The organism is Halomonas sp. SS10-MC5 (assembly GCF_015992245.1).
GTDB classification, from domain to species: domain Bacteria; phylum Pseudomonadota; class Gammaproteobacteria; order Pseudomonadales; family Halomonadaceae; genus Halomonas; species Halomonas sulfidoxydans.
On the sequence record NZ_CP065435.1, the window covers coordinates 1 to 111,109 of the forward strand.

The 111,109-nt window shown below is 67.7% G+C and carries 104 protein-coding genes and 1 other RNA gene (1 of these 105 cut by a window edge); 56 read left to right on the top strand and 49 right to left on the bottom strand.

Features of this window, described 5'->3' with window-relative positions:
- From dnaA to gyrB, 4 genes are all read left to right on the top strand, one after another.
- Positions 1-1,473: a chromosomal replication initiator protein DnaA gene (dnaA, locus tag I4484_RS00005; RefSeq protein WP_197449037.1), complete on the top strand. Its 1,473-nt coding sequence runs from the start codon at positions 1-3 to the stop codon at positions 1,471-1,473.
- A 64-nt stretch (positions 1,474-1,537) separates the two neighbouring features.
- The gene (gene dnaN / locus I4484_RS00010; protein ID WP_197449038.1) at positions 1,538-2,641 is read left to right on the top strand and encodes a DNA polymerase III subunit beta; all 1,104 of its coding nucleotides are present in this window, start codon (positions 1,538-1,540) and stop codon (positions 2,639-2,641) included.
- Positions 2,642-2,716: 75 nt separating this feature from the next.
- Positions 2,717-3,841 carry a DNA replication/repair protein RecF gene (recF, locus tag I4484_RS00015; RefSeq protein ID WP_197449039.1) on the top strand — a complete coding sequence of 375 codons (1,125 nt, stop codon included), beginning with the start codon at positions 2,717-2,719 and terminating at the stop codon, positions 3,839-3,841.
- Positions 3,842-3,844: 3 nt separating this feature from the next.
- Positions 3,845-6,265, top strand: coding sequence for a DNA topoisomerase (ATP-hydrolyzing) subunit B (gene gyrB, locus I4484_RS00020; RefSeq protein WP_197449040.1), 2,421 nt, complete (start codon positions 3,845-3,847; stop codon positions 6,263-6,265).
- 123 nt (positions 6,266-6,388) lie between these two features.
- On the opposite strand, the gene gmhB is transcribed toward gyrB, so the two are convergent.
- The 3 genes from gmhB to glyQ form a co-directional block, all read right to left on the bottom strand.
- Complete coding sequence (gene gmhB / locus I4484_RS00025; RefSeq protein ID WP_197449041.1) at positions 6,389-6,943, bottom strand: D-glycero-beta-D-manno-heptose 1,7-bisphosphate 7-phosphatase; 555 nt, start codon at positions 6,941-6,943, stop codon at positions 6,389-6,391.
- Positions 6,944-7,102: 159 nt separating this feature from the next.
- Positions 7,103-9,169, bottom strand: coding sequence for a glycine--tRNA ligase subunit beta (glyS, locus tag I4484_RS00030; RefSeq protein WP_197449042.1), 2,067 nt, complete (start codon positions 9,167-9,169; stop codon positions 7,103-7,105).
- Positions 9,169-10,185 carry a glycine--tRNA ligase subunit alpha gene (gene glyQ / locus I4484_RS00035; RefSeq protein ID WP_267956609.1) on the bottom strand — a complete coding sequence of 339 codons (1,017 nt, stop codon included), beginning with the start codon at positions 10,183-10,185 and terminating at the stop codon, positions 9,169-9,171. The genes glyS and glyQ overlap by 1 nt, the downstream gene beginning before the upstream one ends.
- A 99-nt stretch (positions 10,186-10,284) precedes the next feature.
- Here glyQ and rfaD point away from each other — a divergent pair, with 99 nt between their 5' ends.
- Both rfaD and waaF read left to right on the top strand, forming a co-directional pair.
- On the top strand, positions 10,285-11,250 hold the full coding sequence (rfaD, locus tag I4484_RS00040) for an ADP-glyceromanno-heptose 6-epimerase (protein ID WP_197449043.1): 966 nt from the start codon (positions 10,285-10,287) through the stop codon (positions 11,248-11,250).
- Complete coding sequence (gene waaF / locus I4484_RS00045; protein ID WP_197449044.1) at positions 11,247-12,293, top strand: lipopolysaccharide heptosyltransferase II; 1,047 nt, start codon at positions 11,247-11,249, stop codon at positions 12,291-12,293. Before rfaD ends, waaF begins: the two co-directional genes overlap by 4 nt.
- A gap of 18 nt (positions 12,294-12,311) precedes the next feature.
- Here waaF and I4484_RS00050 read toward each other — a convergent pair whose 3' ends face one another.
- The gene (locus I4484_RS00050; RefSeq protein ID WP_197449045.1) at positions 12,312-13,994 is read right to left on the bottom strand and encodes a sulfatase-like hydrolase/transferase; all 1,683 of its coding nucleotides are present in this window, start codon (positions 13,992-13,994) and stop codon (positions 12,312-12,314) included.
- Between the two features lie 155 nt (positions 13,995-14,149).
- Between I4484_RS00050 and I4484_RS00055 the strand changes: the two genes are divergently transcribed.
- The gene (locus I4484_RS00055) at positions 14,150-14,929 is read left to right on the top strand and encodes a glycosyltransferase family 2 protein (protein ID WP_197449046.1); all 780 of its coding nucleotides are present in this window, start codon (positions 14,150-14,152) and stop codon (positions 14,927-14,929) included.
- On the opposite strand, the gene I4484_RS00060 is transcribed toward I4484_RS00055, so the two are convergent.
- Positions 14,883-15,992: a glycosyltransferase family 9 protein gene (locus tag I4484_RS00060; protein WP_197449047.1), complete on the bottom strand. Its 1,110-nt coding sequence runs from the start codon at positions 15,990-15,992 to the stop codon at positions 14,883-14,885. The genes I4484_RS00055 and I4484_RS00060 overlap by 47 nt on opposite strands.
- Before the next feature lie 43 nt (positions 15,993-16,035).
- Between I4484_RS00060 and I4484_RS00065 the strand changes: the two genes are divergently transcribed.
- A complete protein-coding gene (locus I4484_RS00065) occupies positions 16,036-17,160 on the top strand; it encodes a glycosyltransferase family 4 protein (RefSeq protein ID WP_234283673.1) in 1,125 nt (374 codons plus the stop codon).
- A gap of 26 nt (positions 17,161-17,186) precedes the next feature.
- Here the strand turns inward: I4484_RS00065 and I4484_RS00070 are convergent, their stop codons facing one another.
- Positions 17,187-17,891 carry a 3-deoxy-D-manno-octulosonic acid kinase gene (locus I4484_RS00070; protein WP_197449048.1) on the bottom strand — a complete coding sequence of 235 codons (705 nt, stop codon included), beginning with the start codon at positions 17,889-17,891 and terminating at the stop codon, positions 17,187-17,189.
- Between I4484_RS00070 and I4484_RS00075 the strand changes: the two genes are divergently transcribed.
- The 3 genes from I4484_RS00075 to waaA are packed head-to-tail and all read left to right on the top strand — an operon-like array spanning position 17,890 to position 21,711.
- Positions 17,890-18,987, top strand: a complete 1,098-nt coding sequence (locus tag I4484_RS00075; RefSeq protein WP_197449049.1) for a glycosyltransferase family 9 protein — start codon at positions 17,890-17,892, stop codon at positions 18,985-18,987. The genes I4484_RS00070 and I4484_RS00075 overlap by 2 nt on opposite strands.
- Positions 18,977-20,407, top strand: a complete 1,431-nt coding sequence (gene hldE, locus I4484_RS00080) for a bifunctional D-glycero-beta-D-manno-heptose-7-phosphate kinase/D-glycero-beta-D-manno-heptose 1-phosphate adenylyltransferase HldE (protein ID WP_197449050.1) — start codon at positions 18,977-18,979, stop codon at positions 20,405-20,407. Before I4484_RS00075 ends, hldE begins: the two co-directional genes overlap by 11 nt.
- Positions 20,407-21,711 carry a lipid IV(A) 3-deoxy-D-manno-octulosonic acid transferase gene (waaA, locus tag I4484_RS00085; RefSeq protein ID WP_197449051.1) on the top strand — a complete coding sequence of 435 codons (1,305 nt, stop codon included), beginning with the start codon at positions 20,407-20,409 and terminating at the stop codon, positions 21,709-21,711. The genes hldE and waaA overlap by 1 nt, the downstream gene beginning before the upstream one ends.
- Before the next feature lie 15 nt (positions 21,712-21,726).
- On the opposite strand, the gene rpiA is transcribed toward waaA, so the two are convergent.
- Positions 21,727-22,401, bottom strand: a complete 675-nt coding sequence (gene rpiA / locus I4484_RS00090; protein WP_197449052.1) for a ribose-5-phosphate isomerase RpiA — start codon at positions 22,399-22,401, stop codon at positions 21,727-21,729.
- Positions 22,402-22,573: 172 nt separating this feature from the next.
- On the opposite strand from rpiA, the gene ilvA reads away from it, so the two are divergent.
- Positions 22,574-24,088 carry a threonine ammonia-lyase, biosynthetic gene (gene ilvA, locus I4484_RS00095; RefSeq protein ID WP_197449053.1) on the top strand — a complete coding sequence of 505 codons (1,515 nt, stop codon included), beginning with the start codon at positions 22,574-22,576 and terminating at the stop codon, positions 24,086-24,088.
- Between the two features lie 364 nt (positions 24,089-24,452).
- Here the strand turns inward: ilvA and I4484_RS00100 are convergent, their stop codons facing one another.
- The 3 genes from I4484_RS00100 to I4484_RS00110 all read right to left on the bottom strand — a co-directional run bounded on the left by I4484_RS00100 (position 24,453) and on the right by I4484_RS00110 (position 25,633).
- Positions 24,453-25,082, bottom strand: coding sequence for a 5-formyltetrahydrofolate cyclo-ligase (locus tag I4484_RS00100; RefSeq protein ID WP_197449054.1), 630 nt, complete (start codon positions 25,080-25,082; stop codon positions 24,453-24,455).
- Between the two features lie 9 nt (positions 25,083-25,091).
- A non-coding RNA gene (ssrS, locus tag I4484_RS00105) (6S RNA) lies at positions 25,092-25,276 on the bottom strand.
- Positions 25,277-25,312: 36 nt separating this feature from the next.
- On the bottom strand, positions 25,313-25,633 hold the full coding sequence (locus I4484_RS00110; protein ID WP_197449055.1) for a cell division protein ZapA: 321 nt from the start codon (positions 25,631-25,633) through the stop codon (positions 25,313-25,315).
- Between the two features lie 150 nt (positions 25,634-25,783).
- Here I4484_RS00110 and I4484_RS00115 point away from each other — a divergent pair, with 150 nt between their 5' ends.
- From I4484_RS00115 to I4484_RS00130, 4 genes are all read left to right on the top strand, one after another.
- Complete coding sequence (locus I4484_RS00115) at positions 25,784-26,359, top strand: UPF0149 family protein (RefSeq protein ID WP_197449056.1); 576 nt, start codon at positions 25,784-25,786, stop codon at positions 26,357-26,359.
- A gap of 51 nt (positions 26,360-26,410) precedes the next feature.
- Positions 26,411-27,748: a Xaa-Pro aminopeptidase gene (gene pepP / locus I4484_RS00120; protein WP_197449057.1), complete on the top strand. Its 1,338-nt coding sequence runs from the start codon at positions 26,411-26,413 to the stop codon at positions 27,746-27,748.
- A 77-nt stretch (positions 27,749-27,825) separates the two neighbouring features.
- Complete coding sequence (gene ubiH, locus I4484_RS00125) at positions 27,826-29,037, top strand: 2-octaprenyl-6-methoxyphenyl hydroxylase (protein WP_197449058.1); 1,212 nt, start codon at positions 27,826-27,828, stop codon at positions 29,035-29,037.
- Positions 29,038-29,101: 64 nt separating this feature from the next.
- On the top strand, positions 29,102-30,346 hold the full coding sequence (locus I4484_RS00130) for a UbiH/UbiF/VisC/COQ6 family ubiquinone biosynthesis hydroxylase (protein ID WP_197449059.1): 1,245 nt from the start codon (positions 29,102-29,104) through the stop codon (positions 30,344-30,346).
- 42 nt (positions 30,347-30,388) lie between these two features.
- Here I4484_RS00130 and I4484_RS00135 read toward each other — a convergent pair whose 3' ends face one another.
- The 3 genes from I4484_RS00135 to gpmI all read right to left on the bottom strand — a co-directional run bounded on the left by I4484_RS00135 (position 30,389) and on the right by gpmI (position 34,519).
- Complete coding sequence (locus I4484_RS00135; RefSeq protein ID WP_197449060.1) at positions 30,389-31,690, bottom strand: S41 family peptidase; 1,302 nt, start codon at positions 31,688-31,690, stop codon at positions 30,389-30,391.
- A gap of 71 nt (positions 31,691-31,761) precedes the next feature.
- Positions 31,762-32,925, bottom strand: coding sequence for a murein hydrolase activator EnvC (locus I4484_RS00140; RefSeq protein WP_197449061.1), 1,164 nt, complete (start codon positions 32,923-32,925; stop codon positions 31,762-31,764).
- A 25-nt stretch (positions 32,926-32,950) separates the two neighbouring features.
- Positions 32,951-34,519, bottom strand: a complete 1,569-nt coding sequence (gpmI, locus tag I4484_RS00145) for a 2,3-bisphosphoglycerate-independent phosphoglycerate mutase (RefSeq protein WP_197449062.1) — start codon at positions 34,517-34,519, stop codon at positions 32,951-32,953.
- A 323-nt stretch (positions 34,520-34,842) separates the two neighbouring features.
- Here gpmI and I4484_RS00150 point away from each other — a divergent pair, with 323 nt between their 5' ends.
- The 13 genes from I4484_RS00150 (at position 34,843) to I4484_RS00210 (ending at position 46,721) form a co-directional block, all read left to right on the top strand.
- Entirely contained in the window at positions 34,843-35,265 is a 423-nt protein-coding gene (locus I4484_RS00150; RefSeq protein ID WP_197449063.1) for a rhodanese-like domain-containing protein, read from the top strand.
- Positions 35,266-35,305: 40 nt separating this feature from the next.
- Positions 35,306-35,833 carry a protein-export chaperone SecB gene (secB, locus tag I4484_RS00155; RefSeq protein WP_197449064.1) on the top strand — a complete coding sequence of 176 codons (528 nt, stop codon included), beginning with the start codon at positions 35,306-35,308 and terminating at the stop codon, positions 35,831-35,833.
- 11 nt (positions 35,834-35,844) lie between these two features.
- Positions 35,845-36,600, top strand: a complete 756-nt coding sequence (locus I4484_RS00160) for a 16S rRNA (uracil(1498)-N(3))-methyltransferase (RefSeq protein ID WP_197449065.1) — start codon at positions 35,845-35,847, stop codon at positions 36,598-36,600.
- Between the two features lie 148 nt (positions 36,601-36,748).
- Positions 36,749-37,666 carry a 5-dehydro-4-deoxyglucarate dehydratase gene (gene kdgD / locus I4484_RS00165; protein WP_197449066.1) on the top strand — a complete coding sequence of 306 codons (918 nt, stop codon included), beginning with the start codon at positions 36,749-36,751 and terminating at the stop codon, positions 37,664-37,666.
- 50 nt (positions 37,667-37,716) lie between these two features.
- Positions 37,717-38,709, top strand: a complete 993-nt coding sequence (locus I4484_RS00170; protein ID WP_197449067.1) for a TRAP transporter substrate-binding protein — start codon at positions 37,717-37,719, stop codon at positions 38,707-38,709.
- Positions 38,710-38,767: 58 nt separating this feature from the next.
- Entirely contained in the window at positions 38,768-39,307 is a 540-nt protein-coding gene (locus I4484_RS00175; RefSeq protein ID WP_197449068.1) for a TRAP transporter small permease, read from the top strand.
- Between the two features lies 1 nt (position 39,308).
- The gene (locus I4484_RS00180; RefSeq protein ID WP_197449069.1) at positions 39,309-40,589 is read left to right on the top strand and encodes a TRAP transporter large permease; all 1,281 of its coding nucleotides are present in this window, start codon (positions 39,309-39,311) and stop codon (positions 40,587-40,589) included.
- A gap of 34 nt (positions 40,590-40,623) precedes the next feature.
- Entirely contained in the window at positions 40,624-41,760 is a 1,137-nt protein-coding gene (locus I4484_RS00185) for a mandelate racemase/muconate lactonizing enzyme family protein (protein WP_197449070.1), read from the top strand.
- Complete coding sequence (locus tag I4484_RS00190; RefSeq protein WP_267956607.1) at positions 41,757-42,629, top strand: amidohydrolase family protein; 873 nt, start codon at positions 41,757-41,759, stop codon at positions 42,627-42,629. Before I4484_RS00185 ends, I4484_RS00190 begins: the two co-directional genes overlap by 4 nt.
- Before the next feature lie 25 nt (positions 42,630-42,654).
- The gene (locus I4484_RS00195) at positions 42,655-43,452 is read left to right on the top strand and encodes an NAD(P)-dependent oxidoreductase (RefSeq protein ID WP_197449071.1); all 798 of its coding nucleotides are present in this window, start codon (positions 42,655-42,657) and stop codon (positions 43,450-43,452) included.
- Positions 43,453-43,497: 45 nt separating this feature from the next.
- Entirely contained in the window at positions 43,498-44,253 is a 756-nt protein-coding gene (locus tag I4484_RS00200; protein WP_234283672.1) for a FadR/GntR family transcriptional regulator, read from the top strand.
- Between the two features lie 45 nt (positions 44,254-44,298).
- Positions 44,299-45,876 (top strand): aldehyde dehydrogenase (NADP(+)), encoded by a 1,578-nt coding sequence (locus I4484_RS00205; RefSeq protein WP_197449073.1) that lies wholly within the window; start codon positions 44,299-44,301, stop codon positions 45,874-45,876.
- A 98-nt stretch (positions 45,877-45,974) separates the two neighbouring features.
- Complete coding sequence (locus I4484_RS00210; protein ID WP_234283671.1) at positions 45,975-46,721, top strand: S1 RNA-binding domain-containing protein; 747 nt, start codon at positions 45,975-45,977, stop codon at positions 46,719-46,721.
- 20 nt (positions 46,722-46,741) lie between these two features.
- On the opposite strand, the gene I4484_RS00215 is transcribed toward I4484_RS00210, so the two are convergent.
- Positions 46,742-47,287 (bottom strand): VOC family protein, encoded by a 546-nt coding sequence (locus I4484_RS00215; protein ID WP_197449074.1) that lies wholly within the window; start codon positions 47,285-47,287, stop codon positions 46,742-46,744.
- A 184-nt stretch (positions 47,288-47,471) separates the two neighbouring features.
- On the opposite strand from I4484_RS00215, the gene gshB reads away from it, so the two are divergent.
- From gshB to ruvX, 4 genes are read left to right on the top strand one after another with little or no spacing between them, the layout of a single operon-like run.
- A complete protein-coding gene (gene gshB / locus I4484_RS00220) occupies positions 47,472-48,449 on the top strand; it encodes a glutathione synthase (RefSeq protein WP_197449075.1) in 978 nt (325 codons plus the stop codon).
- Between the two features lie 34 nt (positions 48,450-48,483).
- Complete coding sequence (locus I4484_RS00225) at positions 48,484-49,389, top strand: energy transducer TonB (protein ID WP_197449076.1); 906 nt, start codon at positions 48,484-48,486, stop codon at positions 49,387-49,389.
- A 54-nt stretch (positions 49,390-49,443) separates the two neighbouring features.
- Entirely contained in the window at positions 49,444-50,016 is a 573-nt protein-coding gene (locus I4484_RS00230; protein ID WP_197449077.1) for a YqgE/AlgH family protein, read from the top strand.
- Positions 50,016-50,471 carry a Holliday junction resolvase RuvX gene (gene ruvX, locus I4484_RS00235; protein WP_197449078.1) on the top strand — a complete coding sequence of 152 codons (456 nt, stop codon included), beginning with the start codon at positions 50,016-50,018 and terminating at the stop codon, positions 50,469-50,471. Before I4484_RS00230 ends, ruvX begins: the two co-directional genes overlap by 1 nt.
- 19 nt (positions 50,472-50,490) lie before the next feature.
- Here ruvX and I4484_RS00240 read toward each other — a convergent pair whose 3' ends face one another.
- The 3 genes from I4484_RS00240 to I4484_RS00250 all read right to left on the bottom strand — a co-directional run bounded on the left by I4484_RS00240 (position 50,491) and on the right by I4484_RS00250 (position 53,052).
- On the bottom strand, positions 50,491-51,138 hold the full coding sequence (locus I4484_RS00240) for a hypothetical protein (protein WP_197449079.1): 648 nt from the start codon (positions 51,136-51,138) through the stop codon (positions 50,491-50,493).
- 122 nt (positions 51,139-51,260) lie between these two features.
- Positions 51,261-52,289, bottom strand: coding sequence for an aspartate carbamoyltransferase (locus tag I4484_RS00245; RefSeq protein ID WP_197449080.1), 1,029 nt, complete (start codon positions 52,287-52,289; stop codon positions 51,261-51,263).
- An 85-nt stretch (positions 52,290-52,374) separates the two neighbouring features.
- Positions 52,375-53,052, bottom strand: coding sequence for an IclR family transcriptional regulator (locus tag I4484_RS00250; protein WP_197449081.1), 678 nt, complete (start codon positions 53,050-53,052; stop codon positions 52,375-52,377).
- Positions 53,053-53,223: 171 nt separating this feature from the next.
- Between I4484_RS00250 and I4484_RS00255 the strand changes: the two genes are divergently transcribed.
- From I4484_RS00255 to I4484_RS00265, 3 genes are all read left to right on the top strand, one after another.
- Positions 53,224-55,575: a cytochrome P450/oxidoreductase gene (locus tag I4484_RS00255; protein WP_197449082.1), complete on the top strand. Its 2,352-nt coding sequence runs from the start codon at positions 53,224-53,226 to the stop codon at positions 55,573-55,575.
- A gap of 86 nt (positions 55,576-55,661) precedes the next feature.
- Complete coding sequence (locus tag I4484_RS00260) at positions 55,662-56,717, top strand: TRAP transporter substrate-binding protein (RefSeq protein ID WP_197450871.1); 1,056 nt, start codon at positions 55,662-55,664, stop codon at positions 56,715-56,717.
- A 172-nt stretch (positions 56,718-56,889) separates the two neighbouring features.
- A complete protein-coding gene (locus I4484_RS00265) occupies positions 56,890-57,315 on the top strand; it encodes a hypothetical protein (RefSeq protein WP_197449083.1) in 426 nt (141 codons plus the stop codon).
- A 16-nt stretch (positions 57,316-57,331) separates the two neighbouring features.
- Here the strand turns inward: I4484_RS00265 and chrA are convergent, their stop codons facing one another.
- Complete coding sequence (chrA, locus tag I4484_RS00270; protein ID WP_197449084.1) at positions 57,332-58,696, bottom strand: chromate efflux transporter; 1,365 nt, start codon at positions 58,694-58,696, stop codon at positions 57,332-57,334.
- A 120-nt stretch (positions 58,697-58,816) separates the two neighbouring features.
- Positions 58,817-60,748, bottom strand: coding sequence for a sigma-54-dependent Fis family transcriptional regulator (locus I4484_RS00275; protein WP_197449085.1), 1,932 nt, complete (start codon positions 60,746-60,748; stop codon positions 58,817-58,819).
- Between the two features lie 240 nt (positions 60,749-60,988).
- Here I4484_RS00275 and I4484_RS00280 point away from each other — a divergent pair, with 240 nt between their 5' ends.
- The 3 genes from I4484_RS00280 to I4484_RS00290 are packed head-to-tail and all read left to right on the top strand — an operon-like array spanning position 60,989 to position 65,212.
- A complete protein-coding gene (locus tag I4484_RS00280) occupies positions 60,989-62,473 on the top strand; it encodes an aldehyde dehydrogenase (RefSeq protein WP_197449086.1) in 1,485 nt (494 codons plus the stop codon).
- Positions 62,474-62,528: 55 nt separating this feature from the next.
- Positions 62,529-63,842, top strand: coding sequence for a hypothetical protein (locus tag I4484_RS00285; protein WP_197449087.1), 1,314 nt, complete (start codon positions 62,529-62,531; stop codon positions 63,840-63,842).
- Entirely contained in the window at positions 63,842-65,212 is a 1,371-nt protein-coding gene (locus tag I4484_RS00290) for an NAD(P)/FAD-dependent oxidoreductase (RefSeq protein WP_197449088.1), read from the top strand. The genes I4484_RS00285 and I4484_RS00290 overlap by 1 nt, the downstream gene beginning before the upstream one ends.
- Here I4484_RS00290 and I4484_RS00295 read toward each other — a convergent pair.
- The 6 genes from I4484_RS00295 to peaA all read right to left on the bottom strand — a co-directional run bounded on the left by I4484_RS00295 (position 65,131) and on the right by peaA (position 72,065).
- Positions 65,131-65,829, bottom strand: coding sequence for a hypothetical protein (locus I4484_RS00295; protein WP_197449089.1), 699 nt, complete (start codon positions 65,827-65,829; stop codon positions 65,131-65,133). The two genes, I4484_RS00290 and I4484_RS00295, sit on opposite strands and share 82 nt — an antisense overlap.
- On the bottom strand, positions 65,820-67,520 hold the full coding sequence (locus I4484_RS00300) for an ABC transporter ATP-binding protein (RefSeq protein WP_197449090.1): 1,701 nt from the start codon (positions 67,518-67,520) through the stop codon (positions 65,820-65,822). Before I4484_RS00300 ends, I4484_RS00295 begins: the two co-directional genes overlap by 10 nt.
- Before the next feature lie 84 nt (positions 67,521-67,604).
- A complete protein-coding gene (gene peaD / locus I4484_RS00305; RefSeq protein WP_197449091.1) occupies positions 67,605-68,705 on the bottom strand; it encodes a quinohemoprotein amine dehydrogenase subunit beta in 1,101 nt (366 codons plus the stop codon).
- Positions 68,705-69,058, bottom strand: coding sequence for a quinohemoprotein amine dehydrogenase subunit gamma (gene qhpC / locus I4484_RS00310; RefSeq protein WP_010626081.1), 354 nt, complete (start codon positions 69,056-69,058; stop codon positions 68,705-68,707). The genes peaD and qhpC overlap by 1 nt, the downstream gene beginning before the upstream one ends.
- Complete coding sequence (peaB, locus tag I4484_RS00315) at positions 69,055-70,482, bottom strand: quinohemoprotein amine dehydrogenase maturation protein (protein ID WP_197449092.1); 1,428 nt, start codon at positions 70,480-70,482, stop codon at positions 69,055-69,057. The genes qhpC and peaB overlap by 4 nt, the downstream gene beginning before the upstream one ends.
- A gap of 20 nt (positions 70,483-70,502) precedes the next feature.
- Positions 70,503-72,065: a quinohemoprotein amine dehydrogenase subunit alpha gene (gene peaA, locus I4484_RS00320; protein WP_197449093.1), complete on the bottom strand. Its 1,563-nt coding sequence runs from the start codon at positions 72,063-72,065 to the stop codon at positions 70,503-70,505.
- 576 nt (positions 72,066-72,641) lie between these two features.
- On the opposite strand from peaA, the gene I4484_RS00325 reads away from it, so the two are divergent.
- The 4 genes from I4484_RS00325 to I4484_RS00340 all read left to right on the top strand — a co-directional run bounded on the left by I4484_RS00325 (position 72,642) and on the right by I4484_RS00340 (position 76,161).
- Positions 72,642-73,700 carry a TRAP transporter substrate-binding protein gene (locus I4484_RS00325; protein WP_197449094.1) on the top strand — a complete coding sequence of 353 codons (1,059 nt, stop codon included), beginning with the start codon at positions 72,642-72,644 and terminating at the stop codon, positions 73,698-73,700.
- Complete coding sequence (locus I4484_RS00330; RefSeq protein ID WP_254799122.1) at positions 73,697-74,278, top strand: TRAP transporter small permease; 582 nt, start codon at positions 73,697-73,699, stop codon at positions 74,276-74,278. Before I4484_RS00325 ends, I4484_RS00330 begins: the two co-directional genes overlap by 4 nt.
- A complete protein-coding gene (locus I4484_RS00335; protein ID WP_197449096.1) occupies positions 74,271-75,566 on the top strand; it encodes a TRAP transporter large permease in 1,296 nt (431 codons plus the stop codon). Before I4484_RS00330 ends, I4484_RS00335 begins: the two co-directional genes overlap by 8 nt.
- A 190-nt stretch (positions 75,567-75,756) precedes the next feature.
- A complete protein-coding gene (locus I4484_RS00340; protein ID WP_197449097.1) occupies positions 75,757-76,161 on the top strand; it encodes a hypothetical protein in 405 nt (134 codons plus the stop codon).
- A gap of 77 nt (positions 76,162-76,238) precedes the next feature.
- Here the strand turns inward: I4484_RS00340 and paaZ are convergent, their stop codons facing one another.
- The 11 genes from paaZ to paaG all read right to left on the bottom strand — a co-directional run bounded on the left by paaZ (position 76,239) and on the right by paaG (position 87,701).
- Entirely contained in the window at positions 76,239-78,281 is a 2,043-nt protein-coding gene (paaZ, locus tag I4484_RS00345) for a phenylacetic acid degradation bifunctional protein PaaZ (RefSeq protein WP_197449098.1), read from the bottom strand.
- Positions 78,282-78,363: 82 nt separating this feature from the next.
- Positions 78,364-79,443 (bottom strand): 1,2-phenylacetyl-CoA epoxidase subunit PaaE, encoded by a 1,080-nt coding sequence (gene paaE, locus I4484_RS00350; protein ID WP_197449099.1) that lies wholly within the window; start codon positions 79,441-79,443, stop codon positions 78,364-78,366.
- Between the two features lie 12 nt (positions 79,444-79,455).
- Positions 79,456-80,031 carry a 1,2-phenylacetyl-CoA epoxidase subunit PaaD gene (gene paaD, locus I4484_RS00355; RefSeq protein ID WP_197449100.1) on the bottom strand — a complete coding sequence of 192 codons (576 nt, stop codon included), beginning with the start codon at positions 80,029-80,031 and terminating at the stop codon, positions 79,456-79,458.
- Positions 80,015-80,779 carry a 1,2-phenylacetyl-CoA epoxidase subunit PaaC gene (gene paaC / locus I4484_RS00360; RefSeq protein WP_197449101.1) on the bottom strand — a complete coding sequence of 255 codons (765 nt, stop codon included), beginning with the start codon at positions 80,777-80,779 and terminating at the stop codon, positions 80,015-80,017. Before paaC ends, paaD begins: the two co-directional genes overlap by 17 nt.
- A 22-nt stretch (positions 80,780-80,801) precedes the next feature.
- Complete coding sequence (gene paaB, locus I4484_RS00365; RefSeq protein WP_159547904.1) at positions 80,802-81,083, bottom strand: 1,2-phenylacetyl-CoA epoxidase subunit PaaB; 282 nt, start codon at positions 81,081-81,083, stop codon at positions 80,802-80,804.
- A gap of 13 nt (positions 81,084-81,096) precedes the next feature.
- On the bottom strand, positions 81,097-82,092 hold the full coding sequence (paaA, locus tag I4484_RS00370) for a 1,2-phenylacetyl-CoA epoxidase subunit PaaA (protein ID WP_197449102.1): 996 nt from the start codon (positions 82,090-82,092) through the stop codon (positions 81,097-81,099).
- Positions 82,093-82,358: 266 nt separating this feature from the next.
- Positions 82,359-83,672, bottom strand: a complete 1,314-nt coding sequence (paaK, locus tag I4484_RS00375; protein ID WP_197449103.1) for a phenylacetate--CoA ligase PaaK — start codon at positions 83,670-83,672, stop codon at positions 82,359-82,361.
- Between the two features lie 44 nt (positions 83,673-83,716).
- Complete coding sequence (pcaF, locus tag I4484_RS00380) at positions 83,717-84,922, bottom strand: 3-oxoadipyl-CoA thiolase (protein ID WP_197449104.1); 1,206 nt, start codon at positions 84,920-84,922, stop codon at positions 83,717-83,719.
- The gene (gene paaI, locus I4484_RS00385) at positions 84,919-85,386 is read right to left on the bottom strand and encodes a hydroxyphenylacetyl-CoA thioesterase PaaI (protein ID WP_197449105.1); all 468 of its coding nucleotides are present in this window, start codon (positions 85,384-85,386) and stop codon (positions 84,919-84,921) included. Before paaI ends, pcaF begins: the two co-directional genes overlap by 4 nt.
- Entirely contained in the window at positions 85,379-86,908 is a 1,530-nt protein-coding gene (gene paaH, locus I4484_RS00390; RefSeq protein ID WP_197449106.1) for a 3-hydroxyacyl-CoA dehydrogenase PaaH, read from the bottom strand. The genes paaI and paaH overlap by 8 nt, the downstream gene beginning before the upstream one ends.
- A gap of 1 nt (position 86,909) precedes the next feature.
- On the bottom strand, positions 86,910-87,701 hold the full coding sequence (gene paaG / locus I4484_RS00395; protein WP_197449107.1) for a 2-(1,2-epoxy-1,2-dihydrophenyl)acetyl-CoA isomerase PaaG: 792 nt from the start codon (positions 87,699-87,701) through the stop codon (positions 86,910-86,912).
- 431 nt (positions 87,702-88,132) lie between these two features.
- Between paaG and paaY the strand changes: the two genes are divergently transcribed.
- Positions 88,133-88,741, top strand: a complete 609-nt coding sequence (gene paaY, locus I4484_RS00400) for a phenylacetic acid degradation protein PaaY (RefSeq protein ID WP_197449108.1) — start codon at positions 88,133-88,135, stop codon at positions 88,739-88,741.
- 33 nt (positions 88,742-88,774) lie between these two features.
- Here paaY and paaX read toward each other — a convergent pair whose 3' ends face one another.
- Together paaX and I4484_RS00410 are read right to left on the bottom strand one after the other, a co-directional pair.
- Positions 88,775-89,701 (bottom strand): phenylacetic acid degradation operon negative regulatory protein PaaX, encoded by a 927-nt coding sequence (gene paaX / locus I4484_RS00405; protein ID WP_197449109.1) that lies wholly within the window; start codon positions 89,699-89,701, stop codon positions 88,775-88,777.
- A 193-nt stretch (positions 89,702-89,894) separates the two neighbouring features.
- On the bottom strand, positions 89,895-90,677 hold the full coding sequence (locus tag I4484_RS00410) for a helix-turn-helix transcriptional regulator (RefSeq protein ID WP_197449110.1): 783 nt from the start codon (positions 90,675-90,677) through the stop codon (positions 89,895-89,897).
- Between the two features lie 104 nt (positions 90,678-90,781).
- Between I4484_RS00410 and I4484_RS00415 the strand changes: the two genes are divergently transcribed.
- The 3 genes from I4484_RS00415 to I4484_RS00425 all read left to right on the top strand — a co-directional run bounded on the left by I4484_RS00415 (position 90,782) and on the right by I4484_RS00425 (position 93,226).
- Positions 90,782-92,461, top strand: coding sequence for an FAD-dependent monooxygenase (locus I4484_RS00415; protein WP_197449111.1), 1,680 nt, complete (start codon positions 90,782-90,784; stop codon positions 92,459-92,461).
- A 1-nt stretch (position 92,462) separates the two neighbouring features.
- Positions 92,463-92,669: a DUF2783 domain-containing protein gene (locus I4484_RS00420; protein WP_197449112.1), complete on the top strand. Its 207-nt coding sequence runs from the start codon at positions 92,463-92,465 to the stop codon at positions 92,667-92,669.
- A gap of 101 nt (positions 92,670-92,770) precedes the next feature.
- The gene (locus I4484_RS00425; protein ID WP_197449113.1) at positions 92,771-93,226 is read left to right on the top strand and encodes a hypothetical protein; all 456 of its coding nucleotides are present in this window, start codon (positions 92,771-92,773) and stop codon (positions 93,224-93,226) included.
- A gap of 11 nt (positions 93,227-93,237) precedes the next feature.
- Here the strand turns inward: I4484_RS00425 and I4484_RS00430 are convergent, their stop codons facing one another.
- Positions 93,238-93,591 (bottom strand): MerR family transcriptional regulator, encoded by a 354-nt coding sequence (locus tag I4484_RS00430; RefSeq protein ID WP_197449114.1) that lies wholly within the window; start codon positions 93,589-93,591, stop codon positions 93,238-93,240.
- 98 nt (positions 93,592-93,689) lie between these two features.
- Between I4484_RS00430 and I4484_RS00435 the strand changes: the two genes are divergently transcribed.
- Positions 93,690-94,586, top strand: coding sequence for an alpha/beta fold hydrolase (locus tag I4484_RS00435; RefSeq protein WP_197449115.1), 897 nt, complete (start codon positions 93,690-93,692; stop codon positions 94,584-94,586).
- A gap of 1 nt (position 94,587) precedes the next feature.
- Here the strand turns inward: I4484_RS00435 and I4484_RS00440 are convergent, their stop codons facing one another.
- Complete coding sequence (locus tag I4484_RS00440; protein ID WP_197449116.1) at positions 94,588-96,018, bottom strand: PLP-dependent aminotransferase family protein; 1,431 nt, start codon at positions 96,016-96,018, stop codon at positions 94,588-94,590.
- 166 nt (positions 96,019-96,184) lie between these two features.
- Between I4484_RS00440 and I4484_RS00445 the strand changes: the two genes are divergently transcribed.
- Both I4484_RS00445 and I4484_RS00450 read left to right on the top strand, forming a co-directional pair.
- Entirely contained in the window at positions 96,185-96,349 is a 165-nt protein-coding gene (locus tag I4484_RS00445; protein ID WP_197449117.1) for a DUF1127 domain-containing protein, read from the top strand.
- Positions 96,350-96,437: 88 nt separating this feature from the next.
- Positions 96,438-96,833 carry an STAS/SEC14 domain-containing protein gene (locus I4484_RS00450; RefSeq protein ID WP_197449118.1) on the top strand — a complete coding sequence of 132 codons (396 nt, stop codon included), beginning with the start codon at positions 96,438-96,440 and terminating at the stop codon, positions 96,831-96,833.
- On the opposite strand, the gene I4484_RS00455 is transcribed toward I4484_RS00450, so the two are convergent.
- From I4484_RS00455 to I4484_RS00465, 3 genes are all read right to left on the bottom strand, one after another.
- Entirely contained in the window at positions 96,828-98,036 is a 1,209-nt protein-coding gene (locus tag I4484_RS00455) for an MFS transporter (protein ID WP_197449119.1), read from the bottom strand. The two genes, I4484_RS00450 and I4484_RS00455, sit on opposite strands and share 6 nt — an antisense overlap.
- Positions 98,033-99,253, bottom strand: coding sequence for a multidrug effflux MFS transporter (locus I4484_RS00460; protein WP_197449120.1), 1,221 nt, complete (start codon positions 99,251-99,253; stop codon positions 98,033-98,035). Before I4484_RS00460 ends, I4484_RS00455 begins: the two co-directional genes overlap by 4 nt.
- A 223-nt stretch (positions 99,254-99,476) precedes the next feature.
- Positions 99,477-100,397, bottom strand: coding sequence for a LysR family transcriptional regulator (locus I4484_RS00465; protein WP_197449121.1), 921 nt, complete (start codon positions 100,395-100,397; stop codon positions 99,477-99,479).
- Between the two features lie 161 nt (positions 100,398-100,558).
- Here I4484_RS00465 and I4484_RS00470 point away from each other — a divergent pair, with 161 nt between their 5' ends.
- From I4484_RS00470 to I4484_RS00480, 3 genes are all read left to right on the top strand, one after another.
- Positions 100,559-101,035 carry a DoxX family protein gene (locus I4484_RS00470; protein WP_197449122.1) on the top strand — a complete coding sequence of 159 codons (477 nt, stop codon included), beginning with the start codon at positions 100,559-100,561 and terminating at the stop codon, positions 101,033-101,035.
- Positions 101,036-101,115: 80 nt separating this feature from the next.
- Entirely contained in the window at positions 101,116-102,063 is a 948-nt protein-coding gene (locus I4484_RS00475) for a glutathione S-transferase family protein (RefSeq protein ID WP_197449123.1), read from the top strand.
- A gap of 48 nt (positions 102,064-102,111) precedes the next feature.
- Positions 102,112-102,921, top strand: coding sequence for a class III extradiol ring-cleavage dioxygenase (locus I4484_RS00480; protein ID WP_234283669.1), 810 nt, complete (start codon positions 102,112-102,114; stop codon positions 102,919-102,921).
- A gap of 81 nt (positions 102,922-103,002) precedes the next feature.
- Here the strand turns inward: I4484_RS00480 and maiA are convergent, their stop codons facing one another.
- The 6 genes from maiA to I4484_RS00510 form a co-directional block, all read right to left on the bottom strand.
- The gene (gene maiA / locus I4484_RS00485) at positions 103,003-103,647 is read right to left on the bottom strand and encodes a maleylacetoacetate isomerase (protein ID WP_197449124.1); all 645 of its coding nucleotides are present in this window, start codon (positions 103,645-103,647) and stop codon (positions 103,003-103,005) included.
- Between the two features lie 20 nt (positions 103,648-103,667).
- Entirely contained in the window at positions 103,668-104,687 is a 1,020-nt protein-coding gene (locus tag I4484_RS00490) for a fumarylacetoacetate hydrolase family protein (RefSeq protein ID WP_197449125.1), read from the bottom strand.
- 90 nt (positions 104,688-104,777) lie between these two features.
- Positions 104,778-106,085 (bottom strand): homogentisate 1,2-dioxygenase, encoded by a 1,308-nt coding sequence (hmgA, locus tag I4484_RS00495; protein WP_197449126.1) that lies wholly within the window; start codon positions 106,083-106,085, stop codon positions 104,778-104,780.
- Positions 106,086-106,101: 16 nt separating this feature from the next.
- Positions 106,102-106,323, bottom strand: coding sequence for a DUF2783 domain-containing protein (locus I4484_RS00500; RefSeq protein WP_197449127.1), 222 nt, complete (start codon positions 106,321-106,323; stop codon positions 106,102-106,104).
- Positions 106,310-108,022 (bottom strand): FAD-dependent oxidoreductase, encoded by a 1,713-nt coding sequence (locus I4484_RS00505; RefSeq protein WP_197449128.1) that lies wholly within the window; start codon positions 108,020-108,022, stop codon positions 106,310-106,312. Before I4484_RS00505 ends, I4484_RS00500 begins: the two co-directional genes overlap by 14 nt.
- A gap of 95 nt (positions 108,023-108,117) precedes the next feature.
- A complete protein-coding gene (locus I4484_RS00510) occupies positions 108,118-109,086 on the bottom strand; it encodes an MBL fold metallo-hydrolase (protein WP_197449129.1) in 969 nt (322 codons plus the stop codon).
- Between the two features lie 385 nt (positions 109,087-109,471).
- On the opposite strand from I4484_RS00510, the gene I4484_RS00515 reads away from it, so the two are divergent.
- A complete protein-coding gene (locus tag I4484_RS00515) occupies positions 109,472-110,527 on the top strand; it encodes a TRAP transporter substrate-binding protein (RefSeq protein ID WP_197449130.1) in 1,056 nt (351 codons plus the stop codon).
- Positions 110,528-110,554: 27 nt separating this feature from the next.
- Positions 110,555-111,109 (top strand): TRAP transporter small permease, encoded by a 555-nt coding sequence (locus I4484_RS00520; protein WP_197449131.1) that lies wholly within the window; start codon positions 110,555-110,557, stop codon positions 111,107-111,109.
- On the top strand, positions 111,102-111,109 hold the start of the coding sequence (locus I4484_RS00525; RefSeq protein ID WP_197449096.1) for a TRAP transporter large permease. 1,288 nt of this gene lie beyond the right edge of the window; only the first 8 of its 1,296 coding nucleotides appear in the window; its start codon is at positions 111,102-111,104; its stop codon lies off the right edge, out of view. The genes I4484_RS00520 and I4484_RS00525 overlap by 8 nt, the downstream gene beginning before the upstream one ends.

Below are 111,109 nucleotides of genomic sequence, written 5' to 3' on the forward strand. Positions count from 1 at the left end.
GTGTCTCTTGCTCTCTGGCAACAGTGTCTGGATTACCTGCAGGACGAGCTGAACGCACAGCAGTTCAATACCTGGATTCGCCCGCTTCAAGCCGAAGAGGGGGAGGCCAACGAGCTGCGCCTGCTGGCACCCAATCGCTTCGTTCGCGACTGGGTTGGCGACAAGTATGCCAAGCGCATCAACGAGCTGCTCCGGGACCTGGCGCCTGCCAAGCCGCCACGGGTGATACTGACGGTCGGCAGCCGCAGGGCGGCCGCCGTCAAGCCGCAGCCCCGTGACCTGGGTGCCCCGGTGTCGGCCAACCCTCACTCGCCCTTGGCGCCGGCCGTGCAGGTGCCGCCGCGAGGCGACATCGGCGACGAGCGCGAAATCGACCAGATGCGCGAGGAGGGGGCCGCCGCCCGCCGTTCCGGTGGCGATCGCGAAGTGCAGGTCGAGGGCAGCCTGAAGCACAGCAGCGGCCTCAATCCCGGCTTCACCTTCGAGACCTTCGTCGAGGGCAAGTCCAACCAGCTGGCCCGCGCCGCCTCGCGCCAGGTTTCCGAGAACCCGGGCGGTGCCTACAACCCGCTGTTCCTGTACGGCGGCGTGGGCCTGGGCAAGACTCACCTGATGCACGCCGTCGGCAACGCGCTGGCGGCCCGGCGCGAGAACGCCCGGGTCGTCTACCTGCACTCCGAGCGCTTCGTGGCCGACATGGTCAAGGCACTGCAGCTCAACGCCATCAACGATTTCAAGCGATTCTACCGCAGCGTCGATGCGCTGCTGATCGACGACATCCAGTTCTTCGCCGGCAAGGAGCGCTCCCAGGAGGAGTTCTTCCACACTTTCAACGCCTTGCTCGAGGGCGGCCAGCAGATGATTCTCACCTCGGACCGCTACCCCAAGGAGATCAGCGGCGTCGAGGAGCGCCTCAAGTCGCGCTTCGGCTGGGGGCTGACCGTGGCCATCGAGCCGCCCGAGCTGGAAACCCGGGTCGCCATCCTGATGAAGAAGGCGGACCAGGCCAAGGTGGACCTGCCGCACGACGCCGCCTTCTTCATTGCCCAGAAGATTCGCTCCAACGTGCGCGAGCTGGAGGGGGCGCTGAAGAAGGTCATTGCCGACTCCCACTTCATGGGCAAGCCGATCACCCAGGACTTCATTCGCGAGTCGCTGAAGGATCTGCTGGCGCTGCAGGACAAGCAGGTGGGCGTGGACAACATCCAGCGCACCGTGGCCGAGTACTACAAGATCAAGCTCGCCGACCTGCTCTCCAAGCGCCGCTCGCGCTCGGTGGCGCGGCCGCGCCAGGTGGCCATGGCGCTGGCCAAGGAGCTGACCAACCATAGCCTGCCGGAAATCGGCGATGCCTTCGGCGGGCGTGACCACACGACGGTCTTGCATGCCTGTCGCAAGGTCCAGGCGCTGCAGGAGGAGAGCGCCGACATCCGCGAGGACTACAAGAACCTGCTGCGGCTGCTGACCAGCTAGCGGCGGGATGCATGACGCCCAGCATTGCCCGACACCCATCTACAGGACGAGACGTGGAGCCGACATGAGATTTTCCATTACCCGCGAAGCGCTGCTCCGGCCGCTGGCACTGGTGGCCGGCGTGGTGGAGCGGCGCCAGACCCTGCCGGTACTCTCCAACGTGCTGATCCAGGTCGACCAGGAGCAGGTGGCTCTGACCGGTACCGACCTCGAAGTCGAACTGATCGGACGCACGGCGGCATCGCAGGTCGAGGTGCCAGGGGCCGTCACCGTGCCGGCCCGCAAGCTGATGGACATCTGCAAATCGCTGCCCGACCAGGCTGAGCTTCAGTTCAGCCTGGAGGAGGGCCGTGCCGTCCTGCGCAGCGGTCGCTCCCGCTTTACCCTGTCGACCCTTCCGGTCGCTGAGTTCCCCAACATCGAGGACAGCGCGGGGGATGTCGAGCTTAGCCTGCCGCGCGGTACGCTGAAGCACCTGATCGATGCCACCTCCTTCGCCATGGCCCAGCAGGACGTGCGCTATTACCTCAACGGCATGCTGCTCGAGCTGCGTGCCAACCTGGTGCGTACCGTCGCCACCGACGGCCACCGTCTGGCCGTCTGCTCGCGCCCGGCGGAGATCCAGGTCGAGCCGGCCCGCAAGTTGATCGTGCCGCGCAAGGGCGTGCTCGAGCTGGTAAGGCTGCTCGACGACAGCGACGAGCCGGTGACGCTGACCCTCAGCGCCAGCCACGTGCGTGCCCATACCGGCGACTTCACCTTCACCTCGAAGCTGGTCGACGGCAAGTTCCCCGACTACGAGCGCGTGGTGCCGCGTGGCGGCGACAAGGTCTTCATTGCCGAGCGTGCCGAGCTGCGCCAGGTGCTCTCGCGTACCTCGATCCTCTCCAACGAGAAGTACCGTGGCGTTCGCCTGCACCTCCAGGAGGGCAATCTGCAGGTCATGGCCAACAACCCCGAGCAGGAAGAGGCCGAGGAGAACGTGGCCGTCGAGTACGGGGGCGACTCACTCGAAATTGGCTTTAATGTCGGCTATCTCATTGATGTTCTTAATGTTATTGGTGAGGATAGAGTGCAGATGACACTCGCCGACTCGAACAGCAGCGCCTTGATGGAGGAGCCCGGCGGGGGTGATGCGTTGTATGTCGTCATGCCGATGCGTCTTTGAGACCGCCAGCTTGTCCCACCATGCCCGGCCGCGCCATGGCGCGGCCGGGTGTCGCCCAGCGCTGCGTCCTGCTGCATGCTGATCGAGCGCCTCGCCTTTACCGGACTGCGTAATCTCGAAGCGTTCGACCTGACGCCGAGCCCCGGTATCAACCTGATCGTTGGACGTAACGGCAGCGGCAAGACCAGCCTGCTCGAAGGGCTGCACATCCTAGCGATGGGGCGCTCCTTTCGCACGCGGCAGCTCCGGCATGTCATCGCCCATGAGGCGGACGAGATGACGCTCTTCGCCCGCCTCGGCGGCGAGCCTCCCCTGCCCATCGGCGTGCGCCGGTCGCGCGATGCAGCCGAGCTGGAGATGCGCATGGGAGGGGAGCGGGTGTCGCGCCTGGCAAAGTTGATCGAGGCACTGCCCTTGCAGCTGGTCAACCCCGATGCCTTCCGCCTGCTCGAGGGGACACCGGCGGGCCGGCGCGAGTTCCTCGATTGGGGCGTGTTTCACGTGAAACACGACTTCTACGACGCCTGGCGCCGCACCAAGCGGGCGCTGAAGCATCGGAATGCACTCCTGAGACATGGTAGAATGGACGCCAATAGCCTGGCTGCCTGGGAGCAGGAGCTGGCCGTCTGGGGCGAGCGAGTCGACCTCCTGCGGCGCGAATGGATGGCCGGGTTCGTTCCCGTCTTCGAGGAGACGCTGGGCAGCCTGATCGACCTGCCCGAGATGCAGTTGCGTTACTCCCGCGGATGGGACAAGCAGCGGCCGCTGCGCGACGTGCTCGAGCAGGGCCGGGCAACGGATCAGCAGATGGGCTTTACCCAGAATGGACCACAGCGTGCCGACCTGCGGATTCGGCTGGGGCGCCGCCCTGCCGTCGAAGTGTTGTCGCGGGGCCAACAGAAGCTGGTGGTAAGTGCACTAAAGCTGGCACAAGGAAGGCTATTGGAACGCGTCACCGGGCATGGCTGTCTCTACTTGATCGACGACCTGCCTGCGGAGCTGGATGCCGAGCATCGCCGTGTGTTCTGCCGGCTGCTCGAATCCATGCGTTGCCAAGCCTTCATTACCAGTGTTGAACACGATGCCTTGGTGGGGTCATGGAACTCCCACACGCCGATGGCGATGTTTCACGTGAAACAAGCCGTCTCTGGCACGGGGCAGCTAGTGCCACAGGCACAGAGAGACTTCACGACGGAGTAGTCAATGAGCGAACAAGCTTACGACTCATCGAGCATCAAGGTTCTCAAAGGACTGGATGCCGTGCGCAAGCGTCCCGGCATGTACATCGGCGATACCGATGACGGGACAGGTCTGCACCATATGGTGTTCGAGCTGGTGGACAACTCCATCGATGAAGCCCTGGCCGGATACTGCAGCGAGATACGCGTCATCATTCACCCGGACGAGTCCATCACCGTCAGCGACAACGGTCGCGGCGTGCCGACCGACATCCATGAGGAAGAGGGCGTGTCGGCAGCGGAGGTGATCATGACGGTACTCCACGCCGGCGGCAAGTTCGATGACAACTCCTACAAGGTGTCGGGAGGCCTGCACGGCGTCGGCGTATCGGTGGTCAATGCGCTTTCCGAAGAGCTCAAGCTGACCATCTGGCGGGCGGGTCAGGTGCATGAACAGATCTATCGCCACGGCGTGCCCGAGGCGCCGCTGGGGGTTGTCGGCAAGACCGAGAAGACCGGTACCCGGGTACACTTCAAGCCATCCGCGGCGACCTTCGCCAATATCGAATTCCACTACGATATCCTGGCCAAGCGGTTGCGCGAACTCTCCTTCCTCAACTCCGGCGTGGCGATTCGCCTGATCGACGAGCGCAGCGGCAAGGAGGAGCTGTTCCACTACGAGGGCGGCCTCAAGGCCTTCGTTGACCACCTCAACAGCAACAAGACCGTGCTCAATCCGGTATTCCACTTCGAATCCGAGCGAGAGGATGGCGTAGTGGTCGAAGTGGCGATGCAGTGGAGCGACTCATTCGCCGAAAATATCTTCTGCTATACCAACAATATACCGCAGCGCGACGGTGGGACTCACTTGGCCGGCTTCCGTGCCGCACTGACGCGTACGCTCAACGGTTACATCGAATCCGAAGGGTTGCTCAAGAAATCCAAGGTGGCGACGTCCGGTGACGATGCCCGGGAGGGCCTGACGGCGATCATTTCGGTGAAGGTGCCGGACCCCAAGTTCTCCTCGCAAACCAAGGACAAGCTGGTCTCCTCCGAGGTGAAGACGGCGGTGGAGCAGGAGATGGGGCGGCTGTTCTCCGACTACCTGATCGAGAACCCCAACGACGCCAGGTCGATCGTCAACAAGATGCTCGATGCTGCCCGCGCCCGCGAAGCTGCGCGCAAGGCCCGCGACATGACCCGCCGCAAGGGGGCGCTGGATATCGCCGGCTTGCCGGGCAAGCTGGCCGACTGCCAGGAGAAGGACCCCAGCCTCTCAGAGCTGTTCCTGGTGGAGGGCGACTCGGCCGGCGGCAGCGCCAAGCAGGGTCGCGACCGCCGTACCCAGGCGATCCTGCCTCTCAAGGGCAAGATCCTCAACGTCGAGAAGGCGCGCTTCGACAAGATGCTCTCATCCGCCGAGGTGGGCACCTTGATCACCGCGCTCGGCTGCGGCATCGGACGCGAGGAGTTCAACCCCGACAAGCTGCGCTATCACTCCATCATCATCATGACCGATGCGGACGTCGACGGCTCGCATATCCGCACCCTGCTGCTGACCTTCTTCTTTCGCCAGATGTCGCAGCTGATCGAGCGGGGCCACGTTTTCATCGCCCAGCCGCCGCTCTACAAGATCAAGCGCGGCAAGCAGGAGACTTACCTCAAGGACGAGCAGGCGTTGGTCGACTACCTGACCACGACGGCGATGGACGGCGCCAGGCTCTACGTCAATCCCGAGGCGCCGCCGGTTACCGGGGCGCAGCTCGAATCCCTGGTCGGGCAGTACCGCGACGTGATGAAGCGTATCGATCGCCTGTCGCGGGTCTATCCCAACGAGGTGCTGCGCAAGGTCGTGCATGCGGCACGCCTCGAGGGGGAGGCAAGCCTCAAGGACCGAGTCACCATGCAGAACTGGATCGCCTACCTGCAGGAGGAGATGGATGCGCTGGTGGCCTACGAGGGCGGTCCGCGCTACACCTTCCGCCTGGAAGAGGACGCCGAGCGTGAACTCTTCCTGCCGGCGGTGACGCTCACGGCACATGGCGTCAGCTCCGACTATGTCTGGGGAATCGACTTCTTTACCAGCGCCGACTATCGGGCCATGGCGGCCCTTGGTGAGACGCTGGAAGGCCTGCTCGACGAGGGCGCCTATATCGCCCGCGGCGAGCGCAAGAAGAACGTCACCACTTTCTACCAGGCTCTCGAGTGGCTGATGGCCGAGGCTCAGCGCGGGCTGTCGGTGCAGCGCTACAAGGGGCTGGGCGAAATGAACCCGGACCAGCTGTGGGAGACCACCATGGATCCCGAGACGCGCCGTCTGCTGCGGGTCTCGATCGAGGACGCGGTCGCCGCCGACATGATGTTCAATACCTTGATGGGCGACGAGGTCGAGCCGCGCCGGGCCTTCATCGAGAGCAATGCGCTGGTGGCCAACCTGGATGTCTGAGCCGCGGCGGTGTTTCACGTGAAACACCGCTGCAAAGGAAAAGGGCCAGTTCACTTTGAACTGGCCCTTTTTTTGTCGCAGCCGGAGGCCCTCTGCACCCGACCGGTTGGTTCGGCTACGCGCTCAGCGGCCTCCGAGCAGCCAGTCGACGAAGGCGGCCAGGTCATCGAAAACCAGCGTCTTGTCGAGCCCCTCGCCCTTGGCCTCGGTCCGGCGCCCCTTGCCGGTGCGTACGAGCACGGGGCGACAGCCCAGGGGTTCCCCGGCCTTCAGGTCGCGCAGGCTGTCGCCCACCATCCAGCTGCCCGCGAGGCTTTCCAGCCCCAAGGCGGCCCGAATCTCCTCGAGCAGGCCCGGCAGCGGCTTGCGGCAGGCGCAGCCGTCGTCGGGACCATGCGGACAATACGCGATGTGCGCAATCTTGCCGCCGGCGGCGGTCACTTGGCGTTCGAGCTCGGCGTGCATTGCGGCCAACGTGGCCTCGTCGTAGTAGCCGCGGGCGATACCGGACTGGTTGGTGGCGATGGCGACATGCCAGCCGGCGTGGGTCAGGCGCGCAATCGCTTCGATGGAAGTAGGGTAGGGAATCCACTCGGCCAGGGACTTGATGTAGGCGTCGGAGTCCACGTTGATGACGCCGTCCCGGTCGAGGATGACGAGTCTGGAGGCATCCAGCATGTTGCGCACCAAAGGCTGAAAGAGGGTCGGAGAGAGGGAAGTGTTTCACGTGAAACACGCCGTGCCAAGTGCGAGATCCGGTGCGACACGTTTCACGTGGAACATGGGCGATAAAAAACCGGCCGGGGGAGTGCCCCGGCCGGCTTCCAGCCCTACGCTTCAGTGCTGCAGCAAGGCGATGTCGGCGACCTCGAGGAACAGCGCCTGGAGTTCGACCAGCAGTGCCAGGCGGTTGCGACGAATGGCCTCGTCGTCGGCCATGACCATGACCTCATCGAAGAAGGCATCCACGGGGGAGCGCAGGCCGGCAAGGACGTCCAGCGCTTCGCGATAGCGTGCCTCGTCGAACAGTGGCATGACGCGTTCGCGGCTCGACGAGACGGCATCGAACAGGGCCAGTTCGGCGGCTTCCTGCAACCGGCCGGCGTCGACCTGGCGGCCGACCTCATTGGCCTGCTTGGCCAGGATGTTGGAGACACGCTTGTTGGCGGCCGCCAGGGCCGCGGCCTCCTCGCGCTGGGTAAAGGCATGCACGGCTCGCAGGCGGCGGGCGAAGTCCAGCGGCTTGGTCACCGGGCGGGCGCGAACCGCCAGGTAGACCTCGGCGGGAATGCCCTCGTCCTGGCCCCAGGCACGGAAGCGGTCGAGCATGTAGCCGAGCACTTCCTCGACCAGGTTCGCGGCGTAAGGCAGCTCCTGATGCTGGGCGGCGGCCAGTTCGAGCAGCTCGCGCAGGTCCAGGTCCAGCTCGCCCTTGATCATGATGTTGAGGACGCCGATGGCCGCACGGCGCAGGGCGAAGGGGTCCTTGGTGCCGCTGGGACGCTGGCCGATGCCGAAGATCCCCGTCAGGGTGTCGAGCCGGTCGGCGAGCGCCAGGGCCTGGCCGGTGGGGCTGGCGGGGATAGCATCGCCGGCGAAGCGCGGGAGGTACTGCTCCTCGAGCGCCTGCGCCACTTCGGCGGACTCGCCGTCGTGGGTGGCGTAGTAGCGCCCCATGATGCCCTGCAGCTCGGGGAACTCGAGCACCATCTCGGTGACGAGGTCGCATTTTGCCAGCTCGGCGGCACGGCGCGCCTGAGCCACGTCGCCGCCGATGCGGCCGGCAATGAAGGCGGCGACCGCGGCGCTGCGGTGCGCCTTGTCGGCCAGCGTGCCGAGCTGCTGCTGGAACACCACGTTGGCGAGCCCGGGGATCCGCGCGGACAGCGGCTGCCTGCGGTCGGTGTCGAAGAAGAAGGCGGCATCGGCCAGGCGCGGGCGAATGACCTTCTCGTTGCCCTCGACGACGCGCTGGGGGTCCTGGCTGTCGATGTTGGCGATGGTGATGAACTGCGGCTTGAGGCGGCCCTGTTCGTCGAGCAGGTGGAAATACTTCTGGTTGGCCTTCATCGACGAGATCAGGCACTCCGCGGGCACCTCGAGGAAGCGCTCGTCGAAGCTGCCGGCCAGCGCCACCGGCCATTCGACCAGGCCGCTCACCTCGGTGAGCAGGTCCTCGTCGATCACCGCCCGAGCCTCCTGAACTTCCGCTTCGGCCAGCACCTGCTCGCGAATACGCTCGCGGCGGCGTCCGCGATCGGCCAGCACCCAGGCCTGTTCGAGGACGTCGAGGTAGTCGTCGGCATGCCCCAGTTCGATGGGCTCGGGCGCATGGAAACGGTGCCCGCGGGTGGTGCGGCCGGCCGTGAGGCCCAGCGCTTCGGCCGCGACCACTCCACCGCCGTAGAGCATCACCAACCAGTGCACCGGTCGCGAGAACTCGACCCGGGAGGCGCCCCAGCGCATGTTCTTGGGTACCGGCAGGGCAGTGATGGCGCGTTCGACGATGGCCGGCAGCAGTCGGGTCGTGGCCTCGCCCTGCTGCCGTTCGCGATAGCCCAGCCAGGTGCCCTTGTCGGTTTCGAGATGGATCAGATCGGCCACCTCGACCCCGCAGGAGCGGGCGAAGCCCTCTGCGGCCTTGGTCGGCTGGCCGTCCTTGAAGGCGGCGGCAAGCGCCGGGCCGCGCCGCTCGACCTCACGGTCGGGCTGCTTGTCGGCCAGCTCGGTCACCTGTACCGCCAGGCGACGCGGCGTGGCGTAGGCCCGCACCTCGCCAAAGTCGACCTCGGCCTCGGTCAGGCCGCGGCGAATGCCCTCGGCCAGCGCGTCCGAGAGCGTGTCGATGGCGCCCGGCGGCAGCTCCTCGACCCCCAGTTCAAGCAGAAAGGTATCGGTAGCCATCACGCGTCTCCCTGTTCGGCGGTCTTGTCCTCGGCCAACAGCTGCCGGCGCAGCTCCTCGGGGGCCAGCGGGAAGCCGGCCGCCTTGCGCGAGGCGTAGTAGGCATGGGCCACGTCGCGAGCCATGGTGCGCACGCGCAGGATGAAGCGCTGGCGTTCGGTCACCGAGATGGCGTGGCGGGCATCGAGCAGGTTGAAGGTGTGCGAGGCCTTGAGCACCTGCTCGTAGGCCGGCAGCGGCAGGTTGGCCGCGAGCAGCTTGGCGCACTCCTGCTCCTGGTGGTCGAAGGCGGCGAACAGGGCCGGCACGTCGGCGTGCTCGAAATTGTAGGCCGACTGCTCGCGCTCGTTCTGCAGGTAGACGTCGCCGTAAGTGACTCGGGAGCCATCCGGAGCGATGGTCCATACCAGGTCGTAGACGCTGTCGACGTTCTGCAGGTACATGGCGATGCGCTCTAGGCCGTAGGTGAGCTCGCCGGTGACCGGGAAACACTCCAGGCCGCCGGCCTGCTGGAAGTAGGTGAACTGGGTCACCTCCATGCCGTTGAGCCACACCTCCCAGCCCAGGCCCCAGGCCCCGAGGGTGGGGGATTCCCAGTTGTCCTCGACGAAGCGAATGTCATGCACCAGCGGGTCGAGGCCGAGGCGTGCGAGCGAGCCCAGGAAGCGCTCCTGCAGGTCGGACGGGGAGGGCTTCATGACGACCTGGAACTGGTAGTAATGCTGCAGGCGGTTGGGGTTCTCGCCGTAGCGGCCGTCGGTCGGGCGACGGGAAGGCTGCACGTAGGCGGCGTTCCAGGTCTCGGGGCCGATGGAGCGCAGGAAGGTGGCGGGATGGAAGGTGCCGGCCCCGACCTCCATGTCCAGCGGTTGGAGCACCACGCAGCCTTGTTCTGCCCAGTACTGCTGCAGGGCGAGTATCAGGCCCTGGAACGTGGTCGCGTCTGGCGTCGACCCTGGAGCCGAGGTCGACGGGGATGTCGAGAGCGTCTGCGACGGGTTTGGCGAGGGAGTCATTGCGGAAGCACCGTTGGCCATGAATTCACTGGGCGTCAAGTATACAATCACAGGCACATCGGTTATAGGCGCAGCGGCTGCGCCCCAGCGAGGTTCACAATGATCGTAGTGACAGGTGGCGCCGGCTTCATCGGCTCGAATCTGGTCAAGGCCCTCAACGCGCGCGGACGGGATGACGTGCTGGTCGTCGACGACCTGCGCGACGGTACCAAGTTCGTCAACCTGGCGGACTGCACCCTGGGCGACTATCTCGACAAGGACGACTTCCGTGGGCGCGTCGAGGCGGCGCTGCGCGGCGAGCCCTCGCGCCTGCCGCCGATCGAGGCGATCTTCCACGAAGGCGCCTGCTCGGATACCACCGAGTGGGACGGCCGCTTCATGCTCGACAACAACTTCGAGTACTCCAAGGTGCTGCTGCACTACTGCCAGCAGCAGGGCATTCCCTTCCTCTATGCTTCCTCGGCGGCCACCTACGGCGGCAGCCAGGTGTTCCGCGAGGAGCCCGAGTACGAGAAGCCATTGAATGTCTACGGCTACTCCAAGCTGCTGTTCGACCAGTACGTGCGTCAGCACTGGGACGACTTCACCAGCCAGGTGGTGGGGTTCCGCTACTTCAACGTCTACGGCCCGCGCGAGCAGCACAAGGGCAAGATGGCGAGTGTCGCCTACCACCACCATACCCAAGTCAGGGCAGGACAGGACCTGCGGCTGTTCGATGCCTGGGACGGCTATGAGGCCGGCATGCAGAGCCGCGACTTCGTCTATGTCGGCGACGTGGTCGACGTCAACCTGTGGTTTTTGGACAACCCCGGCAAGTCGGGCATCTTCAACCTCGGCACCGGCCGCGCCGAGCCGTTCAAGGCCATCGGCGAGGCGGTCATCGATTTCTACGGCCGTGGACGCATCGAGTACATCGACTTTCCCGAAGAGCTCAAGGGGCGCTACCAGAGCTATACCCGGGCCGACATCTCGCACCTGCGGGAGGCGGGCTACGCCCGCGAGTTCCGCACCGTGGCCGAAGGGGTAAAAGCCTATCTCGCGTGGCTGAACGGGGCGCAGGGATGAGCCAGGCGGCGACGCCGGCCCCCCGCATCCTGGTCGTCGGCCCCTCCTGGGTCGGTGACATGGTCATGGCCCAGAGCCTGTTCAAGACCCTGAAACAGCGCCAGCCCGAGTGTCGCATCGGGGTGGTGGCGCCGGGTTGGTCCCAGCCGATCCTCGAACGCATGGAGGAAGTCGACGAAGTGGCCACGCTGGACGTCGGCCACGGCGAGTTCGGCTGGGGCACCCGACGCGCCCTGGCGCGACGGCTGCGCGGCCGCTTCGACAGGGCCATCGTGCTGCCGCGCTCGTGGAAGTCGGCGCTGGTGCCGTTCCTGGCGCGCATTCCCCGGCGTACCGGCTTCACCGGCGAGCAGCGCTATGGCGTGGTCAACGACCGGCGCAGGCTCGACAAGGCCGTACTGGACCAGACCGTCAAGCGTTTCGTGGCGTTGGGCCTGGCGGCGGAAGAGGCGCGAGAAGGCGAATTTGCCGTTCCCCGCCCGCGGCTGCGGGTCGACCCCGACAACCTGGCCGAGCTGTGCCAGCGCCTGGGGCTGAGCGCGCGGCCGGCCATCGGCATGATGCCCGGCGCCGAGTACGGCCCGGCCAAGCAATGGCCGCTGGGACATTTTCGCGAGCTGGCCGGGCGCCTGGTGGCGGAGGGCTACGAGGTACGCGTGCTGGGCGGGCCCAAGGACCTCGCCGCCGGCGAGGCAATCGCCGAGGGGCTGCCTTGGGTGCACAACCTGTGCGGCCAGACCCGACTGGCCGATGCGGTCGATCTGCTCGCCGACTGCCAGCAGGTGGTAACCAACGATTCGGGGCTGATGCACGTGGCCGCCGCCGTGGAGACCCGGGTGCAGGCCCTGTATGGCTCGTCGTCACCGCGCTATACGCCGCCGCTGACCGACAATGCCGAGATCCACTACCTGGCGCTTTCCTGCTCGCCCTGCTTCGAACGCCGCTGCCCGCTGGGGCATACCAACTGCCTGGTGCAGCTCTCGCCCCAGCGTGTGCTGGCCGCCGTGCTGTCGGCGTCACCGACAGTCATCGCGCGGCGTTGAGGCCCGGTCGGGGAGGCGCTACTGCACCGCGGCGGGCTCTTCGCCTGTGGCATCCTCGGGCGCCTCGACGACCTGCTCCAGAAATTCCGGCTCTGGCTCCGGCTCCTGGCGTGGCGGTGCCAATCCCTCCCAGAGGCGCTCCTGCAGCACGATCTCCTCCCGCAAGCGGGCGTTGAAGAATTCCGCGCCATGCTCCTCGAGCAGGGTGGGCTCGTCGGAGAGCAGCGAGACACCGAGCCCGGCACGATGCCAGTCGATGGTGAAGCCCATCGCCTCGAGGATGGTAGGGAAGGTATCCATCATGGCGGCTTCGCGGCGCAGCCGGCCCTGAGGAATGCCGGGGCCCAGCAGGATGAAGGTATTGTCGCGCTCACCCTCGATCAGCTGCTCCCAGGCCGACACGCGCATGGTCAAGTGGTCGCTGGCGACGACCACCAGGGTGTTGTCGAGCAGGCCCTCGGCCTCGGCCCGGGCGAGGAAGTCCCGGGCCAGCCAGGTCGAACACTCCACCGAGAAGAGAATGTCGACGCCATCGAACTCGCCTTGACGGTCGAGGCAGGCCTGGGCGGGGTAGCCGTAGGGGGCATGGCCCGCGAGGGACAGGGCGACCAGTCCCCAGGGACCCTCCTCCGCGTCCAGGCGGCGCAGCTCCTCCAGGCCGAAGTCATAAAGCGAATCGTCATAGAGCCCCCAGTTATTGACGTACTCCGGGTCGTCGAGCCGGGGCTGCAGCTCCTCGCGGCCGAGCACGGTGTCGAAACCGTGCCCTTCGTAGAACAGGCCCTTGCCGGCGAAGTTGACGCTGGCACCGCCCATGTAGGTGAGCCGGTAGCCCTGTGCCGAGAGCAGGTCGCCGAGGCAGTCGACGCCCGGCACCACCTTCTCCAGCGGCGAGAACTGGCGATCGTGCAGCAGGCCGGCCGGCATGAGCGGCGTGCCGCATTGGCTGGCGATCATGCCGGCCATGGTCCAGCCGGTATTGTCGACCTGGCGGATGCCCTCGAAGACCAGGCCACGCTCACCGAGCTGATCGAGGACGGCATAGGCGTCGCCGAAGCGCTCGCGGTCGGCATAGGTGCGCTCGATGCTCTCAAGGTACAGCAGCAGCAGGTTGGGCGGGTCCCGGGGGGATTCGAGCAGGACCGGCTCGACGTAGTGCCGCTCTAGCCAGGCACCGGGCTTGGTGACGATGGCGGCACCGCGCTGACCCACCCCATACAGCAGGGGATTGCTGACCAGCAATACGAGGGCCAGCAGCGGTTCGCCGCGCCGCCAGCGGCGGTCATGGCGCACCAGCCAGGTGAAGGACGCCAGCAGCACCCCCATGGAAAGGGTGTAAAGGAATGCCGCCCCGATGCGGCTCACCCCGCCGTGGTCGGCCATGCCGGCCTGCAGATGGAAGAATACCGCGCTCAGATCGACGTTACCGAAGCTCTCGGCGAGATAGAGGTAGAGCCCCCATAGCGCGATGGGAAGCAGGGCCCAGGGCCACCTGCGTGGCGGGGTGGGCCGTGCGGCCGGGCCTGGCGCTCCCCAGTGGAAGGTGGCGCCCAAGCCCAGCCAGGCTACTGCCAGCAGGGGCAGCATCCACTGCGGCACCCGAGTCAGGATGGTAATGGCATAGCCCAGGCAGAGCCCGATGACCAGCAGCGACAGCCAGCGAGGGCGGGCCAACTCGAGAAGCTTGGACGGGATCGTCATGCGGTAGATTCTTCCATTGAATTCGCCCCCCCCAGCTTATCAAGCCGGGCACGACGAGTACCACGACTCGTCGCGTGACGGCCAACGCCCGGGTTTGCTGGCCTTGTGGCTGCGGCAGTAAACTGGCCAGCCGCCGAACCGACGAGGAGAGGTCGATGACCCTGGCTGCGGTACTGATCGTCAAGAACGAGGCTGCCCACCTGCGTGCCTGCCTGGAGACGTTACGCTGGGCCGACGAGATCGTGGTGCTGGATGCCGGTAGTCAGGATACGACCAGTGACATCGCCCGCGAGTTCACCGACAAGGTTACGGTGAACGCCGACTGGCAGGGGTTCGGCGTGCAGCGTCAGCGCGCCGAGGCCTTGGTCGAGAGCGACTGGATCCTGATGATCGATGCCGATGAGCGGGTGACCCTCGAGCTGCGCGAGAGCATCCGGGCCGCCGTGGCGCTGGGCGAATCGGCCATCTACACCCTGCCGCGCCTCTCCTGGTGCTTCGGCGATTTCATTCGCCACTCCGGCTGGTATCCCGACCGGGTGGCGCGGCTCTACCCCAAGGGGAAGGCGGGCTACGATGCGGCCCTGGTCCACGAGAAGCTGCACAACCCGAACGGGTTGCCGGTCAGAGCGCTCGAGGGCGACCTGCTGCACTATACCTACCGCGACCTGCGCCATTACCTGGAAAAGTCGGCCCACTACGCCCAGGCATGGGCTGAGCAGCGCGCCGCGCGCGGCAAGCAGGGCAGCCTCTCGGCCGGACTGGTGCACGGGCTGGGCTGCTTCCTGCGCATGTACCTGCTGCGCGCGGGCTTTCTCGACGGCCGCCAGGGCCTGCTGCTGGCGCTGCTCTCGGCACACTCCACCTTCGCCAAGTACGCCGACCTGTGGATCAGGACGCGGACGCCGCCACCGCCCGACGACGCACCAGGGCGCTGATCCCGTCGGCGGCGGCCTCGAGATCGATGGCCGCCATGTCGCTCTCGCCGGCCTCTTGGGGCGGGCTGAAGGCGAGTCGGCGCGTCTCGTCGTTGCAGGTTTGCCAGCGCAGCGGGGTGGCCGAGCGGCGGGCCGGGTAGAAGCCCGCCGTGGGGCGGTTGAGGCAGCCGGCGATATGCAGCGGCCCGGTGGAGCCGGCGATGAACAGGTCGGCAGCGGCAAGGGTAAGGGCGAACTCAGCCAGGCTCTCGCGCGCCGGCAGCAGTGCCGCCGACAGGCCGCGTAAGGCGAGCGAGTCACGCAGTTCGCGAGCGGCCGGCTCCTCGCCGGGTCCGGCGGTGAGCAACCACTGCGGGCGGATCGCGTCGTCCGCCAGCCGCGAGTCGACGGCCGTCGCCAGGTCGGCGTACCGGGTCGGTGTCAGGTTGACCGCCGAGCCGCCGCTGCCGGCATGCAGAAACAGCCACGGCCGCCCGGCATCGAAACCGAGCTCGTCGACGAGCGACTGGCGCCGTGACTGCACGACCTCCGGCGCGAGTGGCCAGTAGGGAGGCGTCGGACGCGGCTGGGGCGAGCGACCCAGGACCCTGAGCAGGGCCTCGGCGAGCTCGACGTTGTAGAGGTATTCCGGCTTGGCCGAGCGCGACCTGCGCTGGACGACGCGATGGTTGTAGAATAGCTGCGCCCACTTGGTGGCCGGCGCCAGGCGCTGCGGAATACCGGCACGCCAACCCAGCCAGCCGGTGCGTGGGGTGGAGAAGAGCGTCAGCATGGCCGTGAAGCGCTCGCGGCGCAGGCGTGCGAGCAGCTGGCGCTGCGCGGCCTGTCCGGCGCGGCTGCCGGGGTCGAGGATCACTTCGTCGATCCACGGGCACAGCCGGGCGAGCGGCGCCGTATAGCTTGGCACCAGCACGCTGACCCGTGCCTCGGGGGCCGCGGCCTTGAGGCAGGCGAGGGCCGGCCAGGCGAGCATGAAGTCGCCGAGCTTGTCGTTGCGTACCACCAGGATGTGCGGCGGCGGGTCCGTTGCGTGGCGACCGGCCACGCTGGCTGAAGACGTCATCTAGGCTCCCGAGCCCCGGGTGACCGATACGAAGGAGATAGCCTTGTCGCACAAGGTCATGCACATCTGCCTCTCGGATGGCTGGGGCGGACTCGAAATGTATCCTGCGCGGATTATACCCGAGCTGCAACGCCAGGGGTGGGAGGCCCATGGGCTGGCCCTGGCCGGCTCGCGGGTGGCCGAGAGCCTGGCGGCCGCCGGCTGCGAGCCGCTGACCGTGGTCTCGCGGGGGCGAGCGCTGCTGCAGGTGGGGCGCGTGCTCGCCTACCTGAAACGCCACGGCATCGACGTGCTGCATTGCCACAAGTCCAGCGACCTGCGCCTGGGGGCGCTGCTGGTGACCCTGCAGCCAAGGCTCAAGCTGTTCTACACCGACCACATGGGCGTGACCCGGCCGAAGAAGGACCTCTACCACCGCTGGGCCTACGGTCGTGTCACGCGGCTGTTCGCCATCAGCGAGGCGACGCGCCGGCGCAACCTGAAGGCCTTCCCGCTGCCCGCCGCGCGCATCCACCGGCTCTACCTGGGCATCGACCTGGCACCCTACGCCCCGCAGCTGGATCGCGCCTCTCGCGAGTTGCTGCGCCGCGAGCTGGATGTCGCGCCCGACCAGGTGGCGATCGGCCTGCCGGGGCGGCTGACCGACGGCAAGGGCCACGAGGTGTGGCTGGAGGGGCTGGCCCGGCTGCGCGAGCGCGCTCCTGGCCTGGCTTGGCATGGTGTGCTGATCGGCGGCCTGACGGCCAGTGAGGGCAGCGACGAGGCCTACGTGGCGCAGCTGCGGAAGCGGGTGGCCGCACTGGGACTGGAGGGGCGGGTGACCTTCGCCGGGTATCGTCCCGACCTGCCGCGCCTGTTCGAGGCGCTGGACATCGTCTGCGTGCCGTCGCGCAACGAGGCCTTCGGCCTGACCGTGGTCGAGGCCATGGCCGCCGGCAAGGCGGTCGTCGGCGCCGACAGCGGGGCGATTCCCGAACTGCTCGAGGCCGACTGCGGGCGCCTCGCGGCGCCGGAAGAGCCGCAGGCCTGGGCCGAGGCCATGGCGGAACTCGGGCAGGACGCGGCGCTGCGGCGGCGGCTCGGCCAGGCTGCCAGGTGCCGGGCCGAACGCCACTTCGCTGTGGCGGCACACGTGCGCGCCCTGACCGAGGAGTATGCGGGGGCCTAGCCGCGGCTCGAGCGCGATAGGACGGGTCAGGCCTCGGCGTCGTAGCCGCGGCGAACGGCGGCCATGCCACCGGCGGCGCCGAACTTGGCCAGCGAGCGGCCAAGGCGCTCGAGGTTGGCCTCGCGCCAGGCGCCCGGTGCACGCAGCCTGCAGCGGTCGAGGTCGATCAGCCACACCTTGTCGTCATCGTCGACCAGAAGGTTGCGCGCGTTGAGATCGACGTGGTCGAGGCCGGCGTCGTGGAAGCGGCGTACGGTGGCGCCGACCCGTTCGAGCAGCGACGGCTCGATACCCTCCAAGTGCTCGGCCAGGGCGCGGGCGGCGCGAATGCGCACGGTGATCAGCGCCGCCGTATAGGTCGGCCCATCGCGGGTGACCCCGGCCGCCACCGGGCGTGGCACCGGCAGGCCACGGGCGTGAAGGTGCGCGGTGAGACGCAGCTCGCGGAAGGCGCGGGTGCGCTCGAGGCCCGTCCACAGGTAGCGGCTCTCGCTCACCCTGGCGACCAGCCCGCCGCGGCGATAGGGGCGCAGCACCCACTGCTCGCCCCCGGCGTCGAGAAACAGGCTGCTGCCGCGGCCGGGGGCGGCACCGATGACTCGGCCGGTGCGCTGCCAGTGGTCGGGCTCGAACAGCGCCGGGCCGATTTGTGGCGCCGACTCGGCGTCACATACACTGTCCGCATCATATAGAATGAAAACCTTTCCCGTCCGACATGTTGCCAAGTGCATGAAGCATCCTCTGCCTGCCCAACCGCGCCATATCGCCGTGCTGCGACTCTCCGCCCTCGGCGACGTGTGCAACCTGGTACCCACCGTGCGCGCGCTGCAGCGCCAGTGGCCCGACACTCGCATCACCTGGATCATCGGCAAGGCGGAACACAGTCTACTGGCTGGCCTGTCGGGGGTCGAATTCGTCGTCTACGACAAGGCTACGGGCCTGGCCGGCATGCGTCGGTTGTGGCGCGAGCTCGGCGACACTCGCTTCGACGTGTTGCTGCACATGCAGCAGGCGCTGCGGGCCAGCGTGCTCTCGCTGGGGCTCAAGGCCCAGGTGCGGGTGGGCTACGACAAGGCAAGGGCGAAGGATGCCCAGCACTGGTTCACCCACCGCCAGCTGGCGCCGCATCCGCGTGCCCACGTGCTGGAGTCGTTCCTCGACTTCGCCCGGCTGCTGGGCGTGAAGGACCTGTCGCTGGCGTGGGACCTGGCGGTGCCGCCCGAGGCCTTCGAGGAGGCCAGCGCCCTCACCGGCGATGCGGCCTACCTGCTGATGAGCCCCTGCGCCAACCCGCGGCTGCGCAATTTTCGCAACTGGTCGGCCGAGGGCTACGCCGCCGTCATCGAGCACGCCTGGGCCCAGTATGGTCTGAAGACGGTACTCACCGGCGGGGGCAGCACTCAGGAGCGGGAGATGGGCGAGCGCATCGCCACGCTGTCGCGCCCGGAGGCGGTGATCGACGCCATCGGCGCCACCTCGCTCAAGGGACTGCTGGCCCTGATCGGCCGTGCCCGGGTGGTGATCGCTCCCGACTCCGGGCCGGTGCACATGGCCAATGCCATGGGCACGCCGGTGGTGGGCCTGTTCGCCACCACCAACCCCGATCGCGCCGCCCCCTACCGGTGGCGCGACTTCGTGGTCAACCGCTATCCCGATGCCGTGCGGGCCTATCTGCATCGTGAGCCCGACGAGATCACCTGGGGCCAGCGTGTCCGCCACCCCGACGCCATGACGCTGATTCGCATCGACGACGTGGTCCAGCGGCTCGATGCGCTGCTGGCACGGCCGCCCGAACGCAAGGAAGAGGAACGACCCGATGAAGCTTGACCTGACCGCGCTGGAACAGGCGCACGTGCTGGTGGTGGGCGACGTGATGCTCGACCGTTACTGGCAGGGTGCCACGTCGCGCATCTCCCCGGAGGCCCCGGTGCCGGTGGTGCGGGTGGAAGAGTGCGAGGACCGCCCCGGCGGCGCGGCCAACGTGGCGCTCAACATCGCCTCGCTGGGCGCCCATGCCGCGCTCAGCGGCATGGTCGGCGACGACGACAATGCCCGCCGGCTGGTCGAGCGCATGCATGCCGCCGGTGTCGACACCTACTTCGAGAGCAGCCCCGGGATTCCCACCATCACCAAGCTGCGTGTGATGAGCCGCAACCAGCAGCTGATTCGCCTCGACTTCGAGGAGGGGCTCGAGGAGCTCGACACCCGTGGGCTGCTGGCACGGGTCGAGCAGGGGCTTCCCGACTGCGACCTGGTCATCCTGTCCGATTACGGCAAGGGGACCCTCAACCGGGTCGAGGAGCTGATCGCGCTGGTACGCGGCGCCGGCAAGCGGGTGCTGATCGACCCCAAGGGCAACGACTTCGGCAAGTACCGCGGTGCCAGCGTGATCACCCCCAATCTGGCCGAGTTCGAGGCCGTGGTCGGCCACTGTCGCAGCGACGACGAGCTGGCCGCCAAGGGCGCGGCGCTGTGCGCCGAGCTCGAGCTCGAGGCGCTGCTGATCACCCGTAGCGAGAAGGGCATGACCCTGGTGCGTGGCGACCATGAGCCGCTGCACCTGCCGACCCGGGCGCGCGAGGTGTTCGATGTCACCGGTGCCGGCGACACCGTGATCGGCGTGCTGGGGTTGGCGCTGGCGGCCGGGCACGGCTTCCCGGAGGCGATGACCCTGGCCAACCTGGCGGCCGGCCTGGTGGTGGCCAAGCCCGGCACCGCCACGCTGTCGATCGCCGAACTCTATACCGCGGTACATGGCGACAAGCTGGCCGAATTCGGCGTCATCGGCGAGGCGCCGCTGATCGAGGCGGTGCGCGCTGCCCAGCTGCGCGGCGAGCGGGTGGTGATGACCAACGGCTGCTTCGATATCCTTCACGCCGGCCACGTGGCCTACCTGGAGCATGCTCGTCAGCTCGGCGACCGACTGGTGGTCGCGGTCAACGACGATGCCTCCATCGGCCGGCTCAAGGGCCCCAGGCGCCCGATCAACCCGCTCGCCCGGCGCATGCAGGTGCTGGCCGGCCTCGGCGCGGTGGACTGGGTGGTACCGTTCAGCGAGGACACCCCCCAGCGCCTGATCGAGGCGGTGCTGCCCGACGTGCTGGTCAAGGGGGGGGACTACCGCGTGGAGGAGATCGCCGGCGGCGAGGCGGTGCGCGCCGCCGGGGGCGAGGTGAAGGTGCTGGGCTTCGAAGACGGCGTCTCCACCACCGCCATGATCGCTACCATCCTCGACCGCGAAAGCTGATGCCCGCGGTCTCCCGCCGCTGGCCGCGCTGGCTCTACTCGGCCGCGCTCTACCTGCTTTCGCCCCTGCTCTGGCGGCGGGTATGGCGTGAGCAGGCGCTCACCAACCTGCGCCGGGAGCGGCTCGGGCTGCTGCCGCGCCCGCCCGCCGGGGTGCCCCGGCTGTGGCTGCACTGCGCCTCGGTGGGCGAGGTGCAGGCCGCGCGTCCCTTGATCGAGGCGCTGCTGGCGACGTATCCGCAACATCATCTGGTGGTGACCACCATGACCGCGACCGGCGCCGAACGGGTGCACGCCCTGATCGCCTCTAGGCGCCGGGCTGGCCAGGCCGAACGCCTGCACCACGGCTTCGTCCCGCTCGACTTCCCTGGCGCCGCACGCCGCTTCGTCGCGCGGCTCTCGCCCGCGCTCGCCCTCTTCTTCGAGACCGAGATCTGGCCCAACCTGCTGGCAGCGTGCCAACGCCGCGGCGTACCCACGGCGGTGGTCAATGGCCGACTCTCGCCACGCGCCTACCGCAGCTATCGTCGAGTGCGGCCGCTGATGGCGGCCGCCCTGGGCCGCCTCGACTGGCTGGCCGCCAAGTCGCGCGGCGACGCCGAACGCTTCCGTGCGCTGGGCATGCCGACCACGCGCACCGACGTGGTGGGGTCGCTCAAGTACGACCTGACGCCCGACGATGCGTCATGCGAGGCGAGCAAACGCCTGTGCACACGCTTCGGCTCGCGTCCCGTGTGGGTCGCCGGCTCGACCCACGCCGGCGAGGAAGCGCTGCTGCTGGAGGCCCATGCCCGCCTGCGCCAGTCCTACCCCGATGCCCTGCTGATCCTGGTGCCGCGCCATCCGCAGCGCTTCGAGGCGGTGGCCGGGCTCGTCCAGGAGCGCGGCATGGGGCTGGCACGGCGCTCGCTCGAGGAGTGGCCCGATGGCCGTACCGCCGTCTACCTGGGCGATACCATGGGCGAGCTGCTGATGCTCTACGGCGCCGCCGACCTGGCCTTCGTCGGCGGCAGCCTGGTGCCGGTGGGGGGGCACAACCTGCTCGAGCCGGCGGCCATGGGCGTGCCGGTGCTGACCGGACCGGAGCTGGCCAATTTCGCCGACGTGGCCGAGACCCTGCGCCAAGGCGGTGCGCTGGTCGAGGTGAGTGGCAGCGACATGCTGGCCGACACCCTGGTCACCCTGTTCCTCGACGAGGCCGAGCGCCACCGCCTGGCCGAGGCGGGCCTGGCGGTGGTCGCGGCCAATCGCGGCGCGCTGGCGCGCACCCTGGCGGGGTTGCAGCGCCTGCTGCCCGGTGAGTGAGTGCCAACCCCGGCGTCAGGCCGGCGTCAGCCGCTCCACTCCCCGCTCGGTGCCGAGCAGCAGCACGTCGGCACCGCGCGCGGCGAACAGGCCGTTGGTGACCACCCCGACGATGGCATTGAGGCGTGCCTCCATGGCCACCGGGTCGTCGATCATGAAGTCGTAGCAGTCGATGATCTGGTTGCCGTTGTCGGTGACCACGCCCTCGCGATAGACCGGATCGGCGCCCAGCTTGACCAGCTCGCGTGCGACATAGGAGCGCGCCATGGGGATCACCTCCACCGGCAGCGGGAAGGCGCCGAGGCGCTCGACCTTCTTCGAACCATCGGCGATGCAGATGAAGCGTTCGGCGCAGGCGGCCACGATCTTCTCGCGGGTGAGGGCCGCACCGCCGCCCTTGATCATGTGTAAGTGAGCGTTCACTTCGTCCGCGCCGTCGATGTAAAAGGGCACCGTGCCCACGCTGTTGAGTTCGAACACCTCGATACCATGGCCGCGCAGGCGCTCGGCGCTGGCCTCGGAACTGGCCACGGCGCCCTGGAAGTGGTGGCGCAGCCGCGCCAGACGGTCGATGAACAGATTGGCGGTGGAGCCGGTGCCGATGCCGAGGATGGTGTCGCGCTCGAGCCGCGATTCGATCTCGGCGATGGCGGCGGCGGCCACGGCGTCCTTCAGTTCGTCCTGGGTCATGTCGTGCTCGCTGTCGATGGGTGGCGGATGCCGCGCCATTATAGGCCAGACGACGCCGCCTGCCGACGCGTTCGCTGGACGACGGGGCGACGGAGATGCTACCTATAGGGGTTCTCTGCAGTGCAGCAGGCGCTGCGCCCCTCTGCGCCACTTTTCCTTCCGGGACACCAGGATGCTCGAAGCTACCGTCAAGAAGATCCTCCAGGCTCACGTCTACGAGGCCGCACGTGAAACGCCGATCTCACCGGCTCCCTTCCTGTCGCGACGCTTCAACAACCAGATCCTGATCAAGCGCGAGGACCTGCAGCCGGTCTACTCGTTCAAGATTCGCGGCGCCTACAACAAGATGGCGCAGCTCTCCGAGGAGCAGAAGGCCAGGGGCGTGATCGCCGCCTCGGCCGGCAACCACGCCCAGGGGCTGGCCCTGGCGGCCAGGCAGATGGGCGTCAAGGCGGTCATCGTGATGCCGCGCATCACCCCCGAGATCAAGGTCCAGGCGGTACGTGCGCGAGGGGCCAGGGTGGTGCTCAAGGGCGATGCCTTCGCCGCCGCCGCCGAGCACGCCCAGGAGCTGATGGCCGAGCACGGCTATACCTACATCCCCCCCTTCGACGACATCGACGTCATCGCCGGCCAGGGCACCGTGGCCATGGAGATCCTGCGCCAGCATAGCGGCCCGCTGGATGCCATCTTCGTGCCGGTGGGCGGTGGCGGGCTGATCGCCGGCGTGGCGGCCTACGTCAAGTACCTGCGCCCCGACATCAAGGTGATCGGCGTCGAGGCCGAGGACAGCGCCTGTCTCAAGGCGGCACTCGCGGCCGGCAAGCGCGTGACCCTCGACCAGGTCGGGGTATTCGCCGAGGGCGTGGCGGTGGCGCAGATCGGCAAGGTGCCGTTCAAGATCATGCGCAACCTGGTCGACGACGTCATCACCGTCAATGCCGACGAGATGTGCGCGGCGGTCAAGGATATCTTCGACGACACCCGGGCGGTGTCGGAGACGTCGGGGGCGCTATCGCTGGCCGGGCTCAAGAAGTACGTCCAGCAGACCGGCGTCGAGGGCCAGACCCTGCTGTGCATCAACTCCGGCGCCAACACCAACTTCGACCGCCTGCAGCACATCGCCGAGCGTACCGAGCTCGGCGAGCAGCGCGAGGCGATCCTGGCCGTGACCATTCCCGAGCGGCCCGGCAGCTTCAAGAAGTTCTGCCGCACCATCGGCAAGCGCATGGTGACCGAATTCAACTACCGCTACGCCGACCCCGAGGAGGCGCATATCTTCGTCGGCGTGCAGGTCAAGCCGGGTGGCGAGGACCGGCTGTCGGTGATCGACAAGCTGCGCGAGGCGGGCTATCCGGTGGTCGACCTCACCGATAACGAACTGGCCAAGCTGCACATCCGCCATCTCGGCGGCGGGCGGCCCAAGCAGCACTTCGACGAGGAGGTCTATCGCTTCGAGTTCCCCGAGCGACCCGGCGCGCTGATGAACTTCCTCACCCACCTGCCCCAGGACTGGAACATCTCGCTGTTCCACTATCGCAACCACGGTGCCGCCTTCGGGCGCGTGCTGGTCGGCATGCAGTTGCCCAACGGCGATCGCGCCCACGTCGAGGAGTACTTCGACGAGATCGGCTACCGCTACTGGAAGGAGTCGGACAACGACGCCTATCGCCTATTCATGGCCTGAACGGCCGACGATTCGGTGGGTGAGCGTTGACTTACGCCAAAGCGCCGAATTGGCTTGGGTTTCATTTTGTAATCGCGCCTTGAAGCGGTTGTCATCAAACCGTTACAAGCCCTATAGTCGGCGCTGTCGCGGGCGACTGCGACGCCCTTCACATCATGGGAACGTCAGGGAGCAGGTAATAATGAAGCGTAAGCCCGATCTGGTCATGGCACTGGTGCTGGCGTTTGGCATTGGTGTGGTGGTCACCGGCTATGCCCAGGCGCTGACAGGCGGCTGAGTCGGCGGACAGTGCCATGAGTAGATGATCCCACAACCGGTCGGAGCCCTGCTTCGGCCGGTTTTTCATGGCGACTGGCAGCGCCGCTCAGGGGCGCACGACCCGCGCGTCGCTGACGATGGCGTCCAGCGGCACGTCCCACGGCGCCGTCGGCAGGCGATCCACCCGCTGGCAATCGTGGGCCAGACCGATCAGCGTGGGGCGTGGGCCGGGGCGCCGGGTGAAGGCGAGGCTGCGGTCGTAGAAGCCGCCGCCCATGCCCATGCGCTGGCCCTGGTCGTCGAAGCCCACCAGCGGCAGCAGGATCAGGTCCAGCGCCCAGGTCGCCCGCCGCCGGGCACGGTGGGCGCCATGGCGCGTTTGTGGCTCGGGGATGCCGAAGCGGTTGCGCCGCATGGGCGTGCCGGGATGGTAGTGGACGAACCACAGGCTATTGTCCGACAGCGGCTTGAGCACGGGCAGGTAGACGCGAACCCCGCGGCGGGACAGCCAGGGAATCAGCGGCCGGGGGTCGATCTCGCCATCGTTGGGCAGGTAGAGCGCCACGCGCCTGGCGCGTTGCACCTCGGGTAGCTGGCGCAGGCGTCGGCACAGGGTCAGGTCGGCTCGTCGGCGCTGGCGCGGGCTCAGCGCACGGCGGCGATGCCGCAGCGCCTGGCGCAGCTGGCGCCGGGAAGCGAAGTCTTCGCTGACGAGGGGGTCTTGCAGGGCATGCATGATACGGTGGAGTTCCCCAGAGTGCCGCTGTCGTTCTGGCCCTTGAACCCTTGGTTCAAGGTGGGTGGCCGCAGCCGAACCGTCAGGCTTTCCGACGCACGGACATGCACACGGGTCCGGCTAGCCGATGGCCGCCCTGGGTATTGCTCATAGGCTCGAGGGACTTCAACGACTGGCCAACACCCCAGGGAACACCTTTATCCTATCAGAGCTCACGGGCCGGTCCAACGTCATTCGGCAGGAGTTATGTTACCCGGCGCCGCCGCCGCCATGGCCTGCTCCAGACGTTCGCTCAACCGATCGAGCTGCTGCTCCTCGTGGCGCCGGGTATCCAGCACCTCGAGCAGTTCATGGGTGATGTTGAGCGCGGCCATGAGGGCCACGCGCTCGCTGCCGAGCAGGTTGTTCTGGGAGTGGATGCCCTGCATGGCCCGATCGAGATAGCGGGCGGCCCGCTCCAGCTTGCGCTCTTCGCCGGCGTTGCAGGCGAACACGTAGTGCCGGCCCAGCAGGGTCACCTGTGCGGTGGGGCGATTGGCGTCGTCGCTCATGGCGGGCTCCGGTGTCGGCTTGTCGGCCCGATGCGTTAACATCCGGTGGAACAAGACACATCAATTCAGCCATTCACTATAAGAGAGCCCTTCCCAGGCGGTCAACGCAGCGGAGGCGGCTCAGCGCCATTCGACAAGAGGTTTTCCGCAATGTCACCGATCGACGATCGTCCGGATTTCTCCACCCTGGCCGACCTCTTCCTCTCCCATGGCAGCATGCAGTCGCCGGCCTTTCTCGACGGCCGGCTATGCGCCGAGCTGGCGCTGCACGATCTCGGCGCCGAGGCCTGGCTGGAGGAGGTTTGCCAAGGTCTCGGCGTCGAGCAGCCACGTGATCGCGAGAGCGCCGAAGCGCTGCTGGCCTGGCGTCGCCAGACCCTGGAGGCGCTCGCCGACAGTGGCCTCAACTACGAACCGCTGCTGCCCGACGATCTCTTCTCTCTGGCCGAGCGTGCCCGCGGCCTGCAGGAGTGGACCCTCGGCTTCCTCGAGGTGATCGAGGCTGCCGGCGACGGGCCGCGGCAGGGCTGGTCGCAGGCGCTGCGCGAGGCGATCGACGACCTCGAGGCGCTGGGCGCCATGGAGACCGACCTCGAGGAGAGCGCCGAGAACGAGAACGATCTCTTCGCGCTGACCGAGCACGCCCGCATGGCGGCGATGCTGCTCTACACCGAGCAGCATCCGGGCCAGCCGCAGGTGGAGAACGGCGAGCCCACTCGCCACTAGGCCGAGAAAATCGGCTCTCCGATTCCCTTCCGTAGCCAGCAAGGAGCCAAGATGCTGCCCGATCCTCTTCCCCGCCCCGCCCCGATCGGCAACGACGAATATCGTGCCCGGCGCGCGGCGCTGATGCAGCGCCTGCCGGCGGACAGCGCCGTGCTGTTGCTCGGCGCTACCCTGACTACCCGCTCGCGCGACAGCGACTACCCCTTCCGCCAGAACAGCGATTTCCACTATCTCACCGGCTTTCCCGAGCCCGACGCCTTGCTGCTGCTGCTGCCGGGGCGCGGCGAGGGCGAAAGCGTGCTGTTCTGCCAGGATCGCGACCCCGCGCTGGAGGCCTGGACCGGTCGCCGGCTGGGGGCCGAAGGTGCCGTACGCGAGCACGGCGTCGACCAGGCCTTCGAGAACGTCGAGCGCGATGAGCGCCTGGAGACGCTGCTCGACGGCCGCCCTGCCCTCTACCTGCTGCTCGAGGACGGCGAGGCCATGGCGCTGGCCGATGACGTCCGCGGGCGCCTGGCGGCCAGGGCGCGCCGCGGCGCCCGGCCGCCGCAGAGCTACGTCGACCTGGCGCCGTTGCTGCACGAGCAGCGCCTGATCAAGAGCGAGAACGAGCTCGCGCTGATGCGGCATGCGGCGCAAATCTCGGCGCTGGCGCACCGACGTGCCATGCGTGCGGCGCGCCCCGGCCTGGCCGAATACCATCTGCAGGCCGAGCTGGAGCACGAGTTCCGCTGGCACGGCGGCAGCGGGCCGGCCTACGCCAGCATCGTGGGTGGCGGTGCCAACGCCTGTGTGCTGCACTACGTCGAGAATAACGCGCCGTTACATGACGGTGCGCTGGTGCTGATCGACGCCGGCGCGGAGTTCGACCTCTACGCCGGCGACATCACCCGCACCTTCCCGGTCGGCGGTCGCTTCGACGAAGCCCAGCGCGCGCTGTACGAGATGGTGCTGGCGGCGCAGGAGCGTGCCGTCGCGGCGGTTCGCCCCGGTGCGACCCTGACCGCGATCCACGACGGCGTGGTGCGCGACCTCACCGCGGGGTTGATTCGGCTTGGCCTGCTCGCCGGCGACGTCGAGGCGCGCATCGAGGACGAGAGCTACAAGCGCTTCTACCTGCACTCGACCTCGCACTGGCTGGGACTCGACGTCCACGACGTGGGGGAGTATCGCCTCGAGGGCCAGCCGCGGCCGCTGGCGCCGGGCATGGTCCTGACGGTGGAGCCCGGGCTGTACATCCCGGCCGACGAGGATATTCCCCGGCAGTTTCGCGGCATCGGCATTCGCATCGAGGACGATGTCGCGGTGACCGCCGAGGGGCACGAGGTATTGACCGCCGAGGTTCCCAAGCAGGTAGCGGAAATCGAGGCCTTGATGGCCAAGGATTGACCAGGGGGAGAGATAGCTTTCATGGAATTACGTAAATTACGTTACGCTATGGACGGCCGTCGCAGCGGCCTGGTGGCATGAACGTGCGGGTCGATCGCCAGGTGGATATCGCCATCGTCGGTGGCGGCCTGGTGGGGGCCAGCCTGGCCTGTGCCCTGGCGCCGCTGATCGAGCGCCGCGGCCTGTCGGTCGCGGTAATCGAGGCCGCGCCCCTCCTCGACAGCGCCGCGGCGCCCTGGCAGCCCAGCTTCGATGCGCGCGCCAGCGCCATCGCCCAGGGCTCGGCGGAGCGTTTCCGGGCCATGGGGCTGTGGCAGGCGATGGCCGAGCAGGCGTCGGCCATCCTGCGCATTCACGTCAGCGAACGGGGCCGGCTGGGCGTGACCCGCCTCACCGCCGCCGAGCTCGGTCAGCCGGCGCTGGGCTACGTCATCCCCAACGTCTGGATGGGGCGCGTCATGCACCGGCGCCTGGCCGAGCTGCCGATCGAGTGGCACTGCCCGGCCAGCGTGGAGACGATCGAGCCCGAGGCGGAAGGCTATCGACTCGCCCTCTCCGATGGCTGTACGCTGCGGGCCGGCCTGACGGTACTGGCCGACGGCGGCCGCTCGGGGCTCAAGGAGCAACTGGGCATCGCCAGCGACGCGGCGCCCTACGACCAGGTGGCGTTGATCGCCAACGTCGAGATGAGCCGGCCCCACGACGGTGTCGCCTACGAGCGCTTCACCCGCGAGGGGCCGATTGCGCTGCTGCCCCTGCCTGGGCAGCAGATGGCGCTGGTATGGACCCACCGCGCGGGGCGGGAGAAGGACCGGCTGGCGCTCGGCGACGGCGACTTCCTGGCCGAGCTGCAGCAGGCCTTCGGCGATCGCGCAGGCCGCTTCCGCCGCGTCGGCAGCCGCCACGCCTACCCGCTGACGCTGGTCACCGCGCGGGAAACCGTGCGGCCGGGGCTGGCGGTGCTGGGCAACGCCGCCCATTCGCTCCACCCCGTGGCCGGCCAAGGCTTCAATCTGGCGCTGCGCGGCGTGACCGACCTGGTGGCGGCGCTCGAACCGGCGCTGGCCGGCGGCGAGCCGCTCGGCAGCATGCTGGTGCTGCGCGACTTCGAGGCCAGGCGCATCGTCGACCGCCACCAGGTGATCCGCTTCAGCGATGGCCTGGTGCGCCTGTTCGGCATCGACAACGCCCTGCTGGCCCATGCCCGGGCGGCGGGGTTGGTGGGGCTCAACCTGCTCGGCCCGCTGCGCCGCGGCCTGGCTCGCCGGGCCATGGGGTTGGAGCGCTGAAGCGCCGCCGGGACGAGCGGCCGTGCCCCATCTCCGCGGGGGGCCGCAAACGAGAGAGGAAGCCATGACGGATACGGCGGGGCCGACAACGCGATACGACGTCATTGTGGTGGGGGGCGGCATGGTAGGCGCCGCGTTGGCGGCGCTGCTGGGCCAGGCGGGGGTCGCCGTGGCCCTGCTCGATCCGCGCCCTGCGCCGCTGGCGGCCGACGAGGTGGGCAGCGGCCTGCCGGCGATGCGCGTCAGCGCCCTGACGCCGGTGTCCCAGCGCCTGCTCGAGGGCCTGGGGGCCTGGCCGTGGATGGCGGCACGTCGGGTGACCCCCTATCGCTTCATGCAGGTGTGGGACGGTGAAGGCAGCGGCGAGGTGAGCTTCTCGGCGGAACAGGCCGGCGTGCCGCTGCTCGGTCACATCGTCGAGAACGACGTGATCCTGGCGGCGCTGGAGCGGCGCCTGGGCGCCTTGCCCTCGGTCTCCGTGCTGCTGGGCACGCGGGTGACCGGGCTGGGCGAAGGGAAGGCGGGGCGCGAGGTGGCGCTCGAGGACGGCCGCCGGCTGTCGGCGCCGCTGGTGGTGGCGGCCGATGGGGCGCGCTCGCCGCTGCGCGAGATGGCGGGCATTGCGGTCGAGGCTCGCGATACCGGTCATGTCGCGGTGGTGACCACGGTGCGCACCGAGCGCGAGCACGGCGGCGTGGCGCGGCAGGTGTTCCTGGCGTCGGGACCGCTGGCGTTCCTGCCGCTGACGGTCGCGGGCGATGCGCACTACTGTTCGATCGTCTGGTCGACCTCACCGGAAGAGGCCGCACGCTTGACCGCGCTCCCCCCCGTGGCGTTGGGAAGCGAGCTGGAGGCGGCCTTCGAGGCTCGCCTGGGCGCGGTGGAGGTGGTCGACCGGGCATTGGCGGTGCCCCTGACCCAGCGTCATGCCGAGCGCTACGTGCAGCCGGGTTTCGCGCTGGTGGGCGATGCGGCCCACAGCATCCACCCGCTGGCGGGCCAGGGTGTCAACCTGGGGCTGATGGACGTGGCCGTGCTGGCCGAGGAGCTCCTCGTCGCGCGTCGTCGTGGCATTCCCTTGGGCGAGCCGCGCATGCTCGAGCGCTACGCCCGCCGCCGACGCGGCGACAACGCCGCCATGCTGGCGCTGATGGACGGCTTCCGCCTGCTGTTCGGCACGCGCCACCCGCTGGCCACCCTGACGCGCAACCTCGGCCTCTCCGGCGTCGACCGGCTCACGCCGGTCAAGCGGCTGCTCATGCGCCAGGCGATCGGCGAGCGCGGCCGACTGCCGGCCTCCTGTCGCTGAGAGGTGTCCCGGCCCGAGTCTAGGGCCAGGACACGCTCTGCCTTAACGCGCGCGCCGTTCCAGGACGTTGAGGGCCTTGAGCAGGTTGAGCGCCTCGCCGAGCTGGTAGTCCTCGCGCAGCCGGGCGGACCTCTCGCTGGAGGTGCGCGGCTCGCCGCTCGAGCGCAGGTGGCCCTCCAGGTCGGCCTCGCGCAACTGGCGGCTGCCCTCGGCCACCTCGATGCGGCCGTGCACCACGGTCACGTCCGGTTCGATGCCGAGCGCCTGGATCGAGCGCCCGTTGGGCGTGTAGTACAGCGCCGTGGTCAGCTTCAGCCCTTCGCCGTTGCCCAGCGGCAGCACCTGCTGCACCGAACCCTTGCCGAAGCTCTCGGTGCCCATGATCACGCCGCGGCGCTGGTCCTGCAGCGCGCCGGCAACGATCTCGGCGGCGGAGGCGCTGCCGCCGTTGATCAGGACCACCAGCGGCACGTCGGGGGCCGCGGTCTCGCGGCTGGCGGAGAAGCGCATCTCGGTGTCCGGCAGGCGCCCTTCGGTGTAGACCACCAGGCCGCTGTCGAGGAAGGCATCGGCCACCGCCACGGCGGCCTGCAGGACGCCGCCGGGATTGTTGCGCAGATCGAGGATGAGGCCCTGCAGCGGTCCGTCACGCTCCATGCGACGAATGGCGTCGTTGACCTGGTCGCCGGTGCGGTTCTGGAACTGGCTGACGCGCAGGTAGCCGTAGCCCGCCTCCAGCATCTCGCTACGCACGCTCTCGGTGCGGATGATCTCTCGGGTCAGGGTGACCTCGATGGGGGCATCCTCGCCGCTGCGCTGCAGGGTCAGGTGGATCTCGCTGCCCGGCTCGCCGCGCATCAGGGTGACCGCCTCCTGCAGCGAGAGTCGCTCGGTGGGGGTGTCGTCGATCGCCAGGATGACGTCGCGTGCCTGCACCCCGGCCCGCGATGCGGGGGTGTCGTCGATCGGCGTGATGACGGTCAGGCGGCCCTCCTCGAGGCCCACTTCGATGCCGATGCCGCCGAATTCGCCCTCGGTGGATTCGCGCAGGCTCTGGAACTCGTCGCTGTCGAGATAGGCGGAGTGCGGGTCGAGCTCGCTGAGCATGCCGCGCATGGCGTTGCGCAGCAGGGTGCTGTCGTCGACCTCCTCCACGTAGGCGCGCTTGATGCGCTCGAACACCTCGGCGAAGGTCTGGATGTCCTCCAGCGGCAGCTCGTCCGCCGCCTCGGCCTGGGCATTGGCCGCGGAGGGCGCGAGGGGCAGCGCCAGCAGCGCCGTCGGCAGCAGCGCCGCCAGCAGGCGTCGTGGTGCGGGCAGTAGGCGGGCAAGGCGTGAGGACATGCGAACTCCGCTGTTGCGAGGCGAGGCTGTCCAGCATATCCCGTGGTCCGGGGCTTGTGAAATCTCTCTCGTCATCTTCGTGCGATCCATGCCTGGGGGTCGATGGGGTCGCCGTTGCGGCGAACCTCGAAGTAGAGCGCCGAGGTGGTATGGCCGCCACTGTTGCCTACCGTGCCGATGGCGTCGCCGCGCGAGACGGCCTCGCCGACCTCGACGCTGAAGTGCTGCAGGTGGGCGTAGAGGGTCATGATGTTGTCGCCATGGTCGAGGATCAACAGGTTGCCGAAGCCGCGCATCCAGTCGGAGAAGACCACGCGCCCGGCGTGAACGGCCTCGACGGGGGTGCCCTCGCGGGCCTCGATCAGGATGCCGTTGTAGTGCACGCCATCGTCTCGGCGGTAGCCCGAGGCGACGTTGCCCTGGACCGGCCAGGGCAGGTTGCCGCGGGTGCGCTCGATGGCGGTGGAGGGCGGCGGACGCTCGAGCCGGGCGAGCTCCTCGCGTACGCGCTCGAGCACCTGCTCCGCCTCGGTGCGGTCGCGATCGAGTCGCGCCAGGCGCGACTGCTCGTCGCTGTAGCGGGCATCCAGCTCGGCCACCAGGCGTTCGCGTTCGGCCATGCGCTCGGTCAGTTCGCTGCTGCGTGTGGCCAGCTCGTCGGCCAGGGCGTCCATTCGCTCGCCGCGCGCCTGCAGCTCGCGGCGGTTCTCGCTCAGCTCGACATCGAGCCGGGCGATCTCGTCGAGGCGCTCGTTGCGCGCCCGGGCCAGGTGGTTGAGATAGGTCTGCAGCCGGTCGAGCCGCGCCGGGTCGTCCTGGTTGAGCAGCAGCTTGAGCTGCGGGGTGAGTCCCAGGCGGTAGAGCGCGTCGAGCTGGACATCGAGCGCCTCGACCTGTTCGGCCCGCTCTTCCCGCAGTGCGTCGCGGGCGGACTCGAGTGCGGCGATCTCGTCGGCGAGGCGGCGCCGGTCGGCCTGGATGGCGTCCAGCCGACGGTGGGTTTCGGCCAGCGCGGTCTCCACCTCGCGCAGTTCACGGCTGGCCTCGTCCTGGGCCTGGCGCGTCTGGCCCAGGCGTCGGCTGAGCGCCTGGATTTCGCTGCCGATGGCATCGAGGCGCTCGCGCGCCTCGCGTTCGCTGGGCTGGGCTTGCGCACTGTCCCCGATCAGCCCCGGCAGCATGGCGAGAGCCACCAGCAGGGCTCTCGATGGGTGGCGCCACCAGGGCCGACTCATGGTTGCACGGGCTCGCAGGCGCTGGTCATGCCGGCTCGATCAGCACCCGGCCGGTCATCTCCTCGGGAATCGGCTGCTCCATCATCGTCAGCAGCGTCGGCGCGATGTCACACAGGCGGCCATCGTCGAGCAGCGTGACCGACTGCGGGCCGACGTAGATGAGCGGCACCTCGAAGGTGGTGTGGGCGGTCTGCGCCACGCCGGTGTCGGGGTTGACCATCTGCTCGGCGTTGCCGTGGTCGGCGGTGATCAGGCAGGCGCCGCCGGCACGCTCGATCGCCTCCACCACGCGGCCGACGCAGGCGTCCACCGCCTCGATGGCCTTGACCGCAGCGCCGAAGTCGCCGGTATGGCCGACCATGTCGCCGTTGGCGTAGTTGCAGACGATCAGGTCGTAGTGGCCCGAATCGATCGCCTCGACCAGGCGATCAGTGACCTCTTCGGCGCTCATCTCGGGTTTTTCGTCATAGGTCTTGACGTCCTGGGGCGAGGGCACCAGCACGCGGGTCTCACCCTCGAACTCGGCCTCGCGACCACCGGAGAAGAAGAAGGTGACGTGGGCGTACTTCTCGGTCTCGGCGATGCGCAGCTGGGTCAGGCCGCGCTTTTCCATCACCTCGCCCAGGGTGTTGTGCAGGTCGGCCGGCGGGAAGGCGGCCGGGGCGGGGATATCGGCGGCGTACTGGGTCAGGGTGACCAGGCTGCCGCCGGCAAGCCGCGGGCGCAGGCGACGCGAAAAGCCGTCGAAAGCATCCTCGACGAAGGCGCGGGTCAGCTCGCGGGCGCGGTCGGCGCGGAAGTTCATGAAGATGGCGGCGTCGCCGTCGGCGATGGCCGCCGGCCCCTCGCCGTTGCGCACCACGGTGGCGGTAACGAACTCGTCGTTCTCGCCGCGCTCGTAGGCGTCACGCAGGCCCTGTTCGGCGCTGGTGGCCTCGAATTCGCCGACGCCCTCGGTGAGCAGCCGGTAGGCCTTCTCGACGCGATCCCAGCGGTTGTCGCGGTCCATGGCGAAGTAGCGGCCCACGATCGAGGCGACGAAGCCGTTGTCGGCGCCGACCAGCTCGGCGAGGCGGGCGTTGGTGCGCTCGATGGAGGCCAGCGCGCTGCGCGGTGCGGTGTCGCGGCCGTCGAGGAAGCCATGCACGTAGATGCGCTGGGCGCCGCGCCGGGCGGCCAGCTCGGCCATGGCCAGGATGTGGTCCTCGTGGCTGTGCACGCCGCCGGGCGAGAGCAGGCCGAGCAGGTGTACGGCGTGGCCGGCAGCCACGGCGGCGTCGATGGCGTCGGTCAGCGCGGCGATGGTGTCGAGATCGCCGTCCTCGATGGCCTTGGAGATGCGAGTGAGCTCCTGGTACACCACCCGGCCAGCCCCAAGGTTCATGTGGCCGACCTCGGAGTTGCCCATCTGCCCCTCGGGCAGGCCGACGTACTTGCCGTCGGTGTGCAGCAGCGCATGGGGGTGCTCCTGCCACAGCCGGTCCATGTTCGGCGTGCGTGCCGCGGCCACGGCGTTGTCGGTGGGGTCGGGGTTGTGGCCATAGCCGTCGAGGATGATCAGGGCAACGGGGCGTGGGGCGATCTGGGGCGTCATGGGGGATGCGGGCCTCTTGAACGTGGTGGGCGCGACGTCGGCCGTCCGGGAGGCTGTCCGCGCCCTGTCCGGCGGTCTGGGAATGCCGCGGAGGCGGGCCTGGTATCGGCTGCGGGCCGCACGAGACAGGCGCCTGGACGACGGGGGTCGCGACTTGTATCGGCTTGCGGCATCATAACGCACGGCCAGGCGAGCGTCATGGTCCCGGCGCATCGCCGGCGGGTCATGCCGCGGGGGCTGCCGCATGGTGTATACTCTCGCCTTCCGGGTGCCCTGCCCGACCGTTATTCTCGCTATTTCCGCAACAAGAGTGTGCCGGATCCATGATCGATCAGCTGTTCGAATTCGTGCAGAACCACCCGCTCCTGGTGGGCGCCTTCCTCCTGGTGCTGACCGCCTGGATCGCCTACGAGGTCCGCAACAGCGCCTCCAGCGGCGTCTCGTCCAGCCAGGCCACCCAGCTGATCAACCGCGAGGACGCGGTGATCGTGGACACCCGCGAGGCGGGGGACTTCAAGGCCGGCCACATCGCCGGGGCGCGCAACATTCCCCAGAGCCGCATCGACGAGCGCATCGGCGAACTCGAGAAGGTCAAGGACAAGCCGATCGTGGTGGTCTGCAAGAGTGGCCAGGCCTCCGGCACCACCGTGGCCAAGCTGGTCAAGGCCGGCTTCTCGCGGGTCTACAAGCTCAAGGGCGGCATGATGCAGTGGCAGGCCGACGGCCTGCCGGTGGTCAAGAAATAGCCAATACACAAGACGCAAGCACGCAAAAGGAACCTTTCCCATGGCCGAAGAGAACAGCCAGAACGCCGCCGGCGGCAACCAGGCCGCTGCCGATCCGCAGAACCGGCAGCAGCTCCAGTTCGCCGTGCAGCGTATCTATGTCAAGGACATCTCCTTCGAGGCCCCCAACTCGCCGGCGGTCTTCCAGCAGCCGTTCAAGCCCAAGGTCGGCCTGGACCTGAACACCAGCAGCCAGAAGGTCGGCGAGGATCTCTACGAGGTGTCGATCAAGGTCACCGCCCAGGTGCGCCACAGCGAGGAGGGGACCACCTCCTTCCTGGCCGAGATCGAGCAAGCCGGCCTGTTCCGCATCAGCGGCATCGAGGGCGCGCAGCTCGAACACACCCTGGGCGCCTTCTGCCCCAACGTGCTGTTCCCCTACGCGCGTGAGTGCATCGACAACCTGGTCAATCGCGGCGGCTTCCCGCCCCTGATGCTGGCGCCGGTCAACTTCGAGGCGATCTACGCCCAGAAGAAGAAGCGCGAGGCCGAGCAGGCCCGGCAGCAGGGCGAGCAGACCACCCAGTAGGGTTGCGCTGCATGTCATCAGCACCGCGCATTCACGTCGCCGCCGACTTCCCCGTCGGCGGCGACGTCGTTCTGCCCGAAGGTCCCGCGCGCCACGTGGCCCGGGTGCTGCGCCTGGGCGAAGGCGCACCGCTGCGGCTCTTCGACGGTGCCGGCCTGGAGGCCCGGGCGGTGCTCGTCGAGGCCGGACGCAAGCGGGTGGTGGCACGCATCGAGGCCGTCGAGGCGGGGCGCGGCGAGTCGCCGCTGGCGGTGCACCTGGGCCAGGCGATCTCCAAGGGCGACCGCATGGACTACGCCATCCAGAAGGCCGTCGAGCTGGGTGTTGCCGCCATCACGCCGCTCTACACCGAGCACGGCGACGTGCGACTCAAGGGCGAGCGCGAGGCGAAGAAGCTGGCCCACTGGCAGGCAGTGGCCGCCAGCGCCTGCGAGCAGTGCGGTCGTGCCGTGGTGCCCACCGTTCATGCCCCCCTGCTACTAACCGAGTGGTTGGGCCAGCGCAGCGAGTCCCTTCGCCTGGTGCTGCACCCCGGCACGGCAGGCGCCCTCGAGCGCAGCGACCCTCCCGCTACTGTGGCCCTGCTGATCGGCCCCGAGGGCGGGCTCTCCTCCGCCGACGTCGCGGCCGCCATGGCCGCCGGCTTCTCCCCGCTCTCCCTCGGGCCGCGCATTCTGCGCACCGAGACCGCACCGGTGGTGGCACTCTCCCTGCTGCAGTACCGCTTCGGGGACCTGGACGGCTCCCTTCCTTACGAAATGGATTGAACTTTAGTCGCTGTTGGCGATGACCGACTTGTGCGCTTCTGCGTTCCTGTTTAGGTTGTATGATGTATGACAACTGAAGGCGATAGGACTCCAGACCGGACCGAAGTTGCCTTCCAACGGGCCGATGCATGAACAAGAGGATGTCTCCGTGAAGTTTTCCAGAGCAGCCGTGATGGAAGCCTTGGGCGATGGATTGCTGTCTTTCCCCATTACCGATTTCGATAAGGAGGGGCGGTTCGATGCGGACAGTTACCGTCGTCGTCTGGAGTGGTTCATCAGCCATGACATCTCGGCCGTATTCGTCGCCGGCGGCACGGGGGAGTTCTTCAATCTCACGCTCGACGAGTACCGCGATGTGGTTCGTGTGGCCGTCGAAACCGTCGCCGGCAGACTGCCGGTCATCGCCAGCTCGGGCCTGAGCGTTGCCAGCGGCAAGGCCTTCGCCAAGGCGGCCGAAGAGGCGGGCGCCGACGGCATCCTGCTGATGCCGCCCTACCTGACCGAATGCCCCCAAGACGGCTTGGTGGAGTATGCCCGAGCGATATGTGACTGGACCGATCTCAGCATCATTTACTACAACCGCGGCAACGGCGTGCTCGGCGCCGAGGCGGTGCGCGAGCTGGCCGATGCCTGCCCCAACCTGATCGGGCTGAAGGATGGCAAGGGCGACATCCAGGCACTGAACAGGATCATCAAGACCATTGGCGATCGGCTGGTTTACGTGGGAGGTGTGCCCACCGCCGAGATCTTCGCCGAGGCGTACCTTGCCATCGGTGTGAATACCTATTCATCCGCCGTATTCAATTTCGTGCCGGACATGGCGGTGAAGTTCTACCAGGAACTCCGCGCGGGCAATGCCGAGGTCGTGAAGCGCATCACCCACGACTTCTTCATTCCCTTCGTGGATCTCAGGGACCGAAAGCCAGGCTATGCCGTCAGCCTGATCAAGGCCGGGGCCGAGATCATCGGCCGTCCGGCCGGTAGTGTCAGGGCACCTTTGGTCATGCCCACTTCGGAGGAGCGTCATCGGCTGGAAAGACTCGTCGGCATCGCTCAGCAGTTGTAACGCCAATCCACACAAGCTCGTACCCTAGAGCAACAAGCGAGGAGCACGTCATGAAAACAATCTCAACAAACAAGACGTTCTGTGCCATTGCCGTTTCCGCCGCCCTGGCGGCCATGGCGCTGCCGGTGCAGGCCGATACCTGGCGCGGCTGGAACATCCACCCGCCGGGCTACCCCAACACCGTGGCGCTGGAAGCCTTTGCCGAGAACGTGACCGAGCGCACCGAGGGGCGCATCACCGCGCAGGTCTACAACAACGGCGTGCTTGGCGACCAGCCCGATGCCATCGAGCAGACCCGCAGCGGGGTGCTGAATTTCGCCAACTTCAACATGGGACCGATGGGACCCATCGTGCCGGAGACCAACGTCCTCTCGTTGCCCTTCATCTTCCGCAGCGTCGAGCACATGCACGAAGTCATGGATGGCGAGATCGGCCAGCAGTTTGCCGACGCCCTCGCCGAGAAGAATCTGGTGGCCCTCTCCTGGTTCGACTCCGGCGAGCGCAGCCTCTACAACACCAAGCGCCCGGTCCATATGCCCGAAGACATGCAGGGGCTCAAGATCCGGGTCATGAACAACGACCTCTACGTCGACATGATCGAGGCGCTGGGCGGCAACGCGACGCCGATGGCCTATGGTGAGGTATACCAGTCGTTGAAGACCGGCGTGCTCGACGGGGCGGAGAACAACTACCCCTCCTTCCAATCCAGCAACCACTACGAGGCCGCCGAGTACTACTCCCTCACGGAACACCTGATCATTCCCGAGTGCCTGTGCATCGCCAAGGCGAGCTGGGAGGCGCTCTCCGCCGAGGACCAGGAGATCGTGCGCGAGGAGGCGATCAAGGCTTCGCAGATGCAGCGCGAGCTGTGGGTCGAGGGCTCCGAGGCGAGCCGCCAGGTCGTGCTGAACGCCGGCGTTCAGATCAACGAGGTGGAGGACAAGGCCGCCTTCCAGCAGCGGATGGAGCCGGTCTACGCGGGTTTCATCGAGGAAAATCCCGACCTCGAGAGCCTGGTCGACGCCATCCGGAACTCGAACTGAGCTTCGCTGCGATGCCCCCTTGGCGCCCTGGCGCCAAGGGGGAAGGAGGCATACGCCCATGAGAACCCATGTCGATGTCGAGGCTGCCGTGACGTTCCCCCGCCTGAAGCACATTGCCGGCAAGGTACTGGATGGCCTGGCCAGCCTCTGCCTGGCGGCGGCGGGCGTCATGCTCGTCTTTCTCATCGCCATCTTCGGCTGGCTGGTGTTCGGCCGCTACGTGCTCAACAACACGCCGACCTGGGTCGAGCAGGCTGCCCTGCTGCTGGTGGTCTACATCACCTGCCTGGGGGCCGCGGCCGGGGTCAGGGGAAATTCCCACTTGAGCATCGACTTCGTGCGCGAAGGCATGCCCGAGCCCTTCAGGACGCTCTTTCGCTACGTCGCCGATCTCTTCGTCATCGCCTTCGGCGCCTTCATGGCCTACCAGGGCTGGGGCCTGGTGATGGCCAACCTCGAGCGGGCGATTCCGATGATCCGCCTCGCCGAGAGCTGGCGCGCCGCGCCCCTGGTGATCTGCGGCGTGCTGATCGTGCTGTTCTCCGTGGCCAACATCGTGTCGCGCATTACCGCTTACGAATCCAACGAGGGTAACTGACATGGGCCTGGCCATTCTGTTCGGTGTCTTCTTTCTCGGCCTGGTGGCAGGCGCCCCCGTGGCATTCGCCGTGGGGCTGGCCGCCGTGGCCACCTTCCTCTACGAGGGGCTACCGCTGTTCGTGGCGTTCCAGCGCATCCTGTCGGGGATCTCGGTCTTCTCGCTGCTGGCCATTCCATTCTTCATCTTTGCCGGCGAGCTGATGCTGCACGGCGGGATCTCCGCCCGCCTGGTGCGCCTGGCGTCCGCTGCGGTAGGCAGGATGCGCGGCGGACTGGGCATCGTCAACGTCAGCTCCTCGATGCTGTTCGGCGGCATTTCTGGCTCGGCCGTGGCCGATACCTCGGCGCTCGGTTCGATCCTGGTGCCGGTAATGAAGGAGAAGGGCTACGATGCCGACTATGCCGTCAACGTCACGGTGACCTCCTCGGTCGCCGGCGTGGTGATCCCCCCGAGCCACAACATGATTCTCTATGCCGTGGCGGCCGGCGGTGGCATTTCGGTCACCCAGCTGTTCATCGCCGGTATCGTGCCGGGCATCCTGATGTGTCTGACGCTGGCCGTGGCGGCCTACCTGGTGGCGGTGAAACGCGGCTACCGGGGCGAGACCTTTCCCGGCTGGGACGTGCTGATCATCAGCCTGGCCGCGGCCCTGCCGGGGCTGCTCACGGCGGTGATCATCGTCGGCGGGGTGCTGTCGGGCATTCTCACCGTGACCGAATCCGGGGCCTTCGGCGCCATCTATGCCATCGTCGTCACCGCGCTGGTCTACCGCGAGCTGCGCTGGGCCTCGTTCAAGGCGGCGGTGCTGCAGTCGGTGAAGACCACCGCGCTGGTGATGATCCTGGTCGGCTGCGCCTCGGCGTTCTCCTACCTGCTGGCGCTCTACAACGTGCCGCTGCTGCTGACCGACGTGCTGATGGCGCTGTCCGACAAGCCCATCGTCATCTTCCTGCTGCTCAACCTGCTGTTGCTGGGGCTCGGCATGATCATGGACATGGCGGCGCTGATCCTGATCTGTACGCCAATCTTCCTGCCGGTGGCGATGCAGTTCGGCATGGATCCGATCCAGTTCGGCATCATCATGATGATGAACCTGGGGCTGGGGCTGTGCACGCCGCCGGTGGGGGCCTGCCTGTTCGTCGGCTGCGTGATCGGCAAGATCAAGATCGAAGAGGCCGTGCGCACCATCTGGCCCTTCTACCTGGCGCTGTTCGTCGCCCTGATGCTGGTGACCTACGTGCCGGCCGTCTCGCTGTCGCTGCCGGTGCTGTTCCGCTGAGCCTCCCTTCGACCGAACCGTAACGGACTCGATGATGAAAATTGCAGCCGTACACACCCATATCCTCGACCACGTGCTCGACACCGCCTTCGAGAGCGCTTCGATGCACTTCGCCCGGCGCCAGCACTGCCTGGTCGAGATCGTCTGCGACGACGGCACCACCGGCTGGGGCGAGTGCCTGGGGCCGGCCCAGCCCAACGCGGCGGTGGTCAAGGCCTACAGTGCCGCGCTGATCGGTCAGGACCCGCTGCAGACCGAGAAGCTCTGGCTCGAGCTCTACAATCGACTGCGCGACCAGGGCCAGCGCGGCCTGACCGTGACCGCCCTGAGCGGCATCGACATCGCCCTGTGGGACATCAAGGGCAAGCACTTCGGCGTGCCGATCTCGACCCTGCTCGGCGGCCGCTTCCGCGACAGCGTGCGGGCCTACGCCACCGGCTCGTTCCGCCGGGAAGGCGTCGACCGGGTCGAGGACATCGCCCGCGAGGTGGCGGGCTACCGCCGCGAAGGCTTCCACGCGGTGAAGATCAAGATCGGTTTCGACGTCGAGGAGGACCTGCGCGTCATCGAGGCGGTGCGCGAATCGATCGGGCCCGACATGCGCCTGATGATCGACGCCAATCACGGCTACGACACTCTGGAAGCCGTCGAAGTGGGCCGGCGGGCGGCGAAGTTCGGCATCGACTGGTTCGAGGAGCCGGTGCTGCCCGAGCATGTCTCGGCCTACCGGGCGGTGCGTGCCGATCAGCCGATCCCGGTGGCCGGCGGCGAGACCTGGCACGGCCGTTATGCCATGCACGAGCCGCTGGCGACCCGCGCCGTGGACATCGTCCAGCCCGACATCTGCGGCGTCGGTGGCTTCACCGAGATTCGCCGGGTGGCGGACATGGCGGCGCTGCACGGCGTGCGCCTGGTGCCGCACGTATGGGGCACCGCGGTATGCCTGGCCGCCAGCCTGCAGTTCATGGCCGCCCTGCTGCCCAACCCGCCGCGGCGCGACCCGATCGAGCCGATTCTCGAGTTCGATCGCACCGAGAACCCCTTCCGCCAGGCGGTGGTGACGACGCCCATCGAACACCACCGGGGCGTGGTGGCGATACCGGACGGGCCCGGGCTCGGCATCGAGATCGACCGCGAGGCCCTCGCCCGCTTCGCCCTCGAGGAGGCATGACGAACGTGACCGCGATACCTGCCAATACCCGGCCGCTGGACGGTCCGCCGCCGCGGCTGGCCGCACCGCCGGGTGCCACCGACTGCCACATGCACCTCTACCTGCCGGGCTTCGCGGCCCAGCCCGGCGGGCCCGGCATCGTCGAGCTGGCCACGGTCGAGGATTACCGCCGGGTGCAGGCGCGTCTGGGGCTGGAGCGGGTGGTGGTCACCCAATCCAACGCCTATCAGCTCGACAACGGTGCGCTGCTCGAAGCCCTCGGCCAATTGGGCACTGAAACGGCGCGCGGTGTGGCGGCGGTGGCCCCCGGCACCGCCGAGACGACGCTGCGCGACTGGCATGCCAAAGGCGTGCGCGGCGCGCGCATCATGAACCTGCCCGGCGGCGCCGTGACCCATGCCGACATGCCCGCGGTCGAGCGCCTGGTCCGTCCGCTGGGCTGGCACCTGATGGTGCAGTTCAACGGCCAGCACCTGGACGATTACCTCGACGGCCTGCAGCGCCTCGAGGGCGACTACATCATCGACCATATCGGCAAGTTCATGCCGCCGGTGCCGGCGAACGATCGCCGCGTCGACGCCATCCTGCGGCTGCTCGATCGCGGCAACGCCTGGTTCAAGCTGTGTGGCGGCTACGAGACCAGCACAATCGGGGGGCCGCGCTACGAGGACGTCGGCGCCATCGCCTGGCGTGTCGTTGCCCATGCCCCCGAGCGGGTGATCTGGGGCTCGAACTGGCCCCATGTCGGCGTGCCGCGCGAGCGCTATCCCGATGATGCCGAGCAGCTCGACGTGCTGCTCGGCTGGGCCGGGCCCGAGGCACGCCGCCGGATTCTGGTCGACAACCCTGCCGCCCTGTACGGCTTCTGAACCCTTGTCCGAAGGAGGAAAGTGCATGATCGATCGACTGTTGGTAACGGGCGCCGCCGGCGGCATGGGCCGCATCATCCGGCCGCACCTGGCGCAGCTGGCGCGTACGGTGCGGCTGTCGGACATCGCCGAGCTGGGCGAGGCGGCCAGCCACGAGGAACTCGTGCCGTGCGACCTCGCCGACGCCGGGGCGGTGGGTGAGCTGGTGCAGGGCTGCGACGCCATCATCCACCTGGGCGGCGTCTCGGTGGAGAAGCCTTGGGCGAGCCTGCTGCAGGCCAACATCGTCGGTACCTACAACCTCTACGAGGCGGTGCGCCGACACGGCAAGCCGCGGGTGATCTTCGCCAGCTCCAACCACACCACCGGCTACTACGAGCGGTCGCGGCGCATCGACACCGAGGTGCCGCACCGGCCCGACTCGCTCTACGGCGTGACCAAGTGTTTCGGCGAAGACCTGGCCAGCCTGTATCATGACAAGTTCGGCGTCGAGACGCTCAGCGTGCGCATCGGCTGGTGCCACCCCAAGCCGACCGACACGCGCAAGCTGGCGATCTGGCTCAGCGCCGAGGATTTCATCAGCCTGGTGCAGCGGGCCATCGTCACCCCGCGCCTGGGCTGCACGGTGGTCTACGGCTTCTCGAACAATGCCGAACGCTGGTGGGACAACAGCAAGGCGGCCTTTCTCGGCTGGGTGCCGAAGGACAGCTCGGCGGCCTGGCGCGAGGAGATGGAAGCGCTCGACGCGAATCTCGATCCCACGGATCCGGCGGTCGTCTACCAGGGCGGATCCTTTGCCAGCTCCGGGCACCCCGACGATTGAGGGGCCGTCTACCCTTACCACGAACCATGACCGATGGATGGCGATATGGCAGGTAAATCCGATATCACGGCCGACTTCAAGCAACTGAAAGTCCAGAAGCTTTCACGCGAAGGCAGCCTCTCCCTGCATGTCGCCGACCAGCTCGAGGCGCTGATCGTCAACGGCGGGATCGGCGTGGGCGAGAAGCTGCCGACCGAGAACGGACTGTGCGACGTCTTCGGCGTCAGCCGCACGGTGATCCGCGAGGCCATCACCCATCTCAAGTCGCTGGGGCTGGTGGAGACCCGCCGCGGCGTCGGCACCACCGTGCTGCGCTCGACCAGCGTCGAGGCGATGCCGGCGAAACGCATCAGCCCGACCACCGTGGAGGACATCCTGCACGTGCTCGAGCTGCGGCTCAACCTGGAACCGGCGGCGGCGGCGCTGGCCGCCGAGCGGCACGACGAGGAGGACGAACACACCCTCGTGGAGAAGCATGCGGCCTTCATCGAGGCGCGTGCGGCGAAGTCCCAGGCGCGCGAAGAGGACTACGAGTTCCACTATGCGATCGCCGCCGCCACCAAGAACCCTTTCTTCAAGATCTTCTACGAGCAGCTCAGCCAGGGTGTGATTCCCCGCGCCAAGCTGATGAGCATCGAGATCAACACCGCGGCCACCGACAAGTACCTCGCCCGGGTCGAGGAAGAACATACCTATATTCTCGAGGCGATCCTGGCCCGTGACCCCGAGGCAGCGCGTGAGATGATGTACCAGCATCTCAACCGCGCGCGGACCATGTACGCCAAGTACCAGGAAGCCTGAACGGCGGCTCTCCTGGCCATGCGATACCGGAAGACAGGAGCCATCATGACCCCGCAAGGCAAGATGCTGATCGGCCGCGAGGCCGCAAGCGGCAGTTCCACGCCCATCCACGCCGTCAATCCCGCCACCGGCGAGCAGCTCGCGCCTACCTATGCCGGCGGCACCCAGGCCGAGGTCGAGCGCGCCTGTGAGCTGGCCGAGGCGGCCTTCACCACCTACCGAGAGACGACGCTCGAAGCGCGCGCCGCCTTTCTCGAGACAGTCGCCACTGAGATCGAGGCCATCGGCGACGAACTGATCGAACGCGCCATCGCCGAGACCGGCCTGCCCCGGGCGCGCCTGGAGGGCGAGCGCGGCCGCACCTGCGGCCAGCTGCGCCTGTTCGCCAGCGTGGTGCGCGCCGGCGAGTGGCTCGACCTGCGCCTCGACCCGGCGCTGCCCGAGCGCGAGCCGATACCCCGCGCCGACCTGCGCCAGCGCCACATTCCGCTCGGCCCCGTCGCCGTGTTTGGCGCCTCGAACTTCCCGCTGGCCTTCTCCGTGGCCGGTGGCGATACCGCCTCGGCGTTGGCTGCCGGCTGCCCGGTGATCGTCAAGGGTCACTCCGCCCACCCCGGCACCTCCGAGCTGGTCGGCCGTGCCGTGCAGCGCGCGGTCGAGAAGCGCGACCTGCCGGAAGGCGTGTTCTCGCTGCTGTTCGGTTCGGGCAGCGAGATCGGCCAGGCCTTGGTCAGTGACCCGCGCATCCAGGCGGTGGGCTTCACCGGCTCCCGCGGCGGCGGCACGGCCTTGATGAAGACCGCCCAGGCCCGCCCCCAGCCGATCCCAGTCTACGCCGAGATGAGTTCGATCAACCCGGTGTTCCTGCTGCCCGAGGCGCTGCGTGCCCGTGGGGCGAAGATCGCCGAGGGCTTCGTCGCCTCGCTCAACATGGGCGCCGGGCAGTTCTGCACCAACCCGGGCTTGGTCATCGCGGTGAAGGGCCCCGAGCTTTCCGCCTTCGTCGAGGCCGCGGCTGACGCGGTGAAGGCCAGCGCCGCCCAGACCATGCTCACTCCGGGCATCCACGCGGCCTACGAGCAGGGCGTGGGCCGGCTTTCGAGCAACGACAAGGTCAGGGAAGTGGCCCGCGGCCAGGCGGGCGAATCGGCCCACCCGTGCCAGGCGGGGCTTTACGTCACCGCGGCCGGGGACTTCCTCGCGGATACCGAGCTGCAGGAGGAGGTGTTCGGCGCCACCTCGCTGGTGATCGAGTGTGCCGATCAGCACGAGATGCGCCAGGTCGCCTCGCAGCTCGAAGGCCAGCTCACCGCCACCCTGCAGATGGACGACGCCGACCTGGACGCGGCGAAGGCGCTGCTGCCGATTCTCGAGCGCAAGGCGGGGCGGATCCTGGCCAACGGCTGGCCCACCGGGGTCGAGGTCTGCCACGCCATGGTCCACGGTGGCCCCTACCCGGCCACCTCCGACTCGCGCACCACCTCGGTGGGCAGCGCGGCGATCTTCCGCTTCCTGCGCCCGGTGTGCTACCAGGCGCTGCCGCAGGGCCTGCTGCCCGAGGCGCTCAAGGACGGCAATCCGTGGAAGGTCTCACGACTGGTGGATGGCAAGCGCGAGGCGTAGCACCGGCACTGGAACGATTGGAACTCTTGGCGGCCTTCGGGCCGCCTTTTTTTCCCGCATTTGCCATAATGGCTCCCTACCCACCTGCGGAGCTATGCATGGCCTCTCCTCCCAACGACCGTCGCCAGGGTCGCCCCAATTCTCCAAGGCCCCCATCGGAACGTCAGCGCGAACGCGCCTCGCGCACGCCCAAGGCCCAGGTGGGCGAAGTGGCCTACCTGGAGGTGGTCACGGTCAACGAGACCGGTGCCTTTCTCGACTGGGGCCATACGCGCGACGTGCTGCTGCCCTTCGGCGAGCAGCGCTTCCGGCCCACGCCGGGCAAGCGGGTGCTGGTGCGGCTCTACGAGGACCAGCAGGGGCGGCCGGTGGCGTCGCAGAAGCTCGATCGCTTCGTGCTGGACGAGGCGATGGGGCTGGCGCCGGGCGACGAGGTGGAACTGATCGTCGCCGACGCCACCGACCTCGGCTACAAGGCGGTGGTCAATCATCGCTTCTGGGGGCTGCTCTATCGCGACGATGCCACCCGGCCACTGCGCCGGGGGCAGCGGGCCAAGGGCTACGTCAAGCGCGTGCGCGACGACGGCCGGCTCGATCTCTCGCTGCTGCCGCCGGGGCCGGCACGTCTCGACGTGGTGGGCGAGCAGGTGCTCAAGGCGCTGCGCGAGAGCGGCGGGTATTTGCCGCTCTCGGACAGCAGCGATGCCGCGGCGATCAAGGCGCGCCTGGGGGTGAGCAAGAACGCCTTCAAGCAGGCCATCGGGCGGCTCTACAAGCGACGCCTGATCGTCATCGAGGCCCACGGTATCCGCCTGGTGCCGGGGGCTACCACCGAGCCGGGCTAGCCGGCCGCCGGTCGGGGCGATCAGTCGAGCGCTTGGAACTCCTCCTCGTGCAGCCAGGCGGCATGCTTGGGCGCGCGCTTGGTCTTCGACCACTCCTCGACCATCGCCGGCGCCACCTCCTTGAGCTGGCGCATCTGCGCCGGCGTGCCCTTCACGTAGGTCAGCTCCAGGCGATGGCCGTTGGGGTCGAAGAAGTAGATCGAGCGGATGATGCCGTGCTCGGTGGGGCCGATCACCTCCACGCCCTTGCTCTCGAGCTGCGCCTTCGCCGACAGCAGGGCCGCTTCGTCGGCCACCCGGAAGGCGATATGCTGGACCCACTCCGGGGTGTTGGGGTCGCGGCCCATCTCGGGCGAGTTGGGCAGCTCGAAGAAGGCCAGGATGTTGCCGTTGCCGGCGTCCAGGAACAGGTGCATGTAGGGATCGGGCGCCTTGGTGGAGGGCACGCGGTCCTCGGCGATGGCGACCAGGAACTCCATGTTGAGCTTGTCCTGGTACCACTCGACGGTTTCCTTGGCATCGCGGCAGCGATAGGCGACGTGGTGGATCTGCTGGATATCGATCATGACGGGTCTCGCAATGGTGGGCTGGGGAGCGCCAGGGACCTGCGTGGGCTTTTTCAGCCTCTATTTTAGTTTCATTTGAAACTAAAATAGAGGGGCTCGGCGTGCCCTGTCAAGCCGTCTTGGTGTTGCCCGGAGCCCTGGGTCATACTGCGCTCACTTCCCGCATCACGATGGAACGCTGCCGATGAGCCGACAGACGAGCGAACGATCCCTGCGGGTGGGCGTGGTGATGGACTCCATCGCCCACCTCACCTACAAGAAGGACACCACCCTGGCCATGCTGTGGGCGGCCCAGGAGCGCGGCTGGTCGCTGCACTACATGGAGCAGGAGGATCTCTACCTGCGCGATGGCCGGGCCCACGCGCGCATGCGTGACCTGGCCGCCTTCCGCAACCCCGACGACTGGTACGCGCTGGGGGCGCCGGAGGCGCGCCCGCTGGCCGAGCTCGATGTGATCCTGATGCGCAAGGACCCGCCGGTCGATGCGCACTTCCTCAATGCCGTGCACCTGCTGGGCTTCGCGGAACGCGAGGGCGTGCTGGTGGTCAATCCCACGCGGGCCTTGCTGGAGTGCAACGAGAAGCTGTTCGCCCAGCAGTTCCCGCAGTGCTGCACGCCGACGGTAGTGTCGTGCAGCGAAGCGGTATTGCGCGCCTTCCATGCCGAGCACCAGGACGTGATCTTCAAGCCGCTGGACGGCATGGGCGGCAGCGGGATCTTCCATGTCCGCCCCGAAGGGCGGAACCTAGGGGCCATCATCGAGACGCTGAGCGAACGCGGCCAGCGCCAGATCATGGCCCAGCGCTACATTCCCGAGATCAAGGACGGCGATACCCGTATCCTGCTGGTGGACGGCGAGCCGGTACCCTACGGCCTGGCCCGGGTGCCCATGGCCGGCGAGACCCGCGGCAACCTGGCCGCCGGCGGCACCGGCGTCAGCCGCGAGCTGACCGCCCGCGACCACTGGCTGATCGGGCAGGTGCAGCCGATGATCCGCGAGAAGGGGCTGATGTTCGTCGGGCTCGACGTGATCGGCGACTACATCACCGAGATCAACGTGACGAGCCCCACCTGCGTGCGCGAGATCGACGACCAGCGCGGTACCGACATCGCCGGCCTGCTGATGGATGCCATCGAGCGGCGCCTGGCGCAGCGGTCGTAACGCAGATAAGGCAAGGGGAGGTTGGGCTCCATCCATGGCGGCCTCGATCAGCGACTCCATCCACTACGCGCCGGTCACGCGACCCTATCGTCGCTGGTTGGCGCTGTCCGCCGCGCTGCTGCTGCACCTGCTGCTGTTCGGGATAGTGGCGAGCCGGCAGTTCGCCCCGGCGCCGTTGGAGCGCACCAGCCTGGATGTGGTACTGGTGACCCGCCCGGCCGAGGCGCCGGTGGACGCCGATGCCATCGCCGAGGCGGAGCAGGCGGCGGCCGGTGAGCAAGCCGAGGAGGCACCCGCCGAGCAGCGAGCGGCACCGCTGGAGGAACTGCCGGTGCCGGAGGCACCGCAGCGTACGGTGGAGCCGGCCACGTCAAGCGAGGCCGAGCGCCCCGACGCCGAGCCCGCCGACGAAGCGCCAGCCGAAGCCGCCGAGGAGAGCGAAGCCCCGCCACGGACGGAGCCGCAGAGCGCCCCCCCGCCGGAGGCATCATCCGCGGAGCCGAGCGCCGCGGCGCCTTCGGCTTCGGGGCGCGACCTGCTCGCTCAGGCCACCAGCAGCATTCGCCAGCAGGGGCTCGACGCCAACCTCGCGGGGCCGGCCGACGACCCGCCGCGATCCGCCGCCCGGCGCGCCGCCGAGGCGCGCTACATCGACGACTGGACCCGCCGCGTCGAGGACTACGGCAACCGGGTGCATCCGGCGCCAAGCCACCTGCACGGCCAGCTGCGCATCCGCGTGGTGATCGGACGCGATGGTCAGCTTCGCCAGGCGGAGGTGATACAATCTTCAGGACATACCGAACTCGATCAGGCGGCACTGGATACCGTGCGCGGTGCCGGGCCCTACCGGCCCTTCGACAGCACCATGGGTGAGCGGGACAGCCTCTCCATCACCCGCGTCTGGCGGTTCGGGCAAGGCAATCATTTTGGCGTGCGCTAACAGGAACGATTCGTACCGCGTTTCCTCGGCCCATCATCGCCGCCCGGGAGTCCCATGCAATCCGTGCAAAACCTAGGCTTGAGACATCATTTTCTGCTGGCGATGCCGCACCTGGAAGATCCCAACTTTACCGGCACCCTCAGCTATCTCTGCGACCACGACGAGAACGGCACCATGGGCGTGATCGTCAACCGGCCGCTGGAGATCACCCTCGATGCGCTGTTCGAGCAGCTCGAGCTCGACGGCGAGGAGAGCCCGCATCGCAATGCGCCGGTCTACTACGGCGGCCCAACCCACAAGGACCGCGGCTTCATCCTGCACCGCGGCTCCAGCGAGCCCTGGGACTCCAGTATCCAGGTCGATGACGACATCGCTCTCACCACCTCCATGGACATCCTGCTGGCGCTGGCCGCGGGGAACGGTCCCGAGGAGTTTCTGGTGTGCCTCGGCTGTGCCGGCTGGGAGGCGGGCCAGCTCGAACAGGAGCTCAAGGACAACGCCTGGCTCACCGTCGAGGCGCAGCCCGACATTCTGTTCAAGGTGCCGGCGGAGCAGCGCCTCGGTGCCGCCGCCGGCATTCTCGGCGTGGACCTCAACCTGATGTCGCGGGAGGCCGGGCACTCGTAATGGCCGATGCGGGAGCGCGCCTGATCCTGGCCTTCGACTTCGGCAGCCGCCGCATCGGCGTGGCGGTGGGCAACGAGCTGCTCGCCAGCGCCCGCCAGCTCGAGCCGCTGCCGGCCCGCGACGGCATCCCCGACTGGAACGTGGTCACGCGACTGGTCGAAGAGTGGCGGCCGGACCTGTTCGTGGTGGGGTTGCCGCTCAACATGGACGGCAGCGAATCGCAGATGAGCCTGCGTGCGCGCAAGTTCGGCAAGCGCCTCTACGGCCGCTACGGCAAGCCCTGCGAGATGGTCGACGAGCGCGGTTCCACCCGCGAGGCCAAGGCCATCGCGCGCGAATCGGGGCGGCTGCGCAACTCCGCCAAGAGCTACCGCGACGAGGGCGTCGACGGCATCGCGGCAGTGCTGATCCTCGAGAGCTGGTTCGCCCGCCGGGAAGGCCTGCCGCCGCGCTGACGACAGGCCGGGGCAGGGCTCAGGTGGTCAGCACCCGCTCCTCGTCGTACTGCGCGGCGATGTCGTTCACCGAGATGCAGGTGTACTTGAGCACGAAGAAGGCCAGCGTGGCGGGGCAGGTGAAGCTCTCCTCGAAGCGTTCCACCTGGCCACCGTAGCCGCGGGTGACGCTGGCGCGATAGGCGTTGCCTGCCTTGGTCAGCTTGACCGTGGCCTGGCGGTCGGCCTCCTGCTTCTCCAGCACCAGCTCGCGCTGCCTGGCCAGCAGCTCGTCGAGCATCTTGCCGCCTTCGCGCTCCTCGGGCGTGGCCCACACCTCCTGGTCCCGCTTGCCGTACTGGAACAGCAGGATTGCCGGCATCACGGAGAAGATGGCGCCGGTCAAGAGCCAGGTCAGCTCGGCCCCGGGGGGATGCAGCGCGAACACGGCGAACAGTTGCACCAGGAAGGCGGCGGCGAGGATGCCCGCCAGCGGGCGCCACATGCGCGGGTTCATCACCGGCTTGCCCATGGTGTGGCCCCACAGGCCGGCGGCGACCAGGGCGCCCAGCCCTACCGTGACCACGCCCCACGGCGGGCCTCCGCCCACCAGCAGGGCGATGACGCCGATCGCCACCAGCACGCTGTAGAACACCGCCAGCAATATGTACGCTCGTTCCAGGTTCATGCGTCACCTCTCCTTTCTCCGGTTGCCTCGGCGGGCAACGCCATTGTTCTTCAAGAGTGTTCTTCGAGTTCGTCAGGTTCCGTTCGTCCTCAGCATAGCGATGCCCGGCGTTGGCTGCACCGTTACAGTGAGGGATCGTCGACGCCGACCCGTTCGGGCACGAACCAGCGCACCGGGCGCAGGTCCTTCTCGATCAGCGCCTCCACCTGCAGCAGGGTGGCGAAGATCGCCATGCGCACCGGAATGCCGTTGTCGGTCTGGCGGAAGATCGCCAGGCGCGGGTCGCCGTTGAGGTCCACGTCGAGGTCGTTGGCGTCCGGGCGGCTGTCGCGGGGCAGCGGGTGCATGACGATGGTGTCGCGGCCGCAGCGCTGGTCCATGAAGGCGCGGTCGACGGTGAAGTCGCGCGACAGGCTGAAGCCCTCGCTCATCTCGGCGGTGAAGCGCTCCTTCTGGATGCGGGTGGTGTAGACCACGTCCACGTCGGCATAGTCGTCGGCCAGGCTTCCGCGCTGCTCGACGCGGTGGCCGCGGGAGGCGACCAGATCGATGAGGTAATCGGGCATCTCCAGCCCCGGCGGTGCCACCAGCGTGATGCGCATGGGATCGTAGAGCGACAGCAGCTTGATCAGCGAGTGCACCGTGCGGCCGTACTTGAGGTCGCCGGTGAGCAGTACGTGGGCGCCGGCGAGCGGCTTGCCCAGCCGGGTGAACTCCTTGTCGATGGTATAGAAGTCGAGCAGCGCCTGGCTGGGGTGTTCACCGGGGCCGTCGCCGCCGTTGATCACCGGCACGTGGGTGGCGGCGGCAAACTCCGCCACCGAGCCCTGGTCGGGGTGGCGCATGACGATGGCGTCGCAGTAGCCGCTCATCACCCGGCTGGTGTCGTAGAGCGACTCACCCTTGGCCATGGAGGAGAAGGTGAAGCCGGTGGTGTCGCACACGCTGCCGCCCAGGCGACAGAAGGCGGCGTGGAAGCTGACCCGGGTCCGCGTGCTGGCCTCGAAGAACAGGTTGCCGAGCACGGCGCCCTCCAGCACCCGGGTGACCTGGCGGCGCTGGGCGATGGGCTCCATGCGGGCGGCGACGCGCATCAGGTGGTCGACGCTTTCGCGGGTCAGGGAATCGACGGAGAGAAGGTGGCGACTCATCGAGGGCCTCGAAGATGGCAGCGAAGGATGGCCCGTAGTGTAACGCCACCGGGGCCGCGCTTCACAGCGCGCGACGGCGTGGCGCTCAACGGCCGAGCTGTTCGGCCAATTCCTGTGCGTAAGCCTTCACTTCGCGTATCGCCCGCCCGGTGTCGAGGTCATCCATCGCCACCACGCCCACGCAGGCCTCGAGGCCGGGGCGCAGCTGCGGCGTGGCCACGGAGCTGGCCACGCCCACTGCGCCGCGCTGCAGCTGGCCGCGGGTCAGGCTGTAGCCGTCAGCACGGGCCTGGCGCACCGCCTCGCTGTCGTCTGCGCGCGGAGGGCGCCCGGCGAGAATGGCGATGCCTGCGGCGCCGAGCGTCAGCGGGTGGCGGCTGCCGACCCGATAGCCCACCCGCAGCAGGCCCTCCTCCGGTTCCGCCACCAGCAGCACCACGCACTCCTCGCCCTGGGCCACCGAGACGAAGGCGGTGGCCCGGGTCGCCTTGGCCAGGGCCTGCAGCAGCGGCTGGGCTACGGCGCGCAGCTGGGGCTCGAAGCGCGAGGCCAGCAGCGAGATGCCGGCGCCCAGGCGCAGCGCGCCCTCGCTGGTACGTGCCACCAGGCCGTGCTGCTCGAGGGTGGTAACGATGCGATAGGCGATGGCGCGGTGCACATCCAGCCGCTCGGCGAGTTCGGCGACGCTGATGCCCTCGGCGTGCTCGGCGACGACCTCCAGCGCACGCAGGCCGCGATCCAGGGTTTGCAGGGTGGTGGCCATCGACGGTGTCCCTTGACTTGATGGTGGCAGAGCATGGTAGCGCAGCCGGCAGGGATTGACGGCTTTGCTGGAACTGCCTATGGTCAGCCATATGTTCGTTGAACGATACCAAGTGTGCGATAAAAGTAAAACAGCATGGCGATTCAGGACGACAACCCCGCGGGAGGCCCCATGACATCTGCAACTCGCCGGAACGAGACCGATACCGGCGCGGGCGTCTGCCCCTTCCACGGCGCCGGTGAAGCGTCGATGGCGCCCAACGGCTGCCCCGTGTCGCCCCGTGCGGCGGCCTTCGACCCCTTCGACCGCCCCTACCAGCTCGACCCCGCCGAGGCGCTGCGCTGGTCCCGCGAGCAGGAGCCGGTGTTCTACAGCCCCCGGCTCGGCTATTGGGTGGTCAGCCGCTACGACGACATCAAGGCGATCTTCCGCGACAACCTCACCTTTTCGCCGTCGATCGCGCTGGAGAAGATCACCCCGGCGAGCGACGAGGCCCTGGCGGTGCTCGAGCGCTACGACTACGGCATGAACCGTACCCTGGTGAACGAGGACGAGCCGGCCCACATGGCGCGGCGCCGCGAGCTGCTGGACGCCTTCACGCCCGAGGCGCTGGAGGCCCATGCGCCGATGGTGCGCCGCCTGGTGCGCGAGAAGCTCGACGCCATCATCGACCGCGGCCGTGCCGACCTGGTCGCCGAGATGTTCTGGGAGGTGCCGCTCACCGTGGCGCTGCACTTCCTCGGCGTGCCCGAGGAGGACATGGAGCAACTGCGCCGCTTCTCCGTCGCCCATACGCTGAATACCTGGGGGCGCCCCTCGCCGGAGCAGCAGGTCGAGGTGGCCGAGGGCGTCGGCAAGTTCTGGCAGTACTCCGGCGAGGTGTTGAGGAAGATGCAGGCCCGGCCGGAGGGTCACGGCTGGATGTACGACATGATCGAGAAGAACCGGCACAAGCCGGACATCGTTACCGACAACTACCTGCACTCGATGATGATGGCGATCATCGTCGCCGCCCACGAGACCACGGCGCTGGCCACCGCCAACGCCTTCCGCCAGCTGCTCTCGCGCCCCGCGGTGTGGGCCGATCTGTGCGACAACCCGGCGCTGATCCCCGCCGCGGCCGAGGAGTGCCTGCGTCACTCCGGCTCGGTGGTGGCCTGGCGGCGCATCGCCACCCGCGAGGTGGAAGTCGGCGGCGTGACCATCCCAGAGGGCGGCAGGATCCTGATGGTCACCGCTTCGGGCAATCACGATCCGGCCCACTTCGAGAACCCCGACGAGCTCGACATCTACCGCGACAACGCCGTCGACCATCTCACCTTCGGCTACGGCAGCCACCAGTGCATGGGCAAGAACCTGGGACGCATGGAGATGCGCATCTTCCTCGAGGAGTTCACCCGGCGCCTGCCGCACCTGGAGCTCGAGGAGCAGGAATTCACCTTCCTGCCCAACACCTCCTTCCGCGGTCCCGAGGCGCTGTGGGTGCGCTGGGACCCGGCGCAGAATCCGGAGCGCCGCGACCCGGCGGTGCGCAGTGCCCAGCGCGACTTCCCCGTCGGGGCGCCGTCGCGTCAGGACATCGCCCGGGAAATGGTGGTTGCCAAGGTGCAGACGGCGGCCGAAGGCGTATTGCAGATTGCCCTGGAGGATCCGCATGGGCGTCGCGTGCCGGCGTGGAGCCCCGGCTCTCACGTCGACCTGATCGTCGGCGACTACGTGCGCAAGTATTCGCTGTGCGGCGAGGTGGACGATCCCTACTGGCTGCAGATCGCCGTGCTGCGCGAGGAGGCCGGGCGCGGCGGCTCGGCCTGGATCCACGAGCACCTGAAACCGGGCATGCCCCTGCGGCTGCGCGGGCCCAAGAACCACTTCCGTCTCGACGAATCGGCCGGCCGCTACGTGCTCATCGCCGGCGGCATCGGCATCACCCCGATCATCGCCATGGCCGACCGCTTGAAGCGGTTGGGCAAGTCGTACGAGCTGCACTATGCCGGTCGCTCGCGCGCCAGCATGGCCTTCGTCGAGCGGCTCGAGCGCGACCACGGCGAAACGCTGCGGCTCTACCGCAAGGATCGAGGCGAGCGGCTCGACCTCGCCGCCCTGCTTGCCGAACCTAGCGAGAACACGCTGCTCTACGCCTGCGGCCCCGAGCGCCTTCTCGCGGCGCTCGAGGCCGGCACCCACCACTGGCCGGAAGGCAGCCTGCACGTCGAGCACTTCACCGCCGAAGGCGCACTGCTGGACCCGGAGCACGAGCACGCCTTCGAGGTCGAACTCACCGACTCCGAACTCGTCGTCGAGGTGGCCGCGGATCGCACCCTGCTGCAGGCCCTGCGCGCCGCCGGTGTCGACGTGCCCAGCGACTGCGAGGAGGGGCTGTGCGGCTCCTGCCAGGTCGAGGTGGTGGAGGGCGAGATCGATCATCGCGACAAGGTGCTCACCGCCGCCGAGCGCGCCGGCCAGGACCGGCTGATGAGCTGCTGCTCCCGGGCGAAAGGCAAAAGGCTGAAGCTTGCCCTCTGAGGCCGGCCATCGACCGTCCACCACAAGAGCAAATGACAAGAGCACGCAACCCTGACCATCGGGACTCACGAGGAACGACAATGAAAATGCACAAGCTCGCGACACTGACGACACTGACCGCACTCTCCCTGGGCGCCTTACAGGGCGCCGCGGCCACCGAACTCACGGTGAGCACCTGGGCGGGACCCAACCACGGCGTCAACACCATCGTCTGGCCGACCTGGGGCAAGTGGGTGGAAGACGCCACCGAGGGGCGCGTGACCGTCAACGTGGTGCACGACATGGGGCCGCCCAACGCCCAGATGGAGCTGATCGCCGACGGCGTGGCCGACGTCACCTGGCTGTTCCACGGCCTGATGCCGGGGCGCTTCGAGCTGACCAAGCTCCCCGAGCTGCCGACCTTCGAGGAGTTCTCCTCCGAGGCCGCCTCGGTAGCCTACTGGCGCACCCACAACGAGCACTTCGCCGAGGCCGGCGAACACCGCGGCGTCGAGGTGATCGGCGTGGGCGTGCACGGCCCGGGCTCGCTGTTCCTCAACGAATCGATCGATAGCCTCGACGACCTCGACGGCAAGCGTGTACGAATCGGCGGCGGCGTGATGGGCGACATCTCCAATGCGCTGGCGCTTACCGGCGTGGCGCTGCCGCCGGCCAGCACCTACGAAGCGGCGACCCAGGGCGTGATCGACGGCGCCATGCTGACCCTGGAGGGGCTCAAGAGCTTCCGCCTGGCCGAGGTGCTGCCCTACACGGTGCAGATGCCGGGTGGCTTCTACCGCGGCAGCTTCTCGCTGGTGATCAATCCGGACACCTGGGCGTCGCTCTCCGACGAGGATCGCGAGGCGATCGAGGAAGTTTCCGGCGAGAAGCTTTCGCGGCTGTTCGGCTACATGATGGATGTGGTCGACGTGCGCGGCATCGAATTCGCCAAGGAGCAGGGCAATACCTTCGTCGAGCTGCCGGCCGGGGAGATCGAGCGCTTCCAGCAGATGGCGGCCGAGCTGCCCGATGCCTGGAAGGCGGCGGCGGCGGAGAAGGGCGTCGACGGCGAAGCCGCCGAGGGTTACTTCTACGAGCAGCTCGAGGCCGCCGAGGGCGAAGCGGGGCTCTCCGCCGACGAGGTGATCGATCCCGAAGCGTAACCGCGCCCTTTCCCTCACGCTTGTCCAACGCTTGCGAGCACGGCCCGGCCGTGCTCGCAGCGCTCTGGCAGGTACGACTTAAGTTTCAAATGAAACTATTTTGACCTCCGTCAATGCCGCCGAGCGTTCGTGGACCGATACTGGGACAAACGCACACAAAGGGAGAATCGTCATGTCCCAGGCAGCCAAGAGCACGTGGTGGAACCGTCTCTGCGAAGGCAGCTACCGCGCCTCCACCCGGCGGCTGGTACGCGATATCGAGGCGGAATCGCCCGGGGTCTACAGCGAGATGCTCAAGGATCTCGACACGCCGCTGGAGCCCGCCTTCGAACGCGAGATGGCACGCCACCTCGACCGCGGCGGCTTTCGCGCCTTCGCGCCGGCCGAGACCCTGATGCCGGTCATGCTGCAGCGCTTCGGCCTCGAGCCGGGCAGCGTCGCCGGGCACGCCAGCTACCCGAGCCTGCGCGGCAACTGCAACGCCTGCCCGGTGGCCGGCCACTGCTGGGGTGCCTTGCGCCGCAATGCGGGTGTCGACGAATGCCGTGCCTTCTGCCCCAACGCCGCCGCCTTCGAGCGGCTGGCCGAGACCGCCTGACGTCGCCCGTCGGCGATCACCACAGCGACAGCAGCACGCCGGCCAGGGCGCAGGCGCCCAGCACCTTGAGCATGCCCACGCCGAAGCGGAAGATCGCCAGCAGGGCTGCCACCGACAGCGCCAGGGCGGCCAGGTCCAGGCTGGCGACGTCGGGTATCAGCAGGCGCAGCCCCGCGCCGCGCCACTCGCCCACCTCGGCGAACACCACGTGCAGGCCGAACCACACCGCCAGATTGAGCACGACGCCCACGACGGCCGCGGTGATGGCCGTCATGGCGCCGCTCAGCGCGGCGTTGTCGCGCAGGCGCTCCACGTAGGGGGCGCCGAGGAAGATCCACAGAAAGCAGGGCACGAAGGTGACCCAGGTGGTGAGGATCGCCGCCAGGGTGGCGGCCAGCCACGGATCGAGGGGGGCGGCGTCGCGAAACGCACCCATGAAACCGACGAACTGCACCACCTGGATCAGCGGGCCGGGGGTGGTCTCGGCCATGCCCAGGCCGTCGAGCATCTCACCCGGCGCCAGCCAGCCGTAGTGCTGCACCGCGGCCTGGGCAACGTAGCTCAGCACCGCGTAGGCGCCGCCGAAGGTCACCACCGCCATCCGGCTGAAGAAGGTGGCGATCTGGCTGAAGACGTTGTCCGGTCCCAGCGCCAGCAGCAGCAGGGCCACCGGCGTCAGCCAAAGCGTCAGACAGATCGCCGATATCTTGAGCGACCAGGCACGGTCGGGCCGCGCGTGGTCGGGCAGCTCGGCGCCCAGCAGGGAGGCGCCGTCGGCCAGGCCGCTCGCCCCCTCCGCGCCATGGCCGCCGCCGACACGAAACAGGGGGGAGCCGGCCTTGCCGCCGACGAAACCGATCAGCGCCGCGCCCAGGATGATCAGCGGAAAGGCGATATCGAGAAAGAAGATCGCCACGAAGGCGGCTGCGGCAATGCCCAGCATCACATTGTTGCGCAGGGCGCGCTTGCCGATGCGCACCACTGCATTGACGACGATGGCCAGCACCGCCGCTTTCAGCCCGAAGAACAGCCCCTCCACCATGCCCACGTTGCCCAGCGCGGCATACAGGTAACTCAGCGCCAGGATGGCAATGAAACCGGGCAGCACGAACAGCGTGCCGGCCACTAGCCCGCCCTTGGTGCGATGCATCAGCCAGCCGATATAGATCGCCAGCTGCTGCGCCTCTGGCCCCGGCAGCAGCATGCAGTAGTTGAGCGCGTGCAGGAAGCGATGCTCGCCGATCCAGCGCTGCTCCTCGACCAGGATGCGATGCATCACCGCGATCTGACCGGCCGGGCCGCCGAAGCTGAGCAGGGCGATGCGCAGCCAGACGCGGACAGCCTCGCGGAAGGGAACGTCGTGCGGCAGGGGCGGTGGCATGCGGTCTCCCGTCAGGTCAGGGGCGAAGCGAAAGAACGCCTATCCTAACCGCGACAGATGATGGCGTCGTGTGGCGCATGCCCGCCCACGCCGAGCGGAATTGCTAGCACCCAAAGAGGCCTACCCCAGCCGCCGATAGAGCGTCGAGCGGCTGATGCCCAGTGCCCGGGCGGCGGCGGTCATATTGCCGCCGTGGGCGTCGAGCGTGCGCAGCATATGCAGGCGCTCCAGCTCACGCAGCTCCTGGGGGGAGTCGGCAGTCGCCGGCGTGGCCGGCAGCCTGTCGCAGCAGGTGGCGATACCGCCTGCATTCAGCTTGCGCTGCCAGCGCGGCGAGAGCGCTTCCAGGCCCACTTCCCGGCACTCCGGCTCGGCGCCCACCAGCGCTGCTTCCAGACAGTGTTCCAGCTCCCGCCAGTTGCCGGGCCAGGGATAGCCGGCGAGGCGCTCGACCAGCGCGTCGTCCAGGGTCAGGTCACGGCCATGAGCGCGGCACAGCGCCTCCCAGCGCTCCCGGATCCGGGCCGCGAGGCCGGCTTGCTCGTTCAGGGCAGGCAGCTCCACCACTACCGCCGCCAGACGATAGAAAAGATCCTCACGGAAGTCGCCGGCGGCGACCAGCTCCTCCAGGTCGCGGTGGCTGGCGGCGATCACCTCGCAGTCGATCGGCACCTCACGATGATCGCCCAGTGGGGTCACCACCCGTTCCTGCAGTACCCGTAGCAGCCGGGCCTGCAGTGTCAGCGGCATGTCGCCGATCTCGTCGAGCAGCAGGGTGCCGCCATTGGCCTGCACCAGGCGCCCGCCGTAGCCGCCCTTGCGGGCGCCGGTGAAGGCGCCGTCCCCATAGCCGAACAGTTCCGCCTCGATCAGGCTCTCCGGTAGCGCCGCGCAGTTGAGCGCCACGAAAGGTCGCTGCTCGCCCAGGCTGGCATGCAGCGCTCTGGCCAGTTGCTCCTTGCCGGTGCCGGTATCGCCTTGCAGCAGTACCGGTAGTCCCGAGGCCAGGGCTCGCGCGGCGCGACGCGCCTCGCGGGCCAAGGGCGGTGGCCAGTCTGCTACCAAGTCGTCCAACTGACGGCCTAGGCGCAGTGCCGCAGGCGGCGGTGATGCGACGGGAACGACCTCGGCAGGTTGCCACTGCTCGGGAGGGTTGAGGCGCCCGAACAGCCGGCCATCGGTCAGCTCCAGGCCCAGCAGCGCCGACTGCCGCTCGCACTGGCGTTGGAGTGCCGGCCAGGGGCTGCCGAAGAGCGCCTCGACGGGCTGCCCTGTCAAGGAGGAGGCGGCTTGTCCCAGCCAGCGGCCGGCCTGCGAATCCACGGCCAGGATGAACCCCGTGTCGCTGATTGCCACCAGGCCGCAGCTCACCCCGTCCAGCTCGGCCAGCGAAGCGTGCACCTGCAGCACCCAGCGCTGCTGGTAGTGGTGCATGAACAGGCGCTGCCCGAGCGCGCCGGTGAGCTGCTGAACCCGGCGCAGGAAGATCTCGGGCCGCGGATGGTTGGCCTCGAACGTGAGGTCGATCAAGCCCAGGCAGCTGCCGTCTAGATCGAACAGCGGTGCCGCGACGCAGGAGACCGGGTTGTCGGGGAACAGCAGGTGCTCGCAGGACTTGACCAGCACCGGCGCTTCCTCGATGAGCGCCAGGGCGGGAGCGTTGGTGCCGAACCGGCGTTCGTCCAGATTGATGCCCGCCCCGATGCGCAGGCGCTGATCGATGACGAAATCCCGGCCGTAGCTCTTGAGTACGGTGGCATCCGGCGTGGCGAGCAGCAGCTGGCAGCCGCGTAGATCCTCGACGGCCCGGCTGACCAAAGGATCGGCCAGCTCGATCAGGCGACGATGCGCTTCGCGCTGCAGGCGCAGCTCGCCGCTGTCGAGGCGCGGCAGCTCAAGCCGCGTGCCGGGGAGGAGGCCGTGATCCAGACAGCGTTGCCAGGAGCGTCCGATGCTGGCATCGAGCAGATCCACCGGTAGCTGGCCGCGGCTGAGGTGCTCGCGGGCCTGGCGGATCACGTCGGGGGTTCTCAGGGCGGCTCGAATGGTCATGGGCCCTCTCCCAGCGAGGTCGGCGAACTGTCCCAGGATGCGACAGCCGTCGTGTCCGGCGACGCGTCAGCGCTGCCGTGCAATCCGCGGGGGTCGTCAACTCGCTGATAATATTGTGTTTGTTGTGTCCTGCCCTAGCTGGCACGGGGCTTGCTAAGGCTTGCTGAAAGGAGTCATTGGCCATGCGACGCCTGACACGGCCTTCCGACCATCATAAATCAGCCCCATAGGAGTACAACCATGACGCCGCTCTCTGCCACCATTCAATCTTGGCTGGACAAGAGCCACGCCCACTTCATTGGAGGGGAGTGGCTACCCGCCGCCAGCGGCCGGACCCTGGACGTCTACAATCCCGCCACCGCGGAGGTGATTAGCCGGGTGGCGGCGGGCGATGCCGCGGATATCGACGCGGCGGTTGCCGCTGCCCGGGAGGCATTTCGCCACTGGCGCAAGTCGCGACCGGCGAGGCGCGAGAAGCTGCTACTGGATCTCGCCGACGCCTTGGAGGCGCGAGCCGACGATTTCGCCCTGCTCGAGACCCTGGACAACGGCAAGCCGGTGACCTTTTCGCGGCATATGGACGTGAATCTGGCCATCGATTTCATCCGCTACACCGCCGGCTGGGCCACCAAGATCGAGGGGCGCAGCATGACGCCCTCGATGCCCTTCGTGCCTGACGACAAGCAGATCGTCGCCTATACCCGCCGCGAGCCCATCGGTGTGGTGGGCGCGATCATCCCGTGGAATTTCCCGCTGCTGATGGCGGCCTGGAAAGTGGCTCCGGCCCTGGCCGCCGGCTGCAGCATCGTGCTCAAGCCCGCCGAGGACACCCCACTCACCGCGCTGCTGTTGGCGGAACTCGTCGAGCAAGTGGGCTTCCCCGCTGGCACCCTCAACGTAGTCACCGGTCTGGGGTATACCGCCGGGGCGGCGCTGGCGGCGCATCCCGGCATTGCCAAGGTGGCCTTCACCGGCTCCACTCCGGTAGGCAAGCAGATCGGCCATGCCGCCATGGAGAACCTGACCCGCACCACCCTGGAACTGGGCGGCAAGTCGCCGGTGATGGTGCTGGCCGATGCCGATGTCGAGGCCGCTGCGGCCGGCGCTGCCCAGGCGATCTTCTTCAACCAGGGGCAAGTGTGTACCGCCGGCTCGCGAATCTATGTGCATGAATCGATCCACGACGCCTTCGTCGCCAGGCTTGCCGAACAGGCCCGGGGATTGGCCCTGGCGCCGGGCTGGGAGCCTACGGCAACCTTGGGACCGCTGGTCTCCGCCAAGCAGCAGAGCCGGGTACTCGCCTACATCGACCAGGCGCGTAGCGACGGCGGCACCATCGTCACCGGGGGCGGTACGGGGCGCGACATCGGCTACTTCGTCGAGCCCACGGTGATCACCGGCCTGGCCCAGGGCAGCCGCTGCGTGCAGGAGGAGATATTCGGCCCGGTGGTGGTGGTGCAGACCTTCGGCGAGCTGGACGAGCTGGTGACCCTGGCTAACGACTCGCCCTACGGTCTGGCCGCCAGCATCTGGTCCAATGACCTCTCGGCGGTCAATCGCCTGGTGCCGGAGATCGAGGCCGGCAGCGTCTGGATCAATGGCCACAACCTGCTGGATGCCTGCATGCCTTTCGGCGGTTTCAAGCAGTCGGGCATCGGCCGCGAGCTCAGCGATTCGTTGATCGAGCATTACACCGAGCAGAAGTCAGTGGTCATGATCGTTTGATATGACTCGGCCCCGGCATTGGGCCGGGGCCGCTCCAACCCCAAGGAAAACCCCGATGCACAAGAACAATACCTCGCTCCATCTGAGCCGGGTGCTGGGCGGCATGCTGCTGGCCGCCACGCTGCCTGCCCAGGGCTACGAGATGGCTGACCTGGGCCACTCCACGGTGGATATCGACATCCAGGCGCTGCTGGGCGCCTTCCACAGCGACCGCGGCTATGCCACCGGGGCTGCCGAGGCGCGCCGCTATCGCTGGCAGGAGGGCGTGCTGACCTTGGGCGCCGAACTCAATCCCAAGGAGAGCGGCCTCTATGGGCGGGTCAGCACCGTGGGTACCGCCACCTGGGGGGATGGCGATGCCGCCGGCTTCACCTCCGGTAACGAACGTGAGCTGGAGCTGGAGGACGCTTTCCTCGGCTACCGCAGCGAGTCGCTGGGTGATCCGGGCTCGCCCTGGCGCCTGGATATCTCGGCCGGACGCCAGCCGATCACCCTGGGCGACGGCTTCCTGGTGGCCGGCGATGCCACCAACTTGGGAGACGCCCTAGGTGAGGAGCTGGACCGAGGCGGTGCCTACTACCTGGCTGGGCGCCAGGCCTTCGACCGTACGGTGGTGGTGGCACTGGGCCGCGAAGGCTGGCAGGGACAGGCGGCCTGGTTCGAGTCGGACAATCCGGCCCAGGCCAGCACCGAGATGGCCGCGCTGACCCTGGCTCACGACCACGGCAGCGGCCTGGTGGAGGCCAGCTACCTGCGCGGTCTGGGCGTCGATGAGGCCGAGGCCGACGAGTTCCTGGCCCAGCGCGACGGCATGGACGTCTATGGGCTGCGCTTCGAGCAGCGCCTGCTGGACGAGGCGTTGAGCCTGCGCGGCGAGTTTGCCCACCAGCGCAAGGACAGCCGCGAGAACGCCTGGTATCTGGAACCGGCCTGGACCTTCAGTGAGCTGCCCGGTCAGCCCACCCTGTCGCTGCGCTACAGTCGCTTCTCCGAGAGCTGGGATCCGCTCTTCTTCGGTGCGACGCGCGGCTACGGCACCTGGTTCCAGGGCGAGGTGGCAGCTAACTATGCCGGCCCCTTCAACAGCAATGCCGAGGTGTGGCGGCTGGGCCTGGAGGGTTCGATCAACGAGAGTCTGAACCTGGGACTGCTGGCCTACGACTTCTCCAGTCGCGACCGGGTCGATCAGCCCGACATGGGGGGCCGCGAGATCAATCTGTACGTCGAGTGGCTGCCCACCGAATGGCTGTATGTCTCGCCGCTGCTGGGCTGGTACGCTCCTGACAGGAGTGCGGCGCAGGGCGGCACACAGCTCGGCGATGACGATACGTCCTTCTATGCCCAACTGCTGGTGGGGGTGTTCTTCTGATGAGCGACGATGCGACCGGCGAGGTGCTGATCGCCGGAGGCGGCCCCGCCGGAGCCGCCCTGGCGATGCTGCTGCATCGCGCCGGTCGTCGGGTCACCCTGGTGAGCCGCTGTCGCGACTATCGTGCCATCGAGGGCATTTCCCGGCGCAGCCTCCAGGCCCTGCAGGGCCTGGGGCTGTCTCGGGCCGCCGCCTGCGCGGTGGGACCCTTGCCGCGCCGGGTCACCTGGGCTGGCGAGGCGCGGGCGCCCAACGCCGAGTGGCTGCTGCCCCGGCCCGCTTTCGACGCGGCCCTGCTCGAGGATCTGCGCGCAGCCGGCGTTCCGGTGATCGAGGCCCGAGTGATCGGCCTCGAAAGCGTCGATCGGGAAGTACGATGCAACCTGGCGGACGGACAGGTGCTGAGCGCCGCTTGGGGGGTGGAAGCCCGTGGCCGAGCGGCGTCGCGGCGTCATTACCGTGACGCCGCGCCCTGGTCGAGCCCGGCCTGGATCCTGCGCGGCGAGGCCGCGGAGGTGACACCGGCCAGTGCCGCGCTATCGCTGCCCGACGGTGGCTGGGCCTGGTGGTCGCGCCTGCATGGCCAGCAGTACCTGCAATTGGCGCTGCCGGAGGCGACGCTGCGCCATGCCTGCCGCGACCCCGACGCCTGGCTGGCAGCCCAGCCGGCCCTGTCCGAACTCTGGGGCGACTCGCCCATTCACCACCATTATCGCCGCCCCGGCACGCTGGGGCGTGCCGGCGTGAGGGAGGGGCGTGTCTGGCGCCTGGGAGATGCCGCCATGGCCATCGACCCCCTCTCCGGCCAAGGCATCTTCAATGCGCTCTCCTCGGCCCATGGCCTGCTGCCGGTGCTCGACGGCCTGCTGGCCGGCGAGGCGGTGGCACCGCTGCAACGCTTCCATCAGCGCCGCCAGGACGCCCAGTACTGGCGCTTCGCCCGCGCCGGGCGCGACTTCTACCGTCAGGCCGCCTGTCAGGCGTCGACGAGCGCCGACCCTTCACCCTATTGGGAGGCGCGCTGCCACTGGCCCGATCGCTGGCCGTTGCACCCGCCGGAGCCCTGGGCGCAGGTACGGGTCAAGCGAGGGCTGGCCATCGTCGGCACCCGGCTGGCCGAGCGGGAGCTGGTGGTCACCCCCGACCAGCCGCTGGGTATCCAGGCGGTGGCCGGTGTGCCGCTGGCGCCTCTGGTCAGGGCCATGCAGGCCGGCAATCTCGGCGAGGCAAAGGTACTGTTGGATGCTGCCGGTGCTTCAACCGCGGCGCTGTGGCAGTGGTGGCACGCTCACCCAGACTGGCCGGCGCTGCCAGCTCCTGCTGTCGATACCGCTACCACCGGTTCACCGATCGACGCCGCCAGCCAGTAGCCCAGGGCATGGGCCGCGGCGAAGCTGGCTCCGCCCAGGGGCGGGGGCGTGCCGAGCGGTGGCGGCCCCGGCATCCAGGGTTGCCAGGCGGTGCCTTCCGGCCGCGTCTCTTCGGCGGCCCAGACGCAGGCGTACCAGCGTCCGTCAGGCCCCTGTCTTGGCGGGCCCGGCGGCAGCCCCGCCGCGCCGCTGACCGCGACCACGCCGGGCCAGGCCGCGGGATAGGCTGGTGCGCCGAAGCGTGGGCTGGCGGCGACGATACGGGTGCCGGCGGCCTGCAGGCGTTCCACCGCCGCGCGTAGCCGCGCATCGGCACGCGGCAGGCCCAGGCTACACAGCAGCCAGGCCGGCGGCCGTTCGGCCTGCCATTCGAGAGCCGTCGCCAGGCTGTCGGCGTCACAGGTCAGGCGTTCCTCGAACAGTTTGTAGAGGGCGATTTCCAGCCGCTGGAGCGGCAGATAGTGGCCCAGGGTGGCGAGGATGGCCCGACCGTGGCCCAGGCGATCTTCGCAGCCGCCGGGGGCATGGCAGCGGGCGAGCCAGCCCGTGGCGGCGGCGTCCGGCCCGGAGCCGCTGTCGATCAGGCCGAGGGAGAGGGGGCGTGGCCTCAGGGGCATGCGGTCGCCTCCCTGGCGATCAGCCTGCCGTCCTGGAGACGATAACAGGCATCGATATTGCTGAAATGGCTCCCCTGATGGCTGATGATTAGCCGGGTGGTATTGCCCAGCAGTTCGTCGAGCAGGGCATCGAAGGCTCGGGCAGCCTCGGCATCCAGGGCCGCAGTGGGTTCATCCAGCAGTACCAGGCGGGGCTTCTTGAGCAGTGCCCGGGCCAGGGCCAGGCGTGCGCGCTGTCCGCCGGAGACCGTGCCGCCCAGGTCGCCGAGTTCGGTTGCGAGGCCCTTCGGCAGGGCGGCTAGCCAGTCGCCAAGACCCACCCGCGACAGTGCCTCGACCAACTCGGCATCGCTGGCCTCGGGAGCGAGGGCGCGCAGGGTTTCCGCCAGGCTGCCGCGCAGCAGGCTGGGGTGCTGTTCCACCCAAGCCACCTGCTTCAACCAGTGGTGGCGAGAGAGCGCGTCCAGCGGCACGCCGTCGACACGGATCTCGCCCGCCTCCGGCGCTTCCAGCCCGAGCAGCAGACGGATCAGGCTGCTCTTGCCGGCGCCCGAGGGGCCTTCAATGAGCACCTTGCGGCCCGGCGCAAGCGTGAGATCGACACCATCCAGCAGCCCATCGGCCTGTCCCGCATGGCGGAAGCGTACCCCCTCCAGGCGAAGCTCGCCGGGGCCCGCGGGACGCTCTCCCCGGTAGGGATCGTTCATGGCCGGCTCGGCGAACAGCTCGGCCAGGCGAGCCGCACTGACCCGGGCCCGCTGCCAGCCGCTGTAGAGCCCTAGCAGGCCGCCGATGGGCGCCATCACCATGCCGAGATAGGCCAGCAGGGCCACCAGTTCGCCGAGCTGCAGGCGCCCCTGGATCACCAGGTAGCCCCCCAACAGCAGCAGGCCGGCCCGGGCCAGGGAAAGGATCAGCTGGGGCCCCATGTCGCTGAGGAAACCCACCCAGCGCACCGCCAGCAGCCGGCGTAGCTGCTCGTGGCCGAGCCCCTGGAGGCGGTTGAGCCGCGAGGCCTCCAGCGCCTGGCCCTGGAACCAGGGGCCAAAGGCCAGGGTGTCCTGCCAGAAGCCGGAGATCTCGCCGCTCTGTTCGCGCAGGGCCTGCTGACGGCGGGTCAGCGCCGGGCGCCAGGCGCGCAGCCACAGCCACTGAAGCGGCACCAGCAGCGCCACCAACACCATCAGCATGGGGCTGTAAAAGCCGATCATGGCCAGGGCGCCCACCAGCCCGAGCAGGTTGGAGAGGCCGCTGAGCAGACCGTCCAGAGCGAAGCCCTGCAGGATCGACAGGTCGCCGTCGAGGCGGCTCATCAGGTCGCCCCGCCCCCGGGCCTGCCAGCGGGCGGGGGCCAGACGCAGCAGGTGACGTAACAGCGAGCGGCGCAGCGCGAGCAGCAGCCGGGCGGAGAGCGCCACATGCTGCAGGCGGGTCAGCCCCTGCAGGCCCAGCGCGGCGAGCCCCACCGCCACCAGGGCGCCGACAAAGGCGAGCACCGTGGCGAAGTCGCCCTGCATCAGTCCCCGGTCGATCAGCCGCTGCGTGAGTAGCGGCGGCAGCAATGCCAGCAGGGTCGCCACCAGGCTCAGCGCCAGCAGTCGGGCGAGCGCCACACGCCGCGCCTTGAGCGGGCGGCAGAGCCAGTTCCAGGGCAGCGCTCCTGTCTCCCGGGTGGGGTCGGACTCGCGCATCGACAGTTCTCCAGCACAGAGGGGCCGGTCGCTTTCGCAAGCGCCGGCCAAGAGGGCTACGCCACAAGGCTAAAGGTGCTGCGCCTAGAAGCGCGCCACCTTCAACGTGGCGGTACTCATGTCGCCGGGCAGGCGGATCCGCCCCAGGTCGTTGAAGTCGTCATCGTAGATGGCGATATCGCTGGAGGCACCGCCCACGTAGATGCGCGAGCCGTCGTAGGAGGTATTGATGACATAGTAGGTGTGGTCGAGGTCGATCACCCGCACGATCTCCCGCGTCCTGGCGTCCAGCTTGCTGAGCTGGGTGTAGACGCCGTAGAAGACGTCACGCTCGCGAGGGTCGGAGACCATCGAGAAGATGATGAACTCGAAGGGCGCGATCTCCTTGTTTTCGGTCTCGCCGGAGGTCAGATCGATCCGGCTGATGCCCCAGTGCCAGGCCTCGTTCTCCTCGCCGGGATGCTCCGCTACCGTGTAAGGGCGCACGAACTCGTCCGTGACCTCGCCGATGGACCACATCGCCAGGGAGTCGGGTGGGCTGAAGCCGGGGCGATCCCAGTTGCGGTTGGCGATGGCCACCTCGGTGTCGCCGTTCTCGGGGTCGACCCGGTAGATATCGGCTCCGGCGAGGTAGAGATAGCCATCCGCGGCGGCAGCCATGGTGGTGACCTGGCGCGGAGCGGGGAAGGTGGCCAGGGGCTTGGCATCGAGGCCCGCCGAGGTGTCATACACCGCCAGCTGCGGCTCCAGCACCTCGTAGCGGTCGCGATGCAGGCGTACCCGGTCCTGCACCGTGTAGAGACGGCTGCCGTCGGGGCTCACCGCCAGCGAGGCGAGCGCCTTGGCGCGCACGTCGCCCTCGGACTGACGGGCGCGGAACACCTCCTCGCAGCTGGTGAGGTCGATGCCCACCACGTCCTCCCAGCGGTTGTGCAGCACATAGGCGATACGCTCGTCGGGGGAGAGCTGCAGGGTGCCGGAGCCGAAGGCGCCCGCCACGTCGCAGCTGCGCACCACCTCCCGGGCCTCGGGGTCGATCACATGCAGCTGGTTGGGGCGGGCCATGGTCACTAGGTACTCGCGCGCCTCTTCGGCTTCGGCTGCCGCCACCATCAAGGGCTGAACGGCGAGGGCCAGCAGGCCCGCCAGGGGCAGGTGGAGTCGCTTCATCACGGAGCTTGTCATCACTTGTCGCCTCCCGGGTAGACGCTGTCGAGCTTGCGCCAGTCATCCTCGGCGCGGTCGGCGCCATCCCCCCAGTGGGGGTAGGTGTTCATGGTGTCGGGTACCTGGGCGGGCCACCAGCAGGGGTCGGCGCAGCCGTAGAGGTCCGCCTCCATCGGCTGGCACAGCGAGGCCACGCCGCCGAAGGGATCCACCTCCCAGCCGGGGTCGAAGCTCGAGGTGCAGCCGGCGATGGTCTGCATGGCCTGAACCTCCTCCAGTGCCTCGGGGGTGGCGGCCCGCTCCATCTCCCGGGCCTTGCGGTTGAGAGGGGTGAGCCCCAGCTCGCTGAAGCCTTTGTTGTTGTGTGTCATGCGGTTTGCCTCCCGGCCAGGGGGCCGTCGAGAAAGTCGGGGTTGTAACGCAGAATGCGGGCGTAGGCGCCGATGCCGAAGTCGACCCACTCGCGCATCAGGTCGCAATAGTGGTAGGTCGGCGTCATGGGATCGCCGAAGCGGGCGTAGCTCTCGTGGTAGCAGCCGCCGGAGCAGAGGTTGCGGATGCGGCAATTGCTGCAGCCGCGCTCGCTGCGATCGCTCCTGGCCTCGATGAACTGCTTGAGGCCGGCGTGATCGAGCCCCTCGCGGACGCTGCCGAAGGTCGGCAGTTCGGAACCGGTGAAGCGGTGGCAGAGGTGCACGTCACCGCCGTGGTCCACCGCCACCAGCCCGAGCCCGGCGCCGCAGGGCACGGCCTTGCTGCGCCCCTCCCAGATGTCGGTGAGCAGCTGGTTGAAGTTGCCGAAGCCGATGTCGCGACCCTCGATGGCGGCCTCGACCGCACGCTCGCCGAGTTCGAGCATGCCGTCGAAGACGACGCGCAGCTCCTCGCCCGTCAGGTTGTAGGCGGCCATATCGCCGGAGGTGACCGGGGCGAAGCCCGCCTCGGCGAAGCCCAGCTCGTTGACCAGGTGGTGATGGATGCCGATCACGTCGGTGGTGCCGCGGGTCAGGGTGACCCGGGCGCCCACCGGGCGCGAGCGGTAGCTGGCCAGCAGCGGTGCGATGCGCCGGGCCACCAGGTCGTAGGTGCCCTGGCCATTGACGGCGATACGGTTCTTGTCATGGATCGCCTTGGGGCCGTCCATGCTCACCGTCAGGCCGAAGCGGTGGGCATCGAAGAAGGCGATCTTCTCCTCGCTGAGCAGGGTGGCGTTGGTGGTCAGGGTGAAGTCCACTGCCTTGCCGAGCCCGTGGATGCGCTGTTCGGCCCAGGCCACCACCGCGCGGATCAGCGGCATGTTACTGAGCGGCTCGCCACCGAAGAAGACGACGTTGTAGCGCTCACGCTGCGGGGCCTCGCGCAGCATCATCTCGATGGCCGCCTGGGCGGTGGCCAGGTCCATCTTCTTGCCGTCGCGGGGGTTGTCCAGGTCTTCCTTGTAGCAGTAGCTGCAGCTCAGGTTGCAGCCGGTGTTGACGTTGAGCACCACGGTGGAGAGCGGGAACTGCTCCACCCGGACGCTGGGGTTGTAGGCCTGGACGACACCGTCGGTGACCAGCTTCAGCGCCTTGAGCTGCTCCAGGCGTGCCTGCAGGTCGGCGGGGCTCACCTCCTGGCCCAACTGGCTGGGCAAGGCGTGCGGATCCAGCCCCTCCTCGCGGCCGGCCAGGGCCAGCAGCGCTTCGCTGAGAGGATCCGGGGCGAACAGGCTGGTAGTGGGCACGTGGAACCACAGCGGCTGGCCTTCCACCTCCACCCGGTGCAGGTTCTGCGGGATCGCTTGCAAGATTCCCATGATGATCTCCTGGTCCGGTATCAGCGAAGCGGCGGGTTGTTCCAGCGCTGCACGGTGACGATCAACTGGGCCTCGTCCTGCACCTCCTCCTGGCCCACCACGCTGGCGGTGACGCGCAGGTTGCCTACGCTGTTGGCGTTGTACTGGCGCTGCGGATTGGGCCCGGCGCCGGCCGGCGAGAAGATCCCGCTGGCGGCGTCCAGCACGCCGGCATACTTGGTGTCCTCGTCGCGCTCGGCGATCTCGTCCCAGGGTGCGACGCTCCAGCGCACCGGCACCTGACCCAGGGGGACGCTCGTCTCGCCCTCGCCCAGGTAGCCCAGGGCCGTGAAGACGCCGCTCACCGGAGGGGTCTTGTCGTTGCCCACCCGCGCCACGCCGAGCGCCGGGCTCACCTCGAGGCGGTCCACGCTGCGGTAGCCGGCCAACAGGCGGTCGTGGCTCCGGTCGCCGACGCGCACGCTCAACCAGCCGGGCGTCAGGTCGGCATCCGCCACCACGTCCAGCACCAGGCGGTGGTCGCTGCGCTCGATGACGTCGCGTACGCTGACGCCCTCGCCCAGCTCGATCTCCCCTTCGTTCAACCCTTGTCCCAGCAGCACCAGACGGCTGCGCTCGCCGGCCTTCAGCGAGGCCGGCTGACTGGCCACGAGACCGGGTGCGGCGGCCGCGACCGGCATCATCTCCACCTGCATGCCGAAGGCCTCGTCACGGTCGTCGAAGATGCGCCCGCTGGGCCGCTCGCCGGAGAGGTCCAGCACCTGCTGGAAGCCGCGGCCGTTGAGCTCGAGGTTGGCGCGCCACTCGTAGCCGGTGTAGACGATGGCCCGGCCCTCGCCGCTCAAGGGGCGGCCGTTGGTGAAGGCGCCGGCCAGCGTCAGGGAATAGGCGTCCTCGCCCTCGGCGCCGGAAATACTCACGTCGGCGTAGAAGTCGCCCTCACCGGGCCAGTGGCCCCACAGCTGCCAGTCGCCCTCGGGGGCGGGCGCCTCGGCCTGCTGCCAGGCGCTCCAGGCTTCGCTCTCGAGGCCCTGGGTCTCGGCCAGCCAGGGGGCGATCTCGTTCAGGGCGATGTCGAACCAGTCCCGGTCGCGGGCCATGGCCTGATACTCGATGGTCTGGAACTGGCCTACGTGGAAATGCACCAGATGTTCCCACTCCTCCAGCGAGCGCTGCTGCAGCTGGGCGCGGCCGCCGGTATGGCAGCGGGCGCACATCTCCTGGTAGCTGGGGTGATCGAAGGATTCGATGCGGTTGAGACGGCGCTCGATCAGCTCGCGCTGGGGAGCGCTCTCCTCGGGAGCAAGCCCCTGGGCGTCGGCCAGATACTTGATGATGTCGCGGCGTGCGTCGGCGGGCAGCTCCAGGCCATGCATGATCTGCATGCGTGCCACCGTCATGTCCCAGCCTTCCGGGGTCTTGCGCTGCTGGCTGATGCGGCTCCAGCTCTGCGGGCCGTTCTGGGACTGGTGACAGGCGGTGCAGTAACGACCGATGGCTTCGCCGCCTGGGGAGGCCTGGGCCAAGGCCGGCAACAGCAGGGCCAGGCCACAGAGTCCTGTCGAGAGAGCATGTTTTATCACGGGGAGTTCTCCTCGCGTTGTTGTTGTCTTGGTGCACATCTGCAGCCGTTGCGACGGTACCAAGGTCGAGGTGTTGTAACGCCGGTGCAGCTCACCTAGCACGCACTGCGCCCGTTCTCCAGAAGGCTATTTTTTTCAATGAGTTTGGGATATTTCTCCAGGCCGTTGCTTACCCTTGGCTAGGCATCGGCCGTCATGGGTGACTCAAGCTGCGACAGTGGCGTTTTGACTTGAAACACTTTGCGTATTCCGGCACGCCTTGATTGTATTTGATACCTGTCTGATTGGGTGCGGTATGGATCCCGTGTCTCTATTCGGCAGCGTCCCTTTCGCCCAATGCTCTCCCTGTGCGTTTCCCTCCTAATTGCGTTGACTGTGTCTGGCGTTGCTATTCGACCTATGTCTGATGCGGTTGGCGGTGAAAGCCGTTGCACTCGGCGTCTTGAGGTAGCATCGTACGCATTGATGTTTCAAAAAATAAGATTCTTTTTGATTTGCTGTATCACAACATGGGCTCCCGGCCCATGACTCATAACGTCAAGAACTGCCGCCCCGTGGCGAAAGGAGGGAAGGAGCATGCGCAAGACCGCTAGCTTGCTGATTGGCGCTTTTATTGCCGCAACCCTGGGTGTCTCCGCTCAGGCTCAGACAACCATTACCGTGAGTACCTGGGCAGGCCCGAATCATGGTATCAATACCATCGTCTGGCCCACCTGGAAGGCGTGGATCGAGGAGGCGACCGAAGGCCGCGTGACCCTCGACGTCGTTCACGACATGGGCCCGCCGGCGTCGCAGATGGAAATCGTCGCCGATGGAGTCGCCGATGCCACTTGGGTCTTCCATGGCTACAACACCGGCCGTTTCGAGCTGACCAAGCTGCCGGAATTTCCCACCTTCGAGGACTTCTCCTCCGAGAACGCGTCTGCCGCCTACTGGCGGACTCATCAGGAGTATCTGGCACAAGCGGGCGAGCATCGTGGCGTCGAGGTGGTGGCTGCCGGCGTGCACGGTCCGGGCTGGATCTTCAGTCGTGACAAGTACGCCACTCTCGATGACCTGATGAGCAAGCGCATTCGTGTTGGTGGCGGGGTGATGGGTGATCTCTCCAACGCTCTCGAGCTGACCGGTGTGGCCCTGCCGCCCACCAGCGTGTACGAGGCGGGCTCACAGGGTGTCATCGACGGTGCCATGCTGGTGCCGGAAGGGCTGCGCAGTTTCCGCGTTGCGGAAGTCTTTCCCTATACCCTCAAGGTAGATGGCGGCTTTTACCGCGGCAGCTTCACCATTGTGGTCAATCCCATGATCTGGGATGAGATCTCGCCCGAGGATCGTGAGGCGATCGAGGCTGTTTCCGGTGAGCGGCTGTCGCGGCTGTTCGGCTACATGATGGATACTGTGGACGTGCGCGGCGTAGCCTTCGCCGAGGAGCGCGGCCATACCTTCACCGAACTCAATGGCAGCGACCTCGAGACCCTGCGCGGCATCAGCGATGCCTTGGTCGAAGAGTGGGCGGAGTCAGTCACCGAAAGCCGTGGCGTCGACGGCATGGCTGCCATCGCGTACTTCCATGAGCAGTTGGCTGCGGCCGCCGAAGAAGAGAGCGTGGCCTCGCTGGTGCCGCAGGAGTTCCTTTGAGCCAATTCCTGCAGAGTGCGGCCATGCCGACCACATCGCCGTTCCTGTTGCGGGTCGGCCGTGTCATGCAGCTGACGCTGGAGGGGGTGGCGGGCGCCACCCTCTTCGCCATGATGCTGCTGACCACGGCGGACGTGACCGGACGCTACTTCTTCAATTCGCCGATCCTCGGTACCGTCGAGCTGACCCAGCTGATGCTGGCCGCGCTGGTGTTCCTGTCGCTGCCGGTGGTGTGCTGGCGCGAGGAGCACGTCAGCGTCGACCTGCTCGACAGCGTGTTTCCCGCGCGCTTGATCTGGATTCGCCAGGTGCTGGTCAACCTGATCGTCACCGGCGCGCTGTGGCTCATGGCCCGGCGGGTGTGGGCCCTGGGCGAGCGCGCCATGCAGTGGGGTGACGTGACCGAGTTCCTGCGCATCCCCAACGGTTACCTGATCTACCTGATGGCGATCATGCTGGCCGCTTCGGCCGCGCTGACCCTGCTGCGCGCGCTGTTCTATCTGCTCGAAGGCGTGGGTGTGATCGAGCGCGGCGGCCCGCTCAGTCCAGTGACCGAGCAGGGGGGACGCCATGACTGAGGCGTTGTACGGCTTCGCCGCCCTGCTGCTGCTGGCGTTTTTGCGCGTGCCGCTGGCGTTTGCCATGGGCATCGTCGGCTTCGCCGGCTTCTACTATCTGACCGGCAACTGGAACGCCGCCGAGTCGATGGCCGCGCGGCGGGTGATCGACACCGCCATGGACTACGGCCTGTCGGTGATCCCGCTGTTCATCCTGATGGGCAACCTGGTCTCCCATGCCGGCCTGTCGGACGCGCTGTTCCGCGCCTCCAACGGCTTCCTCGGCCACCGCAAGGGCGGCCAGGCCATGGCCACCATCGTCGCCTGCGGCGGCTTCAGCGCCATCTGCGGCTCGAGCCTCGCCACCTGCGCCACCATGGGCCGGGTAGCGATGCCGCAGATGCGCAAGTACGGCTACAAGGACACCCTCGCCTCGGCGTCGATCGCCGCCGGCGGCACGCTGGGGATCCTGATCCCGCCCAGCGTGATGCTGGTGATCTACGGCATCCTCACCGAGACCAGCATCCGCGAGCTGTTCGCCGCCGGCTTCATCCCCGGTATCCTCGGTATCGTGCTCTACCTTGGGTCGGTGAAGTGGGTGCTGTGGCGCGACCCCGACGCCGGCCCCGCCGGTGAGCGCGTGGCCTGGCCCGAACGCATGAGGGCACTCAAGAGCGTCGGCAGCACCCTGGCGCTGTTCGTGCTGGTGATCGGCGGCATCTACCTCGGCGTGTTCACCCCCACCGAAGCGGCCGGCATCGGCGCCATGGGCGCCTTCCTCATCGCCCTGTGGCGTCGCGCACTGACGCCCCAGGTGCTGATGAACGTACTGATGGACACCGTGCGCACCACCGCCATGCTGTTCGCCGTGGTACTCACCGCGCTGATCTTCGCCAACTTCATCAACCGCGCGGGGCTGCCGAGCGACCTGCTGGCGTTCGTCAACGGGCTCGACATGGCGCCGTTCCTGGTGATCCTGGTGATCCTGGCCATCTACGTGCTGCTCGGCTGCGTGTTCGAGAGCATGTCGATGCTGCTCTTGACGGTGCCGGTGTTCTTCCCGGTGGCGGCGGGGCTCGGCTTCGACCTGGTGTGGTTCGGCATCCTGGTGGTGATCGTGATCGAGATCAGCCTGATCACGCCGCCGGTGGGGATGAACGTGTTCGTGCTGCGGGCGGTGCTGCCGGACGTGAGTACGGGGACGATCTTCCGCGGGGTGACGCCGTTCTGGGTGGCGGGGATGGCACGCGCGTTGCTGGTGCTGGTGTTCCCGGGTATCGTGCTGTTCCTGCCGCAACTGCTCTATTGAGAGAAGTCAGGTCAGGTCGGTCTCGCGCCGCCTTCCGGTTTTCCTTGCTTTCCTGATGCGATACGCCTATTTGTCACTATTTTAAATAGACGTATCCAATATTGCCCTGTTTTGACCCCGGTCAAACGGGGCTTTTTCTTTTTAACTATGCTGAAAACATGGGATAGGCGATACGAAAGGGGAGGAAAAAATGGAAAGACTGTCTGACTATATTCAGGGGGAGCGCGTGGTGCGTGAGCTTCGCCACCATGCTCCCGAGGCGCTCGAGGCATTGGTCTGCGACCTGGGGCAGCCGCTGAGCCCGCCGCTGGAGCGGGCCGTGGCGCGCAGCCTCGATGACGGTCGTGTGCCGGACTTTCGCGCTTCCGAGGTGCTGATGCCGGCGATGATGGAAACCTTCGCGGTGAGCCCGGCCACCTTCTCGGAGGAGGTGTTGTGCGAGCTTAAGGCGAGCTGCAACCGCTGCGAGGCGGTCGGCCGCTGCTGGCAGGCGATGCGTGCCCATGCCGAGGGCGAAGCGTGCCGCGGCTTTTGTCCCAATGCCGAGGCCTTCATGAATCATGGCGGCGAGGAGGGGCCAGCCGATGGCGGATGAGTAGCACGGTTGGTCGTGGTCGCCGGATAGGGGCCCGGAGCCCCTATCTACCGTGCCGAACTCATGCTATCGCTGTCTTACTGCCGCTTCGCTACCAAGGTCAGGATGTCATAGCTGGCCACCAGCTCATCCTTCTGGTTGGTCACGGCAACGTCCCACATCACCACGCCCTGGGGATGTCCCTCCGGTGAGGTTCGACCCTGGTCGATCTTGCGCTTGCAGGTCAGCCGGGCGCGAATGGTGTCGCCCGGGGCGACCGGAGTGATGAAGCGCAGGGTGTCCAGGCCGTAGTTGGCCAGCACGGGCCCCTCGCCCGGGTAGACGAACAGGCCGGCAGCTGCCGACAGCACGAAGTAGCCGTGGGCGATACGCTGGCCGAATTGGGTCTTGCGCGCGGCGATGTCGTCGAAGTGCATGTAGAAGTGGTCGCCGGAGAGGCAGCCGAAGTTGACGATATCGGCCTCGGTGACGGTGCGGCGGTGGGTCAGCAGGGATTCGCCCACCTGCAGGTCATCGAAATAACGCCGGAAGGGATGGACATCGTTCTCGATGACCTTGGCACCACGAACGTATTCACGGGTAACGGCGGCCACCATGGTCGGTGAGCCCTGAATGGCGGTGCGCTGCAGGTAGTGATGCACCGCCCGGATTCCTCCCAGCTCTTCGCCGCCGCCGGCACGCCCTGGGCCACCGTGCTTGAGCATGGGTAGCGGGGAGCCGTGGCCGGTGGATTCCTTCGACGCTTCCGCGTCGAGGATCTGCAGGCGGCCGTGCTGGGCGGCCAGCACCGGGATCATCTCCGCGGCGATAGCCGGATCCTTGGTGGTGAGAGTGGTGACCAGGCTGCCCTTGCCCTTGGCGGCAATGGCCAGGGCTTCGTCGATGCCGTGGTAGGGCATCAGCGTGGCGACGGGACCGAAGGCTTCGATGTCGTGGGCGCCGCCATCCTGCAGTGGGCGGTAGTTGATCAGCAGATGCGGGGCGATGAAGGCGCCGTTCTCCACGCCCTTGCCCACGGGCTCGAGGCCATCGTTCTTGCCGAACACGCATTCGCTCGTTTCCAGCAGGCGTCCGATGGCGTCGGTGACATCCCGCAGCTGGTCCTGTGAGGACAGCGCGCCCATGCGCACGCCCTCTTCCTTCGGGTCGCCGAAGGCGATCTTGCCCAGGCGCTCCTTGATCCTCTCCGCCAGCGCATCCAGGTGTTCGGCGGGTACCAGCACCCGGCGGATGGCCGTACACTTCTGACCGGCCTTGGCGGTCATCTCCTTGACCACTTCCTTGGCGAAGATGCCGAACTCCTCGTCTTCCGGCGTGACGTCCGGGGCCAGGATGGCGCTGTTGAGGGAATCGGCTTCGGCATTGAACGGGATGCTCCGCGCCAGGAGGTTGGGATGGCATTTCAACTTCAGGGCGGTGGCGGCGGAGCCGGTGAAGGTGACGAAATCCTGCTCTTCCAGGCGATCCAGCAGGTCGCCGGTGCCGCCGACGATCAGCTGCAGCGCGCCCTCCGGCAGCAGGCCGGACTCGTCGATGATGCGAACCGCCGCTTCCGCCAGATAGCTGGTGGCGGTAGCCGGCTTCACGATGCAGGGCATGCCTGCCAGGAAGGCGGGGGCGAATTTTTCCAGCATTCCCCAGATCGGGAAATTGAAGGCATTGATGTGCACGCACACGCCGCGGCGAGGCACCAGGATGTGAGTGCCGTTGAAGTGGTTGTCCTTGCCCAACTGGGTGGCGGGGCCTTCGTGGGCCACGTTGCCGGAAGGCAACCCCTTGCGGCCGATGGAAGCGTAGGCAAACAGGGTGCCGAAGCCGCCCTCGATGTCGATCCAGGAGTCCGCCCGGGTACAGCCGGTGTGATGGGAGATCTCGTACAGCGCTTCCTTGCGCTCCTGAATGTAAATGGCCAGCGCCTTGAGAATGGCCGCGCGCTGCTGGAAATCGAGTGCCAGCAGGTTCTTCAGGCCGGTATGGCGCCCGTAGTCGACGACCTGCGCGAAGTCGATGGTTTCTTCATGGGTGTGGGCGATGGTGTCGCCGTTGATGGCACTTGGCAGGGCCTTGGCCGCGGTACTACCGAACCACTGGCCGGCAATGTAACTCTTGAGGACAGGCATTGAGGGGTCTCCGAAGCGCTGTTGTGGTCACGATGAGCGAAGCCGGCGCTGAGGCCGGCACTGGGAACAGGGTGAGCAGGCCTCAGACTTCGTCGTAATCCAGCACGACCTTGTCACTGACCGGGTAGCACTGACAGGACAGCACGTAACCCGCCTCGACCTCGTAGTCTTCCAGGGCATAGTTGGCGTCCATCTCCACTTCGCCTTCCAGCACCTTGGCCTTGCAGGTGGAGCAGACCCCTGCCTTGCAGGAGAAGGGCAGGTCGGCGCCCATGTCGTTGCCGGCATCGAGGATGCTGCGGGTGTTGCGCGTCAGATCGAAGGTGAGGGTGCGGCCATCGGCCCGGACGGTCACCTGACTGACCGCCTGCGGATCCACGGTGGTTTCCGTCCGCTCCTGGCGGGGAGGCTTGCCACCATCAGCCGGCGTGAACAGTTCGTAATGGATTCTGGCCTTGTCGAGACCGTGGCGCTGGAGCGAGTCACGCACGGTTTCGGTCATGACCTGCGGGCCACAGACGAACGCGGCGGTGAGCGTTTCCGCGTTCAGCCAGTGATCGAACAGGGCGTCACACTTGTCGGCGTCGATGCGGCCGTTGTAGAGGTCGATGTCCTGCTCTTCGCGGCTGAACACGAACACCAGATTGAAGCGGCCCATGAAGCGGTTCTTCAGATCTTCCAGGCTCTCCCGAAACATGGTGCTGGCGGTGGAGCGATTGCCGTAGAGCAGGGTGACCTGGCTGTTCGGCTCGGTCTCCAGGGTGGTCTTGACGATGGACAGGATCGGCGTGATGCCGCTGCCCGCCGCCACCGCCAGATAGTTGCCCTCCCGCTGCGGATCCAGATCCACATAGAACTGGCCCTGGGGCGGCATCACGTCCAGTGTCTGGCCGGGCCTCAGGTGTTCGTGGGCATGGGTCGAGAAGCGGCCGCCGGGAACCTTCTTCACGGCGATGCGTAGCTCGCGATCGTTCACGCCGGTACAGATGGAGTACGAGCGACGCACTTCCTCGCCATCGAGATGGGTGCGTAGCACCAGATGCTGGCCCTGGCGGTAGCGGAAAGTCTCCTGCAGCTCTTCCGAGAGGTCGAAGCACAGGGACACGGCCTCCCGGGTCTCGGGTCGGACTTCGCGAATGGTGAGAGGGTAGAACTTGTTCATGATCGTTCCGCTCTAGAGGCATTTGAAGTAGTCGAAGGGCTCGCGGCAATCGAGGCACCGGTACAGCGCCTTGCAGGCGGTGGAGCCGAACTCGCTGACTCTTTCGGTATGGTCGCTGCCGCAATGAGGGCAGGAGATCGTCTCCTCCACGCCCTTGAGGGTCAGCTTGCTGGCGCTGCCCACGGGCGGCGCGATGCCGAATGCCTGCAATTTCCGGCGCCCGGCCGCGGTGATCCAGTCGGTGGTCCAGGCCGGGGTCAGCACCTGGCGGATCCGGCCGTTGCGTAGGCCCGCCAGGCGCAGGGCATCCTCGATGGACGCCTCGATCATCTCGGTCGCCGGGCATCCGGAGTAGGTGGGGGTCACCTCCACCACCCACTCTCCGCCCTCCTCGACGATGCGCCGGACCATGCCCAGCTCCACGACACTGACCGCCGGAACCTCGGGATCCTTCACCTCGTCCAGCAGGGCCCAGAGCTCTGCCTCGGTAATCGGCTGGCGGCGGTCGCGGGCGGGAATGCGATCGCTGGCGATGAGCGGCTGGTCGTCCAGCAATGACCGGGGCTCGGGTTTACCAGGTCTTTGCATCCGGATATGCCCTTTGCAGGAACTGCATCTCGGCCAGGATATAGCCCAGGTATTCCGTGTGATGGCCGACCTTGGCGCCCCGGTACATCCAGGCGTCCTGCGGCGGCGGGGTCAGGGTGGCTTCGCTCAGCACCTCGTTCACCAAGCCTTTCCAATCCACTGCCAGCTGCCCCGGATCGGGGCCGATGCCAGCCTGGGACAGGAGCTGCTCGACCTCGTCGGCTTCGATCATCTCCCCGGTGAAGCGCCACAGGGCGTCCACCGCCGCCTGCATGCGCCGATGGCTCTCCTCGGTGCCGTCGCCGAACCGCTTGACCCACTCCGAGGAGCGGCGCAGGTGGTACCGGACCTCCTTGGCGGCCTTGGCGGCGATGCCGGCGATGCGCTCGTCCGGCGCCCGCGTCAGGGCGGCGATGGTGAAGTAGTGCCAGACGTCGAAGAAGAATTGCCGGCCCATGGTGACGGCATAGTCGCCGTTGGGCTGTTCCACCAGCAGAGCATTGCGGTAGTCGTGGGCGTCACGCCGGAATGCCAGGTCGTCGGCGCTGCGGCCATCGTCGATCAGCTCGGCGGCGTACTCGTACCAGTGGCGAGCCTGGCCAACGAGGTCCAGGGCCACGTTCATCAGCGCCATTTCCTCTTCCAGCGCCGGCGCCTTGCCGCACAGCTCGCAAAGACGCTGGCTCAGGATCAGGTCGGAGTCGGCCAGGCGCAGCAGGTACTCCTGCAGGGCCTCTTGCTGTGTCATTGCCTTGCTCATGGGGTCACCCTCACATATGGCCGATTTCGTCGGGCAGCTCGTAGAAGGAGGCGTGGCGGTAGATCTTGTCGTCGGACGGGTCGAACAGGACCTCCTTCTCATCCGGCGAGGAAGCGGTAATGGCGGACGAGGGAACGACCCAGATGGAGACGCCTTCGCTGCGGCGAGTGTAGAGGTCGCGGGCATTCTCCATGGCCATCTCGGCGTCGGTCGCGTGAACACTGCCCACGTGCTTGTGATTGAGGCCGTGCTTGCTGCGTACGAAGACTTCGTAAAGGGGCCAGTCAGCCATGATGCTTCTCCTCTCAAGCAACGTTGCGGTTTTTGTGCTGCTGTTTCTCGGCATAGGCCTTGGCGGCCTCGCGTACCCAGCGGCCGCCTTCGATGGCGTTCCTGCGGGTTTCGATGCGTTCCTTGTTGCAGGGGCCGTTGCCCTTGAGGACGTCGAAGAACTCTTGCCAGTCGATTTCGCCGAAGTCGTAGTGGCCCCGCTGCTCGTTCCACTTCAGCGCCGGGTCCGGCGCGGTACAGCCCAGGAACTCCAGCTGGGGGACGGTCTGGTCGATGAACATCTGACGCAGTTCGTCGTTGCTCTTGCGCTTGATCTTCCAGGCCATGGACTGCTGGGAGTTGGGTGACTGGTCGTCGGAGGGGCCGAACATCATCAGCGCCGGCCACCAGAAACGATTGATGGAGTCCTGCACCATCCGCTTCTGCTCCTCGGTGCCCTCGCGCATCATGTCCAGCAGGATCTGGTAGCCCTGACGCTGGTGAAAGCTCTCCTCCTTGCAGATCCGGATCATGGCGCGGGAGTAAGGGCCATAGGAGGTGCGCTGCAGGATCACCTGGTTGACGATGGCGGCACCGTCCACCAGCCAGCCGATAGTGCCCATGTCCGCCCAGCTCAGCGTCGGGTAGTTGAAGATGGAGGAGTACTTGGCCTTGCCGGCGTGCAGCTTGTCGATCTCCTCGTCGCGGTCGGCGCCCAGGGTCTCCATGGCGCTGTAGAGATAAAGGCCGTGGCCGGCCTCGTCCTGGATCTTGGCCATCAGCTGCAGCTTGCGCTTGAGGGTCGGGGCGCGAGTGACCCAGTTGCCCTCCGGCAGCATGCCGACCACCTCGGAATGCGCGTGCTGGGAAATCTGGCGGATCAGCGTCTTGCGATACGCCTCCGGCATCCAGTTCTTGGGCTCGATCTTGATCTCGCCGTCGATCCGCTGCTGGAAGGCGCGCTCCTCGGGGCCCATCTCCTCGAGGGTCTTGAGCTTCTTGGTGCCGGTCTCGACTAGCTGCGCATACATGGTGACCTCCGCGTCGTCGTCATCAGGGGAACGCCTCGTCTTGTCTTGCAGTATAGTGACACAGAATTTTTTATCAATTATGTTTCTTGTGTGTCGCTTTATACCTTGGCATGACGCGTCGCCGTAATGGCCCGTGTAATGAGGCGTCGAGCGAGAAGGAGGGGGGCGCGAACCAGCGCCAACGGTTGCTTAAATTGATACGAAAAAGCCCCATGAAGGGGCTCAAGTGACAATGCATGGGTGACCGCGAACGAGGCGTGCACGGCTCAGCGCAGGTCCTTGACGCGCTTGGCCTTGCCCACGGAGCGCATGACCTCCTCCACACCGCAGACGTCCACCCGGGTACTGATGCCCACATAGGTCTTGATGGCGTGCTGCAACTGGCCGGCCAGCTGCTCGCAGGCGATGGGGTCGCGGGCGACATCGTTGCTGCATGCCTCGACGCGCACACACATCGTGTCCAGGTTGCCCTGGCGGCTCACCTCGATCTCGTAGTGGGGCGAGAGCCGCTCGACCTTGAGGATCTGCTCCTCGATCTGGGTCGGGAAGACGTTGACCCCGCGGATGATCAGCATGTCGTCGCTGCGGCCGGTGATCTTGTCGATACGCCGCATGGGTCGGGCGGTGCCGGGCAGCAGGCGGGTCAGGTCGCGGGTGCGGTAACGGATCACCGGCAGCGCTTCCTTGGTCAGGGTGGTGAACACCAGCTCGCCGTATTCGCCGTCCGGCAGCACCTCGCCGGTCACCGGGTCGATAATCTCGGGATAGAAGTGATCCTCCCAGATGGTGGGGCCATCCTTGGTTTCCAGGCACTCCATGCCGACCCCCGGTCCCATCACCTCGGAGAGGCCGTAGATGTCCAGCGCATCGATGCCCAGACGCTGCTCCAGGGCGGTGCGCATGCTGCCGGTCCAGGGCTCGGCGCCGAAGATGCCGGCACGCAGCGGCAGCTTGTGCGGGTCGATGCCCTGGCGTTCCATCTCGTCGGCGATGTTGAGCATGTAGGAGGGCGTGACCATGATGATGTCGGGCTCGAAGTCGCGGATCAGCTGGACCTGCTTCTCGGTCTGGCCGCCGGACATCGGGATCACGGTACAGCCCAGGCGCTCGGCGCCGTAGTGCGCACCGAGACCGCCAGTGAACAGGCCGTAGCCATAGGCGACATGGACCTTGTCGTTGCGGGTGCCGCCGGCGGCGCGAAGGGAGCGGGCCACCACGTCGGCCCAGATGTCGATGTCCCGCTGGGTATAGCCCACCACGGTCGGCTGGCCGGTGGTGCCGCTGGAGGCATGCACCCGCACGATGTCGCTCATGGGTGTCGCAAACATGCCGAAGGGGTAGTGGTCGCGCAGGTCGGCCTTGGTGGTGAAAGGCAGCTTGCCGAGGTCGGCGAGGCTCTTGACATCCTCCGGATGCACCCCGGCGCCATCGAAGGCGTGGCGGTAGAAGAGCACGTTGTCGTAGGCGTGCTTGAGGCTCCACCTGAGCCGTTTGAGCTGGGTGGCGCGCAGTTCATCGATACTGGCCAGCTCCATCTGATCGAGAGCCGAGTTGTTGAGGCGTTCGACGGTCTGTGTCATCGGGCTTCTCCGGTCGGAGGTGTTGTTATCGTCGCTGCACGGTATCAGGTGCGTTCGATGATCAGGGCGATGCCCTGACCCACACCGATGCACATGGTGCAAAGCGCATAGCGGCCCCGGCGGCGTTCCAGCTCATGCAGGGCGGTGGTCACCAGGCGGGCGCCGCTCATGCCCAGCGGGTGGCCCAGGGCGATGGCGCCGCCGTTGGGATTGACGTGCTCGGCGTCGTCGGGCAGGCCGAGATCGCGGGTCACGGCCAGCGCCTGGGCGGCGAAGGCCTCGTTGAGTTCGATCACGTCCATCTGCCCGAGGCTGAGCCGGGTCTGGGCCAGCACCTTGCGCGTCGCCGGGGCCGGGCCGAAGCCCATGATGCGTGGCTCGACCCCTGCGGTGGCCATCCCCACCACCCGCGCCCGCGGCTCGAGGCCGAAGCGCTCGGCCTGCTCCGCTGAAGCGAGCAGCAGGGCGCAGGCGCCGTCGTTGACCCCCGAGGCGTTGCCGGCCGTGACGCTGCCGCCTTCGCGGAACGGCGTGGGGAGACCCGCCAACTGCTCCAGGGTAGTGGCCGCGCGGGGATGTTCGTCGGTATCCACGACCAACGGCGCCTGCTTGCGTCGCGCTACCTCCACCGGCACGATCTCCGCGGCCAGGCGGCCCGCCTCCATGGCGGCGGCGGTACGCTGCTGACTGCGCAGGGCGAAGCGGTCCTGATCTTCCCGTGAGATCGCGAACTGCTCGGCGACGTTCTCGGCGGTCTCGGGCATCGAGTCGATGCCGAACTGCGCCTTCATCTGGCGATTGACGAAGCGCCAGCCGATGGTGGTATCGAAGATCTCGGCGCTGCGCGAGAAGGCCTGCTCGGCCTTGCCCATGACGAAGGGGGCGCGGGACATGGATTCGACGCCCCCGGCGATCATCAGGCCCGCTTCGCCGGTCTTGATGGCGCGGGCGGCGTTGCCCACGGCGTCCATGCCCGAGCCGCACAGCCGATTGAAGGTGGTGCCGGGTACCTCCACCGGCAGGCCGGCGAGCAGCGCCGACATGCGCGCCACGTTGCGGTTGTCCTCGCCGGCCTGATTGGCGCAGCCATAGAAGATGTCATCCACCTGGCGCCAATCCATCGAGGGGTGGCGTGCCAGCAGTGCGCGCAGGGGCACGGCACCCAGGTCGTCGGCACGCACCGATGCAAGGGCGCCGCCGTAGCGGCCGATGGGGGTGCGGATGGCGTCGATGATGTAGGCGTCTTTCATGCTTGGCCCTCTGCGGCGGTCTCTTCCAGGCGGCGCACGCTGCCGCGAACCTTGTAGGAGCGGCCGCGGAACAGGGCGACCTCTTCGCCGCGCTGATTGCGCACGGTGATGTCATAAATGCCGGTGCGGCCGCGACGGCTGCGCTCTTCGGCGGTGGCGGTGAGCATATCGCCGAGCTGTCCGGGGCCGAGGTAGTCGATGCTGCAGCCGGCGGCCACGGTGGCCTCGTCATAGCTGTTGCAGGCGAAGGCGAAGGCGGAGTCGGCCAGGGTGAAGATGAATCCGCCATGGCAGTTGCCGTGGCCCTGCACCATGTCCTCTCTGACTCTCATGGTCAGCACGGCGCGGCCCGGCGCCACGCTCTCGATTTGCATGCCCAGGCCCTGGCTGGCGTTGTCGCGCGCGAACATCGCTCGAGTACAGGCCTCGGCCAGCTGCTGGGGATCGAGCGGCTTATCAGTCATGGAAGGTCTCCTCGGCCAGGGCCTTGCGACGCAGCAGGAAGGAGGGGCGGTAGCGCTCCTCGCCGTAGCTCTGCTGCAGGTGGGTCAGGGTACGGTGGACGAAGGCCAGGCCCAGGGAGTCGGCCCAGCCCAGCGGCCCGCGGGGGTAGTTGAGCCCGGCCTGCATGGCGAGATCGCCATCGCGAGCGCTGCAGACACCCTGCAGCACGGCATCGGCCGCCTCGTTGGCGAGCATGGCCACGGTGCGCAGCACCGCCAGCCCGGGCGTGTCGGTCAACCAGGCGACATCCAGCCCCAGGCGCTGGAAGAAGGCGGTCGCCAAGGTGCGGGCCTCGTCATCGACACCGGGACTTGCCGCCAGCGCGATGGCGTCGGCCTCGCCGTAATCGAGGCAGAGATCGAACAGCACCAGCGCCTCGAGACCTTCGTCGCGGGCTCGCTCGGTGGCACAGCGGCCGTCGCTCAGGACCAGAGTCAGGCCGCCCAGGCGCAGGCGGGCCTGGCCGGAAAGACTCTCGCGGCGTACCGTCTCGAGGCCGGCGGCCTCGGCGCGGCTCACCAAGGGGGCAATGATGCCGAGCTGACCCTCGGCGACCAGAACCGGCAGCTCTGCCTCCATGCTTGAGGCGAAAACAGGAGCGGCGGGCTCGGCCGTATCACGATAGTCATAGAAGCCATGGCCGCTCTTGCGACCCAGGCGGCCGGCCTCGACCAGCGCCCGCTGCACCAGAGAGGGCTGAAAACGGGTATCGCCGTAGTAGGCGTCGAACACCGAGCGGGTCACGGCATAATTGACGTCGTGGCCGATCAGGTCCATCAGCTCGAAGGGGCCCATGCGGAAGCCGCCAGCCTGGCGCAGCAGGGCGTCCAGGGTGGCAGGGGCGGCGGCGCCCTCCTGTAGCAGGCGCAGGCCCTCGGCGTAGAAGGGGCGCGCCACTCGGTTGACGATGAAGCCGGGCGTGGAGCTGGCGTGCACCGGTATCTTGCCCCAGGCTGCGGCCGTGGCGTGGAGGGTCTCGGCGGTTTCGGAGACGGTGGCCAGGCCCGAGATCACCTCGACCAGCTTCATCACCGGCGCCGGGTTGAAGAAGTGTAGGCCCGCCACTCGCTCGGGGTGTTCCAGGCCGGAAGCGATGGAGGTGATCGACAGCGACGAGGTGTTGCTGGTGAGCAGGGCGTCGGGACCGCACAGAGTCTCCAGTTCGGCGAAGACGCCGCGCTTGATCTCCAGGTCTTCGACGATCGCCTCCACCACCAGGCGGCTGTCGGCCAGCTCCGCGAGGGTGGCGGCCGGGCTCATGCGAGCGACGATGGCGTCGACCTCTTCCTGGGCCATCTTGCCCTTGGCGACGCGCTGCTCGAGCTGGCGGCGCACGCCGTCGATGCCGGCCTGGGCGGCGCCGTCGCGGTTGTCATAGAGGCGTACCGGGTGGCCAGCCTGGGCCGCCACCTGGGCGATACCGGCACCCATGGCGCCGGCGCCGATCACCGCGATGCTGTCGCTGGGCGAGAGTGCTGCCATCTCACTCCCCCTTGAAGCTGGGCTGACGCTTTTCCATGAAGGCGGCCACGCCCTCACGGTAATCGGCGGTACGTCCGGCCAGGCGCTGCAGGTCGCGCTCGAGGTCGAGCTGCTGATCGAAGCTGTTGTCGGCACTGGCATGCAGGGCGCGCTTGATCAACGCCAGGCCGCGGGTGGGCTGGGTGGCCAGGTGGCGGGCCAGGGTGAGCGCCTCGTCCTGCAGGGCCTCGTCTTCCACCACCTTCCAGATCATGCCCCACTGCTCGGCCTGCTCAGCGCTGAGTCTGTCACCCAGCATGGCCAGGCCCTTGGCGCGGGCCATGCCCACCAGGCGCGGCAGGGTCCAGGTGCCGCCGGAATCCGGCAGCAGGCCGATCTTGCAGAAGGCTTGAATGAAGCTGGCCGAGCGGGCCGCGAGTACGATGTCGCAGGCCAGGGCAATATTGGCACCGGCACCGGCGGCCACCCCGTTTACCGCGCAGACGGTGGGAAAAGGCAGATCGCGCAGCGCGCGCAGCATCGGGTTGTAGCGTTTCTCCAGCGACTCGCCCAGGTCCGGCGCCTCGGCGCCTGGCGCCACGTTGCGGTCGGTGAGATCCTGTCCGGCGCAGAAGCCGCGGCCGCTGCCGGTCAGCAGCAGGGCTCTCACGCTGTCATTCTGGCGCACCGCCTCGAGTGTTCGGCGCATCTCGGCGTGCAGCTCGGCGTTGAAACTGTTGAGGCTATCGGGGCGATTCAGCGTGAGTCGGGCGACGCCGTCTTCCACGGTATAGAGCAGGGGCGCTTCACTCATGATCGTTTTTCCTGTGTCAGTGCCCGTTGAAGCAGGTGATTCGGCAAGAGTCTGGAGCTTGCTGCGGACGAACCTAGGGGCGAGTATAGGATTTTTTGATACGAATCAAAATGCGACATTTGAATTTAATGTATCGTATTATGTCCCGAAAAGACGTTTTCCTGTTGTTTTTCAGCATGTTGCTCCATGCAGACATTCCCGTGGCGAAGAGGTTAGACCATGGTCGAAACATGGCCGCCCGGAGCATCGATCCCGCCATAACCGACTCATGGTGAGACGTTCTACCGCTCTGCCTCGATAGGATATGGGGGCGGCCGCAGGCGAGTGGTTTGATGTTGCGTTACGATATGGATAGGATTTAGTTATGTCTCGTATCGTATAGTGCCGCTCATGCAGCGTCCGCTGTGGCCAACTGGAGGGAGAAGCGCGTCATGCCCTGTTATCGACTCGAGGGAGTCACCCCGGTGGTGCACCCCACTGCCTATGTGCACCCCACCGCGGTGCTGATTGGCGACGTCATTGTTGGCCCCGGCTGCTACGTGGGGCCCGGCGCCGTGATGCGCGGCGACTTCGGCCAGCTAGTGCTGGAGGAAGGTGCCAACCTTCAGGACACCTGCGTCATGCACGGCTTTCCCGGCTGCGTCACCCGGGTGGAGAAAGATGGCCATATCGGCCACGGCGCCGTGTTGCACGGCTGCGTGGTGGGCCAGGATGCCATGGTGGGCATGAATGCCGTAGTAATGGACAACGCTGTGATCGGCGCGCGCTCGATCGTCGCCGCTGCCGCCTTCGTCAAGGCCGGCTTCGAATGCCCGCCTCAGTCACTGGTGATGGGCGCGCCAGCCACCGTCAAGCGTGAATTGAGCGACCAAGAGGTAGCCTGGAAGCAGCAAGGCACGCGTGAATACCAGCGCCTGACCGAACGCTGCCTGGACAGTCTGGAGCCCTGTGAGCCGTTGGCTGAGCTGGAGGCCGACCGACCGCGGCTCAACGCCGGCGATACTCAGCCCAAGCAGCAGACTCTCGGCCAGGCGCAGTGACACTGCCATACCGGGTAGGCGCGCCTGCCCAGCCTACTCCAGGCCGCCAAAGCGCTGATAGAAGCTGTGACCGGGGGCCGGCAGTGGGCCCTCGGCGGTTTCCAGGTGGCGGTCCAGCCAGCGCTCGGCGCCCTGGTAAATCTCCCGATAAATGTTGCGGCACAGCTGGCGAGCGTTGCGGCCTTCCCAGGCGGTAGGTAGCAGCTCCTCGGGTAGCTGGGGGTCGCGCAGCTGCACCTTGCGATACTCGTGAATCAAGAGAGTGCGAGCGATGAAAGCATCCTGGTCGCCCAGTGGCTGGCTTTCGCTGAGGCTCTTCCATAGCGGCCGGAACTGGGCGAGAAAGCGATTGTAGCTCTCCGCCAATTGGTCGAGATTCCAGCTTTCGCGTACCTGCAGGCGCAGCGCCTTGGACGCCAGAGGGTCGCTAGCCTCGCTGCGCAGGACGATGGCATCTTCCACTACGCCGAGTTCCTGGAGCAGCCCGAGAGCCTCGCTGCGAGGCTTGCGTGGGTGCGCCAGTACCCCATTGGCGAAGGCGCCGAAGCCTTGCCATTCCAGCTCCTCCCGGGTGCGGGTGCGCTCGCCCGCATCCAGCTGGCCCAGGAAAACCAGGGTCCAGCCGCCGTCCCAAGCCTCACCGTTGCCATGGTAGACCCGCTTGAAGGCCTGCTCGAAGCGTCGCCGTCCCGGGCCGCTCAGGCTGTAGTAGCTACGCCGGCCGACCTTCTCGCCCTGCAGCCAGGTCTCCTGGGTCAGACGATAAACCGAGGTGCGCACCAATCGCTCATTGATGCCGATGGGCTCCAGCAGCTGGGAGATGCTGCCCAGCCACACGGTTCCGCCACGGGGCACGATGGCATCGCCATAAAGCGTGATGATGAGAGAGCCGGAGCGCAGCGGTCGGCGGCTCTGGAAATTATCGATCAGGCTGGCAACGCATTCGGTAGCAGACGGCATGGGTGAGCATGGTCCTGGCAAATGTTGAATCGGTATGTGACCTGGCGGTACTGGCAGGCGGGAAGTAGGGTATCACATCATGCACCCTCAGCATCGGGCCCTGGCCAGCAAGCTTTCTTCAAACAGCCGTGCAGCCTGCCTTTCTGGTCGGCTCACGTATCGCTTCTCGAGCTTTTCGTTCCCCTGCGCCGCCCTATTGCCGCCGACACAGCGCCACCAGCCGCGCCTTGGAGGGCACGCCGAGCTTGGCGTAGGCGCGCTTGCGGTAGGTTTCGGCAGTGGAGAGGGCGATATCGAGTTCGGCGGCGGCGGTCTTGAGGGTATGGCCGCGCAGCAGGTAGAGGCACAGCTGGCGCTCGCGTTCGGAGAGCGGCGCGAGGATGGCCGCCTCCTCGGGGCTCGCCCGCTGCGACGAGACGGGCCTGGCCTGGGCGTAGTGGCGGCGCATCAAGCTGGCCAGCAGCGGCGCCAGGGCATCCAGCCGCGACAGATCGTGGGGCGCGAAGGGGCCGGCCTTACTGCCACGGTAGAGGTTGAGATAATAGACGCTCTGTTCGCCGGGCAGGGTCAGCGAGACCTTGTCGACCAGGTCGGGGAAGGCGAACAGGTGGCTGCGATAGGCTTCCGGCATGGCGTCAACCTGCATCGGCGTGATTTCGGCGTCGCTCTGCTCGCCCTCGTCAGCCATCAGCTGGCGCAGGCGCTGGTAGTTGGGGTCCTGGCGGAACAGGCCGCCGGTGTAGAGCTCCGCCAGGCGATCGGCCATGCGCGGCGCGCGCCGGTTGTCCGCCAGCAGGCAGTCGACCTCGTCGCGACCGTCGAAGGCGAACACCATGCACTGCTCGATGCCCACCGCCTGGCGCAGCAGGGCCAGCAGCGCCTCGTCGAAGCCCGCCTCGCCCAGCCGCGCCACGCACTCGGCCATGGCCGGCATCAGCCCCGGCCAGTCGGTGGTTTGCTCGTTGCTGGTTTCCATTCGTCGCTGCCTCTCGCCGCGTGCTGTCCCGGCTTTTGCGGGACACCGGTCGGGTCGCTCCCGGGGTAGTCTGTCGCTAGATACAACGCCAACAGGAGCCGCCCATGCGACCCGCCGGACGCGCCGAGACCGACTCGCTCTATTTCGATTATCCCCACTTTCCCTTCGTTCGTCCCCCCGAGCTGGAGGGTCGGGCGGTGCGTCATCGGGTGGCCATCGTCGGTGCCGGTCCGGTGGGCGTCACCGCCGCGCTGGAGCTGGCGCGCCACGGCATCGCGTCGGTAGTGCTCGACGACAAGGCCACCGTCAATGACGGCTCGCGGGCGATCTGCCTCTCCCGCCACAGCCTGGAGATCCTGCAGCAGCTCGGCGTCGAGGCCCCCTTCGTGGCCAAGGGCCTGGGCTGGACCCGGGGCCGCACCTACTTTCGCGACCGCGAGATCTTCCGCTTCGAGATGCCCCACTCCGAGCAGGAGCGCTTCCTGCCGATGATCAACCTGCAGCAGCAGTACATCGAGAAGTTCCTGATCGACAAGGCCGCCGAGAGCGAGCCTGTCGAGCTGCGCTGGCAGAGCGCGGTGACCGGCGTGAGCCAGGATGCGAGCGGCGTGAGCCTGGAGGTGAGTACCCCCGAGGGCGACTATCGCCTCGCCTGCGACTACCTGCTGGCCGCCGACGGCGCCCGCAGCGTGGCGCGCAAGGCACTGGGCCTCGCCCTGCACGGCGAGGCCTACGAGGGCCGCTACGTGATCGCCGACATTCGCCTGCGCTCCGACTTTCCCACCGAGCGGCGCGCCTTCTTTCACTCCCACGCCCTGCCCGGTACCACTATCCTGGTGCACAAGCAGCCCGATGACATCTGGCGCATCGACTACCAGCTCGGCCCCGAGGAAGACCCGGACCAAGCGGTGGAGGAGGCCAGCATCCGCGAGCGGGTGAGCCTGATCGTGCGCGAGGTACTGGGCGAGGGCGACGCCTGGGAGCTCGAGTGGTGGAGCCTCTACAAGGCGCACACCCTGGCGCTGGACGACTATCGCCACGGCCGCGTGCTGTTCATCGGCGACAGCGCCCACCTGGTGCCGATCTTCGGCGTGCGCGGCCTCAACAACGGCCTGGCCGACGCCGCCAACGCCGGCTGGAAGCTGGCCTGGGTGCTCCAGGGGCGGGCGCCCGAGCGGCTGCTCGACAGCTACAGCCCCGAGCGGCGCGGCGCCACGCTGGACGTCTTCGCCAATGCCGGCAAGAGCACCCGCTTCATGACGCCGCCGAGCCGGGGCTACCGGCTGATGCGCGACGCCGCCCTGACGCTGGCGCTCGACAACGACTACGCCAGCGGCTTCGCCAACCCACGCCAGGTCACGCCCTACACCTACGCCGAGAGCCGGCTGACCCTGCCCGACGACGCCGATTTCGAGGCCGGGCCGATCCCCGGCGCGCCGCTGCCTAACCGCCGGCTGGGCGAGGACGACTACCTGCTCGATCATCTGGGCAGCGGCTTCACCCTGCTGCACTTCAGTCGAAATGGCGATGTTGATTCGGCACTGGCCGAGCGGTTGGCCGCGTTGCAGGCTCGGGGCCAGGCCGTCGAGCTGCTGCGCGTGGCCCGCGAGCCGGGCGAAGAGGGCGCACTGGTGGATCGCGACGGTGGCCTGTTCGCCGCCTATGGCGCCGAGTCCGGCAGCGCCTACCTGGTGCGCCCCGACCGCCACGTGGCGGCGCGCTGGAAGCGCCTCGCCCCCGCCGACCTCGAACCCGCCCTCGTCACCGCTTTGGGAGGTAAATGAGATGACCGCTACCACACTGCCCTTCGCCGAACTGGAGCGGGTCTACGAAACGCTGGCCGAGACCCTGGACTCGCTCCCCGAGAATCAGGAACGGCTGTTCCTCGCCCAACTGGCGCTGGCGCTGGCCCATCGCGTCGGCGACGTCGAGCGGGTGATGGTCGCCATCGAGGAAGCGCGCCGCGGTGTGGAGGAGGCTGGCGCGGGCTAGCGGGGATGGCCCCGCCGGGAAGTGCTCGCGACTTGAGCGTGGTCAAGGCGAGATCCGGCAGGGGCGCTATCGTCAAAGGTGGGCTGTAAAGGAATGCCTCGATGAGTTCACCTCGACCCTCCGGCAAGACGCGGTCGCCGTCGGGCGGCACGCTGCCGCTGCGCGACTATCTCGAAGGCGAGCGAGCGCTGCTCGAGCTGCGCTGCTGCGAGCCCAGGGCGTTGAGCATGATGATCCACGACCTGGCCCATCCCATGAGCCCCTCGCTGGAACAGGCCATCGCGCGCTGCCTGGTCGACAGGGAGCTGGAGTTCGCTCCCGCCGAAACCCTGCTGCCCGTGATGATGCGGCGCTTCGGCCTCGACCCGGTTGCCTGCGGCCGCGACCCGGCCATCCATGCCCTGCGTACCGTGTGCAGCGCCTGCTCGAAAGTCGCGACCTGCTGGCTGGCGCTGCGCCAGGATGCGCCTGCGCAAGCGTGCCGGGCCATGTGTCCCAACGCCGAGGCGCTCGAAGGGCTGGCGGCCCGTTCGCAGGACGACGGAACGATTCGGTAAGCCTGCCTGGCTCAGACAGTAGCGGCGCCCAGCCGCGTCAGCAGGTCGTCGATCATGGCGATCTTGGCCTCGGCCTCGCGAATCTGGGCGCGGAACGTCTCGCGCTTGTCCCTCAGTCGGCTTTCCAGCTCGTCGCAGAAGGGGGGCTCGGGGCGGAAGCGCGGCATTGCCTCGCGGATCTCGTCGAGGCTGAACTCCAGCTCGCGGGCGCGGCGCACGAAACGCAGCTCCGCCAGGGTCTGCTCCGTGTACTCGCGATAGCCGTTGTCGCGCCTGAGCGGCGGCGTGATCACGCCGCGCTTCTCGTAGAATCGTATGGTGTCGCGGCCGAGCCCGCTGGCCTTCTCCAGTTCACCGATCCGCATGGGGAAAAACGCCTTGACTATGGAGTTGGCTCCACACCTTACCATGGTTTGATGTGCCCGCATGGGGCGATCACGAGACATGGTGAGGAGGCAACGAGATGGCACCCAAGCTCGAGGAGCGCCAGGTAGAGACCGGTGACGGCGTGGCCATTGCCGCGCGTTTCGTCACCCCGGCAAATCCCACGGCGGCGGTGCTGATCGCCCCGGCCATGGGCGTGCCCCAGCGCTTCTATGCCCCGCTGGCGCAGTGGCTGGCGAGGCAAGGGATGGCCGTGGCCACCTTCGACTATCGCGGCATGGGGGCGTCGCGGCCGGCGCGGCTGAGTGGCTTTCCTGCCACTATCATGGACTGGGCGCAGCTCGATGCGTCGGCAGTGCTCGAGGCGCTGGAGCGACAGGCGCCGGGGCTGCCGCGCTACTGGATCGGCCACAGCCTGGGCGGGCAGATTCCGCCGCTGGTGCCGGGGCACGAGCGGCTCGAGCGCATCGTTACCGTGGCCTGCGGCAGCGGCTACTGGCGCGAGAACGCACCGGCGCTGAAGCGGCGTGTGTGGCTGTTCTGGTTCGGTGCCGTGCCCCTGCTCACGCCGCTGCTGGGCTATTTTCCCGGCCAGCGGCTCAACATGGTGGGCGACCTGCCCCGCGGCGTGGTCGAGCAGTGGCGGCGCTGGTGTCTCGACCCGGAATACGCGGTGGGGGCGGAGTCCGGCGTGCGCGAACGCTTCGCCGCCGTGCGTACGCCGGTGGTCTCGCTCTCCTTCAGCGACGACGACTTCATGTCGGCGCGCAACACCGAGTCGCTGCACGGTTTCTATGCCAACGCGCCGCGCATCCTGCTGCGCATCCGACCCCGGGAGGCGGGCCTGGCCCGTATCGGCCACTTCGGCTTCTTCCGCGCCGAGCACGAGCAGGCGCTGTGGCAGCGTTACCTGCTGCCGGCACTGCAGGGCTGCCTGGCGCAAACCGCGGCAACGGACACGTTCGTGCGGCCGTGAGTCAGGCCGGCACTTCCTGCTCCAGCAGCACTGCCACCGCCTCGCCGACGCGCCTGAGGCCGGCTTCGACGGCGGGCGTCATCGCCGCGGCATAATTCAGGCGCAGGCAGTGGCGAAACTTGCCCGAGGCCGAGAACAGCGAGCCCGGCGTGATGTGCAGCCCCTCGCCCATCAGTTGCTCGTTGAGGCGCACGCAGTCGACGGCGCCCGGCAGCTCCAGCCACAGCAGGAAGCCGCCCTGGGGATAGCTGACCCCGGTACCGGGCGGGAAGTAGCGCAGCACCCAGTCGATCATGATGTCGCGATGCCGCCGGTACTGGCGCACCATCTCGCGCAGGTGGCGTTCGTAGTGGCCGTGCTGGACGAACTCGGCCACGGCGAGCTGCGGCAGCGTGGCCGAGGCGCCGGTGGAGACGTACTTCATGTGCAGCGCCTGGTCGCGGTAGCGCCCCGGCGCCATCCAGCCCACCCGTAGCCCGGGCACCAGCGTCTTGGAGAAGGCGCTGCACAGCAGCACCCGGCCGTCGTCGTCGAAGCTCTTGAGCGTGCGCGGCCGGGGCGTATCGAAGGCGAGGTCGCCGTAGATGTCGTCCTCGACGATGGCCACGTCGAAGCGCTGTGCCAGTGCCACCAGGGCCTGCTTGCGCGCCTCGGGCATGGTGTAGCCGAGCGGGTTGTTGCAGGTGGGCGTGACCTGGATCGCCTTGATCGGCCACTGTTCGAGCGCCAGCTCCAGCGCTTCGAGGCTGATGCCCGTGCGCGGGTCGGTGGGGATCTCCAGCGCCTTGAGCTTGTGGGCCTTGAGGATCTGCATGGTGCCGTAGAAGCTCGGCGAATCCACGGCCACCACGTCGCCGGGTTCGGTCAGGGTGCGCAGGGCCAGCGACAGCGCCTCCTGGCAGCCGGTGGTGATGAGCACGTCGTCGGGATGCAGCAGGCAGCCCGACTTGTCGGCCAGGCGCACGATCTGGCGGCGCAGCTCGAGGCTGCCCGGCAGGCTGTCGTAGTTGAGCCCATGAGCCGCCACGTGCCGGTGCAGGGTGGCCAGCTGGCTCTGCAGCGGGCGCAGGCTGGCGGCCGCGAGATCCGGAATGCCGCGCCCCAGCATCAGCAGGCGGTCCTCCTCGGGAGCGCGCGCCACCAGCTCCAGTACCTGGTCCCACTGGGAGACGTCGAGCGGGCGCTGGGCCGGGCGCGACACCTTCGGTAGCACGCTCGGGGTCGGCCGCGGCAGCACATAGTAGCCCGAGCGGGGACGGGCTTCGGCCAGGCCGGACGCCTCGAGTCGCCGGTAGGCCTCCTGCGCCGTGGAGACACTGACGCCAAGCTCGCGGCAGAGCGCGCGCACGGAGGGTAGCCGGTCGCCGACGCGATACTGCCCCTGCTCGATGCGCTGGGCCAGGGCCTGTGCCACCTGATCGTAACGTTTCATGACAGAGTCGCCAAACTGTTCCTGCGTACGGTACAGAAGAGGAAATTGCGGACGATACAGAGCCAGAATAGCCCCAACTGTATCGTAAAACTAATTTTATATTGAATCTGTATTGGTTTTTTGCACGCACGTAGCCTGTCAGAACCCACCGACAGGAGACGCCGCCATGTTTCTCGAACGCTTCATTCAACTGTCCCGCTGGATCAGGAGCCGGCAACGGCGCCACCGTACCCGCTGCGACCTGCGCCATCTCGACGACCATCTGCTGGCCGATATCGGGCTCGACCGGGCCACGGTCGAGCGTGAGGTGCGCAAGCCGTTCTGGCGTTGAGGTCCAGGGCGTGACGGGAACCCCCGACGCTGCGCGATGCCCTAAGAAGGAGGAGGCGAGCCACCAGGCAGCCAAGGAGGAGCCAGCCATGATAGAGACGCTACCGGCCCCCGAATACGTGGCGGCGTTTCGCATCTCGGGCACGCTGCACAGCGCGGACTACGACGTACTGATCCCTGCCATCGAGTCGAAGCTCGAGCACAACGAGCATATCGGCGTGCTGGCCGACATGACCGACTTCGACCACATGACGGCCGGCGCCCTGCTGCGCGACCTGGCCTACGCCATGAGCAAGCTGGGCGAATATCACCGCTTCAAGCGTGCCGCGGTGATCGCCGACAAGCGCTGGATCGAGACGACCACCAAGCTGGCCGCCAAGCTGTTCCCCAATACCGAAGCGCGCCTGTTCCATGCCGGTGAGCTGGAGGAGGCCATGCGCTGGGTCGCCGGCTTTCGCCGCGACCTGATCAACGGCGGGTTATGAAGGCGCGGTAGCGGCGGCCCGCTCGCCGTGCCACTGGCGCAGCAGCCAGGCGAAGGCCAGCCCCAGCGCGAGCAGCCACAGCCCGGCGCCGGCCAGCAGCCAGCCGCTGTCGGCCAGGCGTAGCACCAGCCCGCCGAGGCTGACGCCTACCGACTGACCGAGGAACAGGCAGCCGGCGAACACCGCCATGGCGGTGCCGCGCATGGTCGGGGCCATCTGAGTGGCGTTGATCTGCAGCGTGCTGTGCATCATGTAGAAACCCAGCCCGGCGGCGAAGGCGCCAGCGGTGGCCAGGGCCGGCAGCGGGGATAGCGCCAGCCCGACGAAGCCGAGCCCCATCAGCACGCCGCCGCCCGCGGCCAGGCCCGGCTCTCCCAGTCGGGCGACCAGCGTTCGCGCCAGGGCCGCGAAAATCAGCCCGCCCACGCCGAACAGTGCCACCATCAGTCCCGCCTGGGTCAACGAGACCTCCAGGCTGTTGTAGAGGTGGCTGGCGACGAAGGCCAGCGCGCCGAAGGCGGCGATCCCCTCGAGAAATACCAGTGCCAGGATGCGCCGGGCGCGGGCGATCAGCAGCACCTCGCGAATGCGCGAGAAGAAGGCGATGCGGCCCTGCTCGGCCTTGGGTGGCGACAGGGCCGGCTGGCGCCGCAGGGCTTCGAGCAGCAGCCCGCCTGCGGCGACGAACAGCAGCGTGAGCAGCATGAATGCCGCCTGCCAGCCCAGCGTGTCGGCCAGGAAACCGCCCGCCACCTGCCCCGAGATCAGTCCCAATACCGCGCCCGATAGCATGTGAGCCAGGGTGACCTGGCGCCGCTCGTAGGGCACGTTGTCGCCCACCCAGGCCATGGAGAGCGGGATGATCGCCGCGGCGGTGGCGCCGTTCAGGGTGCGGAACAGCAGCAACATGGGCAGCGACTCGGCCAGCGCCGAGCCCAGCGCGCCCACGGCACAGGCCAGGGTGGCCAGGCCGATCACCCGCAGGGTGCCGTGGCGGTCGCCCAGCGGGCCGTAGGCGAGCTGCATCACGCCGTAGGCGATGGCGAACAGGGTGATGTTCTGCGCCACATCGGCCACCGGCCGGGCGAAGGCCTGCGACAGTGCCGGCAGCATGGCGTCGGTGACGCGCATCGAGGCCATGCTGGCGAAGCCGGCCAATGCCAGCAGCAGGATGACGAGGCGGGGCGCTGCGCTGCCGCTCATCGCGACGAACCTGCCTGGCCGGCGGCCGCCGCCTGACTGGCAGGCCGCACCAGCAGCAGATAGGCCAACAGGGAGAGTACACCGCCCAGGCCGATGGAGACGGCCATGGTCAGCGAGGTGCCGTCGTGGAAGCGGCCGACCAGCGCCCCGCCGAGGGCGGCGAGGGTCATCTGCAGGAAGCCGAACAGCGAGGAGGCCGAGCCGGCGCACTGCGGGTTCGGCGCCAGTGCCCCGGACATGCTCTGCGGCATGACGATGCCGAAACCGACCAGAAACAGGATGTGCGGCCCGATCACCGCCCACGGCGTGTAGATCGCCGCCGCCGCCAGACCGGCCATGGTGAGACCGGCCAGCGCGCAGATCGAGGTGGCCAGCAGCAGCAGTCGGTCACGGCCCAGGCGGTGGCTGAAGCGCCCGCTGATCAGGGTACCGCTGAAGAAACCGGCGACGATCAACGTGAAGCCGATCCCATAGCCGAAGGGCGACATGCCCATGAACTCGATCAGCACGAAGGAGGAGCCGGAGAGAAACGCGAACAGGCCGGTGAAGCCGCTGGCGTTGACCAGCGTATAGCCCATGAATGCACGCTGACCGAGCAGCATGCGGTAATTCTGCAGGATGGTGGCGGGATGCACCGACTGGCGATTCTCCCGCGCCAGCGGTTCCGGCATGAGAAAGGCGAGCACCAGCAGCATCGCCGCGGCGTAGATCGTCAACAGCACGAAGATCGATTCCCAGCCGAAGAACAGCAGCAGCCCCGCGCCGACGATGGGGGCCAGGGCGGGGGCGAGCGCCATGGTGCTGGCCATGTAGGAGAGCACGCGTCCGGCCTCGATGGGGCCATGGATGTCGCGCACCGCGGCACGGCCCAGCACCGGGCCGGCGGCGCCGCCCAGCGCCTGCAGGAAGCGCCCGGCCAGCAGCCACTCGATGCTCGGTGCGAAGGCGCACAGCAGGCTGGCCAGTAGGAACAGGCCGAAGCCGGCGATCATCACCGGCCTGCGCCCGAAGCGGTCGGAGATCGGGCCGCAGAACAGCTGGGCCACGGCGAAGCCGGCCATGTACAGGCTCAGCGTCAGCTGGATCTGGTCGGGACCGGTGTCGAGCGCCGCGGCCATCGCCGGCATCGCCGGCAGGTACATGTCGGTGGCCAGCGGACCCAGCGCGGTCAGCGCCGCCAGCGTGATCACCATGGCGGGGGACTTCAGCCTCAGCACGTCGCATTCTCCTGAAGTGGCAAACAACGATCGGCGGGCGCCGCTTCCCCGCTCGGTGTGGAGCCTGAGGTTGCGGTGCCCGCCAGTCGTTAGCCTGCTTATTGTAGCCGAAATCGCTCGCGATATCCTGCGCCAGGAGCCGACCTTTTCGTTTCATTTGAAACTATATAAGGGGGCGGCCTCGACCGCAACGGCTTGGCGATCGGTCAAATCCGACAGACGGCTAGTCGAAACGATCCCAGTGGGGGGGATCGCCGAAGTAGCCGTCAAGGAAGTCGACGAAGCAGCGTACCTTGCTCGCCAGCAGTTGGCGATGGGCATACACCGCATAGAGCGACATCGGCTCGGGCTCGTGCTCCGCCAGGATGACCTGCAGTTTTCCTTCCTTGATCGCGGAACCCGAGATGAAGGTGGGCTGCAGGGCGAGGCCGCCACCGGCGATGGCCGCTTCGACCAGTACATCGCCATTGTTGCTGATGAAGTCGCTGTTGACCTGGTCGCCGCGCTGCGGGTCGTGCCCCGGCAGCCAGCGCAGCAGCGACTCACCGGCCTCCTGCTCCATGTAGCTGTAGCGCAGGTAGCGATGCGCCTCGAGGTCTTCCGGGCACCGGGGCGTACCGTACCGCTTCAGATACTCGGGTGAGGCGCACAGCACCAGGCGGATCGGTGCGATCCGCTTGGCGATCAACGAGGAACTCTTCAGGTGGCCGATGCGCAGGGCGACGTCGAATCCCTCCTCGACGATGTCGACCTTGCGGTCGTTCAGCTGCAGGTCGATGCCGACGGCGGGATGGGCGCGCTGAAAGTCGCTCAGCAACGGGGCCAGGTGGCGGATGGCGAAGGAGACCGGGGCGCTGATACGCAGCCGGCCCCGGGCCTGGGTCTGCAGGTCGCCAAGCTGATGCTCCATGTCGTCCACGTCGTTGAGCAGTTGCTGGGCGCGCGGGTAGAGGCGTGCGCCGGCCTCGGTCAGGTGGCTCTTGCGGGTGGTGCGGTTGAGCAGTCGCACCCCCAGACGCTGCTCGAGCTGCGAGACGTACTTGCTGACGAGCTGGGGGGAGAGCTCCAGCCGCTCGGCGGCACGGGTGAAGCTGCCTTCGCTGACGACCGTGACGAAGGCGCGCATGGCATCGATACGATCCATCGGTTCCTCACAGAGAATGGATGCCTACATTATCAACGTAACGTTGCTAATGATCCAACGAATGCCCTCTTAGTTTCGCTATTTGGCGATAGTAAAGTGGCGTCATCCCCTCGGGGCGAGCCCCGTGACACGACCACAGAAACCGATTCGAGGTAACCATCATGAACACACGATTCGTCCAGGCCCTGTTTTCCTCCCGCAGTGGCGTGGCCGCCCTGGTCCTGCGGGTCCCGGTGGGGCTGATCCTGGCCGCCCACGGCGCGCAGAAGCTGTTCGGCTGGTTCGGCGGCTACGGCCTGGAAGGCACCGGCCAGTGGCTGGCGAGCATCGGCCTGGCGCCGGGCTATCTGATGGCGCTGCTGGCCGGTGGCGCCGAGTTCTTCGGCGGGCTGGCGCTGGTGCTGGGCCTGCTGACCCGCCCGGCGGCGCTGGTATCGGCCTTTACCATGCTGGTGGCGATTTTCGCCGTGCATATCGGCAACGGTCTGTTCATGGCCAACAACGGCTACGAATACGCCCTGACCCTGTTCGTCGCCACCCTGGCCCTGGCCATTCAGGGCGGCGGACGGTTCGCACTGGACAGCCTGCTGGCACAGCGCTTCGTGGGTGCCCAGCGGCGCGCCGCCACCGGGCGGTGAGCGGCGGATCGCCGCGCGAGTGTCATCGACCCTTCGCTCCTTCCTCCCTGAGGGGAAGGGGCTCGTCACAGGAGAAGAGCATGCTGGTCAACGGTGTCTGGCAAGAGAACTGGCAGCCGGTACAGGCGAAGGATGAGCAGGGGCGCTTCCTCCGCCAGACTTCGTCGTTTCGCCACTGGGTCACCCCCGACGGGGCGCCGGGCCCCACCGGGGCGGGAGGCTTCAAGGCCGAGAAGGGGCGCTATCGGCTCTATGTCGCCTATATCTGCCCCTGGGCGTCACGCACGCTGATGGCACGGACGCTGAAGGGGCTCGAGGAGGTGATCGAGGTCACCGTCGTCAACCCCCGGCTGACCGACCAGGGCTGGCGGTTCGGCGGCTACCCCGGCGCCGATGAGGACACGCTCCACGGCGTGCGCTACCTGCACGAGCTCTATACTCGCGCCGATCCGCAGATCTCCGGGCGCGCCACCGTGCCGGTACTGTGGGACAAGCAGACCGGGACCATCGTCAACAACGAGTCCGCCGATATCGTGCGGATGCTGAACGGCGCCTTCGTCGGGATCGTGGACCAGGGGCCGGACCTCTACCCGGCCGACCTGGCCGCCGAGATCGAGGCCCTGAACGCCTATCTGTACACCGACCTGAACAATGGCGTGTACCAGGCCGGTTTCGCCTCCAGCCAGCAGGCCTACGAGGAGGCCTACGGCAAGGTCTTCGCCGCGCTGGACGAACTGGAGTCGCGGCTCGCCGACGGGCGTGCCTATCTGTTCGGCGAACGCCTGACCGAGAGCGACCTGCGCCTGTTCGTGACCCTGGTGCGCTTCGATGCCGCCTATCACGGCCTGTTCAAGTGCAACCGCAACACGCTACGCGCCATGCCGGGCCTGCACGCCTACATGCACCGCATCCTGGCCCTCGACGGCATCGCCGCCACCGTGCGCCTCGATCATATCAAGGCGGGCTATTATTCCATCAAGGCGCTGAATCCCGGCGGAATCGTGCCGGCAGGGCCCGGCAAGCTCTGATGAGGGCCGGTCCGTCATCACCATGAGCGACCAGGAGGAGCGTCAGCCGTGAGCCATACCACCGATGTGCTGTTCATTTCCCACGGCGGCGGTCCGCTGCCGCTGCTGGGCGACCCGGGCCACCGCGAGATGGTGGCCCGGCTCACCGAGATCGCCGGCCAGCTGCGCCGGCCCTCGGCCATTCTGGTCATCAGCGCCCACTGGGAAGCGGCGGTGCCGACCATCACCGCGGGGGCCAACCCGGCGCTCATCTACGACTATTACGGCTTTCCGCCCGAGTCCTACGAGATCGAATACCCCTGCCCCGGCGAGCCGGCGCTGGCGCGGCAGATCCACCAGGCGCTGAGGCAGGCCGGGTTGCCGGCACGGCTCGACGAGCACCGGGGCTTCGACCATGGGCTGTTCGTGCCGCTCAAGCTGATGTATCCGGAGGCGGACATCCCCTGCGTGCAGCTGTCGCTGGTCGACAGCCTGGATGCCGCGACGCACCTGGCCATCGGCAGGGCGCTACGGGCGCTGGAGGTCGACGACCTGCTGGTGATCGGGTCGGGATTCTCCTTCCACAACATGCAGGCGTTCTTCGCACCCGCCACGCCGGAGCTCGATGCCCGCAACCAGGCCTTCGAGGCGTGGCTCGAGGAGACCTGCAGCGACGCACGCCTCACCGAAGCGCAGCGCACCGAACGCCTGCTGCAGTGGGAACGCGCGCCCCACGCCCGGTTCTGTCACCCCCGCGAGGAGCACCTGTTGCCGCTGCACGTGTGCTACGGCCTGGCGGGCCAGCCCAGCGAGACCCACGTCTCGGCCACGATCCTCGGCAAGCGATCGGGAATGTTCTACTGGCGGCTCGAACACTGAGCGCCGGGGCGCAAGGGCGCCCGGAACGGGAGCGGGCACGCTGCCTGGAGAGCCGCGCGCCCGCTTTCGTCGGCTGCGCCTTCAACCGGCGTCCGGCTGCGCGCCCGGGGCGGCCTTGGCGAAGGCGTCCAGCGCTCGGCAGCGCTCGGTGATGCGCCGGAGCGTCGGATATGCGGAGAGGTCGCACTCGAAGCGCTCGGCGTTGAACACCTGCGGCACCAGGCAGACATCCGCCAGGCTCGGGCTGTCGCCGTGGCAGAACGCGCCGGTGGCGGCTTCGCTGGCCAGCCTTGCCTCCAGCGCGGTGAAACCCTCGGCGATCCAGTGGCGGTACCAGGCCAGCTTGGCCTCGTCGTCCAGCTTCAGCTCGTGCACCAGGTACTTGAGCACCTTGAGGTTGTTGAGCGGATGGATCTCGCAGGCGACGAGCTGGGCCAGCGAGCGCACCCGGGCACGGCCCTCGGCATCCGACGGCAGCAGCGGCGGCTCGGGGTGGCGCTCCTCCAGGTACTCGCAGATCGCCAGCGACTGGGTCAGTTGGGTGCCGTCGTCGGTCTCGAGCACCGGCACCAGCCCCTGGGGGTTGTGAGTGCGGAAGTCGTCGCTCTTCTGCTCGCCCTTGACCAGGTTGATCGCTACCTGCTCGTACGCCAGCCCCTTGAGGTTGAGCGCGATGCGCACCCGGTAGGCCGCCGAGGAGCGGAAATAGCCATATAGCGTGGTCATACGTGGCTCCTTGTGTCGCGTCACTTCGGCTGGTACTTGACCACCTGCTGGTCGATGGCGCCGAAGATGCTGTTGCCCTGGCGGTCGAACATCTCGATGCGCACCCGGTCGCCGAAGCGCAGGAACGGCGTCCTGGCTGCGCCGTGCAGGATCTGCTCGACCATGCGCACCTCGGCCAGGCAGCTGTAGCCCACGCCGCCGTCGGCGACCGGCTTGCCGGGGCCGCCGTCGGGGTCGGGGTTGGAGACGGTGCCCGAGCCGACGATGGCCCCGGCGCCCAGGTAGCGGGTCCTGGCCGCATGCGCGACCAGCTGCGGGAAGCTGAAGATCATGTCCGGGCCGGCCTCGGGCTCGCCGAACTTCTCGCCGTTGAGGTGCACCGTCAGCGGCAGGTGGACCTTGCCCTCCTGCCAGGCGTCGCCCAGCTCGTCGGGAGTGACGCAGATCGGCGAGAAGCTCGAGGCCGGCTTGGCCTGGAAGAAGCCGAAGCCCTTGGCCAGCTCGCCCGGGATCAAGCCGCGCAGGCTGACGTCGTTGACCAGCATGATCAGCTTGATGTGGCCGGCGGCCTGCTCCGGGGTGACTGCCATGGGCACGTCGTCGGTGATCACCGCGATCTCGCCCTCGAAGTCGATGCCGTGCTCCTCGCTGACCGCCTCGATGTCCTCGGTGGGGGCCAGGAACTTGTCGCCGCCGCCCTGGTACATCAGCGGGTCGGTCCAGAAGGTCTCCGGCATCTCGGCGTTGCGCGCCTGACGCACCAGCTTGACGTGATTGAGGTAGGCGGAGCCGTCGGCCCAGTGGTAGCTGCGCGGCAGCGGCGAGTGGAGCTTGCTCTGGTCAAGGTCGAAGGCGCCGGCGGCGCTGCCGTCGTTGAGTTCGGCGTAGCGCGCCTCCAGCCTGGGGCTCGCGGTGTCCCAGTTCTCGATCGCCTGCTGCAGGGTGGCGGCGATGTCGGTGGCGGAGACGGCGCGGGTCAGGTCGCGGGAGACCACCAGCAGTTCGCCGTCGCGGCCGTTTTTCAAAGTGGCGAGTTTCATCTTGGCTCCATCCTTTCGTCAGGGGCGGGGCGCGTCGGCCCCGTCCGGTTCGGCGTTGTGTCGCTCAGGGCTGTTAGTCGGCTCATCAGCTCAGGGCTGTTGCGGATCGAAGTGCGAGCGCAGCGTCGACCACACGTCGACATAGTCGCGCTGGCGAATGTCCGCGTTGAGCGCCGCTTCGGTCGGATGGTAGACGTAGCGGCTCTCGAACATGAAGGCCAGGGTCGCATCCAGGCGCTGCGGTGTCAGCTCGGCGTTGGAGGCCTTCTCGAAGGTCTCGGCGTCGGGGCCGTGGGGCGACATGCAGTTGTGCAGGCTGGCGCCGCCGGGCAGGAAGCCCTCGGCCTTGGCGTCGTACTCGCCGTGGATCAGGCCCATGAACTCGCTCATCAGGTTGCGATGGAAGTAGGGCGGGCGGAAGGTGTTCTCGGCCACCATCCAGCGCGGCGGGAAGATCACGAAGTCGATGTTGGCCATCCCCGGGGTGTCGGAGGCCGAGGTCAGCACGGTGAAGATCGAGGGGTCGGGGTGGTCGAAGCTCACCGTGTTGATGGTGTTGAAGCGCGCCAGGTCGTACTTGTAGGGCGCGTAGTTGCCGTGCCAGGCCACCACGTCGAGCGGCGAATGGCCGAGCCTGGTCACCCAGAAGCGGCCGGAGAACTTGGCCACCAGCTCGAAGTCGCCCTCCATGTCTTCAAAAGCGGCCACGGGGCTCTCGAAATCGCGCGGGTTGGCCAGGCCGTTGGCACCGATGGGGCCGAGGCCGGGCAGTTCCAGCGGGCTGCCGTAGTTCTCGCAGACATAGCCGCGGGCGGCGTCGCTTCCCTCGGCCAGGCGTACCTGGAACTTCATGCCGCGGGGGATCACCGCGATCTCGCCGCCGGCGACCTCGAGTTCGCCGAGTTCGGTACGCAGGCGCAGGCTGCCCTGCTGCGGCACGAGCAACAGCTCGCCGTCGGCGTCGTAGAAGAAGCGCTCGGTCATGTCGCGGTTGAAGGCGTAGACGTGCACGCCGCAGCCGGCCTGGGTGCCGGCATCGCCGTTGACGGCAATCGTCAGCAGGCCGTCGACGAAGTCGGTGGGCTCGGCGGGCATCGGCAGCGGGTCCCAGCGCATCTGATTGGGATCGGCGGCGGGCCTGGCCAGCGGCGAGGTGGCCACCCGGCCGTTCTCCAGCGGCGTATAGGCGCTCTGCACCACCGAGGGGCGGATGCGGTAGAGCCAGCTGCGCAGGTTCTCGTGGCGCGGCGCGGTGAAGGCCGAGCCGGTCAGCTGCTCGGCGTAGAGGCCATAGGCGCACTGCTGGGGCGAGTTCTGGCCCACCGGCAGGGCGCCGGGCAGCGCCTCGCTGGCGAAGTGGTTGCGAAAGCCGCTCTGGTACTCGAGTGTCGTCGTCATGGGAGGATCCCTCTCGTTATTGGCCTGGTTGACCTTCTGATGCGCTGGCGTCCTGGCCGGCGATGGCCAGGGCCTCCTCGAGCACCTGCTGGTCGCCGATATGGTTGGCCAGCAGCAGGATCAGCCGGGCGTTGATGCGTTCGCTCTCGGCCTCGCTGCGCTCACGGTGCAGTTCGGTCAGCGCGGCATAGAAGGCGTCCGGGTCGGTGAAGTTGGGGTTGAGTTCAAGCCGTGGCATGGCGCACCTCCTCGGCATCAAGGTGACGGCCCAGCGCGTGATCGATCGCCGCCTCGACCTCGGCGGCGCTGACTTGGCGCCAGCGGGCGCTGACGTGCTGGTCGGGGCGGAACAGGTAGGCGACACCGCCGGTCAGGCCGTAGCGTTCGCCGACCAGGGTCTCCACGTCCTCGATCTGGCGGCTGCGCGGCAGCTCGGTCAGGGCATGCGGCGCAGGCCCGACGACCAGCAGATCGAGATCGGCCTGGCGTGCGAGCAGCGGCTCGAGTTCGGTCCTGAGCGCCTCGGCCCGGGCGCTGTCGACGCGGCCATCGAGCAGCAGCGTGAAACGATCGCCCAGCTGGTTGAGCAGCCAGGCGCGCCGCCCGGCCAGGCCGATCGGGGCATCCTTGGCCGGGCTGCCGGGGCGCAGCACGAGGGGCAGGCCCTCGGTCTCGGGGCCGTTGAGCGGCGAGTCGTCGTAGTGGCACGGCATGGAGAGGCGGCCGCTGTTGACCAGGCGCCGGGCGAAGGGGTAGTGCTCGGCCAGCTCCAGCACGCTGTCGCGGAACAGCCGGCTGACGCGGCTCTTGGGCGTGATGAAGTCGGTGGCGCGGGTCGAGTTGAGGATGTTCTCGGCGGCGCCGTGCTGTCGCTCGTCGTTGTAGGTGGCGAGCAGCGCCGCGGGGGCCTGACCCTTGAGTACGCGGGCCAGTTTCCAGGCCAGGTTCTCGGTGCTCTGGATGGCACCGTTGGCGCCGCGGGCGCCGAAGGGCGAGACCTGATGGGCGGCGTCGCCCATGAAGAACACCCGGTTGTGAATGTAGTCATCCATCTTGCGGCAGCGGAAGGTGTAGACGCTGGCCCACTCCAGTTCGAACTCGACGTCTTCGCCGAGCATCGCCTGTACCCGCGGGCGGATGTTCTCCTCCTTCTTCTCCTCTTCCGGGTCGGCGTCCCAGCCCAGTTGGAAGTCGATGCGCCAGACGTTGTCCGGCTGGCGGTGCAGCAGCACCGACTGGTTGGGGTGGAAGGGCGGGTCGAACCAGAACCAGCGCTCGGTGGGGAAATCCGCCTTCATGATCACGTCGGCGATCAGGAAGCGATCCTGGAAGACCTGGCCGCGGCTCTCCAGGCCCAGCATGTCGCGGATCTTGCTGTTGGCGCCGTCGGCCACCAGCAGGTAGTCGCAGGCGAGGCGGTAGCCGCCGTCCTCGGTGCTGACCGTCACCTCGCTGCGTTCGGGGTGACTCGCGACCTCGGTGACCTTGTGCTTCCAGCGCAGGTCGATCAGGTCGCTGAGCGCGTCGGCGCGATCGACCAGGTACTCCTCGAAGTAGTACTGCTGCAGGTTGATGAAGGCCGGCATGCGGTGGCCTTCTTCCGGCAGCAGGTCGAAGTCGTAGACCTCGCGCTCCTGGAAGAACACGCGACCGCGCTGCCAGGTCACGCCCTTGTCGACCATGGGCTGGGCGCAGCCCAGGCGGTCGAGAATCTCCAGCGTGCGCTTGGCGAAGCAGATCGCCCGCGAGCCGACGCTGACGGTGTTGTTGTCGTCGAGCACCACGCTCGCGATGCCCTGCTGGGCCAGGTCGATGGCCATGGCCAGGCCGGTGGGGCCGGCGCCGACGATCACCACCGGGCAGTGGCGCACGCTTTCGCGGTCGAGCTCGGGCGGGCGCCGGTACGGGTAGACGGGATTGTTGTAGGTAGTGGGCATGCTTCCTCCGACTGCGGCTGCTGCGGGGCAGGCCAGCGTCAGAATGCGGCGACCTGCCCCGGCACCACGCGCCAGGATTATTGTGAAAACAGCGCTTACTGGTTCTCGACCACTTCCTGCAGCGAGTGCCACATGGCCGTGTCGCGCTCGGCGGTCCAGATGCGCGGGTCGGGGTATTCGCCGCCGGCCTCGTCATAGCAGCGGGTGATGTCGAACGGCAGGCAGTGGTCGAAGATCACCCAGTGGCCGTACTTCGGCTTGAGCTTGGCGTAGGTCTCGGCGTAGCACTCGGAGAGCGACTTGCCGGCGGCCTTGCCCGCCTTGACGCTGTCGTACATGTCGGCGAGGAAGTCGCGGGTGCCCTGGATCGCCTCCTGGCACTGCTCGGGGGTGGTGAGCGCCTCGCCGCGGCCCGGCACCAGCTTCTGAGGAGCCATCGCCTGCAGGCGATCGAGAGTGGAAGGCCAGTCCTCGTGGTAGGCGTCGCCGGTGTAAGGGGTGGCGCCGTACTCGACCAGGTCGCCGGAGAACATCACCTTCTCTTCCGGTAGCCAGACGACGGTGTCGCCCTTGGTGTGGCCGCGGCCGAGGTGAATGATGCGCACCTCGCGCTTGCCCATGAAGACGGTGAGTTCCTTTTGGAACACGATGTTGGGCCAGGTCAGGCCGGGCACCGAGTCGACGCCCTTGAACAGGCGCGGGAAGCGACCGACTTCGGATTCGTAGTCCTGCTGGCCGCGCTCGACGATCAGGTCATAGGTGTTCTGGCTGGCGTAGATGTTCTCGGCCTCATAGGCCGAGGCGCCGAGCACGCGCACGGCGTGGTAGTGGCTCATCACCACGTGCTTGATCGGCAGGTCGGTGACCTCGCGGATACGGCGGATCACGTCCTGGGCCATGATCGGCGTGGCCTGGGTGTCGATCACCATCACGCTGTCGTCGCCGATCACCACGCCGGTGTTGGGGTCGCCCTCGGCGGTGTAGGCATAGAGGCCCTCGGCCAGCTTGGTGAAGCTGACCTGCTTCTCTTCGGTGTCGGCGTGGGAAGCGAATTTCTTGCTCATGGTTCCTCCAGTGTCGTCGGGGGCGTCACGGTGGGCGACGTCAAGGGGCCGCTGTTGGCCGCGTTCGATGGGCTGATTGCAGCGAGCATAGTTGCTATTGAAACTATATGTCCAGCAAGTCGCGGACCGGAAGCGTAGGGCAGGCGCCAGGGTTTGGGAAAAAGTTGCCTTGTATCATGGATTTTTGGCATTTCTGAGACCTAAGTCTAATGTATTGTCGCCTCAAATTAGTTGCAGAGGAGAGTATCTGGCGGCAAGGTGACTGCATGTGGGAAACGGGCTGTCTCGCCCTTGCGGCCTCTGCCGACGAGCGCCAGCCCGAGAGACAACAACGAGACAAGCAACGTGGCGCGAGCACGCCTCCCGTGACGACCAGGAGCACGCAATGAAAAACACAAATCGCCTCATGATCGGCGCCCTGGCGGCGTTCGGTCTCAGCCTCACCGCGCCCGTGCTGGCCCAGGAAACCATTACCGTCAGCACCTGGGGCGGCCCCAACCACGGCATCAACACCCTCGTCTGGCCCACCTGGAAGGCGTGGATCGAGGAGGCCACCGAAGGGCGCGTGACCGTCGAGGTGGTGCACGACATGGGCCCGCCGGCCGCGCAGATGGAGATTGTCGCCGACGGCATCGCCGACGCCACCTGGATCTTTCACGGCCACATGTCGGGACGCTTCGAGCTGACCCAACTGCCGGAGTTCCCCACCTTCGAGGCGTTCACGTCGGAAGCGGCATCCGCCGCCTACTGGCGCACCTACCAGGAGTACCTGGCACAGGCGGAGGAACATCGCGGCGTCGACGTCATGGCCATGGGCGTGCACGGGCCGGGGCAGATATTCACCCGTGATCAGGTTGATTCCCTCGACCAGCTCTCCGGCAAGCGCGTGCGCGTCGGCGGCGGGGTAATGAGCGACCTGGCCAGCGCCATGAATGTCTCCGGCGTGGCGCTACCGCCGACCGGGGTCTACGAAGCGGCCTCCCAGGGCGTCATCGACGGCGCCATGCTGACGCTCGAGGGGCTGCGCAGCTTCCGCGTGGCCGAGGTGCTGCCGCATACCCTGACGGTGGATGGCGGTTTCTACCGCGGCAGCTTCGCCATCGTCATGAACCCGATGTTCTGGGATCAGGTCTCGCCCGAGGATCGCGAGGCGATCGAGGCCGTCTCCGGCGAGGATCTCTCGCGCCTGTTCGGCTACATGATGGATGCCATGGACGAGCGCGGCGTGGCTTTCGCCGAGGAGCAGGGCAATACGTTCACCGAAGCGTCGGATGAGGACATCGAGCGCCTGAGCGAGGTGACCGACGAGCTGATCGCCGAGTGGCATGATGCGGTGCAGGGCCGTGGTGTCGATACCGAGGCAGCTCTCGAGCACTTCCGCGAACAGCTCGCCCTGGCCACCGAAGGCGAGAGCATCGCCGATCGTGTCGTACGCCAATAAACCCTTTCGACCCGCGGAGACTTGATCATGCCGACCTCGTCGCCGTTCCTGTTGCGGGTCGGCCGTGTCATGCAGCTGACGCTGGAGGGGGTGGCGGGCGCCACCCTCTTCGCCATGATGCTGCTGACCACGGCGGACGTGACCGGACGCTACTTCTTCAATTCGCCGATCCTCGGTACCGTCGAGCTGACCCAGCTGATGCTGGCCGCGCTGGTGTTCCTGTCGCTGCCGGTGGTGTGCTGGCGCGAGGAGCACGTCAGCGTCGACCTGCTCGACAGCGTGTTTCCCGCGCGCTTGATCTGGATTCGCCAGGTGCTGGTCAACCTGATCGTCACCGGCGCGCTGTGGCTCATGGCCCGGCGGGTGTGGGCCCTGGGCGAGCGCGCCATGCAGTGGGGTGACGTGACCGAGTTCCTGCGCATCCCCAACGGTTACCTGATCTACCTGATGGCGATCATGCTGGCCGCTTCGGCCGCGCTGACCCTGCTGCGCGCGCTGTTCTATCTGCTCGAAGGCGTGGGTGTGATCGAGCGCGGCGGCCCGCTCAGTCCAGTGACCGAGCAGGGGGGACGCCATGACTGA

Bases quoted from the DNA above. Each gene is read 5' to 3' on its own strand.
- dnaN (WP_197449038.1), top strand. From the start codon at position 1,538: ATGAGATTTTCCATTACCCGCGAAGCGCTGCTCCGGCCGCTGGCACTG.
- recF (WP_197449039.1), top strand. From the start codon at position 2,717: ATGCTGATCGAGCGCCTCGCCTTTACCGGACTGCGTAATCTCGAAGCG.
- gyrB (WP_197449040.1), top strand. From the start codon at position 3,845: ATGAGCGAACAAGCTTACGACTCATCGAGCATCAAGGTTCTCAAAGGA.
- gmhB (WP_197449041.1), bottom strand. From the start codon at position 6,943: ATGCTGGATGCCTCCAGACTCGTCATCCTCGACCGGGACGGCGTCATC.
- glyS (WP_197449042.1), bottom strand. From the start codon at position 9,169: ATGGCTACCGATACCTTTCTGCTTGAACTGGGGGTCGAGGAGCTGCCG.
- glyQ (WP_267956609.1), bottom strand. From the start codon at position 10,185: ATGACTCCCTCGCCAAACCCGTCGCAGACGCTCTCGACATCCCCGTCG.
- rfaD (WP_197449043.1), top strand. From the start codon at position 10,285: ATGATCGTAGTGACAGGTGGCGCCGGCTTCATCGGCTCGAATCTGGTC.
- waaF (WP_197449044.1), top strand. From the start codon at position 11,247: ATGAGCCAGGCGGCGACGCCGGCCCCCCGCATCCTGGTCGTCGGCCCC.
- I4484_RS00050 (WP_197449045.1), bottom strand. From the start codon at position 13,994: ATGACGATCCCGTCCAAGCTTCTCGAGTTGGCCCGCCCTCGCTGGCTG.
- I4484_RS00055 (WP_197449046.1), top strand. From the start codon at position 14,150: ATGACCCTGGCTGCGGTACTGATCGTCAAGAACGAGGCTGCCCACCTG.
- I4484_RS00060 (WP_197449047.1), bottom strand. From the start codon at position 15,992: ATGACGTCTTCAGCCAGCGTGGCCGGTCGCCACGCAACGGACCCGCCG.
- I4484_RS00075 (WP_197449049.1), top strand. From the start codon at position 17,890: ATGAAGCATCCTCTGCCTGCCCAACCGCGCCATATCGCCGTGCTGCGA.
- I4484_RS00070 (WP_197449048.1), bottom strand. From the start codon at position 17,891: ATGCACTTGGCAACATGTCGGACGGGAAAGGTTTTCATTCTATATGAT.
- hldE (WP_197449050.1), top strand. From the start codon at position 18,977: ATGAAGCTTGACCTGACCGCGCTGGAACAGGCGCACGTGCTGGTGGTG.
- waaA (WP_197449051.1), top strand. From the start codon at position 20,407: ATGCCCGCGGTCTCCCGCCGCTGGCCGCGCTGGCTCTACTCGGCCGCG.
- rpiA (WP_197449052.1), bottom strand. From the start codon at position 22,401: ATGACCCAGGACGAACTGAAGGACGCCGTGGCCGCCGCCGCCATCGCC.
- ilvA (WP_197449053.1), top strand. From the start codon at position 22,574: ATGCTCGAAGCTACCGTCAAGAAGATCCTCCAGGCTCACGTCTACGAG.
- I4484_RS00100 (WP_197449054.1), bottom strand. From the start codon at position 25,082: ATGCATGCCCTGCAAGACCCCCTCGTCAGCGAAGACTTCGCTTCCCGG.
- I4484_RS00110 (WP_197449055.1), bottom strand. From the start codon at position 25,633: ATGAGCGACGACGCCAATCGCCCCACCGCACAGGTGACCCTGCTGGGC.
- I4484_RS00115 (WP_197449056.1), top strand. From the start codon at position 25,784: ATGTCACCGATCGACGATCGTCCGGATTTCTCCACCCTGGCCGACCTC.
- pepP (WP_197449057.1), top strand. From the start codon at position 26,411: ATGCTGCCCGATCCTCTTCCCCGCCCCGCCCCGATCGGCAACGACGAA.
- ubiH (WP_197449058.1), top strand. From the start codon at position 27,826: ATGAACGTGCGGGTCGATCGCCAGGTGGATATCGCCATCGTCGGTGGC.
- I4484_RS00130 (WP_197449059.1), top strand. From the start codon at position 29,102: ATGACGGATACGGCGGGGCCGACAACGCGATACGACGTCATTGTGGTG.
- I4484_RS00135 (WP_197449060.1), bottom strand. From the start codon at position 31,690: ATGTCCTCACGCCTTGCCCGCCTACTGCCCGCACCACGACGCCTGCTG.
- I4484_RS00140 (WP_197449061.1), bottom strand. From the start codon at position 32,925: ATGAGTCGGCCCTGGTGGCGCCACCCATCGAGAGCCCTGCTGGTGGCT.
- gpmI (WP_197449062.1), bottom strand. From the start codon at position 34,519: ATGACGCCCCAGATCGCCCCACGCCCCGTTGCCCTGATCATCCTCGAC.
- I4484_RS00150 (WP_197449063.1), top strand. From the start codon at position 34,843: ATGATCGATCAGCTGTTCGAATTCGTGCAGAACCACCCGCTCCTGGTG.
- secB (WP_197449064.1), top strand. From the start codon at position 35,306: ATGGCCGAAGAGAACAGCCAGAACGCCGCCGGCGGCAACCAGGCCGCT.
- I4484_RS00160 (WP_197449065.1), top strand. From the start codon at position 35,845: ATGTCATCAGCACCGCGCATTCACGTCGCCGCCGACTTCCCCGTCGGC.
- I4484_RS00170 (WP_197449067.1), top strand. From the start codon at position 37,717: ATGAAAACAATCTCAACAAACAAGACGTTCTGTGCCATTGCCGTTTCC.
- I4484_RS00175 (WP_197449068.1), top strand. From the start codon at position 38,768: ATGAGAACCCATGTCGATGTCGAGGCTGCCGTGACGTTCCCCCGCCTG.
- I4484_RS00180 (WP_197449069.1), top strand. From the start codon at position 39,309: ATGGGCCTGGCCATTCTGTTCGGTGTCTTCTTTCTCGGCCTGGTGGCA.
- I4484_RS00185 (WP_197449070.1), top strand. From the start codon at position 40,624: ATGAAAATTGCAGCCGTACACACCCATATCCTCGACCACGTGCTCGAC.
- I4484_RS00190 (WP_267956607.1), top strand. From the start codon at position 41,757: ATGACGAACGTGACCGCGATACCTGCCAATACCCGGCCGCTGGACGGT.
- I4484_RS00195 (WP_197449071.1), top strand. From the start codon at position 42,655: ATGATCGATCGACTGTTGGTAACGGGCGCCGCCGGCGGCATGGGCCGC.
- I4484_RS00200 (WP_234283672.1), top strand. From the start codon at position 43,498: ATGGCAGGTAAATCCGATATCACGGCCGACTTCAAGCAACTGAAAGTC.
- I4484_RS00205 (WP_197449073.1), top strand. From the start codon at position 44,299: ATGACCCCGCAAGGCAAGATGCTGATCGGCCGCGAGGCCGCAAGCGGC.
- I4484_RS00210 (WP_234283671.1), top strand. From the start codon at position 45,975: ATGGCCTCTCCTCCCAACGACCGTCGCCAGGGTCGCCCCAATTCTCCA.
- I4484_RS00215 (WP_197449074.1), bottom strand. From the start codon at position 47,287: ATGATCGATATCCAGCAGATCCACCACGTCGCCTATCGCTGCCGCGAT.
- gshB (WP_197449075.1), top strand. From the start codon at position 47,472: ATGAGCCGACAGACGAGCGAACGATCCCTGCGGGTGGGCGTGGTGATG.
- I4484_RS00225 (WP_197449076.1), top strand. From the start codon at position 48,484: ATGGCGGCCTCGATCAGCGACTCCATCCACTACGCGCCGGTCACGCGA.
- I4484_RS00230 (WP_197449077.1), top strand. From the start codon at position 49,444: ATGCAATCCGTGCAAAACCTAGGCTTGAGACATCATTTTCTGCTGGCG.
- ruvX (WP_197449078.1), top strand. From the start codon at position 50,016: ATGGCCGATGCGGGAGCGCGCCTGATCCTGGCCTTCGACTTCGGCAGC.
- I4484_RS00240 (WP_197449079.1), bottom strand. From the start codon at position 51,138: ATGAACCTGGAACGAGCGTACATATTGCTGGCGGTGTTCTACAGCGTG.
- I4484_RS00245 (WP_197449080.1), bottom strand. From the start codon at position 52,289: ATGAGTCGCCACCTTCTCTCCGTCGATTCCCTGACCCGCGAAAGCGTC.
- I4484_RS00250 (WP_197449081.1), bottom strand. From the start codon at position 53,052: ATGGCCACCACCCTGCAAACCCTGGATCGCGGCCTGCGTGCGCTGGAG.
- I4484_RS00255 (WP_197449082.1), top strand. From the start codon at position 53,224: ATGACATCTGCAACTCGCCGGAACGAGACCGATACCGGCGCGGGCGTC.
- I4484_RS00260 (WP_197450871.1), top strand. From the start codon at position 55,662: ATGCACAAGCTCGCGACACTGACGACACTGACCGCACTCTCCCTGGGC.
- I4484_RS00265 (WP_197449083.1), top strand. From the start codon at position 56,890: ATGTCCCAGGCAGCCAAGAGCACGTGGTGGAACCGTCTCTGCGAAGGC.
- chrA (WP_197449084.1), bottom strand. From the start codon at position 58,696: ATGCCACCGCCCCTGCCGCACGACGTTCCCTTCCGCGAGGCTGTCCGC.
- I4484_RS00275 (WP_197449085.1), bottom strand. From the start codon at position 60,748: ATGACCATTCGAGCCGCCCTGAGAACCCCCGACGTGATCCGCCAGGCC.
- I4484_RS00280 (WP_197449086.1), top strand. From the start codon at position 60,989: ATGACGCCGCTCTCTGCCACCATTCAATCTTGGCTGGACAAGAGCCAC.
- I4484_RS00285 (WP_197449087.1), top strand. From the start codon at position 62,529: ATGCACAAGAACAATACCTCGCTCCATCTGAGCCGGGTGCTGGGCGGC.
- I4484_RS00290 (WP_197449088.1), top strand. From the start codon at position 63,842: ATGAGCGACGATGCGACCGGCGAGGTGCTGATCGCCGGAGGCGGCCCC.
- I4484_RS00295 (WP_197449089.1), bottom strand. From the start codon at position 65,829: ATGCCCCTGAGGCCACGCCCCCTCTCCCTCGGCCTGATCGACAGCGGC.
- I4484_RS00300 (WP_197449090.1), bottom strand. From the start codon at position 67,520: ATGCGCGAGTCCGACCCCACCCGGGAGACAGGAGCGCTGCCCTGGAAC.
- peaD (WP_197449091.1), bottom strand. From the start codon at position 68,705: ATGACAAGCTCCGTGATGAAGCGACTCCACCTGCCCCTGGCGGGCCTG.
- qhpC (WP_010626081.1), bottom strand. From the start codon at position 69,058: ATGACACACAACAACAAAGGCTTCAGCGAGCTGGGGCTCACCCCTCTC.
- peaB (WP_197449092.1), bottom strand. From the start codon at position 70,482: ATGGGAATCTTGCAAGCGATCCCGCAGAACCTGCACCGGGTGGAGGTG.
- I4484_RS00325 (WP_197449094.1), top strand. From the start codon at position 72,642: ATGCGCAAGACCGCTAGCTTGCTGATTGGCGCTTTTATTGCCGCAACC.
- I4484_RS00335 (WP_197449096.1), top strand. From the start codon at position 74,271: ATGACTGAGGCGTTGTACGGCTTCGCCGCCCTGCTGCTGCTGGCGTTT.
- I4484_RS00340 (WP_197449097.1), top strand. From the start codon at position 75,757: ATGGAAAGACTGTCTGACTATATTCAGGGGGAGCGCGTGGTGCGTGAG.
- paaZ (WP_197449098.1), bottom strand. From the start codon at position 78,281: ATGCCTGTCCTCAAGAGTTACATTGCCGGCCAGTGGTTCGGTAGTACC.
- paaE (WP_197449099.1), bottom strand. From the start codon at position 79,443: ATGAACAAGTTCTACCCTCTCACCATTCGCGAAGTCCGACCCGAGACC.
- paaD (WP_197449100.1), bottom strand. From the start codon at position 80,031: ATGCAAAGACCTGGTAAACCCGAGCCCCGGTCATTGCTGGACGACCAG.
- paaC (WP_197449101.1), bottom strand. From the start codon at position 80,779: ATGACACAGCAAGAGGCCCTGCAGGAGTACCTGCTGCGCCTGGCCGAC.
- paaB (WP_159547904.1), bottom strand. From the start codon at position 81,083: ATGGCTGACTGGCCCCTTTACGAAGTCTTCGTACGCAGCAAGCACGGC.
- paaA (WP_197449102.1), bottom strand. From the start codon at position 82,092: ATGTATGCGCAGCTAGTCGAGACCGGCACCAAGAAGCTCAAGACCCTC.
- paaK (WP_197449103.1), bottom strand. From the start codon at position 83,672: ATGACACAGACCGTCGAACGCCTCAACAACTCGGCTCTCGATCAGATG.
- pcaF (WP_197449104.1), bottom strand. From the start codon at position 84,922: ATGAAAGACGCCTACATCATCGACGCCATCCGCACCCCCATCGGCCGC.
- paaI (WP_197449105.1), bottom strand. From the start codon at position 85,386: ATGACTGATAAGCCGCTCGATCCCCAGCAGCTGGCCGAGGCCTGTACT.
- paaH (WP_197449106.1), bottom strand. From the start codon at position 86,908: ATGGCAGCACTCTCGCCCAGCGACAGCATCGCGGTGATCGGCGCCGGC.
- paaG (WP_197449107.1), bottom strand. From the start codon at position 87,701: ATGAGTGAAGCGCCCCTGCTCTATACCGTGGAAGACGGCGTCGCCCGA.
- paaY (WP_197449108.1), top strand. From the start codon at position 88,133: ATGCCCTGTTATCGACTCGAGGGAGTCACCCCGGTGGTGCACCCCACT.
- paaX (WP_197449109.1), bottom strand. From the start codon at position 89,701: ATGCCGTCTGCTACCGAATGCGTTGCCAGCCTGATCGATAATTTCCAG.
- I4484_RS00410 (WP_197449110.1), bottom strand. From the start codon at position 90,677: ATGGAAACCAGCAACGAGCAAACCACCGACTGGCCGGGGCTGATGCCG.
- I4484_RS00415 (WP_197449111.1), top strand. From the start codon at position 90,782: ATGCGACCCGCCGGACGCGCCGAGACCGACTCGCTCTATTTCGATTAT.
- I4484_RS00420 (WP_197449112.1), top strand. From the start codon at position 92,463: ATGACCGCTACCACACTGCCCTTCGCCGAACTGGAGCGGGTCTACGAA.
- I4484_RS00425 (WP_197449113.1), top strand. From the start codon at position 92,771: ATGAGTTCACCTCGACCCTCCGGCAAGACGCGGTCGCCGTCGGGCGGC.
- I4484_RS00430 (WP_197449114.1), bottom strand. From the start codon at position 93,591: ATGCGGATCGGTGAACTGGAGAAGGCCAGCGGGCTCGGCCGCGACACC.
- I4484_RS00435 (WP_197449115.1), top strand. From the start codon at position 93,690: ATGGCACCCAAGCTCGAGGAGCGCCAGGTAGAGACCGGTGACGGCGTG.
- I4484_RS00440 (WP_197449116.1), bottom strand. From the start codon at position 96,018: ATGAAACGTTACGATCAGGTGGCACAGGCCCTGGCCCAGCGCATCGAG.
- I4484_RS00445 (WP_197449117.1), top strand. From the start codon at position 96,185: ATGTTTCTCGAACGCTTCATTCAACTGTCCCGCTGGATCAGGAGCCGG.
- I4484_RS00450 (WP_197449118.1), top strand. From the start codon at position 96,438: ATGATAGAGACGCTACCGGCCCCCGAATACGTGGCGGCGTTTCGCATC.
- I4484_RS00455 (WP_197449119.1), bottom strand. From the start codon at position 98,036: ATGAGCGGCAGCGCAGCGCCCCGCCTCGTCATCCTGCTGCTGGCATTG.
- I4484_RS00465 (WP_197449121.1), bottom strand. From the start codon at position 100,397: ATGGATCGTATCGATGCCATGCGCGCCTTCGTCACGGTCGTCAGCGAA.
- I4484_RS00470 (WP_197449122.1), top strand. From the start codon at position 100,559: ATGAACACACGATTCGTCCAGGCCCTGTTTTCCTCCCGCAGTGGCGTG.
- I4484_RS00475 (WP_197449123.1), top strand. From the start codon at position 101,116: ATGCTGGTCAACGGTGTCTGGCAAGAGAACTGGCAGCCGGTACAGGCG.
- maiA (WP_197449124.1), bottom strand. From the start codon at position 103,647: ATGACCACGCTATATGGCTATTTCCGCTCCTCGGCGGCCTACCGGGTG.
- I4484_RS00490 (WP_197449125.1), bottom strand. From the start codon at position 104,687: ATGAAACTCGCCACTTTGAAAAACGGCCGCGACGGCGAACTGCTGGTG.
- hmgA (WP_197449126.1), bottom strand. From the start codon at position 106,085: ATGACGACGACACTCGAGTACCAGAGCGGCTTTCGCAACCACTTCGCC.
- I4484_RS00500 (WP_197449127.1), bottom strand. From the start codon at position 106,323: ATGCCACGGCTTGAACTCAACCCCAACTTCACCGACCCGGACGCCTTC.
- I4484_RS00505 (WP_197449128.1), bottom strand. From the start codon at position 108,022: ATGCCCACTACCTACAACAATCCCGTCTACCCGTACCGGCGCCCGCCC.
- I4484_RS00510 (WP_197449129.1), bottom strand. From the start codon at position 109,086: ATGAGCAAGAAATTCGCTTCCCACGCCGACACCGAAGAGAAGCAGGTC.
- I4484_RS00515 (WP_197449130.1), top strand. From the start codon at position 109,472: ATGAAAAACACAAATCGCCTCATGATCGGCGCCCTGGCGGCGTTCGGT.
- I4484_RS00520 (WP_197449131.1), top strand. From the start codon at position 110,555: ATGCCGACCTCGTCGCCGTTCCTGTTGCGGGTCGGCCGTGTCATGCAG.